A 111,808-nucleotide genomic window follows, 5' to 3' on the forward strand; every position below is an offset into this window, starting at 1 on the left:
GGGTGGGGTGGGGTGGGTGGGGTGGTCAGAGGGTGCAGTTGATGAGGACGGGTTCGGGGTGCAGGGTCACGCCGAAGCGGGCGTGCACCTGGTCGCGGATGGTGGCCGCGAGGGCGAGCAGGTCGCTGGTGTGGGCGGTGCCGCTGCGATTGGTCAGCGCCAGGGTGTGCTTGCTGGAGATGGCCACTCCACCCTCGCCCGGGTGGCCCTTGGCGAAGCCGGCCTTGTCGATCAGCCAGGCGGCGCTCACCTTCACCAGGCCGTCCGCGCCGGGCCAGGCGGGCGGGTCGCCCAGCTCGGTGGCGCGTTCCACCAGTTGGTCGTACGTCGCCCGGTCGAGCACCGGGTTGGTGAAGAAGGAGCCGACCGAGCGGGTGTCCGGGTCGTTGGCGTCGAGCACCATCCCCTTGCCCGCGCGCAGCCGCAGCACCGTCGCTCGGGCGTCCGCCAGCGGCACCTGGTCGCCCACCTCGACGCCGAGCGCTCTGGCCAGTTCCGCGTAGCGCACCGGCCCGGACAGTGGGGACCTGGTGAGCCGGAAGTCGACCGAGAGCACCACCCAGCGGTCCACGTACTTGAAGATGCTGCCCCGGTAGGCGAAGCCGCAGTCGGCGGCGGGGATGACCTGGCGGGTGCCCTGGATCCGGTCGTACACCTCGACGCCGGTGATCGTCTCGGCGACCTCCTGGCCGTACGCGCCGACGTTCTGGATCGGGGTGGCGCCGGTCGATCCGGGGATGCCGGAGAGGCACTCCAGACCGGACCAGCCGTTGGCGACAGTGGTGGCCACCAGGTCGTCCCACGGCTCGCCGGCGTCGACCCGTACGGTGACCGAGGTGGCGTCCTCCGCGATGACCCGCACGCCACGGGAGCGCACCAGGACGACGGTGCCGGGGAAGCCGGCGTCGCCGATCACCACGTTGCTGCCGCCGGCGAGGATCAGGACCGGCTCTGCCGCGGTCCGCACCGCGCGGACGATCTCGTCGGCGCTGCCGGCGGCCACGATCCGCGCGGCCGGTCCACCCGTTCGCAGGGTGGTGTAGCCGGCGAGTGGACCGGGGATGGCACGATCGGCGTCGGTTGTCGGCTGGGCGGAGGCGTCTGGCACGCCCTTCACCTTAGGCTGACAATTAGCCGTGGCACCCACTGGTCGCCCGGCACCCCCGGGAGGATGGCGATGAGCAGACTGCAGGGCAGCAAGGATTTCTGGATCGGAGCGCTCCGGACGGAGGGTCCGGCTTTCGCCGCAGCGGTGGCCGAGGCGCCGCCGGAGACACCGGTGCTGTCCTGTCCGGGCTGGACGGTGAACGACCTGACCCTGCACATGGCCGGCATCTACCAGTGGGTTTCGTCGTTCGCCGGCACCGGCCAGACCAGCCAGCCGCCTCGGCGGGAGAAGCTCGAGGCCGACCCGGGCGTGGACGCGCTCCAGTTGTGGCAGCAGGGTTACGACCGGGTGATGACCCTCTTCGACGGGCTCGACCCGGAGGCATCGGCGTGGAACTGGGCGCCCCAGCCGAAGAAGGCCGGTTTCTGGCCGCGTCGGATGGCGCACGAGACGGCTGTGCACCGCTGGGACGCGCAGCTCGCCATCGCGGCCGGTGACCCGGTGGAGGCGAAGCTCGCCGCCGACGGGGTGAGCGAGGTGCTGGACACCTGGCTCCCGGCGGGCCGGCGGCAGGTGCCGGGTGACTGGCACGGGGTGGTGCAGCTCTGCGCGACGGACGCGGCCCAGGAGTGGTATCTGCGGCTGCGCGGCGAGGGGGTGGCGCTGCTCGACACCGCGACCATCTTCGACCACGACGATCACCACGCTCGTGCCCAGGTCAGCGGCACCGCGAGCGATCTGCTGCTGGCGTTGTGGGGGCGGGTGAGTTTCGAGACGCTTGATGTCGTCGGCGACCGCACCCTGTTGGACGGTCTGCGCACCGGCTGACCGACCGGTCACGAACGAGGGCGTCACCCCATCCGGGGTGGCGCCCTCGTCGGCGTGTGGGGCCGACCTCGCGACCTCGTGAGAGCGCTCTCTTGACACCGGGTCAGCGACCTACCACAGTGTCGTGAGAGCGCTCTCTGAATTATCTGCCACCACTCGCCCGCCCTGAGAGAGGTCGAAACCCATGGCTGTCTTCCCGCGCCGCCGCCTCGCCGCGGTGGCCCTCGCCGCCACCACCGCCCTGCTCGTCACCGCTGGCTGCGGCGGCGGCGACGAGCAGGGCGACGGGCCGATCACCTTGACCGTCGACGTCTTCGGCCAGTTCGGCTACGAGCAGCTCTACCAGGAGTACATGGCCGCGAACCCCAACGTGAAGATCGTCGAGCGGGGCACCGGCACCAACCTCGACGAGTACTCGCCGAAGCTGACCCAGTGGCTCGCCGCCGGCCGGGGCGCCGGCGACGTGGTGGCCATCGAGGAGGGTCTGCTGGTCGAGTACAAGGCCAACCCCGGCAACTTCGTCAACCTGCTGGACCACGGCGCCGCCGACCTCAAGGGCAACTTCCTCGAGTGGAAGTGGAACGCCGGCCTGACCGCCGACGGCAAGCAGCTCATCGGCCTCGGCACCGACGTCGGCGGCATCGCCATGTGCTACCGCAAGGACCTCTTCGAGAAGGCCGGCCTGCCCACCGAGCGGGACGCGGTCTCCAAGCTCTGGCCCACCTGGCCGGACTACATCGCCACCGGCGAGAAGTTCGTCGCGGCCAAGACCGGGGCGTCCTTCCTCGACGCGGCCACCAACACCTTCAACACCATCCTGTTGCAGACCGCTGGAAACACGACCGGTTACAGCTACTACGACACCAGCGACAAGCTGGTCGTCGACAGCAACCCGTCGGTACGGCAGGCCTGGGACACCACGATGGACATCATCGACTCGGGCCTCTCCGGAAAGTACGGATCGTGGTCCGAGGAGTGGGTCTCCGCGTTCAAGCAGTCGAAGTTCGCCACGATCGCCTGCCCCGCCTGGATGACCGGCGTCATCGAGGCCAACGCCGGCACCGGCGCCCAGGGCAAGTGGGACATCGCCCAGGTGCCCGGCAACGGTGGCAACTGGGGTGGGTCGCACCTCGCCGTGCCGAAGCAGAGCAAGCACCAGGCCGAGGCGATCGAGCTGGCCAAGTTCCTCACCAGCGCCAAGGGTCAGATCGGCGCGTTCAAGGCGAAGGGTCCGCTGCCGTCCTCGCCGCAGGCGCTCGACGACCCGGCGATCACCGGCGCGAAGAACGCGTACTTCTCCGACGCGCCCGTCGGCACCATCTTCGGCAGCGGCGCGAAGAGCCTGAAGCCGGTCTACATGGGCCCGAAGAACCAGGCCGTCCGGACCGAGGTGGAGAACGCCGTACGGACCGTGGAGCTGGGCCAGCGCAGCCCGGCGCAGGGCTGGACCGACGCGGTGACCAACGCGAAGAAGGCCGCCGCCAAGTAGCCCAACCAGCGTGCGGGCGGGCTTCGGCGACCGGAGTCCCGCCCGCACGGCGGAAAGGAGTTTCCGGGCATGACAGTCCAGCTCGACGCCCGCCCACCGGTCGCACCGGCGGCCGGCACCCCCCGCCGCTCCTCGGGTCGGCTCAGCCGACTCGACACCCGGTTCTCGCCGTACCTCTACATCGCCCCGTTCTTCCTGATCTTCGCGATCTTCGGGGCCTACCCGCTGGCGTACACCTTCTGGGTCTCGCTGCACGACTGGGACCTGCTCGGTGCCGACCACCCCTTCATCGGGGCGGAGAACTACACCCGGCTGCTGGCCGACCCGGACTTCTGGCACGCGCTGGTCAACACGCTCGGAATCTTCGTCATCTCGACCGTCCCGCAGTTGCTCGCCGCGCTCTGGCTGGCCAACCTGCTCAACCGCGGCCTGCGGGCCCGCACCGGCTGGCGGATGGCGGTGCTCGTCCCCAACGTCACCTCCACGGCCGCGGTGGCGATCGTGTTCGGGGTCCTCTTCGGCCGCGAGTTCGGGATGGTCAACTGGCTGCTCGACCTGGTGGGGCTGGACGCGATCGAGTGGAAGTCCAACCGGTTCGCCTCCTGGGTGGCCATCTCCGCCATGGTCGACTGGCGGTGGACCGGCTACAACGCGCTGATCCTGCTGGCCGCGATGCAGGCCATCCCCCGCGACCTGTACGAGGCCGCGGCGATCGACGGCGCCAGCCGGGTCCGACAGTTCTGGTCGGTCACCGTGCCACTGCTCAAGCCCACGATCATCTTCTGCACCATCATCGCCACCATCGGCGGCCTGCAGCTCTTCACCGAGCCCCGGATGTTCCACTCCGGCACCAACCCGATCCGCGGCGGACCGCTGCGGGAGTCGCAGACCCTGACCATGTACATGTTCGAGAACGCCTTCGCCCCGCACTACAACTTCGGGTACGGCTCGGCAGTGGCCTGGTTGCTCTTCGCGCTCATCGCGATCGTGGCTCTGGTCAACGTGCTGATCCTGCGCCGGATCGGCGGCCGGTCGGGGCCCGACGGACGAAAGGGAGCGGCCCGATGAGCCGGCTCTGGCGGGCCAGCCCGCTCACCTACCTGGCCCTGGTCGTCGCGGCCGGCCTGTCGATCTTTCCGATCTGGTGGATGCTCGTCGTCGCCAGCCGTTCCAACGACGCGATGGGCCAGCTGCCGCCCCCGATCACCCCCGGCGGCAACCTGGGCGCGAACATCGCCCGACTGTTCGACAACACCGACGCGTACTTCGCGACCGGCCTGATCAACTCGGTGATCGTCGCCAGCACGGTGACCGTCTCCGTGGTGTTCTTCTCCAGCCTGGCCGGGTTCGCCTTCGCCAAGCTGCGGTTCCGGGGCCGCAACGCCCTGCTGCTGGTGATCATCGCGACCATGATGGTGCCGACCCAGCTCGGCCTGATCCCGCTCTACCTGCTGATGAGCAAGCTGCAGTGGAACGACCGGCTGCCGGCGGTCATCGTGCCGGTGCTGGTCACCGGGTTCGGGGTGTTCATGATGCGGCAGTACGCCGGCCAGGCCATCAGCGACGAACTGATCGAGGCCGCCCGAATGGACGGCTGCGGCACCGCCCGGATCTGGTGGCACGTGGTGGTTCCCGCGTTGCGTCCGGCCGCCGCCGTGCTCGGCCTGCTCACGTTCATGACCACCTGGAACGACTTCCTGTGGCCGTACGCTGTGCTGAACGATCCGGCGAATCCGACAGTGCAACTGTCCCTACGAGCCCTGTCGGACGGGTACTACCAGGACATGTCGCAGGTGTTCACCGGAACTGCCATCGCGACGCTGCCCCTGCTGCTGGTCTTCGTGTTGTTCGGCCGGCAGATCATCGGCGGGATCATGGAAGGTGCGGTCAAGGCGTGAGCGAGCACAGCGAGCAACCCAACAGGCGCGGCAACGAGATCCGGTTCCCGGAGAACTTCCTCTGGGGGACGGCCACCGCCGCGTACCAGATCGAGGGCGCCGCCCGCGACGACGGCCGCGGTCCGTCCATCTGGGACACCTTCAGCCGTACGCCGGGCAAGGTGTACCAGGGCCACACCGGCGACGTCGCCTGCGACCACTACCACCGGTACGCCGACGATGTGGCGCTGATGGCCGAGCTGGGCCTGCGGGCGTACCGGTTCTCGGTCGCCTGGCCCCGGATCCAGCCCGACGGCACCGGCCCCGCCAACCCCCGTGGGCTGGACTTCTACGACCGGCTCACCGACACGCTGCTCGATCGGGGAATCGACCCGATCGTCACCCTCTACCACTGGGACCTGCCGCAGGCCCTCGAGGACCGGGGTGGCTGGACCAACCGGGACACCGCCGAGCACTTCGCCACCTACGCCACGGCGGTGTACGCCCGCCTCGGTGACCGGATCGACGTGTGGACCACGCTCAACGAGCCGTGGTGCTCGGCCTACCTCGGTTACGGCAACGGCGTGCACGCTCCGGGTGAGCGGAACGCGGCGGCGGCCTTCACCGCCGTACACCATCTGCTGCTCGGGCACGGCCTGGCGGCGCGGGCGTTGCGGGCAGCCGGCGCGCGCAGCGTGGGCATCACCGTCAACCCGGCCGACGTGCGCCCGGCGGACCCGCAGAGCGCTGCCGACGCCGCGGCGGTCCGCCTGGTGGACGGCCTGCACAACCGGATCTTCCTGGACCCGCTGCTGGCCGGCGGTTACCCGGACGACGTCCGCGAGCACGTGGCCCGGATCGTCGAGCCGACGTTCATCCGCGACGGTGACGAGAAGCTGATCGCCGCCCCGATCGACCTGCTCGGCATCAACTACTACGCCCCGGGTTACGTGGCCGGGCGGCCCGACGGGGCCGGCAACGACGCGTACCCGGGCACCGAGGGCGCTGTGCACTTCCTGCCACCGGCCGGCCCGCTCACCGACATGGGTTGGATGATCGAGCCGGCGGGTCTCACCCGGCTGCTGGAGCGGCTCGCCGCCGACTACCCCGGGGTGCCGCTGCTGATCACCGAGAACGGTGCGGCGTTCCCCGACAAACCCGGCACCGACTCGCCCGACGGCCCGGCGCAGGTGATCGACGCCGATCGCATCGCCTACCTCGACGGGCACCTGCGCGCGGCGCACGAGGCGATCTCCCGGGGCGTGGACCTGCGCGGTTATCTCGTATGGTCATTCCTGGACAACTTCGAGTGGGCGGAGGGTTACCGCAAGCGGTTCGGGATCGTGCACGTCGACTACCTGACCCAGCGGCGCACACCGAAGGCCAGCGCCCGGTGGTACCAGGAGGTGATCTCCCGGAACGGGCTGTGACGAGCGGGGGGAAGGCGCGATGACGACGGCGCAGCGGCCGACGCTCGAGGCGGTGGCGGCGCGGGCCGGGGTGTCCCGCGCCACCGTCTCGCGGGTGGTCAACGGCTCCACCACCGTCGCCGAGCCGATCCGCGAGGCGGTCACCCGGGCGGTCGCCGAGTTGGGGTACGTCCCCAACCTGGCCGCCCGCAGCCTGGTCACCCAACGCACCGACTCGGTCGCCCTGGTCATGCCGGAGGCCGCCACCCGGGTCTTCTCCGACGACCAGGTCTTCCCCGGCATCATCAGGGGCGTCAGTCAGGAGCTGGAGGCGGCCGACAAGCAACTGGTGCTGATGCTCGCCGGCTCGCCGGCGGGGCACCAACGGGTCGAGCGGTACACCACCGGCCGGCACGTCGACGGTGTGCTCTTCGCGTCGCTGCACGGTGCCGACCCGTTGCCCGGCACACTGGCCCGGCTCGGCATCCCGGTGGTGGTCAGCGGCCGGCCCCTCGGCGACGTGCCCGTCCCGTACGTCGACGTCGACCACGTGGCCGGGGTGACAGCAGCCGTCCGATACATGATCGACAGCGGTCGCCGACGGATCGCGACCATCGCCGGCCCACAGGACATGGTCGCCGGGATCGAACGGCTCAGTGGCTACCGCAGCACTGTCGCCGACGCGGGGCTGCCCGAGTTGGTCGCCATCGGTGACTTCACCCGGGAGTCCGGTTCGGCGGCGATGCGGCACCTGCTCACCGAGCATCCCGACCTGGACGGCGTCTTCGCCGCCTCCGACCTGATGGCGCACGCCGCCCTGCGGACGCTGCGCGAGGCCGGTCGGCGGGTGCCCGAGGACGTGGCGGTGGTCGGCTTCGACGACATCGAGACCGCCGCGTACACCGAGCCGCCGCTGACCACCGTCCGGCAGCCGATCGTGGAACTCGGCCGCCGGATGACCCGCCAACTGCTCCGGCTCGCCGCCGGGGAGACCATCGAGCCGGCGGTCATGCTCCCCACCGAGCTGATCCGCCGCGCCTCCGCCTGACCCCGCCCCCCGCGCGGCCGCCCCCGGGCCGGCGGACGCGCGGCAAGATCCGCGCAACTTCAGGGAAACAGTCCCCTCAGGACGCGCAGAGGCCACTGTTTCCGTGACGTTGTCGCCTCCGGCGGAGGTGGGTCGCGTCGTTATTGCGTCGCCCGGGTCGGCGATCGTGGTTAGCCTCGCGGCATGCCGCAACCTCTCGCGCTGTTGCACGTCCCCGCTCTCTCCGACGTCGCCGAGTACGCCTACGCGGCCACCGTCGACGCACCCGCCCGACTGGTGTTCACCGCCGGGGCGTGCCCGCTGGACGCCGAGGGGCGCACTGTCGCGCCGGGCGATCACGCGGCGCAGGCCCGGCAGGTGATGACGAACCTGACGACCGCTCTCGACGCGGCCGGCGCGCGGCTGACCGACGTCGTGAAGACCACCGTCTACGTGGCGTCGTCGCAGCAGAAGGACCTGGTCACCGTCTGGGAGGTGGTGCGGGACTTCTTCGGCGACCACGATCCGCCCAGCACCCTGCTCGGGGTGGCGGTGCTCGGCTACACCGACCAGCTCGTCGAGGTCGAGGCCGTCGCCGCCGTCCGGACGGGGGCCTGACATGCGGATCCGGGTGGCGCGGCCCGACGACGCGCCGGGCGTGGTGGCGCTACGGGCGACGGTCTACCCGTACCTGGTGCGCGGGGTCGAGTCGACCCGCAAGATGATCGCCGAACCGCCGCCCGAGGAGGCGTGGACCGCCTTCGTGGCCGAGGTCGACAACCAGGTGGTCGGCTGGGTGTCCGCCGAACGCATCGGTACGACGTCAATGGCGAACGTCGGCGGCATCAACCTGCTGCACGTACACCCGGAACATCGGCGACGCGGCATCGGCGGCGGGCTGCTGACAGCCGCGACCGACTACCTCCGCCCGCTGGGAATCCGCCGGGTGCGTGCCACCGCACAACCGGAGGCGCTGCCGTTCGCCCGTCGGCACGGCTACGAGCCCAGCCGCGAGGTGCGCTACTCGGCGCTCGATCTGGACCAGGTGCCCGCGCTGCCCGAGCCACCGTCGGGCGTACGGCTGCACCCGATCGCCGAGGTGGACCCGCACCTGCTGTACGCGGCGGACGTGGCCTCGGCCGTCGACGAGCCGGGCGACCTGCCGGTCGACAGCAAGAGCTACCAGAGCTGGCAGTACGACGTCTGGGACAACCTCGGCCTGGACAAGACGGCCAGCGTCGCCGCCGAGGTCGACGGTGGGATCGTCGCGTTCAGTCTGGTGAAGCGGGACGGGGACCGGATGTGGTCGGACTACACCGGCAGCATCCCGGCGTACCGGGGGCGCGGGCTGGCCCGACTGGCCAAGACGGCGGCGCTGCACCGGGCCGCCGCCAACGGCGTACGTGCCGCGTACACCTCGAACGACGAGGCGAACGCACCGATGCTGGCGATCAACGCCCGGCTCGGCTACCGCCCGGTGGCGTCCCAGTGGACCTGCCTCGCGGAGCTGACCTGACCGGCGGGCCGGAGCCTCAGGGGCGGTCGCGGTCGAGGTACGGGCTGAGGAGTTCGCGGGCGAGGCTGGTCGCCGTGTCCAGCGCGAGCCCTCCCTCGATCATCCGGCTCAGCGCGTAGACGATCGACTGCACCAGTTCGGCCACCCGGACCGGGTCCGAGGAGCCGTGGTCGGTGAGCGCGGCGCGCAGCGGGGCTTCCAGGCGGTCGTGCATGAGTCGGCTGGAGCTGGCGAGTGCCTCGCTGCTGCCGGCTGACGCGAGCGCGCGGGCCAGCGCGTGGTCGCCTCGGGCAACCAGTTGCAGGTTGGAATCCACGTACGCCTGGATCTTCTGCCCGGGCGTGCCGGCCGCCTCCATGCGCTTCTCGACATAGGCCGACCAGCGGGGGAACGTGTCGGTGACGAGGGCGTCGAACATGTCGGCGCGGGACTTGAAGTACGAATAGACGCTGGAGCGGGCCAGGCCGGCGTGCTGGGCGACCTCGGCCAGGCCGGGGATCTGCTCGGGGTGTTCCGACAGCAGGGTGCGGGCCGCGTCGAGCAGCGCCGCGCGTTGGGATGCCCGGTGCTCGGCGACGGTCGCGGCCTGGATCTTCGGCACGCCACCCCCTTGTTCCGGACGAGCGTGACCTACCTGGTCCTGCGCCCGCACCCTGCCGTCGTGGTCAGCTGCTGGTCGCGAGCTTGCCGTCGACCATCTCGTAAACGGTGTCACAGTACTGCAGCACATCGTGGTCGTGAGTGACCATGACCACCGCGACCGACCGCTGCCGGGCCTCGTGGGCCAGCAGTCGCACGATCTCGTGGCTACGTGCCCGGTCCAACGCCGCCGTCGGTTCGTCGACCAACAGCACGCTGGGCTCGGTGACCAGTGCCCGGGCGATCCCGACGCGCTGGCGCTCACCGCCCGACAGCTGGTGGGGGCGCCGGTCGGACTTGTCCGCCATGCCGACGTCCGCGAGCAGTTCCAGCGGGTCACGGCCGGACCGCTGCGACCTCGACCCCAGCCGCAGGGGCAGCCGCACCTGATCGGCGGCGGTCAACGCCGGCAGCAGGTTACCGGACTGGAACACGAACCCCACGTGCTGGCGGCGCAGCTCCGTACGGGTCCGGCGACTCGGCACTGTCATGTCCTGACCGGCCACGGTGACGGTGCCCTGGTCGGGTCGGGCCAGGCCGCCGGCGACGGCGAGCAGGCTGGACTTGCCCGCACCGGACGGACCCACGACCGCGGCGAGTTCGCCGGGTCGCACCGTCAGGTCGACGTTGTCGAGCGCCTGCACGGTCTCGGCGGCGTTGCCGTGCCGCAGGGACACCCCACGCATCACCAGCCCGAGCCGGTCGGACGCGTCGTCGGCGGTTGTGGTCGAAGCGGTCGGAGCGGGACGGCTGCTCATCGGTTTCCTCCCAGAGCGGTGGCCGGGTCGACAGAGGTGATGCGGATGACCGCCGCGCCGGCTCCCACCAGGCCGAGGACGACGAGGCCGACCCCGGCGGCGGAGATGCTCGGCATGCTCAACGCGAACGGGATGCCGCTGCCGGTGATCAGGGCGCCGAGCGCGAGGCCGACCCCCACGCCGATGGCCACAGCCGCCGCCAACAGGACGAACGCCTGCGTCAGCGCGTCGCGCAACACCCAGCCGGTCGAGGCGCCCAGGGCCCGCAGGACGGCCACCTCGGGCTTGCGCTGGATCGCCCACACCGCGAAGAAGGCGCCGGCGACCAGCGCGGAGATCGCGTACAGGAACCCCTGGATCAGTTGCAGGGTCGTCGTCTCGGCGGTGTATCCCGGCGAAGCGCCGTAGGACTCCTTCAGGGTCAGGCTCTCGGTGCCGGCCGCGGTGTCCCCCGCCGCCAGGTCGACGGACTTCCCGTCGGCCGCGCGCACCGCCACCGCCGTGATCTCCGTTGCGGCGCGCTGCGGCAGCGCCGTGCCGGGGGCGGTGCCGGACTTGATGGCCTGCCACGCCGCCAGCGGCACGTACGCCACGTCCACGTGCCCGAAGGTGTCCTGCTGCTCGGTGACGCCGACGACCCGCAGCCGGGTGCCCAGCCGGTCGATGGTGACGACGTCGCCCATCTGCAGGCCCGCGTCCAGCGCCGTGGGGCTCACCACGATGCCGTCCTCGGTGCCCAGCCGGTCACCCTGGCTGACCGGGGGCGACAGGAACGAGTCGGGCTGGACGCCGAACAGCGCCAGGTCGACCTCGGTTCCCCGATCGGTGCGCGTGTTCACGAGCGTGTTGCCGAACGGCGTCGCGTCGGCGACGCCCGGCTGGTCGGCCCACTCGTCCACCGCCGTCATGTCCACCACGCTGCGGGAGAACGCGGAGTCGCGCTGCACGTCCTGCGCGAAGGCGAAGGACGTGACCGGCAGGTTCTGCAGCCCGGACACACCGTCGCGGACCAGCCCGACCGACAGCCCGGACAGCATCACCATCAGCACGGCGATCAGCGCGATCACCGCGCCCATCAGAGCGAACCGCAACCGGGCGAAGTTGAGTTCACGAATCGCGAGGAACATCAGCGCGCGCCCTCGTAAATTGTCGACATCATGTCGGCATGTTATCAACAGCGTGTCGGCAAATATCACACCGCAGCTGTCGACCCCACCACACCGCAGCCTGCGGAAGTGGCCCCACCACGGACGCCATCCAGGCCCGCATCGATCAGGCGGGAACCGCCGCCCGACGTGGGTGATCAGGCGACGGCCGCCCGACGTGGTGCTCAGGCGGCGTCGAGGACGCGGCGGGCCACGGCGTGGGTGTCCGCCCCGAACAGCACCAGGCGGGCCTCGGCGACGGTGGCGGGGGTGGCCGTGCGCAGCACCGACAGGGCCTGACGGACCGCGTCGTCGACCGGCCAGCCGTAGATGCCAGCGGAGATCAACGGGAAGGCGAGCGTCACCGCGCCCAGCTCGTCGGCCACCCGCAGGCTGTTGGCGTAGCAGTCCCGCAGCAGCGCCGAGCGGTCCTCGTCGGCCGACCAGACCGGCCCGACGGTGTGGATGACCCAGCGGGCCGGCAGCTCACCGGCCGTCGTCGCCACGGCCTGTCCCGTGGGCAGACCCCGGCCGTAGCGGGACGCCCGCAGGGCCCGGCACTCGGCCAGGATCGCCGGGCCGCCACGGCGGTGGATGGCACCGTCGACCCCGCCGCCGCCGAGCAGGGACGAGTTCGCGGCGTTCACGACGGCGTCCACCCGCTGTGCGGTGATGTCCCCCTCGACCAGGACGATCTCCACGTCAGCGCTCCCCGACCGGCCGACCGGTGGCCGATGCGGCCAGCGGGCCGTCGATCGGTTGGCCGAGCGAACGGCGGGCCAGCAACGCCGCGCCGGCCACTGCCGCCGGCATGACCAGCACGGCACCGAGCGGGATCAAGAAGCAGAGGAACACCGCCACCCCGAACCCGAGGGCGGTGGGACGGTCGGCCTTCAGGATCGCCCGACGCTGCGGCAGCCGCATTCCCCGGCGGTAGAACGGCGCCCCGACAAGCTCCACGGCGAGGAACCAGCCGCCCACCGCCGCCCCGATCACCGGGACGACCGTCTGGCCGACCACCGGGATGAAACCGGCGAGGAAGAGGGGGATGCCGACCAGCGCGGTGAGCGCCACCAGGCGTACCGAGTCGGCGACGCTGCGGCGCAGCGACGACCAGAACGGCACGTCCACCGCACCCGGTGTGCCGCCGTAGCGCTGCTCGACATGCTCGGAGATTTTCTCGTAGAACGGGTCTCCGATGACCAGGGTGACAGCGGTGAAGGTGAGCACTGCCAGCAGACCACCGACCCCGAGGAAGGCCAGTCCGGCGATCACCCGGACCAGGCTGCGGGCGGTGCTCGACCAGTCGTCGGCGAACGGTGTGACGAGCGCGGCGAGGTCGTCCACGAAGTACACGAGGGTGGCGAACGCCGCCACGAAGAGCGCGCCGGAGATCAGGGCCGGCACGACGCCGAGCAGCATCAGACCGGGGCTACGAACGTAGAGGCCCAGGCCACGCAGGAGCAGGCCGGCCCCGGCGAGGAAACGTCCGGCGGCCCCGGTAACCGGGCTGGCGACTCTGCTGACATCCACGATCGAGCAGCCTAACGAGCGGCCGTCGAATCCGCCGGGTGCAGCACTAGCAACGACGCCCGCGTCGCACATCAACCGGTTGACGGATGGATGTGGTCAACCGGGGTCGCCGGTGATCATCGCCGACCGGTCGATTCGCCGCCGGGCCACCCCGACAACCCTTGAGGGGTACGGGAAAAGCGGCGAAAGGGCGGCGAGATGCCGGTCATCGAGGTGACCAGACTGCACAAGCGATACGGCGATCTGGTGGCGGTGGACGAGGTGTCGTTCGCTGTGGAGGCGGGTGAGATCTTCGGTGTCCTCGGCCCGAACGGCGCGGGCAAGACCACCACCGTGGAGTGTGTCGCCGGGCTGCGCGTTCCCGACGGGGGCGGGGTGTCGGTCCTCGGGCTCGACCCCCGCCGGGACGCGGCCCAGCTACGCCAGCGGGTCGGTGTGCAACTTCAGGAGAGCCAACTGCCGGACCAGCTCCGGGTGGCCGAGGCCCTGGAGATGTACGCGTCGTTCTATCGCGATCCGGCCGACCCGGCCGAGCTGATCGAGAGGCTGGGTCTCGGCGCGAAGCGGAACACCGCGTACAAGAAGCTCTCCGGTGGTCAGAAGCAGCGACTCTCCATCGCGCTGGCGCTGGTCGGCAACCCGGAGATCGCGATCCTCGACGAGCTGACCACCGGGCTGGACCCTCAGGCTCGGCGGGACACCTGGAGCCTCATCGAGCAGGTGCGTAGCAGCGGAGTGACGATCGTGCTGGTCACGCACTTCATGGAGGAGGCCGAACGGCTCTGTGACCGGATCGCGGTGATCGACAAGGGCCGGGTGGTAGCGCTGGACACCCCGGCGGGCCTGGTGTCGTCGGTGGCTCCCGAGCAGCGGATCCGGTTCCGGCCCTCCGCTCCGATCGACGACCGGCTCCTCACCGACCTGCCCGAGGTCTCCGCGGTGCAGCGCACCGGCAGCCAGGTGGTGGTGACCGGCACCGGTGACCTGCTGCACGCGGTCACCTCGGTGCTCGCCCGCAACCAGATCGTCGCCGCCGACCTGCGGCTGGAACAGTCCACCCTCGACGACGCGTTCGTCGAGCTGACCGGGCACCGGCCCGTCGCCTGAGGGAGAACCGACATGCACGCCTTCGGGCAGATCCTGAAGATCGAGACACGACTCTTCCTGCGGGACTTCGGCTCGCCGCTGACCACCGTCGTCCTACCGGTCGCGCTGCTGGTGGTGTTCGGGCTGGTCCCGGCGGCACGGCAGCCGGAGGTCCAGTTCGGTGACCTGTCCTTCATCCAGTACTTCGCACCCTCACTGCTGGTGATCACGCTCGCCATGTCGGCTGTCAACATCCTGCCCACGGTGCTGGCCACCTACCGGGAACGTGGGGTGCTGCGCCGGCTGGCCACCACCCCGGCCAGCCCTGCCGCGCTGTTGGCCGCCCAACTGCTCATCTCCCTCGCCACCATCCTGGTCAGCGCCGTGCTGCTCATCGCGGTGGGCCGGTTGGCGTTCGACGTGCCGTTGCCCCGGCATCCGTTGGGCTTCACACTGGCCCTCCTCCTCGGCACGGCGGCCCTGCTGGCACTCGGCCTGCTCGTGGCGGCGGTGGCGCGGACGGCGAAGTCGGCGCAGGCGATGGCCGTGCCACTGTTCATGGCCGTCATGTTCTTCGGTGGCGTCTACGTGCCCCGGTTCATCCTGCCGGACTTCCTGGTCCGGATCGGCGACTACACGCCACCCGGGGTCCAGGCGCTGCTCGACTCGTGGACCGGGGCATCGCCACACCTGTCGCACCTCGGGATAATGGCGGTGGTCGCCATGGCGGCCGGCGCCGGCGCGGCAAAACTGTTCCGCTGGGAGTGATCGGGGATTCGATGGCCAGCAGCGGCGAGCACGACCGTCTGACCAGGTGGCGCAAGAACGAGGCGACCCTCTATCGCGTGGTTCCCTACGGCGGGCTGGCCTTGGGCACCCTGCTGGCCATCGTCGCACCGGCACCCCATCATCTCGGCGCGCTGCCCACCCTCGCCATCGCCGTGGCAGCCGGATGCTGGGTCGCCTGGTTCGTCACAGTGCACCCCGGCTGGCAGAGCCGGCGCGGGCTGATGGCGGTCTACTACGCCGGGTTGCTCACCTTCGGCGCCGCACTGGTAGCCGCCAGTCCGTGGTACGGCTTCTTCGCCTGGATCGGTTACATCCACGCCTTTCCGGTCCTGCCCAGGCGCTGGCGGATCGCCGGGGTGACAGCCACCGCCGCCATCATCGCCACCTCTCAGGGCGGTGGCCTGGTGATAGCGATGTCGCACTGGCCGCTCTGGCTGCTGCTGGTGCTCTTCAACCTGATCGTGGCCGGCTCGGTGAGCTGGTTCGCCATCATCGCCGAACAGGAGGACGCCAAACGCCGACGACTGATGGCGGAACTCGGCGAAGCCAACCGGCAACTCACCGAGACGGTCCGGGAGAACGCCGGGCTGCACGCCCAACTGCTCATCCAGGCACGGGAGGCCGGCGTGCTGGACGAGCGCCAACGGATGGCGCGGGAGATCCACGACACCCTCGCCCAGGGGTTGGCCGGCATCATCACCCAACTGGAGGCGGCCGAGCAGACCCGCGACCGGTCCGCCGACTGGCGCCGGCACGTCGACAACGGGCTCGCGCTGGCCCGGGAGAGCCTCACCGAGGCCCGCCGCTCGGTGCGGGCGGTCCGCCCGGAATCGCTGGAGACGGCCCGGCTGCCGGACGCCCTGGTCGAGCTGGGCGGGCGCTGGTCGGACCTGCACGGGATACGGGCCGAGGTCGCCACCACCGGTACGCCCCGTCCACTGCACCCGGAGATCGAGGTGACCCTGCTGCGGGCCGCCCAGGAGGCGCTGGCCAACGTGGCCCGGCACGCCGCCGCCTCACGGGTCGGGCTGACCCTGTCGTACATGGCCGACGTGGTGACCCTGGACGTGCGCGACGACGGGGCCGGCTTCGAGGTCACCGACCAACCGACGTCCCGGGAGCCGACTGGCGGGTACGGGCTGACCGTCATGCGGCAACGGGTCACCCGGGTCGGCGGCGAGTTGGCGGTCGAGTCCGAACCGGGCGGCGGCACCGCCATCTCGGCGTCCGTTCCCGCGCTACCCGGAGGTGCCGGGTGACCACCTCGATCCGGCTGCTGATCGTCGACGACCATCCGGTGGTACGGGACGGCCTGCGGGGAATGTTCACCGGCGACCCCGATTTCGAGGTGGTCGGCGAGGCCGCGGACGGCTCGGAGGCGTTGGCACTGGTCGCGACGCTGCTACCGGACGTGGTGCTGATGGACCTGCGGATGCCCGGGATGGACGGGGTGACCGCCATCGGTCGCCTGACCCGCGCCGGCAGCACCGCCCGGGTGCTGGTGCTCACCACCTACGACACGGACGCGGACGTGCTGCCGGCGATCGAGGCCGGTGCCACCGGCTACCTGCTCAAGGACACGCCTCGCGAGGAACTGGTTCGCGCGGTACGGGCCGCCGCCCGGGGTGATTCGGTGCTCGCGCCGAGCGTCGCCGGCCGGCTGATGGGCCGGCTGCGCGCGCCGGTGGAGGAGCCGCTGAGCCAGCGTGAGCTGGAGGTGCTCACGATGGTGGCGCGCGGTGCCTCCAACCGGGAGGCTGCGGCACGGCTGTTCATCAGCGAGGCCACCGTCAAGACCCACCTGCTGCACGTGTACGCCAAGCTCGGGGTCAACGACCGGGCCGCCGCGGTGGCCACCGCGTACGACAGGGGGTTGCTGACCCCCGGCGGGCGGTGAGCGGGGCCGGGCAGGATGGGCGGGTGCGCGCGTCCCGACTGATCTCGTTGTTGTTGCTGCTGCAGGCGCGCGGGTCGATGACCGCGAGCGAGCTGGCCCGGGAGTTGGAGGTCTCCGAGCGGACCGTCTACCGGGACGTGCTGGCGCTCTCCGCCGCCGGCGTGCCGGTCTACGCCGACCGGGGGCGGGCCGGCGGTTACCGTCTGCTCGGTGGGTACCGCACCCGGTTGACCGGGCTGACCAGGGACGAGGCGGAGGCGCTGTTCCTCGCCGGGCTGCCCGGGCCGGCGGGCGAGATGGGACTCGCCGACGCGGTGGCGTCCGCCGAGCTGAAGGTGCTCGCCGCGCTGCCACCCGCGCTGCGCGACGCGCCGGCCCGCGCCGGGCAGCGGTTCCACCTGGACGTGCCGGGCTGGTTCCGGGAGACTGCGGCACCGCAGTGGTTGCCCGAGCTGGCCCGGGCGGTCTGGGCGGACCGGGTGGTGGAGCTGCGCTACCGACGCGGCGACCGGGAGGTGACCCGCCGCGTGGAGCCGTACGGCCTGGTGCTCAAGAGCGGGGTCTGGTATCTCGTCGGCCGGGTCGGTGAGAACGTGCGCACCTACCGGGTGGACCGGGTCACCGGGGTCGAGGTGGGCGACGAGCACTTCGACCGTGACGAGGGCTTCGACCTGGCCGGGCACTGGCGCGAGCAGGCCGGGTCGTTCCTGCGGACCATGCTGCGGGCCGAGGTCGCCGTCCGGCTGAGCCCCGCCGGCCTGCGCCAGCTCCGGCACCTGGTCGATGCCCCCTTCGTGTACGACGAACTGGTCGCCACCGCCAACGAACCCGACGGGCAGGGGTGGGTGGTGGCCCGGTTGCCCGTCGAGTCGGTCCCGGTGGCGTACCACCAACTGCTGGGGCTCGGCCCCGAGGTGGAGGTCCTCGACCCACCCGAGCTGCGGCAGTTGTTCGCGCAGAGCGCCGACCGGCTCGCCGCGCTCTACCGGTAGCCGGTCACGTCCGCCGGTTTACCCGCGTCGACCACCTCGGTGATGTAGCGGAAACCCTCGGGTTGGCTGCCGTCGAGGTCGGTGAACCCGTACACCTTGGACAGGCTGCCGGCGTCGACGGACCTGCCGCTCCAGCGGGCCTTGTCGTCGTCGGCGGCGAGCGCGGCCACCGCCCGGCCGACGAAGGCAGGGGTCTCCGAGATGAGGAAGTTCGGGTCGGTGGCGGCGCCGTCACGCCAGTTCTCCTCGGTCACGCCGAAGTGCTCCAGCATCGCCTCGGAGCGGATCCAGCCGGGGGTGAGCGCGACGGCGGTGCAGCCGTACGGTTTCAGCTCATGCGCCTGGCTGAAGGCGAGCCGGTTGACCGAGACCTTGGCCAGGTCGTAGAAGACCGACAGCCGGTAGTTCTCGTCGTTGTACGCCTTGGTCCCGTCGCCCATCTCCACCACCAGCCCGCCGGGCTTGCGGATCAACAGCGGGAGGGCGAAGTGGCTGGTGATGATGTGCGTGTCGACGGCCAGTCGCAGGGTGCGGAAGCCGGCGTCGAGCGGCTGCTCCCAGACCGGCTTGTCCCAGGTGACCAGGGGGTCACCGCCCCAGATGTCGTTCACCAGCACGTCGAGTTGGCCGTGCTCGGCGTCGATCCGGGCGACCAGGTCGCGGACCTGCTCGGGCACCAGGTGATCGACCTGAACGGCGATGCCGGTGCCGCCGGCCGCGCTGACCAGCTCGGCTGTCTCCTCGATGGTCTCCGGTCGGTCCATCTCGGAGCGGCCGGCCCGGGTGCTGCGACCGGTGGCGTAGACAGTGGCACCGGCCGCGCCGAGCTGAACGGCGATCTGCCGCCCGGCACCCCGGGTGGCACCGGCGACGAGCGCGATCTTTCCGGTTAGCGGTTGCGTCATGTCTGCGACGGTGTCAGGAATACCTGACAGCCGACGTCCGAATTCGGTTACCCGATCTAATCAACGAGCCGGACGCGGACCCGACGGTTGGCGCGGCCCTTGCTCTCCACCTTGACCACCTGCACCTTGCCGATCTGGGCGGTGGAGGCGACATGGGTGCCGCCGTCGGCCTGCACGTCCAGCCCGACGATGTCGACGATGCGGACCTCCTGCTCGTCCGGCGGGATGAGGTTGGACTGGGTGCGGATGATGTCCGGCAGGGCCAGCGCCTCGGTGCGCGGCAGCACCCGCGTGGCGACCGAGCGGTCGGCGGCCACCTCGGCGTTGACCAGCTCCTCGATGCGGGCCTTGAAGTCCGGGGGCACCTCGGGCAGGTTGAAGTCCATCCGGGCCTCGCCCGGCTCCATGTTCCCGCCGGTGACCAGCGCGCCGAAGTCGCGGAACACCACACCGCAGAGCACGTGCAGCCCGGAGTGGGTGCGCATCAGCCGGGTGCGGCGCTCGTCCTCCACCGCGCCCACGACAGCGGTGCCGACCGGCGGCAACGGGTCACCCTCGGCGGGGATCAGGTACGGGTCGTCGCCCTTGCGGGTGCCGACGATCCGGGTCTGCACGCCCTGCCAGAGCAGCACGCCGTGGTCGGGTGGTTGACCCCCGCCGCCCGGGTAGAACGCGGAACGGTCCAGCACGATGCCCTGCTCCGCATCGGCGTGCAGCACCGTGCAGGTCCATTCGCGCAGTGTCGGGTCGGCAAGATCCAGCCGGTGCGTACGGCCATGCTGTGTGACGCCCATGACAGGGCAGGTTACTCGTTCAGGAAGCCGGAGATGCGCTCGCGCAGGTCGGCGCGCTCCGACCAGAGCACCCCGGGCCGGTCGTACACGTGCAGGGTGGCCTGGGGCAGCGCGGCGGCGAGCCGCTCGGCGACCTCGACCGGGTGCAGGTCGTCGCCCGCACAACCGATCACCAGCGCCGGCGCGGTGACCGCCGCCAGGTCACTGATCCGGCGCAGCGGCGTCTGGTCGGTGAGCGTGGCCAGAGCGTCGGCCAGACCGTCACGGAGCAGTTGGTCGAGCCGTTGCCGCAGGTACGCCCAGCCGGCCGGGGTGTTGCGCACCGCCGGGGGCAACTCCAGCGTGACGATGTCGGCGACCGCCGAGGCGTCCCCGCTCTCCACCGCCTCCAGCAGGTCGGTGATGCGTTCCCGGGCGGCCGGCCCGCGTGGCTCGTCGAGGACCGCCGGCAGGAAGAAGACCAGCCTGTCGAAACGCTCCGGGCTCTCCGCGAGGAGCCGGCAGAGGGCACCCGCACCGAGGCTCGCGCCGAACGCTCGGCTGGCCCGCCCGAGGTCGGCGATCGCCCGCAGATCCCGGGCCAGGTCCAGGTAGTCCCACGGACCGTCCGGGGAATCGGAACGGCCGTGACCGCGGAACTGGAAGAACACCTTGCGGCCGTTCACCCCGCTGCCGAACGGGCGGGTGGTGGCGATGCCGTTGCCCAGACCGTGCGCGAACACGGTGACCGGGTCACCGGTGCCGGTGACCAGCCGCTCCAGCCGTACGCCGTGCGGGGTGGTGACCAGCTCGGTCTCCGGCTCCGGCAGCGCCGGCCGGCCGGTACGCGGCCCACCCGGCCCCGGCCCCCAGGTGCGGGGACCGCTGTCGGGTGGGGGCGGCCAGCGAAAACCTCTCACCAGAACCCTTTGCCGTCGCTCAGGTCGCGCAGACCGACCCGGACGTCGAGCAGGTAGATGAGCGCGGCGGCGATGCCGATCAGTCCGAAGAGGCTGATCGGACCGAAGCCGAGCAGGGTGAGCACGAGGCAGACCGCCAGGATGGCGATCCAGCCGCCCTTGGGCAGCGTGCCGATAGCGGGGAACGCGTCGGAGCGCTGCGTGACGGCGTGCACCAGCGCGACACCCTGGATGATCAGCGCGAAGACGAGCAGAATCAGCTCGATCACGTAGCGGACTTCGAACGCGAAGATCGGCGCGGCGTTGGCCATGTCGGCAAGTTTATGTCCACGACCCCGGCTACGTCCGACAAGGACGCCGCCGGGGTCGTCGACCCGATGAGCTACTCGGCCGCCGGGCGGGTCCGCTTGGTGGCCCGGGGCAGCTTCGCCGACGGGGTCTCGGCCTGCTTGACGGCCTTCGGGGCGCGGGCGACCTTCTTGACCGCGGCCGGCTTGGCCTCGGCGATCTCGGCCACGTCGGCCGGGGTCGGCGTGTCGACGGGGGCCGGGGCCGGGGCGGTGGTGGTGGCGGCGGTGGCGGTCGCGGCGGTGGCGGTCGGCGTCACGGCCTCGGTGGCCTCGATGTCGGCGTTGACAGTCTCGGCTGCCTCCAGCACGCCGGCGCCGACGACCCGCTCGCCCCGGGCGACCAGCGCGCCGTACGCGGCGAACGCCCGCTCTTGGGCGACCTGGGCGCTCGCGACCACCAGGGCGGCGTTGCGGGTCGCGGCGGCGCGCAGCTTGTCGATGTCGGCCACCTCGCGCAGCTTGGCCAGGTCGGCGCTCTCGTTGGCGGTACGCAGCGTCTCGGTGGCCTTCTGCTTCAGCTCGAACCCGGTCAGCACAGCCCGACCACCCAGGTCGGCGACGACCCGGGTGCTGAGCACGCCGACCACGGCCGGCAGCTTGCGCAGCTGCTCGATGGCCAGCTCGCCGGCACCGGCTGCGGCGTAGATCGGGGCGGGGATGCGGTTGGTCTTCGGCTCGCTCATGACGTCTCCTCTTCGGCCGCCTCGGCGGCCTTCTTCTTCTGGGGGATGCTGGTGCTGCCCGGGGCGGGGGCGGTGCCCGCCTCGGTGACGGCGACCGACTCGAGCACGGCCTCGGTCGGGGTGCCGCCCACGGTGGTGGGGCCGGTGGCGGCCACATTGGCCAGATCGGCGGCCTGACTGGCGGGCTGGTCGGCGGCCTGGTCGGCCTGGGCCGCCCCGGCTCCGGCCTGGACCGCGTCGGCTTCGGCCTGGGCCTCGGCCAGCCGGGTGTTCTCCCGGCGGAACGTCTCGTAGATCTGACTGAGCGACTGCTTCTGCGCCATCGTCAGGTCTGCGTCCACGGCGATGGCGGCGAGCACCCCGTGGCCCTCCTTGTCGTCCAGCAGACCGGCGCGCAGGTACATCGCCGGCGTGGAGACCCGCAGCGCGCTCGCCAGTTGCTGGAGCACCTCGGCGCTGGGCTTGCGCAGGCCGCGCTCGATCTGGCTGAGGTACGGGTTGCTGACCCCGGCCTGCTCGGCGAGCTGCCGTAGCGAGATCTTGGCGTTGCGCCGCAGATCGCGGATGAACCCGCCGACGTCGGGAAGGTCCTTGGGTGTGGCCATGACCGCGACGCTAATCGCTGGCGCTAGCTCCTGCAAGCAAAATGCTAACCATAGTTAGCAAGGTCTCAACATCCCGTTTGCGCGCCGCTCCGTCGATCCGTACGGTCCGACCGTGCACAAGATCACAGTCAATGGAGCAAGCATCGCGTACGACGAGGCCGGCACCGGTTCACCCGTCGTCCTGCTGCACGCCGGCATCGCCGACCGGCGGATGTGGCGGGGGCAGGTGTCCGCGCTCGCCACCCGACACCGGGTGATCGTCCCTGACCTGCGCGGCTACGGCGACTCGGAGCTCCCCCCGGCCCCGTTCACGCACCACGACGACGTGGCCGGGCTGCTGGACGCGCTCGACCTGCCCCGGGCGGCCCTGGTCGGCTGCTCGTTCGGCGGAGCGGTCGCCATCGACACCGCGCTGGCCCACCCCGATCGGGTGAGCGCGCTCGCGCTGTTCGACACGGCGGTCTCCGGCAACGAGTGGTCCGACGAGGCGAACGACCTGTGGGACAACCTGGTCGGCGAGGTCGACCCCGACGACTTCGTCGCGGGCGCGGCCGGTGAGGTGCGCTTCTGGGTGGTCGGCCCGGGACGGCAGCCGGAGGACGTCGACAGCGAGCTGGTCGCGTTCGCGCAGGAGATGGACCAGCGGGCCCTCGCCGCCGAGCTGGCGCTCGGCGCGGTCGAGGTGGGCGAGCTGACCCCGCCGGCGATCGGCCGTCTCGGCGAGCTGGCGATCCCCGTCCTGGTCACCGCCGGCGCCGCGGACGTACCGGACATCAGCCGACTCGCCGACCGGATCGCCGCCGAGGTCCCCGGCGCGGTGCGCCTACCCGACGTGCCGAACGCCGCGCACCTGCTGCCGCTGGAGCGTCCGGAGCCGGTCAACGCCGCACTGCTCGACTTCCTGAGCTGATCAACCCCGCACGCAGGCCGGGCCGCACGCACACCGGGCCGTTCGGAGCCCGACCCGCGAATGAGCGTGATGCCACAGCGGCATCGTGATGCCGCTGTGGCATCACGATGTTCGGGCCACCGCCAGCCGGCACGGTCACCGACGGTGAGCCACGCCGGCCGTCCCCACCGATGCCGGAGTGCCGCTCACCAGAGCGGGCGGACCGCTCCGACCGGCACCCCGCCGCCGAAGAGCGGCACCTCTTCGTACTCGGCCAGCACCGGGGCGTCCACGCCGAGTCGGCGCAGCGCGGAGACCAGCACCGGCATCCGCGCCCGGTCGGCGCCGTCGTCGATCTTCAACGCGACGGCGCCGACGCCCGGCACCGCCACGGCGATCACACCCTCCGCGCCGACCTTGGCCAGCAGTCCCGGAACACCACGCATCAGCCGGGTGTCGTCGGCCTGGGTGCCACCCACGATCTCCGGGTACGCCCGCATCGCGTCGGCCACGGCGCGCGGCACCGAGCCCGGCTCGGCGTCGACCAGCCGCAGGTACGCCCCGGCCAGGCCGGTCAGCGACACGGCGAGCACCGGGGCGCCGCAGCCGTCGACCCCCACCGCCGCCGCCTGCTCGCCGGTGAACTCCTCGATGGCGGCCCGCAACCGCTGCTGCAGCGGGTGCTCCGGCCGCCAGTAGCCGTCCCGCGGCCAACCGGCCGCCTCACAGGTCAGCAGCATCCCGCTGTGCTTGCCGGAGCAGTTCATCTGCACCCGACTCGGGCCGCCACCGGCGCGCAGCACCGCCTCCCGGGCTGCGGCGCCCACCGGCAGGTCGGGCGGGCAGTGCAGCGCCGACTCGTCCAGCCCCGCGCGCTCCAGCAGCGCACCGACCCGGGCCAGGTGGAATTCCTCGCCCGCGTGACTCGCCGAGACCAGCGCCATGTCGGCCGGGTCGCTCAACGCCAGGCCGGCCCGGAGCATCCCGATCGCCTGCATCGGCTTGCTGGCCGAACGGGGAAAGATCGGCGAGACCACGTCCCCGGCGGACGCCACCGCGACACCGGCGGCGTCCAGCACCACCACCGAGCCGCGGTGCGCACCCTCCACGAACCCGGACCGGACCACCTCGGCGAGCGGCGCGCCGCCCTCGTACGTCTTCGTCACGCGGTGGACGGTACCGACGGTCCGGGGGTGCCCGGCACCGGGGTGACCAGGACATCCACCGCCCGGGTGACAGGGGCGCGGGACAGACCCGGCCTTACAGCCCGAGCAGCTCGCGGGCCTCGGTGGTGGTCAGCGGCGGACGCTGGGCGAGCTGGGCGAAACCCACCGCGCGGGCGACCAGCTGCATGTTGGACTCCACCGGGCGACCCTTCGCGTACGTCACCGTGTCCTCCATGCCGACGCGCAGATGCCCACCCGTCGACAGCGAGGCCAGCAGGACCGGAATCGTGCTGCGGCCGATGCCGGTGGCCGAGAACGTGGTGCCCTCGGGCAGGTCCCGCAGCATCCGGTGGGCCGCGACCAGGGTTTCCGTGGTGCCCGGCATGCCACCCGGCACACCCATCACGAAGTCGACGTGCACGTGCCCGCCGGCCGGCAGCCCGTACTTGCCGAGCAACCGCTGCAACGCCGACAGGTGGCCGAGGTCGAAGATCTCGTACTCCGGCACGATCCCGCGTTCCTGCATCCGGGTGTGCAGGTCGACGATGAACTCCCAGCGGTTGAGGAAGACGTCGTCGCCGAAGTTGACAGTGCCCATGGTGCAGGAGGCCATGTCCGGACGGGCGTCGAGGACGGCGAGCCGGGCGGCCTCCGGGTCCATCACCGCACCGCCGGTGGAGAGCTGCACGATCAGGTCGGTGCCCTCCCGCAGCGCCGCCACCGTGTCGGCCAGCCGCACCGGGTCCAGCGTCGGCCGGGCCTCGTCGTCGCGGATGTGGACGTGGATCACGGCGGCGCCGAGCGCCTCGCACTCCTTGGCGGTGAGCAGCAACTCGTCGAGGGTCACCGGCAGCGCCGGCACCTCCGCCTTGGCCGACTCAGCGCCGGTCGGGGCCACCGTGATCAACGTCCCTGTTGTCATGCCGGCGATCCTAGACGGCCCGGTCAGGACGGGTCGATCGCCGCCGCCGTCTCGCCGATCAGCAACGCGGCGTCGTCCGGCACGTTGCGCTTCAGCACCGCGAGGGCGACCTGGCCCAGCTCGTGGTGCAGCACGGCGGTGCCGACGAAGCCGACGGCCCGGCCGTCGAGGGTCACCGGCGTACCGGCCACCGGCGGCTGATCGGTGGTCACCCCGTCCAGATGCAGCAGTACGAGGCGACGCGGCGGCCGACCCAGGTTGTGCACCCGCGCCACCGTCTCCTGCCCCCGGTAACAACCCTTGTCCAGGTGCACCGCCGGGGCGATCAGGTCGACCTCGGCCGGGATGGTCCGATGGTCGGTGTCCACCCCGACCCGCGGCTGCCGGGCGGCCACCCGGATCGCCTCGTACGCCCAGAGCCCCGCGACCGGCACGCCGGCGCCGCGCAACTCCGCCACCACCTGGTCCATCGCCGACCGGGGCACCAGCAGGTCCACCCCGAGCGGGCCACGTCGGGCCCAGCCGCCGATCGGCAGCGGTTTCACGTCGTACCGAGCGCCGGCCCGCTGTGGCACGGCACCGTGCGGAAATTTCGGACCCGGCACCGCGACCACGTCCGGCGCGGCCAGCCCGGTCACGCCCAACGTGCCGAGCGCCTCCATGGCCGCCGGCCCGACCAGCGACAACAGCGCCCGCTCGGCCGTCGCGTCGCGTGGTTCGACCTTGCTGAAGAACCGCATCTTCTCCAGGTAGGTCAGCAGGCCCTCGGTGGCGCCGGGCTCGGTGTCCAGCCAGGTGGTCTCGCCGTCCTCGGCGACCATGGCGTGCTGCTCGACGTGGCCGTGCGGCGACAGCACCAGCAACTCGGTGCCGTCACCGGCGGAGAGGGCGCTCAGGTGCTGCGAGGTGATCGTGTGCAGCCAGCCGGCCCGGTCCTCCCCGGGCACCGCGATGACCCCTCGATGCGACCGGTCGACCAGACCGACAGCGGTGTCGAGGGTGCGCTGCTCACGCAGCGGGTCACCGTAGTGCGCGGCCACTCCCCGCACGCCGGCCGCGACGTGCGCCGGATCCGGCTGGTCGCGGCTGGCCTCGTCGATGCTCTCGACGGCCACCGCGCCCGCGATGTCGATCATTTGTCGTCCCCGTTCTCGCAGCGTACGCAGACGCCGAAGAGTGACACGTGCCCGATGTCCACCCGGAACCCCCGTTGCGCGGCCAACTGGTCGGCGAGGGGGCGCAGCAGCTCCGGATCGATCTCGTCGATCGCGCCACACTCCCGGCAGACCAGATGGACGTGTTGGTGCTCACCGGCCGCGTGATAGGTCGGCGAGCCGTGCGACAGGTGCGTGTGGGTGACCAGGCCGAGCCGTTCCAGCAGCTCAAGCGTGCGGTAGATGGTGGTGATGTTGACGCCGGCGGCGACCTCCCGCACCGCGGTGTGCACCTGCTCCGGGGTGGCGTGGCCCAGATCGAGCACCGCCTGGAGGACGAGCTGCCGCTGGGCCGTCAGCCGCAGTCCACGGGACCGCAGCATTTCCGCGAGGGAGGATTCGGACACCGTCCGATCATAGTTCGGCAATCGCGGCCGCTCCTGCCTGCGACGGCCCGCCGCTACGCTCGACGGTCATGGTGACGCCACCCGTCGGCACGGCCCCGACCGCAGCGAGTGCCCGGATCGCTGTTCTCGGTCGGGGTCTCGTCCCGGCCGACGAACCCGTCCTGCGCGCCGACGACCTGGGTGTCCTGCACGGCGACGGCCTCTTCGAGTCAATGCACCTGCGCCAGGGCCGGCCGTGGCTGCGCGACGAGCACCTGGCCCGGCTGGCCACGGCGGCAGCCGCCGTCGACCTTGAGCTGCCCCCCGTCGACGCGCTCATCGACCTGCTCGACACCGTGCGCGCGGGCTGGCCGGCGACGGTGGAGGGCGCGCTACGGCTGGTCTGCACCCGAGGCTCGGAGGCCGGCGGCCCACCGACCGTCTACGCCACAGTGAACCCGGTGCCGGCGTCCTCCCAGGCGGCTCGACGCAACGGGATCACCGTGGCGATCCTGCCGCTGGGGGTGCCCGCCGACGCGCGCACCGGGCTCGACTGGCTACCGGCCGGGATCAAATCCACCTCGTACGCGGTCAACAGCGCCGCCCGCCGCTGGGCCCGCCGGGCTGGCGTGGACGACGTGCTCTGGGTCTCGTCCGATGGGTACGCGCTGGAGGGACCCATCGCCAACGTGGTGTGGCTCACCGGCGACACGCTCTGCACCGTGCCCGCCGCCACCACCGGCATCCTGCCCGGCACCACCGCCGCCTGGCTGCTCGCCCACGCCGACGAGCTGGGCCTGGACGGTTCCGAACGGATGGTCACGCCGGCCGAGCTGCACGCCGCCGACGGGGTCTGGTTCAGCTCATCGGTGCGCGGGCTCGCCGAGGTGCGGATGCTGGACGGGGTGCGCCGGGAGCACTGCCCGCGCACCCCCGCCCTGCACGCCCTGCTCGGTTTCCCCGTCGACTGAGCGTCAGCCGCCGACCCGGACCAGCCGGGCGGAGAGGTGCGGGCTGAGCCCGTGGCCCATGGCGGCCATCTCCTGGGCGTAGAGCAACGCACCCTCGACGATGCCGAAGAGCCGGTGGCCGCCGGTGACCTCCTTGGCGGTCGGAGTCCGGATTACCGCGTCGGTGGCGAACTCGACCTGCGTGCCGGTGCGCTTTCCCAGGTGCAGCTCCATCACCCCGGTCGGGGTGGTCAGCAGCGCCTCCAGCTCGTCGGTCGCCCGCCCGTCCACCAGCACCGGACGCCACCAGCCGACCTCGCGACCGGCCGGACGGACCGGCCTGCTCTGCTCGTCGAGGATCCAGGCACGGGACTCGTAGTGCAGGAACGGCCGGCCGTCGTGGCTGATCCGGATCTCCTGCGCGTAGTCGAAATCCTCGATGGTGGGGAAGCCGCCCTTGCCCCGGCCGCGCCACAGCCCGATGTACGGCAGCAGGGCGTCGAGCGCGGGGTGCAGCTTCGGCCCGACCCGCAGGTCGTGGCTCTCCTCGAACGGGTACTCCTCGACCGGCGGCGCGTTCAGCCACGGCGGCTGCAGCGGATTCTCGTCGCTCACCAGCGTCCTCTCGAAATGCGTACGGCAAGGTAGACCAGGCCACCGGCGAGCCCGCCCAGGCCAGCGACCAGCAGGCTGACAAACCCGATCTCGGTAACCATCCCGGCCATCCTATGCTGGGCCACATGGCCCGCACTCTCGTCGTCAAGGCCACCGCGGGGGCTGACGCCCCGGAGCGGTGCGCACAGGCATTCACCGTCGCCGCGACGGCGGTCGCGGCCGGGGTGGATGTCTCACTCTGGTTGACCGGTGAGTCGACCTGGTTCGCAGTGCCCGGTCGCGCCCAGCAGTTCGACCTGCCGCACTCCGCACCGCTGGCCGAGTTGTTGCACGTCATCCTGACCAGCGGCCGGGTGACCGCCTGCACGCAGTGCGCGGCGCGACGGGAGATCGGCCCGGACGACGTACTCCCCGGGGTCCGGATCGCCGGTGCCGCGGTCTTCGTCGAGGAAGCGCTGGCCGAGGGCGCGCAGGCGCTCGTCTACTGACCGCACGGCGGCGGTGGGTCGATCCGAGCGGAGTGCCGATACCGACCCGACATCTCGGACAGCTGCCTACGATTCGGATGTGACCGAGGCGGCGGAGAGGTTCTTCGAAGCGCTGCCGTCGCGTGCCCCGGAGATCCTGGGCGGCCTGGCCGACGGCACCCTCCAGATCGACCTCGGCGACAACCACCGCACCGAACACTGGCTGGTCCGGATGCGGCCCGGGTCCGTGCGGGTCAGCCGCGAGCGTGGCCCGGCCGACGCGATCTGGTACAGCAGCGCCGCCCTCTTCGACCGGCTGATCTCCGGGGAGGCCCAGGGGATCGCGGCGGTGCTGCGCAACGAGAGCACCTTCAGCGGAAACGTGGTGCTCTTCCTCGCCTTCCGGCGGTTCTTTCCGGACCCGCCCGGCACCCGCGACCCCCGCGAAACGGCCCGCCGAGCAGCCGGGCGACAACGGTGAGAGACCTCGTCAGCATCCTGGACGGCAACACCTTCCTGGTCAGCGACCGACGTGGCGACATCGAGCCGTCCTACGACTTTCCCACCGGGCTGTTCTCCTTCGACACCCGCTTCCTGTCCACCTGGGTGCTCACCCTGGACGGCGAACGGCTGCACGCCCTCTCCGTCGACGACTCCGAGTCGTACCGCACCACGTTCTTCCTCGCCCCCGGCGAACCCACCCACTACCTGGACGCGAAGGCGTCGGTGATCCGCAGCCGGGCGATAGTGGGCAGCTTCGAGGAGGAGCTGACCGTGCTGAACCACCTCGGCGCGGAGGTCGAGTGCACCCTCCGCATCGAGGTCGGGGCCGACTTCGCCGACCTGTTCGAGATCAAGAACGCTCGGCAGAAGCGGGGTCGGACCACCATCACTGTCGGCGAGAACGAGCTGCGGCTGGCCTACCGACGGGAGGAGTTCCACCGGGAGATGGTGCTCCGGACCACCGCGCCGGCCCGGATCGACGAGACCGGGATGACCTTCCGGATCCGGATCGCCCGCAACGGCAGGTGGAGCACCCGGCTGCACGTGTCCAGCGTCGTCTTCGGGGCCCGCAGCCAGGACATCAGAGCCACCCTCCCGTACGGCGGCAGCCGCAGCGCGGACGCCATCCGGGCCGAACAGCAGGAGCTGATCGACCGGGCGCCGAAGCTCGGCTGCGACTGCGAGCCGCTGGCCGGGGCGTACCGGCGCAGCCTCAACGACCTGGCCGCGCTGCGCTACGAGTCGATCGCCCTGGGCGTGCGGCTGATCGCCGCCGGGCTGCCGTGGTTCATGACCCTGTTCGGCCGGGACAGCATCATCACCTCGTTGCAGGTGTTGCCGTTCCTGCCGGAGCTGGTCCCGCCGACCATCCTGATGCTGGCCGGGCTCCAGGGTCACCGGGTGGACGACTTCCGGGACGAGGAACCCGGCAAGATCCTGCACGAGCTGCGGTACGGCGAGACCGCCGGCTTCGAGGAGCAGCCCCACTCGCCGTACTACGGGTCGGCCGACTCGACACCGCTGTTCATCATCCTGCTCGACGAGTACGAGCTGTGGACCGGTGACTCCGCCCTCGTTCGCAAGCTGGAGTCGCAGGTCCGCGCGGCGTTGAAGTGGATCGACACCTACGGTGACCTGCTCGGCACGGGCTACCTCTGGTACCAGACCCGCAACCCGGAGACCGGCCTGCAGAACCAGTGCTGGAAGGACTCCTGGGACGCCATCTCGTACGCCGACGGCCAACTGCCCGGCTTCCCCCGGGCCACCTGTGAGCTGCAGGGCTACGCGTACGACGCGAAGATCCGGGCCGCCCGGCTGGCCCGGAAGTTCTGGAACGACCCGGAGTTCGCCGACACGTTGGAGCGGGAGGCCGCCGACCTGAAACAGCGGTTCGACCGCGACTTCTGGATCCCCGAGCGGGAGCACTACGCGCTCGCGCTGGACGCCGACGGCCGCCAGGTGGACGCGCTGACCTCGAACATCGGGCACCTGCTGTGGAGCGGCATCGTGGACGAGTCACGTGCCGGCAAGGTGGTCGAGCACCTGCTCGGGCCGCGCCTGTTCTCCGGCTGGGGGGTGCGGACGCTCGCCGCCGACGAGGGGCGGTACAACCCGATCGGCTACCACGTGGGCACGGTCTGGCCGTTCGACAACTCGATCATCGCCTGGGGGTTGTGGCGGTACGGCTTCCGGGACGAGGCCGGGCTGATCTGCGAGACGATGCTGGCCGCGTCCCGGTACTTCGGGGGGCGGCTGCCGGAGGCGTTCGCCGGCTACGCCCGCGACCTCACCAACTATCCGGTGGAGTACCCGACCGCGTGCAGCCCGCAGGCCTGGTCCACGGGCACCCCGCTGCTGCTGCTGCGGGTGATGCTGGGGTTGGAGCCGCAGGGCGAACACCTGATCATCGACCCGGCCGTGCCATCGGGGATGGGCCGCGTCGAGCTGTTGGACATTCCCGGGCGGTGGGGCACTGTCGACGCGTTGGGCCGCAGCCGCGACCCGGAGGAACGGCCGGGCGGGGGCTGACCCGGCCCGGCTGCCGGCTCAGCCCGGGCAGCCGACGGTGGCGGCCAGCCGGGTGGCGTCCGGGCCGATCTCGGCGAGCACCGTGACGGCACCGGTGCGGTACGCGTACACCGGGGGTTGGTCCACCAGTGGGGCGTTGCCGGCCAGCGGGGCGAGTGCGGCCGTCGAGGCCGCCGGACCGGGACCGTTGGCGGACCGCGCGGTACGGGCGAACCCGCCACCCGGGCAGGGCGCGGTGACCAGCTCCGGCGCGGTGTCGCCCGGCCGGTCGAGTGCCAGCAGCGCGGCGCTCAGCGCGGCGGTCTCCGGGCCGGCGGCGGTGGCCGGGGCCGGAGAGTAGCCGGTGCCGACCGGCCGGCAACCGGTGTCGACGACCAGTCGCACCCGGCCGTCACCTGTCGGCCGCCCCTCGACGGCCACGAACTCTCCGGCGTCGGCGCGCAGCTCGGGGCCGTCCACTCCGGTCCAGACCCCGGCCCGCCAGCTGGCCGGCAGCCGTTCGGCGATGCCGGACAGCACGGCCCGCTCGTCGCCGGTGGCCGCGAGCACACCGACCTCACGTCGCAGCCTCGCCCCGTCGGCGAACGGGGTGACCCGGCAGCCGGACGCGATCCGCGCCGGACCCAGCTCCAGCAGACCCGCGGCACCGGCCGCGAGGGCCAGCTCGCCGACCGCCCGGTCGACCACCGGGCCGGCCTGGTCGAGGGACCGCTGTTCGCGCACCGTTGGCGGGTCGTCCCGCACCGACACCCAGGTGAGCCCGGCCAGCAACACCGCCCAGGCCACGGTCACGACCAGCAGCCACCGCCGCCGCGACCCGGCTGGTGCCGGCGCGGCGGGGCCGGCCGAGGAGGCCCAACCCGTCTGGACAGCACCGCTCACCCGGTCATGGTGTCACGGGCCCGCCGCCGGGCCGGCGGCGGAGCCGGTCGGCACTGCCGGGCGACGGCGGGTCAGTGGTCGTTGCGCCGCGGCGGCCGGTCGAGCCGGTAGCCGACCCCTCGTACGGTGTGCACCTGCGGTCCACCCGGCAGGCCCCGCAACCGGCGACGAAGCCGTTTGATCGTGGACCGCAGCGCGGTGGTGTCAGCGCCACCCAGCGCGGCGGCACAGAGCTGTTCGTAGCTCCACACCACCAGCGGCGGGCCGATGAGCAGGGCGAGCAGCTCGCGTTCGGCCGGGGTCAGCGGGACCGGGTCGCCGCGCCAGGTGACCCGGTGTCCGGCCCGGTCGACGACGAGCCCACCCCATTCGACCAGGCCGCGCGCCTTGGCGCGCGGATCGACCGGCACCAGGCCCGCCGACGACGACAGCAGCTCACGCAGCTCGGCCAGGTCGGCGCAGCTGCGCACCGGGGCGAGCCCGTCGAGTTGGCTCAGCACCCGCTGCCGCATCGACCTGTCGGTGCCCACGAAGAGGACGATGGGGACCCCTTCGTCGGACACGCCACTTTCATCCCTGAATTCCACCAGAAGATAGTGACGCATGCCGATGGATTTCGGCACCCGCCCCGGCGCGTCGACGGGACACGACCGGGGCCGGCCACCCCCGGGAGGGTGACCGGCCCCGATCGATCAGAGCAGTGGGTCAGGCGACGGTGACGGCAACCTCGTTGACACCCCGGCCGGCGGTGACCGCGGTGTCGCCGTTGCCGTGCCGGGACAACGCCCGCAGCGTCCACGAGCCCGGCGCGGCGAAGAACCGGAACTGCCCAGCGGCCGAGGTGACCACCTCGGCGGTGAACTCACCGGTCGAGTCGAGCAGCCGGACGTACGCCCCCGGCACCGGCTCGGCCTCGGCGGAACGGACGACACCGGTGATGACGGTTTCCTTCTCCAGGTCCAGGCTGGCCGGCAGCGGCGCGGCCTGGTCCGGTGCGGCGCAGCCCGCAGCGGTGGGAAGAGTCATGATCAGGCCTCCCCGGGTTCGTCGCCGAGCGCCACCGGCACACCGACCAGCGAGCCGTACTCGGTCCAGGAGCCGTCGTAGTTCTTGACGTTGCGGTGACCCAGCAGCTCCTGGAGCACGAACCAGGTGTGCGACGAGCGCTCACCGATCCGGCAGTACGCGATGGTCTCCTTGCCGTCGTCGAGCCCCGCGTCGCCGTAGATCTTGCGCAGCTCGTCGTCGGACCGGAAGGTGCCGTCCTCGTTGGCCGCCTTGGACCACGGCACGCTGATCGCGGTGGGGATGTGGCCGGCCCGCTGCGCCTGCTCCTGCGGCAGGTGGGCGGGGGCGAGCAGGCGACCGGCGAACTCGTCGGGGCTGCGCACGTCGACCAGGTTCTTGGTGCCGATCGCGGCGACGACCTCGTCCCGGAAGGCCCGGATGGAGGTGTCCGGCTCCTGCGCGACGTACTGCGTCGCCGGGCGGGACACCTGGTCGGTCACGAGCGGGCGGGCGTCCAGCTCCCACTTCTTGCGACCGCCGTCGAGCAGCTTCACGTCGCGGTGGCCGTAGAGCTTGAAGTACCAGTACGCGTACGCGGCGAACCAGTTGTTGTTGCCGCCGTAGAGGACCACGACGTCGTCGTTGCTGATGCCCCGCTCGGAGAGCAGCGCCTCGAACTGCGTCTTGTTGACGAAGTCCCGGCGGACCTGGTCCTGAAGGTCGGTCTTCCAGTCAATCTTGATGGCGCCGGCGATGTGGCCGGTGTCGTAGGCCGAGGTGTCCTCGTCGACCTCGACGAAGACGACGCCCGGGGCGTCGAGGTTCTTCTCGGCCCACTCGGCCGAAACGAGTGCGGTGTCGCGACTCATCGAATCACTCCCTGGTGAGGATGGATGGTGAGCCAACGCGCGCGAATCGGTTGACGTATCTGTCGCACCACGCGCGGGACCCAGCTGAAGGACGGGATCACGGGTTCGTGCGACGGCGCCGCTGCCGGGCGTTCGGTGGGATAACCGGAGGGTGCGAGAACCCTGTGCCGGTGGCCGCCGTCAGGCGGCCGGAGACAGCCCCGCCGTCAGATGACGGGGCGACACAGGCAGGTGGCCACGCGGCACAGGTCGACCGCGCGCCGTTTGGTGAGGTGGGTCCCCATGGCCAGGGAGCCTACCAGCCAGTGACCGAGCTGCCACTCAGCCGACCACCATCCGGGAATCGACGGGCCTGCCAAGGATTTCGGCGTCCCACCGCGCCTCCGGCGTCAGCCGACCGAGTTGATCGGCACGTTCTTCGCGTCGGCGGTGACCGCCAGCCCTTCCGGCAGTGGACGGACCTCCCGGACGGCGAGTTGGAACGGCAGTTCCGGAAGCGGCACGTCGATGGAGATGCTCTTGGCGTAGTTGCTCAGGAACGCACGGGCCAGCGGCAGGTTCGGCAGACCCGCGGCGTCCAGGTCGTTGAAGCGCAGCGCGACCGCGCCGTTGTCGGCGACGGTGACGTCGGCGGTGCCGCTGATGGTGAGCCGCTGACCGAGGATGTCGGCCGGGGCCGTGACGGCGAGCTTGCCGTTCTGCTCGCCGAGGGTGAGCCCTGGGCGGTTCAGCAACGCGGCCAGACTCTCGTAGCTGATCGTGCCAGCGCCGTTGACGGTGTCCGCCACGATGTCGCCCTGGCCGGTGCGCAGGGTGTCCAGCGAGGCCCGCACGTCACGGGCGGTCACGTCCAGCACCGGCAGCCGGACGGCGTCGCCCTCGACCGAGGCCTGCACGTCCCGCAGGTTGATGGTGATCCGCTGGTAACGGCCATCGAGCACCTGGGTGAGGAACGGGACTCCGCCCACCTCCACCTCAGGGGCGGCGGACTGGGCGCCCTGCTTGGCGATCTCCTGCCGCACCCGGTCGGCGATGGTCCGCTCGGCAACCCCGACCGCCACCCGGTCGGCGACCACCAGCAACCCCGCCAGCAGCAGGAGCAGAACGAACAGCCCGATGAGCAGCTTGCGGCCACGCCGTCGGGGTCGCGCCTCGTCCACCGGATAGTCCCGCGCCACGCCGCCTCCTGTCTCCGCCCGTCGCGCCGCGACGGGGCGTTCGTACCGACGCCGCAGGGCGGCGCACCCGTAGGTACCCGACCGGCTCCGCGCTCAACCGTGACTCAGAGGAAGAGCATGCACATGGCGTACGCGGCGGGCGCCGCCAGAGCGAAGCCACCGAGTGGACCCTGCATGTGCCGGGCCACCCACATCGTGGGCGGTTCACCGGCCATCAACCGGCCCGCCTCCGCGTACCCCACGGCGAGGTCGGAGAGGACGGCGGTGACCGCCGCGACCAGGCCGATCACGGCGGCCCGGGTTGGCGTGAAGGGGGTTACCAGGTAGCTGCCGAGCAGGGCGCTGGTCAGCGTGCCGACCATCGCGCCGGCCACCACGCCGGCGGCACCCCGGGGCACCTGCGGGGCCAGCCGCGGCCACGGCAGGACGGCGTCGGTGAGCCGGGCGACGGTGAGCGCGACACCGCTCGCGGTCAGGCAGACGGTGATCGCCTGGGTGCCGGCCGGGATGCGGCTGAGCACGATCAGGGTGCCGAGGGCCACCACCCCGACCACGATGAGCAGGGTGGCACCGAGTGAGTCGGTGACCCGGACCCGGTCGACCCGGCGGACCAGCTGGCCGAGCACCGCGGCGAGGAACCCGCCGACGGCCAGGTATCCCAGCGGTGCCAGGCCGGCGACGTCGGTCCGCACCGCGGCGGTGTCGGCCAGCGCCGCGACCACGGCGCTGATCCCGGCGACCACCAGCAACGCCGGCGGGCGCATGGCCATCGTCCAGGCGAGCACGAACAGCAGTTGGACGCCGAAGACGATGGCGGCGAACGGCAGTCGATGGCCGGGGCCCGACGTCTGCGCGCCGAGCACCAGGCCGACGCCGAGCAGCGCGGCGAAGCCGGCGATGGTCAGCGCCAGTTGGCGGTGCACCTCGACCGGGGGGATGACCTCCTCTTCCGGCTCGTCGACCTCGTCTTCGGATCGGCGGGCCGGCTCACCGGAGCGACGGGCCCGGCGGGGCCCACCCCGTTCGCGGCGATCGCCGTCGGTGGTGGCCGGACCGGTACGCGGCGCGGGCGGTTGGCCGCGCGTCGGTGCGGCGGCCGGGCCCGGTTGGGACCCAGCGGGCCACGATTCACGGCCGGCCTCGGGCGAGGTGGAGGGAAACACGACCCGATCGTGCCAGACCGACCGCCCGCCGCGGTGGTCACGGGTTTCAGCGACGTTAAAAACCAGGCCACGATCAGGGGCAAGATAGACAAACAGGATTTGGCCTGACGGTGCGGCCGAGGCGATCAGTTACGCTCAACGCGTTACCCGCCCGTCAGCGACGCCGGGACCACGCAATTTCTCAGCGCACTCCCCGACGAGTGCGACTGGTCGCGTGCGGCCTCGCGCCGCCGGGACGGAGGTGATCGTGGAGATCCTGCTGCTGGTGACCGCACGTGCAGGGGAACCGTCGGCTGTGCTGCCGGCACTCGACCTGCTGCCGCACTCGGTCCGCACCGCGCCGCGCGACGTTCGCACCCTGGTCGCGGGCCCGAGCCCGGACGCGGTGATGGTGGACGCCCGATCGGAGTTGAGCGAGGCCCGGGCGACCTGCCGGATGCTGCACGCCACCGGGCTCGGCGTGCCGCTGGTCGCGGTGGTGACCGAGGCCGGTCTGATCGCGCTCAACGCCGACTGGGGCGTCGACGACGTCATCCTCGCCTCGGCCGGCCCCGCCGAGGTCGAGGCGCGGCTGCGGCTGGCGGTGGGCCGGCTCAGCAACGCGACCGCCGGCGCGGGCGGCTCGATCCGGGCCGGCGAGTTGACCATCGATCCGGACACCTACGCGGCGAAGCTCAAGGGTCGCCCGCTCGACCTCACCTACAAGGAGTTCGAGCTGCTGAAGTTCCTGGCCCAGCACCCGGGTCGGGTGTTCACCCGCGACCAGCTCCTGCGCGAGGTCTGGGGCTACGACTACTTCGGCGGCACCCGCACGGTGGACGTGCACGTCCGGCGACTGCGCGCCAAGCTCGGCTCGGAGTACGAGTCGATGATCGGCACCGTCCGCCAGGTCGGCTACAAGTTCGTCGTTCCGCCGTCGCGGTCGCTTCCCGAGGCGGAGCACGCCCCAGTGCCGGTCTGATTCCCGGACCACCCCGGGCGATTTCCCATATGCCCCTTTTGCGCAGCTTGGCGGCTCTATTCTGACTGCCGGGTTTGTCGGAGAAAGGGGCGATGGTGCGCGCACTGAACACGGGGGCGACGGGCCGGCGTGACCGGCGGGCCGGGCGGAAGTCGTGACGGGGGGCAACTCCACCGCGCGGGCCGCGGGGATAGTGACGCTGGTGGTGGCGGGCCTGCTCGGCTCCGCGTACGTGCTCGGCCGCAGCCTCGTCCCCGACCAGACGCCGCCGCACACCGCCGGCGTCACCACCAACGCCGACGGGCCGCACTACGCCGACCAACCCAGCGTCGGTGAGCCGGGCGCGACACCGGGCGCCAGCAGCAGCGCCGGCCCGGTCGAGACCGGCCAGGACGGGTCCGGGCGAGACGCCGGAGGCGACAAACTGTTCGGCGCGCACTCCACCACCGGCACGCCGCGGCTCGCGCTGACCTTCGACGACGGGCCGGACCCGCGCTACACCCCGCAGGTCCTCGCCCTGCTGCGCGAGTACGACGTGCGCGCCACGTTCTGCGTGGTCGGCGAGAACGCGCAGAACCACCCCGACCTGGTCCAGTCGATAGTGGACGACGGGCACACGCTGTGCAACCACTCCTGGCACCACGACGTCGGCCTGGGCGCCCGGTCGGCCGACGCGATCCGCTCCGACCTGCTACGCACCAACGCCGCGATCCGGGCGGCGGTGCCGAACGCCCCGATCGTCTGGTACCGCCAGCCGGGCGGGGCCTGGACGTACCCGGTGGTGTCGACGGCCCGGCAGCTCGGCATGACCCCGCTGCACTGGTCGGTGGACCCGTCGGACTGGGACCTGCCCGGCGCCAACAAGATCACCGCGACGGTGCTGAGCCAGGCCGAACCGGGCTCGGTGGTGCTGCTGCACGACGCCGGTGGGGACCGGCAGGGCACGGTGGACGCGCTGCGCCAGATCCTGCCCGACCTGACCGCCCGCTTCGAGCTGGAGGCCCTCCCCACCGACCCGACCTGAGCCGCGGCTTTGCGGCGACGGTCCGGGCGTCACGACACGCAGCGGATACGGTGGCGGAATGAGCAGCGCGGAGCCGACCAGCGACCAGGTGACCCGGACCGACCGACTGGCGGCGGCGGAGATCGCCGACGTACTGGCCCTCGCCAGTTCAGCGGGTGACACCGACGGGGCGGACCCGCTCGACGAACACGTCCTGCTCCGGCTGCGCGACCCCGACGCCGCCGCCGTGCACCTGATCGCCCGCGCCGACGACGGCACCCTCACCGGGTACGCGCACCTGGACACCACCGACCCGGTCGACGGGATCGGGGTCGAGCTGGTGGTGCACCCCGCGTACCGGCGACGGGGCACCGGCCGGGCGCTGGCCCGGGGCGTACTCGCCTCGGCCACCGGGCCGCTGCGGGCGTGGGCGCACGGCGACCACCCGTCGGCCGCCGCGCTCGCCGTCGACCTCGGCTTCACCCGGGCCCGGGTGCTCTGGCAGTTGCGCCGACCGTTGGCCGCCCCGCTGGGTGAGCCACGCCTGCCCGACGGGGTGACGCTGCGCGCGTTCCGACCCGGGGCGGACGACGCGGCCTGGCTGGCCCTCAACGCGCGGGCCTTCGCCGAGCACCCCGAGCAGGGCCGGTGGACGTCGGACGACCTGCGGGTCCGCCTCGCCGAGCCGTGGTTCGACCCGGCGGGCTTCTTGCTCGCCGAGGAGACAGCTACCGGCCGGCTGCTCGGTTTCCACTGGACCAAGGTGCACGAGCGGCCGGGGTCGGCCCGGATCGGCGAGGTGTACGTGCTGGGGGTGGAGCCGACCGCGCACGGCGGCGGGCTCGGCCGGGCCCTGACCACCGCCGGGCTGGCGCACCTGCGGGACAAGCGCGGCCTGGACCGGGTGATGCTCTACGTGGACGACTCGAACACCGGGGCCGTCGCGCTCTACGAGCGGCTGGGCTTCGCCCGCTGGTCCGCGCACATCAACTACCACCTGGGCTGACCGTCCGCCGTCGCGCCGAGCGGGTCACCGGCGGGTAACGGCCGGGCGTCGGCGACATAACAGCGAACCGGAAATATACCCATACTTCTGACAGGTGCATCCCGGTTCACTTAACGGACAACTCACCCTCAGCGAGCGGTCACCTCAACGGCCGTACGTGTTCACCTCGCGTTCACTTGCGACCGGCGAACCGGCTACCTGGCACTTCTAACTTTCGTGTCAGCCGGTCAGTGCCGGTCCTCGGGCCCCGGATCGGGGCGCCAAGTCAGACGCGAAGGGAAACCCCTCAGGTGAAGCTCCAGCGGTACGGCGCGATTGCCGGCCTCGCCCTTGCTGCGACGCTCGGTCTCAGCGCATGCGGCTCGGACAACAACGAGCCCGCCTCCGGCGCCAGCGCTTCGGGCTCGGCCGCCGCGGTCGACTGCGCTACCGGCACGCTGAACGCCCAGGGCTCGTCGGCGCAGAAGAACGCCATGGCCGAGTGGATCAAGGCGTACCAGCAGAAGTGCCAGGGTGTAACGATCAACTACGAGCCCAGCGGCTCGGGCGCCGGTATTCAGGCGTTCATCGCCGGGACCGCCGACTTCGCCGGCTCCGACTCCGCGCTCAAGCCGGAGGAGCAGCCGCAGGCCGACGCCAAGTGCGTCGGCGGCAAGGCCATCCACCTGCCGATGGTGATCGGCCCGGTGGCCGTCGCCTACAACGTCAGCGGCGTGGACAACCTCCAGCTCAAGCCGGCCACCCTGGCGAAGATCTTCGCCGGCACGGTCACCAAGTGGGACGACGCCGCGATCAAGGCCGACAACCCGGGTGCCACGCTCCCGGCGACCACCATCCAGACCGTCCACCGCTCGGACGAGTCGGGCACCACCGACAACTTCACCAACTTCCTCTCCAAGACCGCCGAGGCGGACTGGACCTTCGGCAAGGCCAAGGCGTGGAAGGCCCCGGGCGGCACCGGCGCCAAGGGTTCGGACGGCGTGGCCAGCCGGGTCAAGGGTGCCGACGGCTCCATCGGCTACATGGAGTGGTCGTTCGCCGAGAACGCCGGCCTGAAGATGTCCAAGATCGGTAACGGTGCGGGCGAGTTCGCCGCGCTGACCGCCGAGGCGGCCGGCAAGACCATCGCCGGCGCCAAGGTCGAGGGCCAGGGCGACGACCTCAAGCTGTCGATCGACTACAACACCAAGGAGGCCGGGGCCTACCCGATCGTCCTGGCGACGTACGAGATCGTCTGCAGCAAGGGCCTCGCCGCCGACAAGCTGCCGCTGGTCAAGGGTCTGCTGGGCTACGCCGCCAGCACCGAGGGCCAGGCTGCCATGACCGAGCTGGGCTACGCCCCGCTGCCGGAGAGCGTCCGCACCAAGGTCGAGGCCGCAGTCAAGAACATCTCCTGACCGACACCACTCCGCAATCGAATCGAGCGAGCAGATGGGTGAAACCCCCCACCGCTCGGCCGACGCCGGCACCGGCGGGACGCGCGTGACCCAGAGTCACGAGTGGCCCGCCGGTGCCTCGGCGCGTGTGGCCGAGGCACCAGTCAGCACCCGTACCCCGGGCGGCACCGGGCTGGGCGGCGGCGGCGCGCTGCCGCGCAGCCGTAGGTTCGGCGCCGAGCGGGCCTTCCGCGGTCTCACACTGGCCGCCGGCACCGCCGTTCTGGTCATCATCGCCGCCATCGCGATCTTCCTGGTCGTCAAGGCGGTGCCGGCCCTACGCGCCAACACCGAGAACTTCTGGTCCTACGAGGGCTGGTCTCCGAACGAGACACAGCCGAAGTTCGGCATCGGCGCGCTCGCCTTCGGCACCGTGCTCAGCTCGGCGCTGGCACTGCTCATGGCGGTGCCGGTGGCGTTGGGCATCGCCCTCTACCTCTCGCACTACGCACCCCGCCGGCTGGGCACCACGCTCGGCTTCCTGGTCGACCTGCTCGCCGCCGTGCCGAGCGTGGTCTTCGGCCTCTGGGGACGGGACGTCTTCAGCAGCCCGGTCCGGGACTTCTCCGTCTGGCTGAACCAGCACTTCGGCTGGATCCCGCTCTTCGGCGGCGACGGCCCCTTCGGGGCGTCCGTCATGCTGGGCGCCCTGGTGCTCGCCATCATGGTGCTGCCGATCATCACCTCGCTCTCCCGCGAGGTGTTCCTCCAGACGCCCACCGCGAACGAGGAGGCCGCCCTCGCCCTGGGGGCCACCCGCTGGGAGATGCTCCGCACCGCGGTGCTCCCCTACGGCCGCCCCGGCATCATCGCCGCGATGATGCTCGGCCTCGGCCGGGCGCTCGGCGAGACCATCGCCCTGGCACTGACCCTCGGCATCACCTTCGGCATCTCGTTCAACCTGATCCAGAACGGCGGCAACACCATCGCCGCCAACATCGCCAACGCGTTCGGCGAGGCGAACGCGACCGGCCGTGGCGCTCTGATCGCCTCCGGCCTGGTGCTGTTCGCCATCACGCTGATCGTCAACATCACCGCGCGGGCGATCATCTACCGCCGCCGGGAGTTCACGGAGTCGGCCGCATGACCACAACCGCCACCTCCCACCGCACCCGGCCGCCGGCCCAGCCCGACTCGCTGCGGGCCAAGCGGCTGCCCTGGTACGCCGCCCCGGCCATCGCCGTGGTGGCCCTGGCGCTCTCCGCCGTGATCGTCTACGGCGCCGGCGTCGGCGGCCCGGTCCTCGTGGTCGTCCTCGGTGCGATCCTCTACCTGGTCGGGCTCTTCACCGCCGCCAACGCGGTCGAGGGGCGCCGCTCGGCCCGCAACCGCACCTGGAGCGCCCTGATCCACTCCGCCTTCGTGTTGGCGGTGCTGCCGCTCGTGTCGGTGGTCTGGACGCTGGTCAGCAAGGGCGCCAGCCGGTTGGACGCCAACTTCTTCCAGACCTCGATGAACAACATCGGGGCCCGGGACGCCAACGGCGGCGCGTACCACGCGATCGTCGGCACCCTGGAGCAGGTTGGTATCGCCACCCTGATCACCGTCCCGCTCGGCGTGCTCTGCGCGATCTACATCGTCGAGTACGGGCGGGGCAAGTTCGCCTTCGCGATCCGGTTCTTCGTGGACGTGATGACCGGCATCCCGTCGATCGTCTCCGGCCTCTTCGTGCTGGCGTTCTGGGTGCTGATCGTGTCGCCGTGGTTCAACGACGGTCGGCCCAGCTTCTCCGGCTTCGCCGCCGCGCTCGCGCTGAGCGTGCTCATGCTGCCCACCATCGTCCGGTCCACCGAGGAGATGCTCCGCCTCGTACCGGCGCCACTGCGCGAGGGCGCGTACGCGCTCGGCGTACCCAAGTGGAAGACCATCCTGCGGGTGGTGCTGCCGACGGCGCTGCCCGGCATCGTCACCGGCGTCATGCTCGCCATCGCCCGCGCGGCCGGTGAGACCGCGCCGGTGCTGCTGGTCGCCGGCGGTGGCGCGGCGATCAACACCAACCCCTTCGAGAACAACCAGTCGTCGCTGTCCCTCTTCGTCTACCAGCAGGCCGGCGACGCGTCGAAGTACGCCCCGGCACGGGCGTGGACCGCGGCACTCACCCTGGTCGCCCTCGTGCTCATCCTGACGATCGCGGCGAAGCTGCTGGCCCGTCGCAACAGGCTCAGCCGATGAACCCCGGAGGTACCACCATGGCCAAGCGCGTCTCCGCCACGAACGTCACCGCGTACTACGGGGGCTTCAAGGCGATCGAGAACATCAACCTGACGGTCGAGCCGAAGACGGTCACCGCCCTCATCGGGCCGTCCGGCTGCGGCAAGTCGACGTTCCTGCGGTCGATCAACCGGATGCACGAGGTGCTGCCGGGGGCCCGGGTCGAGGGCAGCCTGACCATCGACGACCAGGACATCTACGACCGGGACGTGGACGTCACGGCGGTCCGGCGCACGATCGGCATGGTCTTCCAGCGGCCGAACCCGTTCCCCACCATGAGCATCTTCGAGAACGTGGTGGCCGGGCTGAAGCTCAACGGGGTCCGCAAGAAGTCGATCCTGGAGGACGCGGCCGAGAAGGCCCTGCGCGCCGCGAACCTGTGGGGCGAGGTCAAGGACCGGCTGGGCAAGCCCGGCGCGGGCCTCTCCGGCGGTCAGCAGCAGCGGCTCTGCATCGCCCGGACCATCGCTGTCGAGCCGCAGGTCGTGCTGATGGACGAGCCGTGCTCCGCCCTGGACCCGATCTCCACGCTGGCGATCGAGGACCTGATGTTCCAGCTCAAGGACAAGTTCACGATCATCATCGTGACGCACAACATGCAGCAGGCCGCGCGGGTGTCGGACCGGACCGCCTTCTTCTCGATCGAGAAGACCGGCGACCCGGGCCGGCTGATCGAGTACGACAACACCCAGAAGATCTTCAGCAACCCGAGCGTGAAGAAGACCGAGGACTACATCACCGGCCGCTTCGGCTGAGCCGCCGGTTCCCGCTCCACGAGGAACCTGCCAAGATCGCGCTCGATCCTGGTTGTAGTGGTCTCGGCACGCCGTGAGGCCACTACTTCCCTGTTCGAGCGCGATCTTGGCTGAGGCGCGGGACGCGAGCGGTGCGGGTCGCGATCATGGCTGAGGGGCGGCACGCGAGCGGTGCGGGTCAGGCGAGGACGAAGCGGGGTTCGCCGTTCGGGGGGAGGTCCAGGCGAGGGGTGATCGGGGTGGCGGCGTCCCGGTCGGCCGCCGCCCGCGCCACACCGGCCAGGTCGCCGGCCGCCGCCACCTGGGCCAGCGTGACCATTGTCGGTGGCAGCATGGTCAGCTCCCCGGCCCGCGCGCGGGCCAGCGCGTCCGCCGGCCGGATCCACAGGGTGTGGTCGGCCTCGCCGGAGACGTCGCGGGTCCGCTGCCCCGCCGGCAGCAGGGCCACGAAGAAGTACGTGTCGAAGCGCCGCGGCTCGAACTCCGGAGTGATCCACCGGCTCCACGGCAGCAGCAGGTCCGACCGGAGGGTGAGCTGCCGGTCGGCGAGCAGCGCGGCGAAGCCCAGCCGGCGACCCTCCAGGTCCTGCCGGGCCGCCTCCCAGTCGTCGCCGCTGACGTCGCCCACCACGGTCTCCCGGTTCGGGCCGGCGAGCAGCACACCCGCCTCCTCGAAGACCTCCCGCGCGGCGGCACAGACCACCGCCTGCGCGGCGTCCGAAGCCACGCCGAGCCGGCCCGCCCACTCGCCCGGTGTCGGCCCCGCCCAGTCCAGGTGCGCCTCCGAGTCGGAGCGGTCCACCCCGCCGCCGGGGAAGGCGTACATCCCGCCGAACGTCATCGCGGCGACCCGGCGGATGACGTACACCTCGAAGTCGGCATCGGTCGGGCGCAGCAGCAGGACGGTGGCCGCGACCCGCGGCGTGGCCGGGGTGCCACCCTCGGCCTGGAACCGGCGGGCGTGCTCGACCAGGGCTGCCGGGGCGGCGAAGCCGGCACTGTCGATCGTCATGCCGCGAGCCTAGTTCCCGACAGCGGAACGCCGGCCGCGCGCTGGGGCGATGAGCGGTGGCTCGGTCGACGATTTGAGCGTGATGACTCTGAGGCATCAAAATGCCTCAGAGGCATCACGCTCGTCAGGCCGTCAGGCCCGAGGCGTCGGGTCGGGGTGTGGCAGCAGGCCGCAGACCGGGCAGCGGGCCGGGCAGCGGGCGGTTCAGCTGGCTCGGTTAGCGTTTCGGCATGACTCGTTGGGGCATCCTGGCCACCGGCCACATCGCCAGCCGTTTCGCCGAAGACCTCCGGCTGGTGCCGGACGCCGAGTTGGTGGCGGTCGGTTCCCGCGCCGCGCAGAGCGCACAGCGCTTCGCTGACACGTACGGCGCGAAGCGCGCCTACGGCTCCTGGGTGGAGTTGGCCGCCGACCCGGAGCTGGACGCGATCTACGTGGCGACCCCGCATTCCGCGCACTACGAGGCGGCGATGACCTGCCTGACCGCCGGGCGGGCCGTGCTGCTGGAGAAGCCGTTCACCCTCGACCTGGCCACCAGCACCGAGCTGGTGGACACCGCCCGCGCCGCCGGGGTCTTCCTGATGGAGGCCATGTGGATGCGGCTGAACCCGATGATCCTGCGGATGGTCGAGCTGATCGCGGACGGGGCGATCGGCACGGTGAGCGGCGTCCGGGCCGACTTCGGGGTGGCCGGGCCGTTCCCGCCGGAGCACCGGATGCGCAACCCGGCGCTGGGCGGAGGCGCCCTGTTGGACCTGGGGATCTACCCGATCAGCCTGGCCCACCTGCTGCTCGGCGTGCCGCAGCACATCCGGTCCTGGGCGCAGCTCGGCCCGGAGGGGACGGACGAGAACACCGGCATGCTGTTCGGCTACGACACCGGAGCGCTGGCGACGTTGAGCTGCGGCATGGTCGGGTTGAGCGGGCAGACCGCCTCGATCACGGGCACCCTGGGGCGGATCGACGTGCCGGAGCCGTTCTTCCGACCGGGTTCGTTCACACTGCACCGGGCCGGCGCCGAGCCGGAGACGTTCACGGCGGACGAGGCCGGCAACGGCTACCAGTACGAGGCGATCGAGGTGCAGCGCTGCCTGGCCGCCGGCCTGACCGAGAGCCCGGTGGTGCCGCATGCCACCACCCTTGAGGTGATGGCCCTGCTGGACACGGTCCGCGAGCAGATCGGCGTCCGGTACGTCTGAACAGGCAAAGGGCCCCCGGCCACGGCGAGACCGTGACCGGGGGCCCTTTCGTGCGCTCAGCCGAACAGCGGCCGGACCAGCAGGTAGGTCAGGCACGCGATCAGTGCGGCGGCCGGGAACGTGATGATCCAGGCCAGCACGATGTTGCCGGCCACGTTCCAGCGAACCGCGGAGAGTCGCTTGGTCGCGCCGACACCCATGATCGCCGAGGTGATGGTGTGGGTGGTGGAGATCGGCGCCTTCAGCACCAGGGCGTTGAAGTAGAGCACCGCGCTGGCGACGGTCTCGGCGGCGAAGCCCTCCGGCGGCCCCAAGTCGATGATCTTGCGGCCGAGGGTGCGGATGATCCGCCAACCACCGGCGTACGTGCCGAGGGCCAGCATCGTCGCCGAGGTCCAGAACACCCAGCCCGGGATGTGCGTCTTGCTCTCCTGGAAACCACCGGTGTAGAGCGCCAGCACCACGATGCCCATGGTCTTGGCGGCGTCCTGCATGCCGTGACCGACCGACATGGCGGCGGCCGAGGCGGTCTGCGCCCACCGGAAGCCCCGGTTGAGCTTGCCCGGCTGCCCCTTCCGGAACATCCAGAGGATGGCCAGCATCAGCAGGTAACCGAGGGTCAGACCGACGATCGGCGAGAGCACCATCGGCAGGATGACCTTCTCGCCGATGTTGACCCACTGCACGATGCCGCCGCTGGACAGCAGGGTCGCCCCGACCAGACCACCGAAGAGCGCGTGCGAGGAGGACGACGGCAGACCGAAGTACCAGGTGATCAGGTTCCAGGCGATGGCGCCGAGCACCCCGGCGAAGACCACCCCCAGGCTGCTGATGCCGGTGGGCAGGGTGACCAGGCCGTCGCCGACGGTCTTGGCCACTCCGGCGCCGAAGTGCGCGCCGACGAAGTTGCCGACCGCGGCGAGCCCCAGCGCGATCCGGGGGGTCAACGCGCGGGTCGAGACGCTTGTCGCGATCGCGTTGGCAGCGTCGTGGAAGCCGTTGGTGTAGTCGAACGCCAGGGCTACCGCGATCACCGCCAGGACGGCGATGAGTTCGGGAGACACCGGCTCAGGACTCCTTGACGGCGATGGTCTCGACGGTGTTCGCCACGTGCTCGAAGGCGTCGCAGGCTGCCTCCAGCTCGTCGGCGACCTCCTTCATCTTCAGCACGGTGAGCGCGTCGTACTCGCCGGAGAAGAGGCGGACGAGCAGCTGCCGGTTGATCCGGTCGCCCTCGTTCTCCAGCCGGTTGCACTCGATCCAGTAGTCCTCAAGATCCTTCATCGACTTCAGCCGGGGCATCGCGTCGGCGGTCAGCTTGGCCTGCTGGTCGAGCACGTTGACCATCTCGTGCAGCTCGCGCGGCAGCGCCGGAAGCTCGGTCAGCCCGTACAGGTAGAGCAGGTCGCCGACCGCTTCCAGGTGGTCCATCACGTCGTCCAGCAGCGAGCCGAGCCGGTAGATGTCCTCCCGGTCGAACGGCGTGATGAAGGTTGAGTTGATCTTCTTGTACAGCTCGTGGGTGATCTGGTCGCTGTCGTGCTCGACCTCGGTGAGCCGCTCGCTGACGGACTGCACGTCCACGCCGGGCAGGGCCAGCTCGTTGAGCAGCGCCGTGCCCCGGACCAGGTTCTGCGCGGCCCTGGTGAAGAGCTCGTAGAAGGCGCCCTCGGTGGGGCGGAAGGAAAACTTCACAGCACAGACCTCGTCGCGTCGGTGGAAGGGTGGCGGCACCCGAGAGCGCCCGCTCGGTGAATGCTAGGAAACGGCAGAACCGGGAATTCGCCGGCCCACCCCTGGCCAGGCACCATTCACCGCTCGTTCACCTGCCGTTCACCTCGACCGTCCCACCGGCACCCGCTCCCCCAGCCAACAGGCGCCTCCGCTCCCGGGCCACGTCGAAATCGGCAGCCGGATACCCCAGATCGAGCGTGTCGAACGTCTCACGCAGCAGGTGGGCCACCGCCCAGTCCCGGTACCACTTGCGGTCCGCCGGCACCACGAACCAGGGCGCGGCGTCCGTGCCGCACCGGCTCAGCGCCTCGGCGTACGCGGCCTGGTAGTCGTCCCAGTGCCCCCGCGAGTCGATGTCGGAGGGGTTGTACTTCCAGTGCTTGCGCGGGTCGGTGAGCCGGTCCAGCAGGCGCTTGCCCTGCTCGGCGTACGAGATGTGCAGCATCACCTTGATCAGCGTCACGCCGTCCTCGGTCAGTTCCCGCTCGAACGCGTTGATCTCGTCATAGCGGGCCCGCCAGGTCGCCTCCGGCACCAGCGAGCCGACCCGGGCGATCAACACGTCCTCGTAGTGCGACCTGTTGAACATCCCCACGTACCCCGGCGGCGGCAGCTCCCGGCGGATCCGCCAGAGGAAGTCGTGCCGCAGCTCCTGACGCGTCGGCGGCCCGAACGAGCGGATGTGCAGGCCCAGCGGGTTCATCGCGCCCGCCACCCGCTTGATCGTGCCGTCCTTGCCGCCGCAGTCCATGGCCTGCAACACCAGCAGCACCCGGCGGGCCGGCCGCTCCGATCCGGTCTTGGCCATCGCGAAGAGCATCTCCTGCTGCCGGCCCAGCTCCTCACCGACCAGCTCCACCTGCTCCCGCGCCCAGGTCTTACGGTGCTCGGCGCGGTCCGCCGGCACCGGTAGGCCGGGCATGGACCGCGGGTCGATCGCGCCGAGATCCACCGGCGCGGTGACCCGCAGCAGTTCCCGCATCGAGCCGCCGTCCGGCCCCACGATCTGCCCTTGCTGGGGTGCGCTCATGCACGGATCATCACCCAACCGCCGCCGATCCGCCCGCCGAGAGCCGTCGACGGACCCCGGCCCGGTGACCGACACCCTCGACCTGCGCCCACCGCAGGCACCGACCCACCGGGGCGTTCCGGGGCTGCCGGCACCTCCGCCAGGCGGGAGGATGGAGGCCGGGACACCGACCGGAAGGGGTGGTGGGTCGTGCGGGAACTGGCGACGGAGTTCGAGGCCGAGCGGGGCCGGCTCCTCGCGGTGGGCCACCGGATGCTGGGCAGCCGCAGCGAGGCGGAGGACGCGGTCCAGGAGACCTGGCTGCGCTACGCCGGGGCGCTGGCCGACCCGGCGGCCCGCGCCGAGATCCGTGACCTGTCCGCGTGGCTGACCACCACCTGCGCCCGGATCTGCCTGGACGTGCTCCGCTCGGCCCGGGTCCGCCGGGAGGCGTACCCCGGACAGTGGCTGCCGGAGCCGGTGGTGAGCCCGGTGGACGGTCGGTCGCCGGCCGACGGTTACGCGCCCGACCCGGCGGAGCGGGCGGTCCGCACCGACCAGGTCGGCACGGCGCTGCTGGTGGTGCTGGAGCGGCTCGCACCGGAGCAACGGGTCGCGCTGGTGCTGCACGACGTGTTCGCGTTGCCGTTCGCCCGGGTCGCGGGGGTGCTCGGCACCACCGAGGCGGCTGCCCGGCAGCTCGCCTCCCGGGCCCGTCGGGCGGTCAGCGCGCCGGACGTACCCCGGCACACCGCGGACCCGGCCGAGCAGCGCCGGGTGCTCAAGGCGTTCGTCGCCGCGACCGAGTCCGGCGAGCTGGACCAACTCCTCCAGGTGCTCGCACCGGACGTGGTCTTCGTCGGCGACTCGGGCGGGCACTTCCCGGCGGCCCGTCGGCCGGTGCTCGGCGCCGACGCCGTGGCTCGCCTCACCCTCGGGCTGTTCGGCCGGACCGGCCGGTACGCCGACCGGGTGCTGGCTCGGCCGGTGCTCGTCGACGGCGCGCTCGGCCTGCAGATGGAGACGGCACACAGCGACGGGCGACCGATCCGCCTGGTCACCGCATTCGCTGTGGACCGGGGCCGGATCACCGCCATCTACAACCAGCTCAACCCGGAGAAGCTGACCGACCTGCCGCCGCTGGACGCCGACGACGGCTGGCCACCACGCTGGTGAGCCGGCCCGGTCAGACCACCAGGGCCAACCACTTGCGGTACGCGGTGGCGAACGGCTCGGTGCCGTCGCCCAAGGCCCCGAACAGCCGCTGTGCCGCCGCCTCCGCCTCGACCACCACGTCGTCCGGGTAGCCGAACCGGGCCCGGTGCTCGGCGAACTCGTCCTCGTCGAGCAGCTCCACCAGGCCGGTGGCCCGACGCCGGACGACGTCCAGGTCAAGGTCGATCAGGTGGACGGTGTCGTCGGACTCCCAGCGGGCCGGGGTCGTGATGTCGCAGTAGACCTCGCTGGTGCGCGGCGGCGGGTTGAAGATGGCCGTCCACCAGGCGCGGTGCGGCACCAGCAGCACGAACGGGATCTTCTCCACCGAGGGGCGGCCGTGGTAGACCGACTGGGTGCCCTCGGGCACTCCGAGCCAGATGCCGAGATCGTCCTCCGTGAGCCGGCGGGCCGGGTAGTCGCGGTGGGCGCTGCCGTCGTACTTGCGGTAGATCACTCGGACCATGTCGCTCGGCATGATTCGCACCCTAACCGATACTGCCCACGCGTCGTAGCGCGGCCGTAACCGGACGGCGTCGCCCGCACCGCCCGGCCCGGTCGGCGGCACGCCACGCGGCGGATGGGCGCTACCGGTGTCGGCGGCGCCGGGTACCGTCGCACGGTGACTCCGCCCCGCACCGCCACCGGTTCCGCCACCCCGTCGGCCCGTGCGAAGGGCCGGCGGCGGGGTGCCCGGCCCAGTGGCACCGAGCTGCTGGCGGCGGCGGTCGGCGCGGTGCCCGGTGGCGCGGAACGCCCCGGCCAGCTGCAGATGACCACGGCGATCGAGGCGTGCGTGGCCGACGGTGAGCATCTGCTCGTCCAGGCCGGCACCGGCACCGGCAAGTCGCTGGCGTACCTCGCGCCGGCGCTCACTGTGGACGGCCCGGTGGTGGTCTCCACCGCCACCCTGGCGTTGCAGTCCCAGCTGGTCGACCACGACCTGCCCCGGCTCGCCGACGCGGTCGAGCCGGTGCTCGGCCGGCGGCCCACCTTCGCCGTGCTCAAGGGCCGCCACCACTACCTCTGCCTGGCCCGACTGGACAACTCCACCGAGGAGGAGCCGGAGGACACCCTCTTCGACGCTCCCGCGGCACGTCCCGGCGGCGGCACGAAGTGGCTCGGTGAGGCGGGCCGGTTGGGCAAGCAGATCGAGCGGCTGCGGGACTGGGCCGAGAAGACCGCCACCGGCGACCGGGACGAGTTGGACCCGGGCGTCGACGACCAGGCCTGGCGGCTGGTGTCGATGCCGGCCCGCGAGTGCGTCGGCGCTACCCGCTGCCCGTTCGGGCAGGAGTGCTTCGCCGAGGCGTCGCGGGCCCGTGCCCGCGAGGCGGACATCGTGGTGACCAACCACAGCCTGCTCGCTGTCGACATGCTCGCCGACCGGCACATCGTGCCACCGCACAAGTTGCTCATCGTCGACGAGGCGCACGAGCTGGCCGACCGGGTCTCCTCCGCGGCCCAGGCGGAACTGGTGCCGGAGCTGATCGACCGGACCACCCGGCGGGCCCGGACGCTGCTGCGGCCGGAGACGGCCGAGGCGCTCACCGCCGCCGGCGACGCCCTCGCCGTCGGCCTGGCCGAGGCGCCGGCCGGGCGGATAACCGCGGGGTTGCCGACGCCGCTGCGGGAGGCGTGCACGCTGCTCGACGCGGCGACCCGCACCGCCCTGGACGCGATCGGCGACATCAAGGCCGACGACCCCGACCCGGTGCGCAAGCAGCAGGCCAAGGCCGCCCTGGACGAGCTCTCCACTACCGCGCAGCGGCTGCTGGAGGAGGCCGACCACGACGTGGCCTGGGTGGAGAAGAACGACAGCGGCAGCCGCCGCGCACTGGTGGTCGCGCCGCTGTCGGTGGCCGGCACCCTCGCCACCCACCTGTACGACGAACGCACCGTCGTCGCCACCTCGGCGACCCTGGCGCTGGGCGGTCGGTTCGACACCGTCGCCCGCGCCCTCGGGCTGGACGCGCCACCGCCCGCCCCGCCGACCCCCGCCGCTGCCGCGCTGGCCGCCCGCAGCGGCCCGGGTCGTCCGGCCGCCGAGACGCCGGGCCGCCGCCTCGCCGGCGACGCCGCCCCGAACGCCGTCGTACCGGCCACCGAGGGCCCCGGGTGGCGGTCGCTCGACGTCGGTTCGCCGTTCGACTACGCCCGGCAGGGCATCCTGTACGTCGCCGCGCACCTTCCCCGCCCCAGCGTCTCCGGGCTGCCCGACGCTGCCGGGGAGGAGCTGCTCGGGCTGGTCGAGGCGCTCGGTGGTCGTACTCTCGGGCTCTTCTCCTCACGGCGGGCCGCGCAGCAGGCGGCGGAGCTGTTGCGCGCGCGGACCGACCTGCCGGTGCTGCTCCAGGGCGAGGAGGCGTTGCCGCTGCTGGTGCGTCGCTTCCGGGAGGAGCGCGCCAGCTGCCTGTTCGGGGTGATGTCGCTCTGGCAGGGGGTGGACGTGCCGGGTGACGCCTGTCAGCTCGTGGTCATCGACCGGCTGCCCTTCCCCCGCCCGGACGAACCACTGGCGGCGGCCCGCGCGGCGGCGGTGGACGCGGGCGGCGGTTCGGGCTTCGCGGCGGTCAGCGTGCCGATCGCGGCGGTCCGGCTGGCGCAGGGCGTCGGCCGGCTGATCCGGGCGACCGGCGACAAGGGTGTGGTCGCGGTGCTCGACTCCCGGCTGGAGACGGCCCGGGGCTACGGGCCGTTCCTGCGGCGCTCGCTGCCACCGTTCTGGTACACGACCCGCCCCGAGGTGGCCCGCGGCGCCCTGGAGCGCCTGGCCAAGTCCTGACCCGCTGCGTCCACCCTCGCCCCTCGCGCCACGTCCCGCCGCCAGGCCCCGCCCTCCGCCGGGCCGCACGCCGCACGGCGCACGGCGCACGGCGCACGGCCAAGATCGCGCTACAACAGGGAAAGAGTGGCCTCCCGCACAGGGGAGGCCACTCTTTTCCATGTTCGTGCGTGATCAGGCGGTCGACGGCGTGACCCAGCGGGTCCGGGCGCACAAGGCGCGGGCGCGCCCGGAGCTAGGGGGCCTGGGCGGCGACCACCACGGCGTCGGGCGGGGTGTCCGGGACCCTCCGGGCGGCGAGCCTGCGGACGGCGGTGTTCAGCACCGCGATGAGCGGCACGGAGACCAGCGCGCCGGTGATGCCGGCGAGCACCACACCGGCGGCGATGCCGATGATCACCGCGAGCGGGTGGAGGGCAACCGCCCGGCCCATGATCAACGGCTGGAGCACGTGGCCCTCGATCTGCTGCACGCCGATCACCGCGCCAAGGATGATCAACGCGGTGACCGGGCCGCTGTCGACGAGGGCCACCAGCACCGCCACGCCGCCGGAGAGCGCCGCACCGACGATCGGGATGAACGCGCCGAGGAAGACCAGCGCGGCCAGCGGGAAGGCGAACGGAATGTCGAAGACGACCAGGAAGATGCCGATGCCGACCGCGTCGATGAAGGCGACCAGCACGGTCGCGCGGACGTAGGCGCCGAGCGTGTGCCAGGAGGCGCGACCCGCGTCGTCGACCTTCCACCGGGCGGCCACCGGCAGCAGCCGGACCAGGAAGCGCCAGATCCGGTTGCCGTCGCGCAGGAAGAAGAACGTCGCGAAGAGCACCAGCAGCGTGCCGGTCAGCACCTCGGCCAGCGTCGCGGCGGTGCTCAGGGCGCCACTTGTCAGATTGGAGGTGTTGGAGTTGATCCAGGCCTGCGCCTCGTCGATGTAGCGGTCGAGCTGAGTGTCCGAGAGGTGCAGCGGCCCCGTCTTCAGCCAGTTCTGGATCTGCCGGACACCCTCCGACGACTTCTCGCTCAGCTCCGGTACGCCACGAATGAACTCGTTGACCACCAGCGTCAGCGTGCCGATCACCGCGGCCAGGCCGCCGACCAGCACCACAGCGGTCGCCAGCGACCGGGGGAACCGGATCCGCAGCAGCCAGCCCACCGCCGGCGCGAGCAGCGCCGAGAGCAGCAGCGCGATGGCCAGCGGAATGATCACGATCTTGATCGTGCCGACGATCCGCAGCAGGGCCCAGGCCACCACGCCGATCACGATCAGTCGCCAACACCACGCGGCGGCGATCCGCAGCCCGTGCGGAACGTCGGCGTCGTCCCGGCTGGACGTGGAGCTGTGCAGGTCCACCGGTGGTTCCGCGCCGTAGACAGTGGCGCTCGTCGGCGCGGTCGGCCCCGGCACGGCCGGCGACGCCACCCGGGCGGCCGGCGACGCGTCGTTCAGCGCGTCATCCGCCGCGCCCTCGTCGGCGCGCGCCGACGCCTGTCGTGACTGGTAGGCGCGGCGAAGCCGCCCGCGTACCCGCTCGAAGCGGCTCAAGCGCACCTCCTGGCAGAGAACCCGGCCCGCCCACGGTGACAGGTCGGACAGCATACGTCCGTTCCCGACACCGTAGGGGGTTCCGCCACACAATGCCCCGACCACCTCCGGCGTAACCACCGGCCGGTAGCCGTCGGCCCACACGGTAGCGTCTGCGGCGTGACCGCCGACAACGATCTGGACGCCGGCCTGCCGATCCGCCTGCTGCACGACCGCGTGCTGGTACGCATGGAGGGCAGCGAGGGCGAACGCCGCTCCACCGCCGGCATCGTCATTCCGGCGACCGCGGCGGTCGGCAAACGCCTCGCCTGGGCCACCGCCGTCGGGGTGGGGCCGAACGTACGCGCCATCGTCTCCGGCGACCGGGTGCTCTTCGACCCGGACGACCGCTCCGAGGTCGAGCTGCACGGCCGCGGTTACGTGCTGCTGCGGGAGCGGGACGTGCACGCCGTCGCCGCCGAGCGGATCGAGAACGACTCGACCGGCCTCTACCTCTGACGCACCTCCCCCGGCCACCAGGCCCCGTCGCGCACCGTTTGCCCGGGCGCACGACGGGAAGCCATCCGGCGACCGTGGCCCTGGGGAGGGACGATGCCGGTATTCGTGAAGAAGCTGTTGACCTGGGGCAGTGTCGCGTTCCTGATCTACTTCATGGCCTTCCGGCCGGACGGTGCCGCGCAGATGTTCCGGGCGATCGGGGCCGCGCTGATCGCGATGTTCCAGGGCCTCGGTGACTTCCTCACCTCGCTGATGACCTGAGCCGCCCGCCGCCCGTCGGCAGCGCTCAGGGGTGCGTCGGCGGCCAGGGCGGCGCCGACCGCCCCGGCCAGCCGGGTGCCGCGTACCCCACCGGAGCCGGGGCGGGGGCCAGCACCACCGGGATCGGCACCACCGGCTCGTGCGGCGCGTCCACCGGGCGCTGGGTGCCGTCCGGGAAGCGCAGGTGGTAGCGGCTGCCGTCCCAGACCCCCGCCGGGGCCTGCGGGTCCCGACCGACGAAGAACGTCCGGTACGCGCTGATCGCGTCCAGCAACTCCCGCTCCTCACGTGCGGTCCGCTCCTGGTCGGCGGGCTTGCGGTCCAGACCGCGCAGCGTCCCGTCGCGCAGCAGGGCCAACCGGGTCGCGGCGGACTGGTAACCCCGCATCGCCCGCACCCCGGCGTCGCCGGCCACCCGCCGCGCCCAACTGCGGGCGGCGTGTCGCCTGCCGAGGCTGCTCAGGGCGGCCACCTCGGGCGGGCTGAGCCAGCCAGCGCGTACGTAGTCGGGCAGGACCCGCTCGGTGAGCCGCCCCTCCCAGGCGCGCAGCCACAGCGCCAGCCCCACGGTGCCGAAGAAGACCGGCACCATCAGGCCCAGGAAGCCGTACAGCATGATCACCGCCTCGCCGGTGGCCTGGGTGAGCGTGGGCAGCAGGTTCCACGTGCCGTGCAGCATCATCGCGAGCAGCAGGCCGGCGATCGGGGCGAGCACCCGGATGCGCCGGTCGGCCGTCCGGGAGGCGATCCCCAGCCCCACACCGGTCATCGAGGTGAAAAGGGGATGGGCGAACCCGAACAGCAGGATCCGTAGGATGAAGATCGCGATGACCTGCTGGATGCCGGTCGCCGGGCCATAGCGGTCGGCACCGGAGGCGTAGCCCAACCCGCCCAGGTAGAGGATGTTCTCCACCATCGCGAAGCCGACCGCGGAGAGCCCGCAGTAGACCAGGCCGTCGGTGATCCCGGACCATTCGCGGCGGCGGAACACCAGCAGCAGGATCGGGCCCAGCGCCTTGGTCAACTCCTCGATGAACGGCGCCACCAGCACCCCGGTGAGCGCGGACGGCAGGCCCCAGTCGGCGAACCGGTTGGCCGCGAAGTCGTTCACAGTGAGCGAGGCGGCGGTGGAGACGAACGCACCCCAGGCGAAGCAGAAGATCAGATACTTCAGCGGCTCGGGTTCGTACCGGTCCAACCAGAGGAAGCAGCCGACCAGCACCGGCACCGGCAGGATGGCGGCCACCACCCCGATCAGCAGGGCCTGCGCACCGAGCGACTGGCCGAGCGTGAAGACCATGAACACCGCGCACGCCGCGATGAACAGCACCACCCCGGCCAGCACCAGGAACCGCCGCCAGCCCAGTCGGCGCAGCGGCATCCGGGGCGTCTCGGCCACCGGCGGGGCGGCGGGCGCGGGCGGGCCGGCGGGCGACGGCGGCAGCGGTGAACCGGGCGGGGTGTCGGCCATGCGGTCAGCGTAGCCATCCACCGCCGGCTGGTTCGGCCGCATCGGTAGCCGCTATGCTGCCGGCAGGTCACGAGCGCCAGCGTCAAACCCCGGTTTGCTGGCCGGCAACCCTCGTCGAGTTCGCGGTGGGGTGCCCCGGGTGATGACCGGGCCCAGCCCGATCGGTGTGCTGGGCAAGCGCGGACCCCGTCCCGATGTCGCACCCGGGGTCCCTGACCCCGGAGGTTCCGGCGTGTCCGTCACCCTCGTTCCCTCGCTGCCCACAGTGCCCGCCAGGCCGTCCGCGCCGCTCGACGTCCTCGGTGTGCCCGGCGAGATCAACCTGGACTACGCGGCCAGCGCACCGTGCGCGCGGGCCGCCGCCGACGCGGTGGCCGAGCTGCTGCCCTGGTACGCCAGCGTGCACCGCGGCGCGGGAGCGCTGTCGCGACGCTGCACCCTCGCCTACGAGCAGGCCCGGCAGACGATCGGGGACCACTTCGGCGCTCGCGCCGACGATCACGTGATCTTCACCCGCAACACCACGGACGCGCTCAACCTGCTGGCGCGGGCCGTGCCGGCCGGCACGACGGTCGTCACGTTCGCCGGCGAGCACCACGCCAACCTGCTGCCCTGGCCGCGCGGATCGGTGCGGCTGCCGGTGCCCACCGACCCCGACGGGGCGGTACGCGATCTCGCCGCCGCCCTGACCGAGCTGCGTCGGGGCAGCAACCCGGCGCTGCCGGTGCTGGTCGCGGTGACCGGTGCGAGCAACGTGACCGGTGAGCGGTGGCCGGTCGCCGAGCTGGCGCGGGTGGCCCACCGGCACGGTGCCCGGATCGTGCTCGACGCCGCGCAACTCGCCCCGCACGCCCCGGTCGACCTGCTCACGCTGGACGTCGACTATCTGGCCGTGTCCGGCCACAAGCTGTACGCGCCGTTCGGCGCGGGCGTGCTGATCGGCCGGGCGGACTGGTTGGACGCCGCGCCGCCGTACCTGGCCGGCGGCGGGGCCACCAGTCACGTCGGTCCGGCCACCCACGACGTGACCTGGGCGACCGGTCCGGCCCGCCACGAGGGCGGCACCCCGAACCTGCTCGGCGCGGTTGCGCTGGCGGCGGTGTGCGCGGCGCTCGACGACGCGGACCGGGCCGCGCTGGCCGCCCACGAGCAGGCAGTGCTGGCCCGGCTGCGGACCGGCCTCGCCGCCCTGCCGCACGTCGTGGAGCTGCGCACCTTCGGCCCGGACGCGCCCCGGGTCGGCATCGTCTCGTTCGTGGTCGCCGGTCGGGACTCCACCGAGGTGGCCACCCGGCTGGCCGCCGAGCACCACATCGGCGTACGGGACGGGTTGTTCTGTGCCCACCCGCTGGCCCGGCGGCTGCTCAGTGAGGCGGCGGGACGTACCGGCCGGCGGGACCTACCGCCCACCGCGCTGCGCGCCAGCATCGGGCTGGGCAGCACGGCCGCCCAGGTGGACCGGCTGCTCGCGGCGCTGGCCGAGCTGGGCTGAGGCCCGGCCGGCGGCGGCCCGCGCTCAGCCGATCGGCGGGGCGGTGGGTGGCTTCGGCGCCTCGCCGGGCTCGGCGGGCTCACCGACCGGGCGTTCCTGCTCCCCGAAGGCGGTGCGGATCCACCGGTTCGCCTCCTCCTGCTCGATTCCGGAGGCGACCAGCAGGTCGCTCGCTGTGGTGCGGACCTGGGCGACCACCACACTGCCGGAGAAGCCGACCCCCTCGCCGTACGCCCGGCCGGCCTCGCTGACCGCCCGCAGTGACCGTTCCCGGGCCTTCTCCGGCTCCTCACCGGCGGCGAACTCGTGCTTGAGCAGCCGGACCGACTCGGCGAGGTGGCCGATCGCGTCCGGCATCGGATCGGGCACCGGTTCCTCGTCCTCGACCAGCGTGACAGACCGGCGGATCAACGTGCCGCTGTTGCGCATCGCCCGGTCGATCGGGTCGGCCGCCTCCGCGTAGTGGGTCAGTTCGTCGCGGCGGTGCCAACGGGCCGGGGAGAGGGTGGCGGTCTCCTTCGCCCCCTCGATCGCCTCGCCCAGCGTGGCCAACTCCTCCTTGTTGTTGCGCAACCTCTCCAGCGCGCCCTGGATGGTGGCGCGGTCCCGGTTGCGCAGCCCGTCGGCGGTGGCGTCGAGCTGGGAGGCGAGCAGGTCCAGGGCGGGTCGGGCGGCCCGGTTGATCACCCGGAGCGGGTTCAGCGGCAGCAGCACCGCCGTGACCAGCAGCGCGATCCCACCGCCGAGGAACGCGTCGACGAAGCGGGGGATCTCCAGGTTCTGGGTCGACGGGCTCAGCGTCACGATCAGCACCGCGGTGGCCGCCGCCTGGATGACGATCGCCACGCTCGCCCCGGCGAAGATGGTGAGCAGAATCGCCACGGTGACCACCAGGCCGAGCTGCCACGCGCCAGTGCCGAGGAAGTAGATCAGCAGGTCACCGACTGCCACCCCGACGCCCACCCCGACGATCAGCTCCACCGTCCGGCGGAACCGCTGACCGACCGAGGCGGCCAGGGTGCCGACCGCGGAGATCGGCGCGAAGACCGGTTGCGGGTTGCCGAGCAGCCGGTGCGAGACGAAGTACGCGAGCCCGGCCGCCAGCCCGGCCTGCACGGCGAGCCCACCGGCCATCCGTACCCGGTGCAGCCGGTCGTGCAGGGTGGCTCGGCCGCGGTGACGCAGCTCTTGGGTGGCTTCGGCGATCCGCGCGCCGTCGATGTCCACCAGCCCTTCACGCAGCGCGGTACGTCGTACCACCGGAGGTCGCTTGTCGCGGGCCACGGCCATGGGCGCGACTACCCGTGGTGGGCTCGCTGAATCCTCCCGTCCGGCGCGTCGCGGGCGGATGCGGCAGACTCGGGCGGTGGCTGATCTGCTGGACCGGTGGCGGGCGGCGGCCCGGGATGCCGGCGCGAGGCCCGACCCGGACACGACCCGGGCCGGGGAGATGGTGATCGCCCGGTGGCGGGAGCCGCACCGGCACTATCACACGCTGGCCCATCTGACGGCGGTGCTCGATGTGGTGGACCAGCACGCCGACCTGGCCGATCGGGTCGACGTGGTCCGGTTGGCGGCCTGGTTCCACGACGTGGTCTACGACCCCCGGGCCGCTGGCGACGCCAACGAACGCGACAGCGCGGCACTGGCCGGGAGCGTGCTCACCGGGCTCGGGGTGCCGACGTCCACGGTGGCCGAGGTGCACCGGCTGGTGGTGCTCACCGCCGGGCACTCGGTGACCCCGGACGACCGGGACGGCGCGCTGCTCTGCGATGCGGACCTGGCCGTGCTGGCCGCGCCGCCGGCCCGCTACGAGCGGTACGCGGCGGCGATCCGCCGGGAGTACGCCCACGTGCCGGAGCCGGCCTTCCGGGCTGGACGGGCCGCGGTGTTGACCGGCCTGCTGGCGCTGCCCGCGCTGTTCCGGCTGCCGCCGCTGGCGACCCGGTGGGAAGAGCCTGCCCGGGCCAACGTGCGCCGGGAACTCGCCGCGCTCAGCGGGGAGCCGCAGAACGCGGGCTGACCAGGTGCTTCGGGCGACGCAGGCCGGTGCTGCGGAGCAACTGGACCAGTTCCCGGCTCGGCACGACCTGCGCACCGAGCCACACCGCCGCCGCGAACCGGTCGGCCGGGATGTCGTAGTGGTCCCGGTCGAAGCCGCGCCTCGGCGCGCCGAGCGTCTCGGCGAAGGCGTGCAGCTCGGCGTACGAGACGTCACTGATCAGGTGCGACCAGAGCCGGCCGCGCCACGGCCAGGCCGGCCGGTCCAGGTAGAGCATGATGTCCAAGCTATCCCGTCGAGTCGATCATGTTGTTGATCGCCGGTCGGCGGCTTAGCCTCGGCTGCATGGCTGCCACCGCGCTCCTCGACGACCTGCGCGCTGCGCTCGGTGACGACGCCGTGCTCACCGACCCGGACCTGCTGCTGATGCACCAGCGCGACGAGGCCGACCTGTGCGCCGCCGGCCTGCCGTTGGTGGTGACCCGCCCGCGCGACACCGGGCAGGTGGTCGCCGTGGTCCAGGCCGCGGCGCGACACGGCGTACCGGTGGTGCCGCAGGGTGCGCGGACCGGGCTGGCCGGCGCGGCGAACGCGGTGGACGGCGCGGTGGTGCTCAGCACCGTCGCGATGAACGAGATCCGGGAGATCGATCCGGTGAGCCGGATCGCTGTGGTCCAACCGGGGGTGGTCAACGCGGCGCTGGCCGGTGCGGTGGCCAAGCAGGGCCTCTGGTACCCGCCCGACCCCGGTTCCTGGGAGTCGTCCACGATCGGCGGCAACGTGGCCACCAACGCCGGCGGCATGTGCTGCGTCAAGTACGGCGTGACCACCGAGTACGTGCTCGGCCTGGAGGTGGTGCTCGCCTCCGGCGAGGTGCTGCGCACCGGGCGGCGGACGGCCAAGGGAGTGGCCGGCTACGACCTGACCCGGCTGTTCGTCGGTTCGGAGGGCACCCTCGGCGTGATCACCGAGGTGACCGTGGCGCTGCGGCCCGCCCCGGCCGACTCGCTGACCCTGGTGGCGGTCTTTCCGTCCGTCGCCACCGCCGGCGCGGCGGTGGCCGAGATCGCGGCTCGCGGGCTCACCCCCAGCCTGCTGGAGTTGCTGGACCAGACCCACCTGCGGGCGATCGAGGCGTACCAGCCGATGGGGTTGCGGACCGACGCGCAGGCCCTGCTGCTGGCCGCCGCGGACACCGGCACCCGGGCGGCGGACGACCTGGCGGTGCTGGCCGAGGTGTGCGAGGCCGTCGGTGCCGACGAGGTCTACGCGGCCACCGACGCGGTGGAGGCGGCGGCACTGCTACAGGCCCGGCGGTTGGCCCACCCGGCCATGGAGAAGTTCGCGGCGGACACCTACCCGGGCGGCAACGGCGGCCTGGTGATCGACGATGTGGCGGTGCCGCGGGGCGCACTCGCCGCGCTCCTGGACGGGGTCGCCCGGATCGCCGCCGAGTGCGAGGTGCCGATCGGCGTGGTGGGGCACGCCGGGGACGGCAACATGCACCCGAACATCGTGGTCGACCGGGCCGACCCGGCGAGCGTGGCGCGGGGCCGGCGAGCCTTTGACGAGATCATGCGGCTCGGCCTGGACCTGGGCGGCACCTGCACCGGCGAGCACGGGGTGGGGCTGCTCAAACGGGACTGGCTGGCCCAGGAGGTCGGGCCGGTCGGCGTCCGGGTACATCAGGCGATCAAGTCGGCGCTCGACCCGGCCGGCCTGCTCAACCCGGGCAAGGTGCTCTGACCGGCTGCGGTCAGCCCTTGACCTCGGCCGGGGTGGCCTGGGTCAGCAGCAGCAGGATCTCCCCGGCGACCGGCGTGAGCTCCTCACCGGGGCAGTCCTGTGAGGTGATCAGCCCGGTCGAGGTGATGAGGCTGGACGTCAGCGCGTCGATGCAGGTGGTCCGGTACCGCCGGGCCTGATCGGTCTCGTCGGCCAGCGCCGGGTTGGCCAGCAGCACCTGGAGCCGCTCGGTCAACTCCGGTGCGAGGGTGCCCCGGGAGGTCACCCCGTCGCCGGCGCAGTCGACGCACTGCCACGCGCCGTTGCGCTCGACGCTCAGGGTGCGCATCGGCCCGTCCTCACCGAGGCGTTGAAGCAGGCTGACCTGGCCGGCGGCGACAGTGGTGGGGATCTCCAGCTGCGATCCGCCACCCGCCGTGCCCGTCGTCTGCTCCACCGAGCTGTTCGGCTTGTCCCGGTCGAAGAGCGAGCACCCGGTCAGGGCGCTGGCGAGTGCGACGGCGAGCAGGGGTCCGAGCAGACGAGGGCGGGCGCGGTGTTGCACGCGCGGAAACCTACCCCACCGTAGGTAGCGTTCGAAACCACCATCCGGGTCGGTATCGATAGTTACCCATTGGTAACGTCGCAATTCGTCATCGAGCGGACTGTCGCAGCTCCGCCTGACCGTCACCACCCCGGTCGGCCGCGTAACCCCGGACGTCCGGAGCGCCCAACCGGGCGGCGTCCGCCGCCGCGTCGTCCGGCATCAACTGGGACTGCCGCTCCGCCTCCACCCGGGCGCGGTAGTGCTCGACCTCGCGGGCCCGGGTGGCCGCATCCCAACCGAGCACCGCCCCCATCAACTCGGCGGCGTGCTCCGCCGACTCCAACCCCCGGTGGCTGGTCTCGAACGAGATCCGGGTCCGTCGGGTCAGCACGTCCTCCAGGTGCAGCGCACCCTCGGCCCGCGCCGCGTAGGCGACCTCGGCCGCCAGATACTCCGGAGCACCGGCCAGCGGGGACGCCAGCAGTGGATCGGCGTCCACCAGCGCCAGCAGGTCCAGGGTGAGGGTGCCGTACCGCTCCAGCAGGTGCTCCACCACGCCCACCGGCACGCCGTGCCGGCGGGCCAGGTCGGCCCGGTCCCGCCACATCGCCGGGTAGCCGTCGGCGCCGAGCAGCGGCAGGTCGGCGGTGCGCGACGCGCGGGCCCCACCGAGGCGGCGAGCGGCCCGGTCGACCACGTCCGACGCCATCACCCGGTACGTCGTGTACTTGCCGCCCGCGACCAGCAACAGCCCGAGCATCGGCTCGAAGACCGCGTGCTCACGGGAGAGCTTCGAGGTCGAGTCGGCCTCGCCGGCCAGCAGCGGCCGCAGCCCGGCGTACACCCCCTCGATGTCGGCGGTGGTCAGCGGCCGGTCCAGCACCGTGTTGACCTGCTGGAGGAGGTAGTCGATGTCCCGGGCCGAGGCGGCCGGGTGGGAGCGGTCCAGCCGCCAGTCGGTGTCCGTGGTGCCGATGATCCAGTGCCCGCCCCACGGGATGACGAAGAGCACCGAACTCGCCGTCCGCAGAATGAGCCCCGTCTCGCCGGTGATCGCCGAGCGGGGCACCACCAGGTGCACCCCCTTGGAGGCGCGCACCCGGACCCCGGGCCGCAGGCCCACGTCGTTGAGCATCCGGGACATGTCGTCGCTCCACACACCGGTGGCGGCGATGACGGTGCGAGCCTGCACCTCGAACTCCGCGTCCGGTGAACCGGGCGGGGCCTCCAGGTCCCGGACCCGGACGCCGGTCACCTCGCGCGCCTGCCGGATCAGCCCGACGGCGCGGGCACTGCTCACCACGGTGGCGCCCAGGCTGGCCGCGGTGCGGGCCAGGGTGACCACCAGCCGGGCGTCGTCGACCTGCCCGTCGTAGTAGCGGATGGCCCCGGCCAGCGCGTCGGCCCGCAGACTCGGGAAGATCCGCCGGGCACCCTCCCGGGTCAGGTGACGGTGCAGCGGCATACCCCGGCCACCGCCGAAGACCCCCGCGAAGGCGTCGTACGCGGCCACGCCCGCGCCGTAGTACGAACGGCGGAAGACCCGGGCCGGCAGGTCCCGCAGGCCCCGCCCCGCCGGCAGCGGCACCATGATCGGCACCGGGCGGACCAGGTGCGGCGCGAGCCGGGTGGCCAGCAGGCCGCGCTCGGTGAGCGCCTCGTGGACCAGGTGGAACTCCAACTGCTCCAGGTAACGCAGGCCACCGTGGATGAGTTTGCTGGACCGGCTGGAGGTGCCCGCCGCAAGGTCACGCGCCTCGACCAGCGCCACCTTCAGGCCCCGGGACGCCGCGTCCAGCGCGGCACCGGCACCGGTCACCCCACCGCCGATGACCAGCACATCGAAGCGCTCGGCACGTAGTCGACGCAGGTCGGACGCACGGCGGACCGGTGAGAGCTGACCGGCGACGGATCGGGAGATATTGGGGTCGCGCACCCGTCCACCGTAACCGCCGGGCCGACGTGTCGACATTTCGCCGCCCGCGCCGCACGGCCCCAAATGCCCATTTCGCGACCCTCGCCCGTCGGAGATCTTGGACAGTTTCCGTTAGCCGCTAACGGAAACCGTCCAAGATCTCGACGATTCTTCGAGGCGGCACTCGGTCCGGAACCGTTCACCGTGGTCGTAAGGTTCTCGGATGCACGGTCAACCCGGGTACCCCGCAGTCAGCTCTCGAACGTCCCCATGGCCGGTGGTCGCGGCAGTGCTGGTCGGCTGCTGGACGGTAGCGGTCACCGTGGGCACCCAGACCGGTGGCTGGCTCACCGACCAGGTGCTGCTGGGCTTCGGACGGGACCGGTTCGGCTGGCTCTGGCCGGTGCTCGGCCTGGCCACAGTGGCGCTGCTCGGCACGCCCGCCCTGCTGCTTGCCGTTGCACCCCGGTCGGCGGCGGTCCGGGCCACCGGGCGGGTCTGGCTGCTCGGCGCACTCGCTCTCGGCGTACTCACGCTGCTGCGGGTCGTGCCACCGGTGCACCACGAGGCGTACCTCGCCGCGCTGACCGGCGTCGCGTTGCTCGGTGCACTCGCCGTCCGCTGGGCGGCGCGCCGGTGGGCGTACCCCGGGCTGGTTGGCCCGGTCGGCGGCCCGGCACCCACCGGGAACGGCGACGCTACCCGGCCCGAGACGGCCGGGAACGCGGAGCCGGTCGCACCCCAGCGACGCCCGCGCCGGCCCGGCCCGGTGCCGCTGCTCGCGGTCGCCGCCGGGTTGGCGCTGCTGCTGCCGTGGGCGTGGTTGGGTGCGCTCGGTGGCCTCCTGGAGACCGCGCTCGCGCTGCTGGCGGCCGCCGCGCTGGGAGTGCTCGCCGCGACCCTGCTGGATGCCCCCTTCTGGTCCGTGTTCGCGGTTGGTCGACCGCCCCGGCCGGCTCGACTGGTGCTGGTCGGCGGCCTGGTCGCCGGGGTGGCGTTGCTGCTGCTCGCGGCCGGGGCCGGCCAGTCCGGCGGACAGCTCCCCGGGCTGCTGACAGTGCCGCCGGTGGGGTTCGCGCTGGCCGCGCTCTGGGCGGCGACCTGGCGGTCCGGCGCCAATCCGGCCGAGGCCAGGCGGGCGGGTCGGGCGGCGACCGGCTGGCTCGTGGGCCTGGCCGCGCTCGGCCCGCTGGCCTTCACCGACCCGGAAGAGATCACCCTTTTGCTGGTCGGCACCCGGGACATCCCGTTCTGGGTGGCGGCCGCGGCCGGCGTCGGGCTCGCCGTCGCGGTGGTGGTCGCCATCGGGTACGCGGTGCTGCTCGCCCGGCCGACGGCACGCACCCCGAACCGGCGGGTCGCCGCGGTGGCGGCGGTGGTGCTGCTGGTGGCGTTCGGGGTGGTCGACCTCGGCCCCGGCCAGCCGGGCCTGTACGGCGAGCGGCTGTTCGTGGTGCTGCGCGCCCAGGCCGACCTGAGCGATCTTCCGGCCGGCGCGCCGGGTCAGGCCGGGCGGGACGCCCGCGCGGCGGAGGTCTACCGGCGGCTCGTGACGACCGCCGAACGCAGCCAGGGCGACCTGCTGCGGGAGGTGAACCGGCTGCGCCTCGACCCGGTGTCGTACTACCTGGTCAACGCGGTGGAGGTGGACGGCGGCCCGGCGGTGCGGGCCTGGCTGGCCGGCCGGCCGGAGGTCGCGCGGGTGCTGGTCAGCCAGCGTCTACGCCCGCTGCCGGCCCCGGCCGGGCAGAGCCGGGGCGACGTGCCCAGACCCACCGCCCCGGAGTGGAACATCCGCCAGATCGGTGCCGACCGGGTCTGGTCCCAGCTCGGGGTCACCGGCACGGGCATCGTGGTGGGCAGCTCCGACTCGGGGGTGGACGGCAGCCATCCCGCGCTGAGCGCCGGGTTCCGTGGTGGAGACGACTCCTGGTACGACCCGTGGGACGACACCCGGAGCCCGACCGACCAGGGCGGGCACGGCACCCACACGGTGGGCAGCGCGGTCGGGCGGGACGGCATCGGCGTGGCACCGGACGCGAAATGGGTGGGCTGCGTCAACCTGGACCGCAACCTCGGCAACCCCGCGCACTACCTGGACTGCCTCCAGTTCATGTTGGCGCCGTTCCCGGCAGGTGGCGACCCGTTCACCGACGGCCGTCCGGAGCGCGCCCCGCAGGTGCTGACCAACTCGTGGGGCTGCCCGCCTATTGAGGGCTGCGACCAGCGGGTCCTGCGGCCGGCCACCGCCGCCCTGGACGCAGCCGGGATCTTCGTGGTCGCCGCGGCCGGCAACACCGGCCCCTGGTGCGCCTCGATCGACGACCCGCCCGCCCCGTACCCGGACGTGCTGACCGTCGGCGCGGTGGACGCCCAGCGGCGGGTGGCGGAGTTCTCTTCGCGCGGGCCGGTGCCGGGCGGCTCGGGCAAGCCGGACGTGCTGGCACCGGGGGTGGGCGTGGTGTCGGCCATGCCGGGCGGCACATACGCCGCACTGGACGGCACGTCGATGGCCACCCCGCAGGTGGCCGGGGTGGTGGCGTTGATGTGGTCGGCGAACCCGGCGCTGGTCGGCGACGTGGACCGGACCCGGCAGATCCTCCGGGACACCGCCACGGCGGCGACGCCCACCTACCGCTCCGACAGCCCCTCCGACGCCTGCGGTGGGCCGTCGAACGTGACCGGCGCCGGCCAGGTCGACGCGTACGCCGCCGTGCGCGCCGCCCGGCGGTAGTAGGGGGTGCGACCCGACAGCCGGTGATCTAGGGTCGGCGACCATGGACGCCGAGATCACCGTCACCGAGCTGACCGCCGACCTGGCCCCCACCGTGGTACGGCTCTGCCAGCAGGCGCTCGACCTGCCCGAGGACGCCGCCGAGGCGGCTTCCATCGTGGACGTGCTCTGGCCGCGGGCCTCCGCCGACCGGCCGGTGGTCGGGCTCGGCGCGTACCGGGGCGCGGACCTGGTGGGGGTGCTGATCTGCTCGGTGTCGTCGGCCGAGCCGGGGATCGGGCACGTGGACCTGGTCGCGGTTCACAGTGATCAGCGGCGTCGGGGTGTCGGCCGGGCCCTGCTCCAGCGGGCCGAGCGGGTGCTCGCCGAGCGGGGGGTGACCGAGGTGCTGCTGGCCGGGAATCCGCCGTACTACGCGTGGCCGGGCATCGACGTCCGCTACACGCCGGCGGTCTGCGCCGCCCTCGCGCTCGGCTACCAGCAGGACCGGACCGCCTGGAACATGACAGCGGACCTGTCGTACGACGGGTCGCCGGCACTGCGGTCCACCGAGGCTGCCCAGCGGCGGCTGGCCGACCAGGGCGTCACCGTACGGCGGGCGGAGCCGGCGGACCTGCCGGCGTTGACGGCGTTCGCCAGATCCACCTTCGGCGGTACCTGGGACGGTGAGTTGGCCGGGTCGGTGGGGCGCGCGGACGCCGGTTGCCACCTGGCGGAGCGGGACGGCGAGCTGCTCGGCTTCGCGGCGTACGGGTCGTCGCGGCCGAGTTGGTTCGGGCCGATGGGCACCGCGCCGGCCGCCGAGGGGTCGGGCATCGGTGGGGTGCTGTTGCGGCGTTGCCTGCGCGACCTGCGGGCGGCGGGGCTGGACCGGGCACAGATTGGCTGGGTGGGGCCCGTGCCGTTCTATTCGGGCAGCGCGGGCGCACGGATCGAGCGGGTCTTCTTCCTGTACCGGCGAGCCCTACCAACCACCTAACCGGGGCAAACAGGACGTAGATCCTTTCGCCCGCGTCGGCCATCGACGCCCCCTACCGTTTCGGTAGAGGAGGCAGCCATGACCACGGATGACAACCAGACCGAGGACGGCCCGCCGATCACCTGGAAGCCGGTGGGTGAACTCCCCGGTCAACTGCCGTTCGACCGGCTCGACTACGGCGACGCCGAGCAACTGGCCGAGATGACCACCGACGGTGAGCCGTCGATGGCCGAGGAACCTCAGGAGATGGTGGACGCGCCGATCCAACTGCTTCCGCCGTACAGCAGGGCACAGAAACGGCGCAACCAGCGCCCCCTACCGACCTGACGACGAACGGGGCGGACCGCGTCAGCGGCCCGCCCCGTTCGGTGTGTCGGAACTGGACTCAGAAGTCCATTTCCCCGCCACCCGGGCCAGCCGGGGCAGCCGGGGTCTTCTCCGGCTTGTCCGCGACAACAGCCTCGGTGGTGAGGAAGAGCGCCGCGATGGAAGCGGCGTTCTGCAGCGCCGAGCGCGTCACCTTGGCCGGGTCGATGATGCCCGCGGCCAGCAGGTCGACGTACTCGCCGTTGGCGGCGTTGAGGCCGTGACCCGCTTCGAGGTTACGGACCTTCTCCACCACGACGCCGCCCTCAAGGCCGGCGTTGACGGCGATCTGCCGCAGCGGGGCGTCCAGCGCGACCTTGACGATGTTCGCACCGGTCGCCTCGTCGCCGACCAGGTCGAGCTTGTCGAAGGCGGTCTTGCCGGCCTGCACCAGCGCGACGCCACCACCCGGGACGATGCCCTCCTCGACGGCGGCCTTCGCGTTGCGAACGGCGTCCTCGATGCGGTGCTTGCGCTCCTTGAGCTCGACCTCGGTGGCCGCGCCGACCTTGATGACCGCAACGCCGCCGGCCAGCTTGGCCAGCCGCTCCTGCAGCTTCTCCCGGTCGTAGTCGGAGTCGCTCTTGTCGATCTCGGCCCGGATCTGGTTGACCCGGCCCTGGATCTGCTCGGCGTCACCGGCACCGTCGACGATGGTGGTCTCGTCCTTGGTCACCACGACCTTGCGGGCGCGGCCCAGCATGTCGAGGCTGGCGGCGTCGAGCTTGAGGCCGACCTCCTCGCTGATGACCTGGCCACCGGCGAGGATGGCGATGTCGGTCAGCATGGCCTTGCGGCGGTCACCGAAGCCCGGCGCCTTGACGGCGACCGACTTGAAGGTGCCACGGACCTTGTTGACCACCAGGGTGGCGAGGGCCTCGCCCTCCAGGTCCTCGGCGATGATCAGCAGCGGCTTGCCCGACTGCATGACCTTCTCCAGGATCGGGAGCAGGTCCTTCACCGACGAGATCTTGCTGTTGGCGATCAGGATGTACGGGTCGTCGAAGACGGCCTCCATACGCTCCGGGTCGGTCATGAAGTAGGCCGAGATGTAGCCCTTGTCGAAGCGCATACCCTCGGTGAGCTCCAGCTCCAGCCCGAAGGTGTTGCTCTCCTCGACGGTGATGACGCCTTCCTTGCCGACCTTGTCCATCGCCTCGGCGATGATCTCGCCGACGGTGCTGTCGCCAGCGGAGATGGAGGCGGTGGAGGCGATCTGCTCCTTGGTCTCGACGTCCTTGGCGAGCTTGGACAGCTCCTCCGAGACGCTCGCGACAGCAGCCTCGATGCCCCGCTTCAGGGCCATCGGGTTGGCGCCGGCGGCCACGTTGCGCAGGCCCTCGCGAACCAGGGCCTGGGCCAGGACGGTCGCCGTCGTCGTGCCGTCACCGGCAACGTCGTCGGTCTTCTTGGCGACCTCCTTGACCAGCTCAGCGCCGATCTTCTCGTACGGGTCCTCGAGCTCGATCTCCTTGGCGATGCTCACACCATCGTTGGTGATGGTGGGGGCACCCCACTTCTTCTCGAGCACGACGTTGCGGCCCTTGGGGCCGAGGGTCACCTTTACGGCGTCGGCGAGCTGGTTCATGCCCCGCTCGAGGCCGCGGCGCGCCTCTTCGTCGAACGCGATCATCTTGGCCATACGGCGTTGTCCTCCTGGACACTCACGGGCCACCCGAGATGTGTGCCCCGGATGGGCCGCCTGGTGTACGCACCTTGGGACGTCGCCACCTGGCGACGACGACGTCCTTCGGCCGGGCCGGATAGCCCGCGACGACCGGCCATGTGTCACCCCGGCGTCTCCACGCCGGTGCAACCTGGCCCCACCGTCCCGACCATTGGCACTCACGGTATGCGAGTGCCAATGACTTGTTTAGCACTCTCCCATGCCGAGTGCAAGCACGATGCCGCCGCTCAGCCGAGTTCCGCAGCCAGTACGGCGGTGTTCACCGGCGCCTCATGGGCCCGCTGCTCGGCGTACGTCACCAGCAGACCGATGAGTTGGGCCAGGTGAGCGGGCAGGGCCAGCACGGCGGTGATCCCGATCACGACCACCGCGCCGACCGCGGTGCCCGCCGAGGCGAACGGATCCGTGCCGAGCGGGGAGGTGCCCACCCCTTCCAGCACACCGGGGATCACCGTGCCGACGATCACCGCCGCGGCCACCAGGGCGACCCGACCGAGCAGCAGGCCCAGCCGATCATGGAACATCCGGAACGATCGACCGATCGGGTTGTGCCGCTCGAAGAGATAGACCGGGCCGGCCATGCTCAGCGCGAGGGCCAGGTAGATGCCCGGCAGCAGACAGAAGCAGAGGCCCACGCCGATCAGCAGCCCGATCAGCAGGGTCCAACCCCACAGCCCGAGGGCCCGGCGCAGGCCGTAGCGCAGTGCCGACTCCAGGCTGACCGGCTGACCGGCCGCCTGCTTGGTGATCACCCAGGTGCCGGCGGCCCATCCGACGGCCTGCACCAACCCGACCAGCAGGCTGCCGCCGACCAGCAGGACCAGAAGGTTCAGCAGCTCGGCGGCGAAGTTGTCAGGAAGCGCCGGGTTCGGACTCGACTCGGCCTGGGCGGCCCACTGCGCCGACGGGTCCAGCCCGAGCGAGATCACCGAGAGCACCGCCGCCGGCAGCACCTGGGTGAGCAGCACGATCGGCACCAACTGCCGCCAGCCCCGGCGCAACGCTGCGCCACATCTGTCGAACCAACCGCCGAGGCCGGCGCCGGGCGGCGTGACCAGTGCGTCGTTCGGGTCGAACCCGTAACCCGGCGGGTACCAGCCGGCCGGCGGCCCCGGATACCACGGCTGCCCGCCGTAGGGGCCCGACCCGGGCGGGTAGCCCCCGGTGGGCGGGAACGTCCAACCCTGCTGAGGCGCACCGGCGCCCCAGGACCCGGTTACGGGATCCCAGCCGGGCGGCGGGCCGGCCGGGGGCAGGCCCGGGCCCCAGCCGGGCGGCGGACCGGAGTGGCCGGGGCTGCCGGCGGGCGAGGACGGGTCCGGCTCCCCGGACCCGGCGGACGACGTGGGCGGGGGCGGCTGGTCGGTCATGAACGCTCCTCGGCATCGGCTGGAACGGTCACGATCTTCCCGGCTGGGTGCCCCTGCCGCAGCCCCGACTCACCGGGGCCGATCAGTCCGAAAGCTCAGCCGGTGACGCGTACGTGCTCGGCCTGCGGACCCTTCTGGCCCTGGGCGATCTCGAACTCGACCCGCTGACCGTCGTCCAGCGCCTTGTAACCGTCCATCTCGATAGCGGAGAAGTGGACGAACACGTCCTGACCGCCGTCGACGGCAATGAAGCCGTAGCCCTTTTCGGCGTTGAACCACTTCACGGTGCCCTGTGCCACGGTGCACTTCCCTTACTCGCGCGGCCTTGCCTGACCCGGCGCACGGCGCAGCCGGGCGCCCCGACCACCGACTCAGCGATCGATGACCGCCATTGAGTGAGGTGACCGAAATCGCACGCTACACGAGGAGTGACGGCCGCGCACGGCCACAAATCGGACACACTCCGGGGCCGCGCCGAGGTGACGGCGAGCGGGCACAGCTCACGAGAAGGCGGCCATCCCCTGTGGTAGGCATGCGGACATGACCACCGACATGGGCTCGCCGGCGGTGCGGCTCGCGGAGATCCGCCGGGTCCGGCCGGAGGACGCCGCCCGGATGCGGGCGCTGCGCCTGGAGATGCTGGCCGACGCGCCGTTGGCCTTCCTGGAGACCCTGGCGGACGCGGCGGCCCGGCCACACAACGAGTACGCCGCCCGGGTCGCGTACACCTCAGCCGGTTCCAGCAACGCGCAGTTCATCGCCGACCCCGGTGGCCGGCTGGTCGGGCACGCCGGCGGCACCACCGCCCCGAACGAACCCGGCGTAACCGTGATCTACGCCGTCTACGTCACGCCGACCTGGCGCGGCAGCGGGCTGCTCGGCGAGCTGATCGACGGGGTGGCCGCCTGGTCGCGTGCCTGTGGCCGACCGGAGCTGCTGCTGGAGGTGGTGGTCGGCAACGACCGCGCCTACCGGGCCTACCAGCGCCTGGGCTTCCAGGACACCGGGGTACGCGTCCCGCACCCCACCATCCCAGCCCTCACCGAACTGCACATGCGCCGCCCCGCCTAGACCCGCACAGCCACCACACCCCGCTCCCCCGCCGCCCCGGTCGCGCAGCATGCCGGAGCACCATGATCGTGCTCGATCTGCGATGTAGTGGTAACCATTCGCCGGAAGGCCACCAGATCCTGGATCGAGCACGATCATGGATAGAAAGAGGCCCCGGCCGGACACGTCAGCGACAACCGTGCCCACGTCAGGGTTTCCGGGGCAGCCCGACCCGCGCAGGGATCAAGCCTGACCGCCCGGAGCGGGGCGGGCTGCCCCGGAAACCCTCAACCGCAAGGAAACGCGAGGCTGCCCCGGAAACCCTCAACCGCGACCGAGGCTCAGACGTGCCGCCGGGACTGCACGATCCGGAACCGGTTCGCCACGTACGCCCCGTCCGTCAGCGCCGAGTTGGCCGCCGCGTTGGCCCCACTGCCGTGGAAGTCGGAGAACGCCGCCGACTGGTTGACGAAGACACCTCCGGTGAGGTTGCAGGACAGGTGCACCCCGACCTCGACCGCCACCGCCTCGGCCGCGTCCAGCACCGCCTCGTCGGTGGAGTAGACACCGGCGGTGAGCGCGCCCTTCTCGCCGACCGTCCGGCGCAGCAGTTCCAGGCTGTGTGCTGTGGAGTCGGTGGCGATGGCGAACGAGATCGGCCCGAACCACTCCCGGCCGTACGTCTCCGCGTCGTCAGCGGTCAGCTTCACGATCGTCGGGGTACGCACCACCGCGTCGGCGTACGACGGATGGTCCACGGCGCGCGACTGAAGCACCGGCTCGCCGACCTTGGTCACCTCGGCCAGCCGCTCCAGCACCCCGTCGTTGACGATGGCGCCGGTGAGTTCGACACCCCGGGCCGGGTCCGCGGTGAGCTTGCCGACGGCGGCGGCGATCCCGCCGGCCACCTCGTCGAAGCTCTTGTGCCCCTGGTCGGTCTCGATGCCGCCGGCCGGGATGAGGATGTTCTGCGAGGTGGTGCACATCTGACCGCTGTAGAGGGTCAGCGTGAAACCGAGGTTGCGGCACATGCCGGCGAAGTCGTCGGTGGAGTCGATGACGACGGTGTTCAGCCCGGCCTTCTCGGTGTAGACCGAGGCCTGCCGCGCGTGCGTCTCCAGCCAGTCGCCGTACTCGGTGGAGCCGGTGAAGTCGACGATCTTCACGGCCCGGTGCAGGGCCAGGTCGCTGGCGAGCTTCTCGCCGGGCGCCTCCGCCGCCAACATGATCAGGTTTGGGTCGAAGCCGGCCTCGGCGAGCACCTCCCGGGCGTACTTCACGGTGATGGCCAGCGGCAGCACGGCGCGCGGGTGCGGCTTGACGATCACCGGGTTGCCGGTGGCCAGCGAGGCGAACAGCCCGGGGTACGAGTTCCAGGTCGGGAAGGTGTTGCAGCCGATCACCAGCGCCACCCCACGCGGCACCACGTGGAACGTCTTGGTCATCCGCAGCGGGTCGCCCTTGCCGGCGGCCTTCTCCCAGCCCGCCGTGCCCGGGTGCCGGGTCATCTCGGCGTACGCGTACGCCAGGGCTTCCAGCGCCCGGTCCAGCGCGTGCGCGCCACCGGCCTGGAAGGCCATCACGAACGCCTGCCCGCTGGTGAACTGCACCGCGTTGGCCAGCTCGAAGATGTTCTTGTGCAGCCGGTCGAGGATCTCCAGGCAGACGCCCACCCGGGCCTGCGGGCCGGCGTCACGCCACGCCGGCAGCGCGGCGGAGGCGGCGCTGACCAGCTCGCCGGGGCCGGCGTGCGGGTACCGCACCGCCAACTCCACACCGAACGGGCTCGTCTCGGTGGCGACCCGAGCGCCGCTGCCGGGCTGGTCGAGCGGAAAATCACCACCGAGGTACGCCTCGAAGGCGGCCTTACCGTCGGCGGCGGCGGTCTCGCCGTACACCCGGGGGCTGGGGGATTCAGGATAGGCGGACCAGTAGCCCCGCTCCGTGATCGCGGTCAGCGCACGGTTGAGGGTGTCGGCGTGCCTGTCGTACAGGGGATGCGGGGTCTCCGTCATGCCCGCCATCATGCCTGAGTCAGGTCCGCGAGCAGTAGCGCGAATGCCCGGCAGCGGCGCATGCCTGAGTCAGGTCCGCGAGCAGTAGCGCCGATACCTGTCAGAGAGTGAGCTGCCAGTCGGTCCAGGAGTCCACCGGGCGGAAGCCGAGCTGCTCGTTGATCGCCACCATGTAGCTGTTGCTTGTCGCGTTCCAGGTGTCGATCACCTGTATCGCCGGCTGGTGGGTGAGCAGGTGGTGCAGGTTCTCCGCCTTGGCGATGAGGCCGAGCCGGTGCCCACGGTGGGCCGGGTCGACGATGGTGATCTGCTGGAACGCGTGCCAGTCGGCGGAGGCACCCACGTCCAGCAGCGTCCAGGCGACAAGTCGACCGGACGCCTCGTGGCGCATCCCGAGGTGGTAGCGCCGCCGGCCCCGGGCGTCCAGCGCCCGCTCGTTGCCGCGGATGCGCTCGGCGTCCACCCGCTCCGGCTCCCACTGCACGTCGCCCATGGGCGCGTCCATCAGCAGCCGGCCGTCGAGGTAGGCGATGTCGGCGACGTACTCCGGCGGGGTAGCCCCCTGCCAGCAGACCGACTGGTAGCCCTCGGCCCGCGGGCGGGCCTCGGCGAGCGAAGCCCGCAGCGCGACCCGGTCGAGCTTGCTGACGTCGAGCCGTCGGCGCACCTCGGCGAGGGCGGGCTGCGCTCCGGTAGCGGCGGCGAACGCGTCACCGGCCACGCTTCGGGCCGGCCCGCCGGGCAGCGCGGAGACCGCCATCCCCACCACCCGCTTGCGGCCGTGTTCGCGGAGCAGACGCACGCCGTACTCGTGCAGGGCCCGGCCGACTCCACGACGCCGCAGCTGGGGATGCACCAGCAGGTCGGCGGTGGCGTTGTCGGTGTTGTCGAGCTGCGGCAGGTCCAGTTGGAGGTAGCCGGCCGGCACGCCGTCCAGTCGGGCCAGCGCCCAGAGTGACCGGGTGCCGGGCATCGGCGTGTGGAACAGCGCGTCGAAGCGGCGCCGGCAGGAGGGCGGGAAGTCCGGCAGGTCGGCGTGGTTGACCGCTGACCCGATCCGGTACGCCTCGTCGACCGCGGTCCGGTCGGCGCCGTCGAACGACGCGATAGTGATGCTCATTGCGCTGAGGGTGCACCAGGCAAAAGCGATCGGGCCAGCGAATTAATCGCTGGCCCGATCGAACGTGGTCGGGAGGGACACTCGCACAACGCCTCCGGCGTTGGGTCGCAAGAACTTCAAAAGTCTTCGGCGAAATGCCCTCCCGCACGGAGCATCTTGCGCCGTCCGGTTCCTGCCGTCAAGTCCGTAGCGGCGGGTTTTCCACACTCACAGCGAAAACCCAGTTACTGGCTGATCGACCTGGCCCGTGGGTCAGCCGAGGAGGCCGGCGTCGCGGGCGGCACGCAGCGAGGGCTTGATGTGGTGGGTCGGGCCAACCTGGCCGGCCACCGCGTCGATGGTCTTCAGACCCTCGCCGGTGTTGAACACGACGGTCTCCGCCGACGGGTCGAGCCGACCGGACTCGACCAGCTTGCGCAGCACGGCCACTGTCACCCCACCCGCGGTCTCGGCGAAGACCCCGGTCGTGCGGGCCAGGTCGCGGATGCCCGCCCGGATCTCGTCGTCGTCGACGTACTCCATCCAGCCGCCGGTGCGGCGGACCGCTTCCAGGGCGTAGAGGCCGGCTGCCGGGTCGCCGATGTTGAGCGACTTGGCGATGCCGGTCGGCTTGACCGGGATGATCGTGTCGGTCCCGCCGTGCAGGGCGGTGGCGATCGGGTTGCAGCCTGCGGACTGCGCACCGAAGACCTTCCAGCCGCCGGCCGGCGCCTCGACCAGGCCGATCTCGACCAGCTCGGAGAACGCCTTGTCAATCTTGGTGAGCAGCTCGCCGCTGGCCATCGGAATGACCACCTGCGCCGGGATCCGCCAGCCCAGCTGCTCGGCCACCTCGTAGCCGAGGGTCTTGGAACCCTCTGCGTAGTACGGCCGGACGTTCACGTTGACGAACGCCGTGTCCTCGAATTCGTCGGTCTCCACCAGCTCGCCGCAGAGCCGGTTGACATCGTCGTACGAACCGTCGATGGCGACCAGTTCGCCACCGTAGACGGCGGTGGTGATGACCTTGCCCTGCTCCAGGTCGCTGGGGATGAAGACCACCGAGGGCACGCCGGCGCGGGCGGCGTGGGCGGCCACCGAGTTGGCCAGGTTGCCGGTCGACGCGCAGGCGAACCGGGTGAAGCCGAGCGCCTTGGCGGCGGTGAGCGCCACCGAGACGACCCGGTCCTTGAACGAGTGGGTGGGGTTGGCGCTGTCGTCCTTGACCCACAGCGGCGCGGTGATGCCCAACTCGGCGGCGAGGTGCGGGGCCGCCACCAACGGGGTCAGCCCCGGGTCGAGGGTGACCCGGCTGGCCGGGTCCTGACCGGCGGGCAGCAGTGCGGCGTACCGCCAGATGTTGTCCGGGCCGGCTTCGATCTGTTCGCGGGTGACGGTGGCCAGCGCGGAGGTGTCGTAGTCGACCTCCAGCGGGCCGAAACACTCGTAACAGGCGTGCTGGGCGGCGAGCGGGTAGCGGGCCGAACAGGCGCGGCAGACCAGGGCGCGGGCCGGGCTGGCAGAGGTGTCGATGCCGGAGCTGACGAGCGTCGACGTCATGTCGAGAGTCCTCTCATCTTTCCCCGCATCGCACCGTGCGGCGGGGACGGAATTGGCACCTGCCCCGCGGGTCGCTCAGCGGTGAGCGCGCGGGGTGGTTGCCGGGGCGTCGTCGGGCCGTATCCCTCAGCCCCTCTGGATGAGGTATTCAGTTGTGCCGCCGAGTCTAGGCAAAGCTGGCCGCGGCCTCCAGGGCGAATCCCAGGGAGTGGGTCAGCGGGCGTTCACGGCCACCGGGTCGGTCACCGCGATCGGGTCCGTCACCGCACCCGACTGGGGCAGCGGCGTGGTCCGGGGGCGGGCGGCGAGATTCGCGGCGATCAGGGCGGCGATCGTGATGGCGGCCCCGACCAGTTCGACGGGTTCCGGGCGGTAGCCACGGGCGATCTGCACCGCGAAGGTGGTCACCGGAACCAGGTTCATGAACAGCGCGGCGTTGGCGGCACCGAGTCGCTGCACGCCGGTGTTCCAGGCCAGGACCGCGATGACGGCACCCACCACGACGGCGTACGCCAGCTGCGGGGTGACCGCCACGAGGTCGGCGGCGCCTGGCGCGTGCTGCCAGCCGACGGCGTCGGCGCCGATGCTCAGGACGAGCATGGCGGCCGTGCCGGCGAGCGCGGTCAGTGTGGTGAAGCGCAGCGGCGTCCACTCGCCGAACCGGCTGGCGCCGTGGGTGTAGATGGCCCAGCCCAGCACCGCGCCGATCATCATCAGCCCGCCGAGGCCGAACTGGCCGAGCCCGGCCAGGCTGCCGCGCGTGATCACCAGGCCGACTCCGATGAGCGCCACCAGGGAGAGGGCCAGCAGGAGCGGCTTCGGGCGTACGCCGTCGCGAGCCCAGCGGACGAGCTGGGTGATCACCGGGGTGGTGGCCACGAAGAGGGAGACCTGCTGCGGGGCGGCGTGTTCGAGCGCCAGGTTCGTGAGCAGGTTGAACCCCGCGAAGCCGACCACGCCGAGCACCACCACCTCCAGCGCCCTTCCACCGTGCCGCAGCGCGCCGGCCCCCTCGCGGAGCAGCAGGATGGCGACCAGGACGACGGCGGCCAGCAGGTAGCGCGCGGTGGTCAAATTGAGCGGGTCGACCCGGTCGAGCGCGCTGGCCAGGATCGGGAACATCACGCCCCAGCCGAGCACGGCGACCAGTGGGTAAGCGGTGGCGCGGGATCGCATCGGCAACTCCAATGTTCGAGTATCGTCGAACCAACGACACCGACAGTAGGAGCTTGTTCGACTCTTGTCGAACAACGGTTACACTGGTCACATGGAGCCGCACGAACCCGACCTGACCGCCGTACCGGTCACCAGCGTGCTGGCCGCACTCGCCGACGACGTGCGGCTACAGATTGTCCGGGCGCTCTCCGAGGGCGGCGAGTCCCCCTGCGGCAGCTTCGACTTCGGCGTCTCCAAGGCGACCCGCAGCCACCACCTCAAGGTGCTGCGCGAGGCGGGCCTGACCCGAACCCGCGCCGCCGGCACGAGCCGGCTGGTCCGGCTGCGCCGCGACGAGCTGGACAAGCTCTACCCCGGCCTGCTGGACGCGGTCCTCGCCCACCACCGACCGGCCTGACGCTCCCGCCTCGGCCCCTCCCGCACGTGTCGCTGACGGTCACGGCTGCGGAGCGGGTGACACCTACCATTCGCGCACGCTTTGGAGCTGAATCGTTTACGACATCAGCGCCCAGCTGGGAGCCGGCGCACGGGACGCAGAGCCGGGCCGGCGCGCGGGGCACAGAGCCGAGCCGGCGCGCGGGGCGCAGAGCCGGGCCGGCGCGCCGGGCACAGAGCCGGGGCTGCGGACGACGGCCCTTGACCGGCGCGTCGCCGGGGCCGCCTCGTCGAGGCCCCGGCGACGCGGAACGGGTGCGGTCAGACGACGATCGAGCTGCTCTCAGCCATCAGCGTCGCCGGCGCGGACTCAACCTCGCGGCGACGCGCGAGCAGCGTGTCGAGCGCCCAGGAACCCGGACCGAGGGCCGCGATCAGCAGGAACGACCAGCAGAAGAGTGCCGACAGCTCACCACCGTTGTGCAGCGGCAGCAGATGATCCGGCTGGTGCACGACGAAGTAGGCGTACGCCATCGAGCCGGATGCGAGCAGAGCGGCGGGTCGGGTGAAGAGGCCGGTCAGCACCAGCGCGCCGCAGACCAGCTGGATCAACGCGGCCCACCAGCCCGGCCAGGTGCCGGGGGCTATCGCCGCACCGGTCACCGGGTTGCCGCCGAACAACCCGAACACCGAGGTCACACCATGCAACGCGAACAGCAGGCCGATCACGATGCGGAACAGGGACAGGGTCGGCCCGCCGAGCCGAGAAACGTTCATCGGTACCTCCATCGAAGGGATTGGATTCCCTCAATGTGAGGCATGAAAGTATCGAAGGTTATAGATTCCTTGTTAGTGGGAAAGTCCCCGGTTGGAATGTACCGGCGTGCAGGGCCCTCGTCGAGCGCTCGCCGCCTCACGGAGCCGGCCACCCGATCCCCTGAGCTGCGAAAACAATCGATGTCGCGTCGCTCCGACCGCCGTGGGCACGCTCCCACAGTGTGGGTACGGCCGGTTACCCCACCTCCGCCACCGGCGGACCGGCTGCTCGCGGCGCTGGCCGAGCTGGGCGGACGCCCGAGCGATGCCCTGAATGATTCAGCTCGAAAGGCATACCGGGACGGCACGCCAGCCGGACAGGGGCAGTGTCACCGCCCCGGATCCGGGGCAGCTCCAGAGGCCCGGACCAGCAGACGGCAGGTGCACACCAGCGGTGCTGCGGGGCCAGGCAGCGGTGAGGCACCTCGATGGGTGAGGATCGACACATGATCTTCAGCTGCACGGCAGCACGGCGATGGTTCAGCGCAGTGGTCGCGGTGCCTCTCGCACTCGCCGCCTGCACCCCCGGTGACCATCGCGGCCAGGGTGGGGACCCGACGGGCCCGCCACCGACCCCGTCGAGCCCCACCCAGTCGCCCAGCGTCGCTCCGGTGGCCGAGTGTCCGGCCTCCGGCGTCCGGATCCGGGCGACCGGCGGGGACGCCGCCTCGGGCCTGCGCGCCCTCGGCATTGAGCTGGTCAACTGCGGCGAGCATCCCTACCAGCTCAACGGCTACCCGGTGCTGCACGTGTTCGACGAGGAACGCGAGCCGATCATGCTTCGGGTGGTCAACGGCGCCAAGGAGATCACCATGGGCTTCGACCAACCGCCCCGGAAGATCACCCTCGCTGCCGGTGAGCGGGCCACCGCCGTGGTGCTCTGGCGCAACCTGGTCACCGACTCGACAGTGGTGGCCACCAACGGCGCGTTTCTGACAGTGGCGCCTGCCGCCGGGCAGCCGGCCGAGGAGGTCGACCCGGACGGGCCGATCGACCTCGGCAACACCGGCCGGATCGGCGTCAGCGCCTGGAAGAAGGCCGACCCGTCCGCGCCGGTACCGACCCGGCCGGCCCCACCGCCGGCGCCGAGCGTGGTGCCGTCGTCGGTGAGCCCACCCGACAGCCGGTTGTGAGCCGCCCCGCTACGACGTGATGTCCTTTCGGGTGAACCGCCAGAACGCCAATCCCCAGAACAACGTCGCGTAGCTGATCGCCGAGATGCAGCCGCGCACCACGTCGTCGGTCTGCACCGGAGTCGACAGCAGCCCCAGCCAGGCGGTGCTGAAGTGGGTGGGCAGGAAGTCACGCAACGCGCCCAGGGCGGTGATCTGGTCCAGGATGCTCGACAGGATCCAGAGCAGCACCGCACCACCCACCGCGCCCAGCGCGGCGTCCGTGGTCACCGACAGCAGGAACGCCAGGCCGGCCACCACCAGCAGGACGATCGCCAGGTAACCCAGCACGGCCAGCAACCGGAGCAACCCCTCGGTGGGTTCCAGCTCGGCGGCGACGGTGCTGCGCAGCGGCGACCACCCGTAGCGCAGGGTGCCGGCCAGCAACGCGGTGCCGGCCAACAGCAGCAGGGCAAGTCCCGAGTACGCGAGCGCGACCACCAGCTTCACCGTCAGCAACCGCGCCCGGGGCACCGGGATCGCCAACAGATACCGCAGGCTGCCCCAGCTCGCCTCGCTGGCCACCGTGTCGCCGCAGAACAGCGCGACGACCACCACCAGCAGGAACGACGCCGACACAAAGATCGAGAACAGGGTGAAGTTGAGCCCACCCGTGGTGGCCAGGTCGACCAGGCTGGAGAACTCGTTGCGCCCGTTGTCGTCGTCGCCACCCGAGTTGAACTGGAACGCGATCAGGATGATCAGCGGCAGCAGCACCATGAACCCGAGCGCCAGCTGGGTCCGCCGTCGGGACGCCTGCCGGCGGAACTCCGCCTTGAACGGCATCGTGGCCGACGGCCGGTAGCCGCGTGCCTCACCTGCGTCGACAACTGCCATCACCGGTCACCGCTTCCCCGAGAGTTGTCGCCCACCAGGGCGAGGAACGCGTCCTCCAGGCGCCGCCGGGGCACCACCCGGTCCACCCCGATGCCGGCGCGTACCAGCTCGGCCACCACCTCGCTGCGGGCCGTGCCGTTGGTGTCGACCACCAACTGGCCGTCGCTCTCCGGCAACACCCGCACGCCGTGCAGCCGGTCCAGCACCGCCCGCGCCGCCACCGGGTCGGTGACGTCGAAGAGCACGCTCGGCGACTCGCCCACGATCTCCTCCACCGGTCCGGACGCCACGATCCGGCCCTTGTTCACCACCACCGCGTGGGTGCACGTCTGCTCCACCTCGGCCAGCAGATGGCTGGAGACCAGCACCGCCCGGCCGTCCGTGGCGTACCGCTGCAGCACCCGGCGCATCTCGGCGATCTGCGGCGGGTCGAGCCCGTCGGTCGGCTCGTCCAGCACCAGCAACTCGGGGAGGCCGAGCATGGCCTGGGCGATGGCCAGACGCTGACGCATCCCGTGGCTGTAGTTCTTGATCTTCCGGTGCACGGAGTCACCCAGCCCGGCGATCTCCAGCGCCGCGTCGAACTGGGCGTCCTCCCACGGCCGCCCGGTGGCCCGCCAGTACGCCTTCAGGTTGTCCAGGCCGGACAGGTGCGGCAGGAAGCCCGGCCCCTCCACCAGCGCCCCGATCCGGGACAGCACCGGCGAGCCGGGCACCAACCGCCGACCGAAGACGTAGATCTCCCCGGCGGTCGGCTGGGTCAGCCCCATCAGCACCCGCAGGGTGGTGGTCTTGCCGGCACCGTTCGGCCCGAGCAGACCCACCACCTGACCCGGGTGCACCTCGAAGTCCACGTTCGACACCGCGACGAAGCCGTCCGCGTACTCCTTGCGCAGTGCGCGCACGGCCAGCGGGGTGTCCGCGTACTCCGGATGCACGGAGCGGTCCTGGCGGCGGTGCCGGCGGCGGACCACCGCGACGACCACGACGAGCCCGATCACGATGGCGGCGAGCAGGCCGGCGAGCACCCAACGCCAGACCGTGGCCGCGGTGGGGATCGGCTCGCCGGCGACAGTGGGCAGGCTGACGGGGCCGTCCGCGGCCACCGTGTAGACGGTGGGTTCGGCGGGGGTGGTGTACGCCTGGTCGGAGCTGGCCACCACCAGCCGCAGCCGATGCCCGGCCTCCACCCGGCGGACGATCGCGGGCAGCGTGACGGTGACCGGGCGGGCGTCCTGCGCCCGCTGCGGCAGGCCGGTCAGCCGGATCGGGGCGACCAGGCCGTTCGGCAGGGTGGCCGCGCCGTCCTTGTCCACGTCGTAGAGCTTCACGAAGAGCACCGCCTCGCCGGTGGGCGACGCCGCCCGCACCGTGACGGTGGGCGCACCGGCCACGTCGACCGCCTCGGTCAGCGGGGCCGACTCGAACCGGGCGTGCTGGCCGGGCACGTCGCTGGCCACCCCGTCCAGCAGCGAGGTGAGCCCGCCCGCGAACGGGATCGAGGAGATGGCGGCCGGGTTGCCGTTCGGCGGGTTCGCGATCGGCTGCGCCGGGCCGGTGACAGTCACCTCCCGGCGGTCGGTGCCGGCCAGGCCCGGGTAGTCGGCGCGGCGGAAACCGGTGGCGACGAGGCCCCGGTCGAGCGCGTCGAAGCCGGCGATCCGCGACCAGGTGAAGTCGTCGCCGGGCGCGTCGCCCTCGCCCTTGACGTAGTGGTCGAGCCACTGGACGGTCAGGAACTTCACCCGGTCCGAGTCCGAGCGGGGGCCGGCTCCGCCATCGTGGCCGCCGGTGAACCAGGCGACCCGGACCGGGGTGCCGGCGGCGGCGATGCCCTTCGCGTTCGCGTCGGCCTCGCCGAGCGGGAAGAGCGTGTCCGACTCGCCCTGCACCAGCAGGGTGGGGGCCTTGATCCGGTCCAGCACGCCGGCCGGGCTGGAGCGGCGCAGCAGCTCCACGGCGGCCTGGTCGGCCTGACCGGTGGTGGCGATCCGCAGGTACGCGGCGCACACGTCGGCGGCGAACCGACCGCAGGACGGGTCGGCGGCACCGGTTGGGGCACCACCGGGGGCGGTACCCGGGCCGGCACCCGGCCCGGGGCTGGGCGGGCCGGCCGACTCCGGTGCGCCCTGCGGCGCGGCGGCGGTCCCGCCGGAGAGCCCCGCCGGGCCGGAGCCCACGTTGCCGCCCCCGCCGAAGAAGAGACCGGCCCAACCCTTCTTGAACACGCCCTCGGTCGGCGCCCCGCCGGTGCTCTCCGGCAGGAACGCCCGGGACAGGTCGTTCCAGGTGATCATGGGGACGATCGCGTCGACCCGCCGGTCCTGGGCGGCCAGCAGCAACGCCAAACCGCCGCCGTACGAGCCGCCGACCACACCGACCTTCGGGTCGCCGGCGGCGTCGGTGCGCACCTCCGGCCGAGCGGCCAGCCAGTCCAGCAGTCGCTCGGCGTCGCGGACCTCGTAGTCGGGGCTGTCCAGGTGGATCTCGCCGCCGCTCCTACCGAACCCGCGCGCGGTCCAGGTGAGCACCGCGTAGCCGCGGCCGGCGAACTCCTCCGCGTCGGAGCGCACCGACTCCTTGGTGCCGCCGAACCCGTGCGCCAACAGCACCGCCGGCACCTTCCGGGCGGATGAGGCGTCGGCGGGCAGGTAGAGAGTGGTGTCCAGGTCCACCGGCTCGCCGCCGGACGGTCCGGAGCGGACGGTGAGCATCGCGCTCTCGGCGCGTACGCCCGACCCTTGTGGCCACACCGCCCAGGTCACGGCGGCGGCCAACAGTACGACGACCACCGCGGCGGCGGTCGCGCGGCGACGGGTGGGCAGGGCACGCCGGAACCACGCGGCCGGCGACGGCGATGTCATGCGGCACACGGTACGGCGCGGAGGCTGAGCGTTGGCTGAGATCCGCCGTACGTCTGTCCGGTTGCCCCGATCGGTGCCGGGTGGGGGTGCGAGCGCGCAACGTCCGACGCGGCACAGCGAGTTGAGTTCGGATTTCGTGAATTCCGATCTTCCGCGGATATCCACCTCGATCCCTCCATGTCACACACACAGCTGACACAGAGCGTGCTGGCAACGCGGACAAATGGTGACATGACTCGAACTGACGCGAACCTGACTCGTTCAGTCGGGTCTGACCAGTCGGGGGTTCGATTAGTTTTCCGGTCCGGTGGACGGGACTTGTCGGGCTAGCCCGACGCCGCCCCGATTCGCGCCCACGCCGGAGGAGACACACATGACAGTCCCCGCGCCGCGGGCCCGTCGACGGCCGTCCATGCTGGGCCGACTGTTGCCCCTGCTGCTCATCGGAGCACTGTTGGCACCGTTGGGCCTGCTCGCCACCTCGAACTGGGGGCGGATCACCGACGATCGGGACTTCGCCGCCCGGGAACGGCTCGGCGTGCAGTACCTCACCGCGCTGGCGGCGGTCACCGACGCCCTCGTGGAGGCCCAGTCCAACGCGGTCAACGGCCGCCCCGCGGCACGCGAGGCGTTGGACAACGCGGTCGAGGAGGCGGCCGCGGTGGACGCCCGGATCGGCGGGGAACTGCTCAGCCAGGAACGCTGGGCCGGCGTACGGGCCAAGCTGGAGGCGTTGCGCGGCCGCAGCGCCACCGACCCGGAGGCCGCCTACACCGCCTACGGCGAGGTCGCCGACCTGCTGCTGGCCCTGCACCGGAAGGTCCGGGACAGCTCCGGGCTGGTCCGCGACCCCGAGGCGGACTCGTTCTTCCTCCAGGACAGCGCCGGCGAGGAGCTGCCCGAGGCGGTGGTCGCCGCCGGTCGGCTCGCCGACCTCGGCGTGCTGGTCTCCCGCCGGCCGGCCGCCCAGCAGCCGCGCGGCCTGATGGAGCTCAGCGGCGTCCGGGTGTCCGCCCTGACACCCGCCACCGACGTCGTCGACAACCTGCGCTCGGCCGTGGACGGCTCGGAGAGCACCGACCTCGGCGCCAACGTGCTCACCCCGTTGGACACCTACCAGCGGTCGGTGGAGGCGCTTGCCGGGTACTCCCTGCCGGACAAGGACAGCGGCGTGGTCAGCCCGGGTCAGTTGAGTGCCGCCGCGCTCAACTCGCACCGCTCGGCCCGCCAACTTCAGCCGGTCATCCTCACCGAGCTGGACGCCCTGCTGGTCGAGCGCATCGACCGGCTCAACCGGGACCGCTGGCTGACCGCCGCTGCGGCGGTCGTCGCCGCGCTGTTGCTGGGCTGGCTCGCCGCGTTGCAGGTCGCCGCCGGCCGCCGGGCCCGGCGTCGGGCCGCCCTGGCCGCGACCCACGCCGAAGGCGCCGACACCCCGCCGCACCGCGACCCCTGGCAACCGCTTGCCGACGAGTCGCGGGCGCTGCAACCGGTCGGCGCGGCCCGTGATCCGGAGAGCACACAGTGGGGGGCGTTCGATGCTCAGTAGGCTCCGGATCCGCGGCAAGCTCGCACTGCTCGTGGTGATTCCGCTGCTCAGCATGGTCGGCCTGGCCGTGCCGGTGATGCTCGACCGGGTCGCCGCGGCACAGCGGGCCGGCGACACCGCCGAACGGGTCCGGCTCGCCAGCCGGGTCGGCAGCCTGGTCCAGGATCTCCAGCAGGAACGCATCCTCTCCGTCGGCCTCCTGCTCGGCCGGGTCGAACGCAGCGAGCTGATCCGTAAGTCCGCCGACGTGGACGACCGGGTGGCCGACCTCCGGGCGGCGCGGAGCGACGCGCTGACCGACGAGGTCGACAGCGCCCTCGACCGGGTGTCCAGCCTCATCGACCTGCGGACCGCCGTCCTGGCCGGGGCCGCCAACCCCGGTCAGGTGATGGACACGTTCGGCCCGGTCAACAAGGGCATCATCGAGTCACTGCGGCTGGTGTTCGGGGTGGACACCGACACGTTGCCGGGCCGGCAGGTGCTCGCCCTCGACGGGCTGCTGCGCGCCGACGAGGGGCTGGGTGCCTGCGCCACCCTGAGCCTGCTGGTCAAGGCGATCGGCACCCCGGACACCACCGCCGGGTACGTGGCGTGCATCGCCGCGCTCCAGGTCGACAACTCGCGTTTCCGCAGCCTGATCACGCCCGAGCAGCTCACGGTGTCCCAGCTCAACGACGCCGCAGTGGCCGCGCGTACCAGCCCCGACTTCCTGGTCAGAAGTGCCCGGGATCCGGCCGCCGCGGTTCGCGACGTGCCGATGGAGGCGCTCTTCCCGGCCGTCCGCACGATGATCCGGCTCGGTCAGTTCGTCGAGAAGAAGCTGGTCGCTGACGTGCTCGCCGAGGTGACCGCCGAGCAGCGGCGGGCGCTGACCGCCGCCTACCTGGTCGGTGCCCTGGCGGCGTTGATCCTCACGCTGGTGGTGCTGCTCAGCGTGGCGGTGGCGCGGACGGTGGCCCGACCGCTGACCCGACTCACCCGCTCGGCCGACCGGGTCGCCCGGGTCGCCGAGGAGGAGCTGGTCCGGGTCACCGACGACGAGACGGAGAAACATCAGTCGGTCCGGCTGGAGCCGGTGGACATCCGCGCCAACGACGAGATCGGCGACCTGGCGCGGGCCTTCGACCGGGTGCAGAACACCGCGGCGCAGCTGGTCGAGCGGCAGGTCGCCGGCCGACGCAACGTGGCGCAGATGTTCGGCCACGTGGGGAGGCGTACCCAGAACCTGGTGGGTCGGCAGATCGCGCTGATCGACCGGCTGGAGCAGCAGGAGGCCGACCCCGGCCGCCTGGAGCACCTGTACCGACTCGACCACATCTCCAGCCGGTTGCGGCGCAACGCCGGCAGCCTCGTGGTGCTCTCCGGCTCGGCCGGGGCCGACGCGCACACCGCGCCGGTGCCGCTGGCCGACGTGGTCCGGTTGGCGCTCGGCGAGATCGAGGACTACACCCGGGTGGATGTGCAGGTGCCGGCGGGCGTCTCGGCCGCGCCGGCAGTGGTCGGTGACCTCGTCCTGGCGCTGGCCGAGCTGATGGAGAACGCCACCGTCTTCTCCCCGCCGCACACCCGGGTGCTGGTCAGCGCCGAGACGTCCGGCCTCGGTGCGCGGCTCACAGTGGTGGACCACGGCATCGGCATGAGCGAGCAACGGCTGGCTGAGGAGAACGCCCGGTTCACCCGCCGGGAGCGGCTCGACCTGGCCCCGACCGAGGTGCTCGGCCTCTTCGTGGTGGGCCGGTTGGCCCGTCGGCACGGCTGGCAGGTCGCCCTGGCCGCCACGGGCGGCGGTGGGGTGACAGCACAGCTGGAGATCCCGTCGGCGTCGCTGGTGCTGCGCCGCGCCGACCGTGCCGGGGCCGCCGTGGCCCGCGCCGCGGTGCCGAATCGGGATCGGCGTACCACTGCGACCCGCGATCCCGAGAAGCCCCGCACGGCGGCCGTCGCCGTACCGGCCCGTTTCGACTCGGACCTGCTCAGTCGTGCCACCCGCAGCCTGGACGCCGGCCCGTCCTGGAACGCGTTCGGTCGGGGCCAGCCGGAGGAGACCGTTGCCGAACCCCAGAGCCCGGAGCAGGCGGACAAGCCGGCCACGCCACGGGTACGGCAGCGGGTGCCGGGGGCCACTCTGCACACCACCGCCGGGACGACCCGGCCGGTGGACGCCACCGGGGCGGACCCGGCCGCCGCCCGCGCGCTGGTCGAGGCCTTCCAAGCCGGTGTACGCCGTGCCGAACTGCACGGGGCACCTGCCCCCGACGGTGCGTCGGCGCGGACGACCAGCGACCCGTCGGCCCGGGCCGGGGCGGCCGTGGTGGACCCGGACACGACAGCGGACCTGCCCAGCACACCGGGAGGCGCCGGCCCCACGGTGCCCGGCGGTGACGGTTCGACAGATGCCGCCGCGGGGCGGCCCCGGTTGAGCCGACGGGTGCCGGGGGCGAACCTCACGGCCGTCCCGGCCTGCCAACCGCCCAGTACCCACCTCGGCGACCCGGCCGAGGTCCGCGACCTCATCAGCGAGTTCGAGGCGGGCGTCGCCCGCGCTCTCCGCGAAGTCAGCCCCGACCACCGGAACGAAGAAGGATCATCACGGTGACCAGCCCCTTCCTGCACGAAAACGTCGACCAGACCCAACCCAGCGCCAGTGGGGACCTCAGCCCGGAGGCCCGGACGTTCAACTGGCTGCTGGACTCCTTCACCTCCAGCACCGCCGGGGTCCTGGAGGCGATCGCGGTCTCCTCGGACGGTCTGCTGATGGCCATGTCGGCGATCAAGGACCGGTCCAACGCGGAACGGCTGGCCGCCGTCGTGTCCGGGATGACCAGCCTCGCCGGTGGGGCCGCCAGTTGGTACGCGCTCGGCGGCTTGAACCGGGTGATCGTCGACATGGCCGACGGCTATCTGTTGATCAGCGCGATCAGCAGCGGTTCCGTGCTCGGGGTGGTCGCCGACCGGTCGGCGAACCTGGGCACCGTCGCGTACGAGATGACGCTCTTCGCCGGGCGGGCCGGTGGCGCCCTGACCCCGCGACTGATCGTCGAGTTGAAGAACGCCGTTCAGCAGTGACCCCCGACGTCGCCGGCGAGGATCCGGATCCGGAACCCAGGGTTCGGATCCGCCCGTACCTGCGCACGCCACCATCGCTCGGCGACGGCGCGGCGGCGACACCGGGGCGGCCGGAGCCGGCCGGGGACCAGCCGGCCGGTCCCCGGCCGTTCGTGCTCACCGCCGGGCGGGTGGCGGGTGCCGACCCGGCGATCGGGCTGGAGACCCAGGTGACCATTCGCATGGACAGCCCCGGGTGGGGCGGCCCGACCGGGGCCCTGCTGGCACCGGAACTTCAGACGATCATCGCGTTGTGCGTCGAGCCGATCTCGGTGGCCGAGATCTCGGCCCGCGCCCGACTGCACTTCGGCGTGGTCCGGGTCCTGGTCGGCGACCTGCGCGCCGCCGGGCACCTGGACGTGCACGTCACCGACACCGACGACGCTGTCGACCCCGATCTCATCCTGCGAGTGATTGATGGACTCCGTGCGATCTCCTGAATGGCCGGCCGCCCCGCTCGGCGGGGTCGCCGCGAACAGCGCCACCGCGCGTTACGGCATGTCTTCGGGCACCGGGCCGATAGTCGGTCGGGCCGGGCCACCGCCGACCGCACCGCCGCCGTACCGGCCCTCCTCGGAGCAGGGGTCGGTGCCGCCTCCGGTCGGTAGGCCGGCCGCACCGCCGATCCCGGTCAAGATCCTGATCGCCGGCGGGTTCGGGGTGGGTAAGACCACCACCGTGGGGGCCATCTCGGAGATCGCGCCGCTGACCACCGAGGCCGAGATGACGAGCGCCGGGATCGGCGTGGACGACCCGGGTGTCCGGTCCACCAAGACCACCACCACGGTGGCGATGGACTTCGGCTGCGTGACGATCGACCGCAGCCTGAAGCTCTACCTGTTCGGCACGCCGGGGCAGACCCGGTTCGGTTTCATGTGGGACGACCTGGCGCGGGGAGCACTCGGCGCGCTGGTGGTGGTGGACAGCGCACGGCTGGACGACTGTTACCCCGCCATCGACTTCTTCGAGCGGGCCGGGCTGCCGTTCGTCGTCGGGGTCAACGCCTTCGACGGGCGGCTGGCCCTGGAGCTGGGTGAGATCCGTTGGGCGTTGGCCATCGGCGATCATGTACCTCTGGTGCAGTTCGATGCCCGCGACCGACTCTCGGTGCGGGACGCCCTCCTGGTCGTCCTGGACCGCGCGCTGGACCGTGCTACCCGGGAGAGGAAGGCCTGAGCTGGTCAGCTCCGGCCGTGGCGGGAAGAGGTGATCTGGTGAGGGGCGACCTGGACGAGACGCTGGCCCGGCTGGCCCGACGTGAGGAGGCGTCGCGCCGTCGGGCCGCCGACCGTGACGACACCACCGCACCGTCGAGCCCGCCCGGCAGCGGCACCCGCAACACCTCGGGCCGGCACGACCCGCGGCACGCGGGGGTGGAGGCCCCGAGCGACGTGGCCGGATGGGGACCGGTCGAGGAGGTGGCCGAGGCGGTCCGTCAGGTCGTCGGGGCCCACCCCGGGCTGGCGGTCACAGTGCAGGTGGAGCACGGCGGGCGGGCGTACCCGATGCGGGTCTCCTGGAACGGGCCCGCGGTCACGGTCGGACCGGTCCCCGCACCGACCCCGGTGGAACCCCCGCCGGCCTGGCCGCTCTCCGGGCGGACGGTGCCCGCCTGGGCGCCCGGCCCGGACGGGTTGAGCCCGGACCCTGCGGCCCGGTTGGCCGAGCTGATCCGGCGCGATCCGACGCTGCTGGACGAGCTGGATCCGCGGCGCTGACCGACGGGGTTGGCCGCGGGCGGCTACGGTCGGGCGGTGGCGCAACCCGACCTGACCCTGACGGCGAGCCTGCGACCGGCGGCGCTGGACGCCCGACGGGGCATCGTGCGGCTGCACCCGGAGGCGCTGACCGCGCTGGGGCTGCGCCCCGGCGACCCGGTCCGCCTCGCCGGCCGCCGGGAGACGGCCGGCATCGCGGCGGCTGCCGGGCCGGGCGCGAGCAGCGCTCTGCTGTACGCCGACGACCTGACGTTGGGCAACCTGGGTCTGCGCGACGGCGGTCAGGTGCGGGTGAGCCCGGTGCCGTTGGTCCCGGCGAGCCGGGTCGTCCTGGCCGGGCCGGCGGGGGTGGTCGCGGCGGTCAGCCCGGAGATGCTCCGGCTCGCGCTGCTGGGCAAGGTGCTCACCGTCGGGGACGACGTGTCGCTGCTGCCGCAGGACGTGCTGCCGGACGCCTCGGTCCGCAGCCTGGTCGAGGCGGCGCGGCACAGCCTCGCCAACACCGTGGGCTTCGCCTGGACCAGCACCCTGCTCACCGTGGTCGCTGTCGAGCCGGCGGCCGGCGCGCTGGTCACCATGGGCACGTCCGTCGGTTGGCAGCACGGCGCGAGCACCCACGGCGGGCCTGCTCCGGGCGGCGCGGCGCCGGCCCGGCCGGGTGCGAGCGCCGACGCCGTTGCGCCGGACGACGCACCGGACGTGGACGAGTTGCCCGGGCTGCGGGCCCAGGCCGAGGAGCTGACCGAGCTGCTGGACCTCGGCTTCCACCACCGGGAGGTGTTGGGCCGCCTCGGCACCACCGTCTCGCTGGGGGTGCTGCTGGTCGGTCCGGCGGGTTCCGGGAAGGCGGCGCTGGTCCGCGCCGTGGCCGCCCGGGTCGGTGCCCGCGTGCACCCGCTCTGGGCCCCGGAGGTGGCGGCGCTGGCCAGTCAGGCCGCCGCCGAGCGGTTGCGGGACGCGGCGACGGCGGCCCGAGCCGGCGGCCCGGCGGTGCTGCTGGTCACCGACGTCGAGGCGCTCGCACCCGCTGACGATCCCGGCCCGGTGGCGACGGTGTTCCGTCAGGTGCTCGCCGAGAGTGTCCGCGCGGGCGTCGCAGTGGTCTGCACCAGCAGCCGACCGGAGGCGGTCGACCCGGTACTGCGCGCGCCCGACCTGCTGTCGCTGCGGATCAGCGTCCCGCTTCCGGATCAGGCGCTGCGCCGCGAACAGCTCACCGTGCTGACCCGGCAGGTGCCGTTGGCCGACGACGTCCGGCTGGACGACGTGGCCGCGCGTACCCCCGGGTTCGTCGCGGCGGACCTGGCCGCACTGGTCCGGGAGGCCGGGGTACGCGCGGCGCTGCGGCAGAAGTCCGCCGAGACGCCGACGGTGTCGATGGCGGACTTCACCGCCGCCCGGGAGGTGGTGCGGCCGACCACGATGGCGTCCTCCACCCTGGATCTGGCGTCGGTGACCCTGGACGACGTGGGTGGGCTGGAGGAGGTCAAGCAGACCCTGACCGAATCGGTGCTCTGGCCGCTCACCTACCCGGACACCTTCGCCCGGCTCGGCGTGCAGCCGCCGCGCGGTGTGCTGCTCTACGGGCCGCCGGGCTGCGGCAAGACCTACCTGGTCACCGCGCTGGCCGGGTCGGGGCGGGCCAACGTGCTGTCGGTCAAGGGCGCCGAACTGCTCTCCAAGTGGGTCGGCGAGAGCGAACGCGCGGTCCGGGAGCTGTTCCGTCGAGCCCGGGAGGCAGCTCCCACCCTGATCTTCCTGGACGAGGTGGACGCGCTGGCCCCGGTACGCGGTCAGGCCACCGACGGCGGCACCACCGACCGGGTGGTCGCCGCCCTGCTCACCGAGTTGGACGGGATCGAGACGCTGCGCAACGTGGTGGTGGTCGGCGCGACGAACCGGCCGGACCTGGTCGACCCGGCGCTGCTGCGGCCGGGCCGGTTGGAACGGTTGGTCTACGTGCCACCGCCCGACGGGCCGGCCCGGGCGGAGATCCTGCGGGCCGCGTCCCGGCAGGTGCCGCTGGCACCGGACGTCGACCTGGCCGCCCTGGGCGACGAGCTGACCGGTTTCTCGGCAGCGGACTGCGCGGCGCTGGTCCGCGAGGCGGCGTTGGCCGCGATGCGCGAGTCGCTCGCCGCTGCCACCGTCACGGCCGAGCACGTGTCGGCGGCCCGGTCCCGGGTACGCCCGTCGCTGGACCCGGCCCAGGTGGCCTGGCTGGCCGCGTACGCCGCCAACCGGGAGTGATCAGACCAGCACAACCTTTTGTCGCGCCCCGAACGTTCCTAGTACGTCACATTCCTCAGTGGAGTCATCCACTGCGACGTCAGGTGGTGTTCGGTGCGCAAGCGGCTCTCTCTTCTCCTCGTCCCCCTCGTGGCGGCGGCGACGCTGGTCTCGGTCGGCGCACCGGCGACGGCTCATCCGGCGAAGCCGTTCCCGGCCCGGATCGCGCTGCCGGACGGGTTCACCCCGGAAGGGTTGACGATCGGCCGGGGCACCACCGTCTACGTGGGTTCCGTCCTGGATGGTGCCGTCTGGCGGGGTGACTTACGCACCGGACGCGGCTCGGTGCTGATCCCCGGCACCCCGGGCACCGCCAAGGCGGGCATCAAGCTCGACGCGAAGGGGCGGCTCTGGAGCGCCGACTTCTTCGGCGGTGGGGCCAGCGTGTACGACCCGGGCAGCGGCGCCCGGCTGGCCCACTACCAGTTCACCACCGACGCCAACACCCTGGTCAACGACATGGTGATCACCGAGCGGGCGATCTACTTCACCGACTCCGTCCGCCCGGTGCTGTACGTGGTGCCGCTGGGCCCCGGTGGTCGACTGCCGGCCCCGGACGCGTTCCGGGTGCTGCCACTCACCGGTCCGGGCGCGACGCCGGACGCGTTCAACAACGGGATCGTGGCACTGCCGAACGGGGACCTGCTGGTCGCGCAGATGCTGACCGGGCAGCTGGTCCGCGTCGACCCGCGTACCGGCGGCAGCGCCCTGTTCGACCTGGGCGGCTACTCGGTGGACCGGGCCGACGGGCTGGTGCTGCGCGGACGCACCCTGCACGTGATCCGCAACCTGTCCAACGTCGTCGCGGTGGTCCGGCTGAACGCCGGGTACACCTCCGGGGTGGTGCAGCGGGAGATTACCGGCCCGCAGCTGCGGTCCCCGGCCACCGGCGACCTGCTCGGCTCGGCGTTGTACGTGGTGAACGGCCGCTTCGACGTGGAGTCGACGCCGAGCACCGACTACGACATCGTCCGGCTGCCGGCCTGAGCCGGGGCGGCCGGCGGCGGCCCTGCGGTCACCGCCGGCCCATCGGCTGCTCAGAAGGTGGGCGGCGTCGAGTCGAGGCAGATCTGGGCGCGGATCTTGCCGTCGTCCTCGTGCAGTTTCGCGCCGCACTTCTCCAGGACGGCGACCGCACCGATGTTGTCCGGGGTGGTCTCAGCGACCACCACCCGCATGCCGGCCCGAGCGGCGGCGTTCAGCAACTCCCGCAGGGCTGCCGCACCGATCCCCTGCCCTCGTGCCGAGCGGCCGAGCCACATCCCGGTCTCCACAGTGCCGGGCTCGTCACAGCGCGTCATCCGCACCATGCCCATCACCTCGCCGCCGACGAGGATGGCGTACATCTGCGAACGGGTCGGGCCGTCCAGTCCGCCGAAGCTGGCTCGGTGGAACTCGCGGAACGCCTCGCGACGGGCGAGTGACCAGCCTGCCGGTGCCTCAACAGGGGGCATGACGTCGCCGGGCTCCGCCTCGGCCGCCGCTACGGAGAGCAACGGCTCCAGGTTTCGCTCGTCCACCGGCTCCAGCCGGACCGCACCCGCCACGTGCCGCAGTCTGCCGCCCTCATCGGCCGAAGTCCACCCCATTGGCCATCCACTGGCGGTCCGGACAGCGGTACCGGCCGGTCGGGCGGTATGGGTGTTCCGCATCACGCTCTGTTGTCACCCGACCGGGTGTCTAACGCGCGAACCGCCTACCCGAACTCGCAGAACACCACCGACGCGTCGTCGGTGGACTTGTGCCGGCGCAGTCGGTCGGGGTGGTCGCGCTCGGCGTCCCGCACCCTGTCGATCAACGCGCCCGGACCGTCGACGCTCAGCAGGTCCAGCAGACCGGCCCAGTCGGTCAGACCGAACTGCTCCACCGCGCTGGACGCGCCGTCGCTGAGCAACGCCGCCCGCCGCAGCGCCCCCGGACCGTACCGGGGTGCGGTCCCGGTCACCGCATGGAAGGCCGCGTCCGGGTCGGCGGCGGCCACCCAGTAGCCGTGAGTGCGGTTCATCCGCTCCCGCTGGACGCTCACCGCGTGCCGGAACCGGGTGACCGGGTCCGCCGCGCCGCCCGGCACGATCGCCACGGTCTCCCGCAGCTCCGTCATCGCCGCGTCCAGCCGGTTGTCGGTGACCACGCTGACCCGCCCGCCCGCGTCGAGGACCAGCGGGCTGTCGCAGAGCACCAGATAGTCGACCTGGTCGCCGCAGTCCCGCAGGAGGCACACCGTGCTGGACGGGGTGCCCGGATGGTCGAGGTCGCACTGACCGCCGTGGTCGGCGCGCACCGCGAGGATGGCAGCGGCCAGGTTGCTGGTCAGCCGGGCCGCCGGGCGTACCGCCTCGGCGACGCCGATCCGGGCGGCCAGGTGCCGGACGTACCACTCGGGCCCGTGCACGCAGCCGGTGTCGAAGCCGTCCGGCACCGTCGCGCCGTCCAGGACACCGACCAGCGGGCCGAACCGGAAGACCAGATCCTCGTTGACCGGCCGGCCCGGGGCCGGCGCGGACGCGGAGCGTACCCGCATCATCGACGCCGGCCCCGGCACGCCGACCGGGTCAGCGCTGTCGAAGGTCGTCGACGGCCGCATGCGTCTCTCCCTGCACCCGACCGGCGGCCGAGCGGCCCTGGTCGCGGACCGCGGACACGCCCTGCTGGGCGCTGGACCGCACCGACTGCGCCGCCTGCTGCGCAGGCTCCCGGAGGTTGTCCTGCATCTGGTGGCCGACCTGGCTCGCCTGCTCACGCAGCTGATCGGAATGTTCACTCACCATGGTCCGCGCTCGTCCGGCGAGTTGCCGCTCACGCCCGCTCGGCGGGATCAACGAGGCGGCCAGCAGACCGACTCCGAAGGCGACCAGGCCGGCTGCCATCGGGTTGCCCTGAGCCTGCTCGCGGGAGTGCTGCCCGAGTGAACGGGTTTCGTCGCGTACCGAGCCGGCCGCGTGCGACATCCGCTGGCTGGCCTCCTGCCCGAAGTGGTTCGAGCTGCCCATCATCTTCTCCTTCGCTCGGGTGAACGCCCCGCGGGCCTGCCCGACGCGGTCACCGGCGATCCGACGCGGGTTGACCTTGTCGGTCAGCGCGTCGACGTCACTGCTCAACTCGTTGCGGGTGGTCTCGATCTCCCGCCGGATCCGATCCGGATCAGTGGACATGATCTGTTCCTCCCGACTCGTTCACCGGCCCCGCAGGGCGTCCGGCAACTCCCGGGCAGTCTGCTTCGTTCGGGGCAGAACCGCACGTGCCCGCTTCAGCTGGGTCCGGGCGTTGATGAAGAGGCCACCGGCAACGGCGGCCCAGAGCACCGCGACGATCAGCGCCGCCCACCCCTGGTCCATCGTGTTGGACAGCCCCCACCAGAGGGCGTACGACACGAAGAGCACCGCCAGGAACCCGGCCAGTCCGGCGCCGCCGAACATCCCGCCGGCCTTGCCTGCCTGGGCGGCCTCCTCGCGCAGCTCGGCCTTGGCCAGCTCGATCTCCTTGCGCACCAGGGTGGACATGTCCCGGGTCACGTCGCCGATCAGCTCGCCGACCGACGCCTGGGTTCGTTCCTTCTCCGGGGCGCTCACAGTGCCACCCCGCCGGGCAGGTCCCGTGCCGGTTGACCGGCCGGCGAGACGTTCTGCGCCCGGGCCGTCCCCACGTACGGCTGCTGACCGGCGTCCATCGGTGCGCCCTGCGCTGGTGACGGAGCACCGGACGCGCCGCCGCCCTGACCGTTGGCCGAGGTCGGCGCGGTCAGGCCACGGGTGAGCCGCCCGACGAGCAGCCCGGCCACCGCCGCGCCCGCGAGGAACGTCGCCGGATGGCGCCGCGCGTACGTGCGGACCTCGTCGAGCACCTCGCCGGGCTGGCGCTCGTCGAGCCAGCCGGCGGCCTGCTGGGCGGCGTCGGCGGCCCTGCGCACCACCTGACCGGCCAGCCCGGAATCGCCGTCCCGTTCGGCCATCGAACTGAGGTTCTGGCCCAGGTCGCGCAGTCCCGCAGCGGCCCGCCGCTGCTGTGTCTGCGCCTGATCCCGAAGCTGCCCAGTGGCCTCCCCGGTCAACTGCTGGGCCTGTCGCCGCGCCTCTGCGGCCACCTGCCCGCCCTGCGCAGCGGCGGTGTGGGCGACCTGACCCCCGGCCTGCGCGGCCTGCTGGCCGACCCGCGAGGCCTCCTGTCGCGCCTGCTGTCCGGTACCGCTCTGGTTCGTTGCCGTCATACCCCGCTCCCTTCCTGGGCCCGAGGTCGCGTGCGACCCCCGGAACGCCTCCCGCCTACCCGCCAGGTCAGGCGGCATGCGGCTGGGCCGACCGCCGGACGGCGGGCCGCCAACGGCAGGGCCCACGGCCGCCGCCGGCGATCTTGCACTTTGAGTCGCGACAAAGGCGTGCAGAAGGCGCGAAACGGCCGCAGAAAGTGCAAGATCGCGGGGCGTTCGGTCAGCGGCGACGGTTGCGGGCGCGCGACGAGCGCAGCCGGCGGAGTCGGCTGATCAGCACGGGGTCGGCGGCGAGGGCGGCGGGATTGTCCAGCAGACCGTTGAGCAGTTGGTAGTAGCGGGTCGACGAGAGCCCGAAGGTGTCCCGGACGGCCTGCTCCTTGGCGCCGGCGTGCCGCCACCACTGCTGCTCGAAGGCGAGGATGGCCCGCTCCCGCCCGGTCAACGCCGCCGCCGGGTCGACGGGCTGGACGTCCACCGGTTCGGCCGGCAACGCCGGATCGTCAGCGGTCTCGACCGGCTCGACCGGCAGCGCCGGTTCGTCGGCGGTCTCGATCGCAGGAGCGGGCCGGGGAGTCGGAACGGTCTGGCCGACGCCACCCGGACGAGCGTCGGTGGACGGCTCCGGGGTGGTGGCGTCGGCGGACATTCGCTCAGCCTAGCCAGCCTGGGCCCGGGTCGCAGCAGCCGGCGCGGCGGTGCCGCACGCCCGACGGCCCCCGGCGCGCGCCGGGGGCCGTCGGGGGCCGAACGTCAGGAGATGTCGCGGCGGCGCATCGCCCAGAGCGCCGCCCCGAGGATCACCACCACTCCGACCGAGAGCAGCACGGAGGACTGCTGCCAGGTGATGTCCATCGTGGCCGGCTTGCACTCCCCGTAGTAGGTCGCGTTGCAGGCGTTCCAGTCCTCCAACGTGATCTTCTTGGTCATCCAGGCCAGCGCGTAGGTGGGCAGCAGCCAGGCCTCGGCGAAGCGCACTCCCGCCATGTCCAGCAGGATGCCCAGGCCGAACTGGCCGACCACCATCACCGCCACCACGCCACCGAGGGCCATCGCGGTGTGCCGACCCAGCGAGGCGAGGGCGAACCCGATGGTGGTGAACACCACCACCAGCGCGACGCCGCGTACGCCGGTCAGCACGAACGACTGCCAGACCCCCGAGGTCATCTTCTCGGTGCTGCCCCGGAACGTGGCGACCGCCCAGAACCCGGCGAACCACAGCACCGCGGCCGGAAGCGTCACCGCCAGGATGCCGGTGAGCAGCGCGGCCAGCTTGGTGAGCAGTACGGTGAGCCGCTTCGGCCGCCAGAGCAGCAGGTTCATCATGCCGCCGGTGCTCCACTCGGCGCCGACGAAGGACGCGCCGATGACGAACCCGACCAGGGCGAGGATCGCCGCGAACGGGATCAGCGTCTCGTCGAACGTCTCCTTGAAGTTGAACGTCGAGGGCAGGAACCACTTCGCCTCGATCTGGTCCCGAGGCGGCGGCGCGATCATCGAGCAGTCGTCCGGGTAGCGGCCGTCGCTCGCAGTGCCGGCCGCCTTGGCCTGCTCGCAGGCCGCGCGCTCCTGCTCGCTCCAGCGCACCTGCTCCTGGTACTGCTGGTCGGCCTGACGCTCGGCCCGGGCGAGCTGACCGGCGTCGATCTTCTGGTTGGTGAGGAACACCCCGACCACCACCGCGGCCAGCACCACCAGGCCGAGCAGCGTCATGTAACGGGTGAAGCGCCGCTTGCTGAGCCGGCGCAGTTCGGTACGAAAGAGGCTCACGCGCCCCACCCTCCCCCGGCGGGACCGGGCTGAGCCGTCCCGCCGACCTTCATGGACTCGTCGACCTGCCGGTGCTGGCCGGGGACCGGCGCGGTGGCGGTCAGTTCGAGGAAGACGCTCTCCAGGTCGACGGCGATCGGCGCCAACTCGCTGACGTAGAGGTTCTTCTCGGCGAGCAGCCGGGTCACCGACGCCGGCTTGTCGACGCCGGCCAGCATGAGGTGGTCGGGGTGACCGGTGACCCGGATCCCCGCCTGGGTGAGCACGTCGGTGGCGACCGGCAGGTCGCTGACCGCTTCCAGCCGGATCCGCACCGCACCGGACGAGTGCTGCGCGAGCACCTCGTCGACAGGGCCGAACGCGACCCGCCGGCCCAGCGAGATGATGGTGACCGAGTCACAGATCAGCTGGATCTCACCGAGGATGTGGCTGGACAGCACCACTGTCATTCCGGACTCGGCGAGGTTACGCATCAGCGTGCGCATCTCCCGGATGCCGCCCGGGTCGAGGCCGTTGGCGGGCTCGTCGAGGATGAGCAGCTTCGGGTTCTTCAGTAGGGCCGAGGCCACCGCGAGCCGCTGCTTCATGCCCAGCGAGTACGTCTTGACCCGCTCGCCGGACCGGTCGCGCAGCCCGACGAGTTCCAGCACCTCGTCGACCCGGGTGGCCGGCACCTCGCCCGCCCCGGCGAGCAGGGAGAGCGTGTCGCGTGCGGTGAAGTGCGGGAAGAACTGCGGGCTCTCCACGATCGCGCCGACCTGGCCGGCGACGGCGGGCAGCGCGTCGGGGACCTCGTGCCCGAGCAGCACCATCCGGCCGCCGTCGGGTCGGATCAGGCCGAGCAGGGTACGCAGCGTGGTGGTCTTGCCGGACCCGTTGGGACCCAGGAAGCCGTGCACCTGCCCCGCGTCGACCCGCATGTCGAAGCCGTCGAGCGCGTTGCGGGTGCCGCGTCGACGACTCTTGTACGTCTTACGTAGACCTTCGATCTCCAGGACAGCTGGCAAGCTGCACCTCCCCCGATGGGTGGGCGTGACAGCCGACACCATACGCGGTATGCAGGGCCACGCAATACGCGGTATGCATTGACGCGCCGATCAGGTCATTTCATTGACGGAGCGTGACCGGTCAGGCGCAGATGACCTGCACTCCGGCGGCGCGGAACGCGTCCACGATCTCCGGCGCGGCACCGGAGTCGGTCACCAGCGTCTCCACCCGCTCGACCGGGCAGATCCGGGCGAAGGCGTGACCCCCCAGCTTGGACGAGTCCGCGATGATCACCACGCGCTTGGCGCGGGCCACCATCAGGTTGTTCATCGCCGCCTCCCCCTCGTGGTGGGCGGCGGCGCCGAGCTGCGGGTCGATCGCGTCCACACCGAGCAGGGCGACGTCCAGGGTGACCTCGCGCAGCAACGCCCCACCCAGTGGGCCGACGAGCTCGAACGACTTCGGACGCACCACGCCGCCGGCCACCACCACCTTCATCCGGGATCGGACCAGCAGCTCGTTGGCGATGTTCAGCGCGTTGGTCACCACGGTGAGCTGGGCGCCCTCGGCGCTGGTGTTGAGATCCGGGCGCACGGCGAGCGCCCGCGCCACCTCGGTGCTGGTGGTGCCACCGTTCAGGCCGACCACGGTGCCCGGCGTGACGAGCGCCGCGGCGGCCGCCCCGATCCGCTGCTTCTCGGCCGAGTGCTTGGCCGTCTTGTACCGCAGCGGCAGGTCGTACGACACGCCGTTGGCGACCGCGCCGCCCCGGGTCCGCGTGATCATCTGCTGTTGCGCGAGCTGGTCGAAGTCACGCCGGATGGTGGCCTGGGAGACGTCAAGCCGCTCGGCCGCCGCCTCGACGCTGACCCGGCCGTTGTCGGTCAGCATTTCGAGCAGGGCGTTCCATCTGGCGTACCGGTCCACCGCGGGGGCCCTCCCAGCAACTGCACGGACGGTGATTGATTGCGTGCACACTAGTGCGCGAAACTAGGCTGGCGCAAAAGACTGACCTGCGCGATCGACTGGTCGGTTGCCATGGTCACCTGCGTTCGCGCAGAATAACGCGCGAAATGCGGGTGTAACGAGCCGTATTGCGCACCGATCGGCCCTGCGAGGAGTTTCCCATGGCGTACGTGGACGCGGAGATCGCGAGCCAACCCGACTGCTGGCGGGAGGCGGCCAGGCTGGCCGAGGTCGTACGCGGTGACCTGCCGCGCCCCGGTGAGCGGGTCGCCGTCGTCGGTTGCGGCACGTCGTGGTTCATGGCGATGGCGTACGCGGCCCGCCGCGAGCAGGCCGGCCAGGGTGAGACCGACGCGTTCCAGGCGTCCGAGTTCCCCGCCGGCCGCCGCTACGACCGGTTGATCGCGATCACCCGTTCCGGCACCACCACCGAGGTGCTGGACCTGCTCGCCGCGCTGCGCGGGCACACACCCACCACCGTCATCGTCGGTGACCCGGCCTCCCCGGCGGTCGACCTGGCCACCGCCACCGTGACCATGCCCTTCGCCGACGAGCGGTCGGTGGTGCAGACCCGCTTCGCCACCACCGCGTTGGCCCTGCTGCGGGCCCAGCTCGGCGACCCGGTGACCGCGCTCGCCGCCGACGCCGAGGTGGCGGTGCGATCCCCGTTGCCGATCGACCCGGCCACCATCGAGCAGGCCACCTTCCTCGGTCGGGGTTGGACGATCGGGCTGGCGCAGGAGGCGGCGCTGAAGTGCCGCGAGGCGGCCACCTTCTGGGCCGAGGCGTACCCGGCGATGGACTACCGGCACGGGCCCATCTCGGTCGCCGCGCCGGGCCGGCTGGTGTGGGCGTTCGGTGAGCTACCCGACGGGCTGCCCGAGGATGTGGCCGCCACCGGCGCGGCCTTCGTGCACAGCCGCACACACGGGTGGCGCACGGTGCTGGGCAGCTGGTCCGCCGGCCGTACCCCGGTCGACCCGATGGCCGACCTGATCCTGGCCCAACGCTTCGCGGTCGCGCTGGCGACCAGCCGGGGCCTCGACCCGGACGCGCCCCGTCACCTGACCCGGTCAGTGGTTCTCGCGCCATGACCGATGACCGCGTGGTCGTTGCGCTGGACGTCGGCGGCACCGGCATGAAGTGCGCAGTGGTCCGACCGGACGGCGTCGTGGTACGCGCCGAGCGGCATCCCACCGACGCCGCGCGCGGCCCGGCCGCCGTGGTCGGCACCATCCTCGACGTGGCCGAAGGGCTGGCCGACAAGGCCCGCGCCGATGGGCTCACCCCGATCGCCGTGGGCATCGCCGTGCCCGGGGTGGTGGACGAGGCGCGCGGCGTCGCGGTCTGGTCGGCGAACGTGGGCTTCCGGGACGTACCGGTGCGGGACCTGGCGGTGGCGCGGCTCGGCCTGCCGACGGCGCTCGGCCACGACGTGCGGGTCGGTGGTCTCGCCGAGGCCCGGCTCGGTGCCGGGCGCGGCAGCGGGCACGTGTTGTTCGTGGCGATCGGCACCGGCATCGCCTCCGCGCACGTCGTCGACGGCACGGCCGCCGTCGGTGCCCACGGCGCCGCCGGGGAGATCGGACACATCCTGGTCCGGCCCGACGGTCCGCGCTGCGGCTGCGGTCGTCGGGGCTGCCTGGAGGCGATCGCGTCGGCCGCCGCGATCGGCCGCCGCTACGCCGAACTCGCCGGGCCGAGCGCCGACGCCGCGGTGACGGCGGCGGAGGTGGCCGAACGGGCCGCAACCGGCGAACCGCTCGCCGGCCAGGTCTGGCAGGAGGCGATCGACGCGCTCGCCGACGGTCTCGCCAGCGGGCAGGCGCTGTTCGACGTGGCGACGATCGTGCTGGGCGGCGGCCTGGCCCAGGCCGGGGACGGGCTGCTGACCCCGCTGCGGGCGGCCATGCGAGAACGAATGACCTTCCACCGGGAGCCGCACCTGGTCGCGGCAGCCCTCGGCGACGAGGCTGGTTGCCTCGGTGCCGCCCTGCTCGCCCTGGACGCCGTGGGTGTCCGTGACCATCAGGAGAAGCGATGACCGTTAGGGTGAACGGCCGAGTGGTGACCCCGACCGGAGTCGTCCGACAGGGCTGCGTCGAGTGGGACGGGGATCGGATCACGGCGGTGGCCGAGTATCCATCGGTGCGCGACGGGCACTGGATCCTGCCCGGTTTCGTCGACATGCACACGCACGGCGGGGGCGGCCACACCTTCACCACCGGGGACGCCGACGAGGCCCGCGCGGCGGCCGGCTTCCACCTGAGCCACGGCACCACCACCCTGCTGGCCAGCCTGGTCAGCGCGCCCTTCGCGTTGATGCAGTCGGCCACCGAGGCGTTCGCCCCGTTGGTCGAGGAGGGCGTGTTGGCGGGCGTCCACTTCGAGGGGCCGTACCTGTCGGCCGCCCGCTGCGGCGCGCAGAACCCCGAGTACCTGCGCGACCCGTCGACCGACGAGCTGTCCGAGCTGATCGAGCTGGGCCGGGGCGCGGTCCGGATGGTCACCCTCGCCCCGGAGCGCGACGGCGCGCTGGAGGCGATCAAGCTGCTCACCGCGCAGCGGGTGGTGGCCGCCGTGGGCCACACCGACGCCACGTACGAGCAGACTCGCGCCGCGGTCGCCGCCGGCGCCAGTGTCGGCACCCACCTGTTCAACGGGATGCGGCCGGTGCATCACCGCGAGCCGGGACCGGTGGTGGCGTTGCTCGACGCGCCCACGGTGATCTGCGAGCTGGTCGCCGACGGGGTGCACCTGCACGACGGCATGCTGACCTTCGTCACCGCGACCGCCGGGCCGGATCGCGCCGCGCTGATCACCGACGCGATGGCCGCCGCCGGAATGTCCGACGGTGAGTACGAGTTGGGCGGCCAGGCTGTCACCGTCGCCGACGGGGTGGCCCGACTCGCCCGCGACGGCGCGATCGCCGGCAGCACGCTGACCATGGACGCCGCGCTGCGGCACGCGGTGAACGCCGGAATCCCGATCGCCGACGCCGCCCGGATGGTGGCCACCACCCCGGCGCGGGCCATCGGCCTGGGCGACCGGGTGGGCGCCCTTCAGGTGGGCCTGCGCGCCGACCTGGTGGTGCTGGACGACGACCTCAACGTGGTGCGGGTGCTGCGCGGCGGCTCCTGGGTGGAGTGACGCGCCCGGTGTCGGCCCATGGCCGCAGGCTGCCCGCCCGCGGCTAGCCCCACAGTGCACCTGGAGGGCCTTTGGAGCTGAATCGTTTGCGGCATCAGCTCCAAAGGCAGCCGCTTGGATAAGTCCGGCCGCCGAGCCGACCAGCAACCCGTATGAACGAGCCGGCCCCGCAGGCCAGGGACAACCGGGCCAGGAACAACCGGGCCGGGCCTCAGCTCAGGCTGGCGACTTCCACGCCGAGGACGGCCTGCTCGTCGGGGCGGTGCACCAGCACGTCGGACAGGTACGACTGGACCGCGTGGCGCATCCCGACGTCCCGGCCGGCCTGCTCGGAGAGCAGCCACTTGTGCTCGATGATCTGGGCGAACAGCTCCTGCGGCTCCAGCTTGCGGCGCAGGTGCGTGGGGACGGCCCGAACCACCGGCTCGAAGACCTCGGTGAGCCAGCGGTGCGCGGCCTGCTGCTCGTCGATCAGGTCGCTCTCCGCCCGGTAGGCGTCCAGGTCGTTGAGCAGCTTGCGGGCCTGGTTCTCCTCGGCGTCGAGCCCGGTCAGCCGCAGCAGCCGCCGGGTGTGGTAGCCGGCGTCGACGACCTTCGGCCGGACCAGGAAACGCCCACCGTCGATGGACGACATGGCCACCTCGGCGACGTCGAAGCCCAGCTCGTTGAGGCGGCGGATCCGACCCTCGATGTCGTGCCGGGCCTCCCGCTCGATCGCCTGCTCGTAGGTGATCTCGTGCCAGAGCCGCTCGTAACGCTGCACGACCTCCTCGCAGACCACCTCCGGGTCGATGGACTCGTGCAGCAGGCCGGCGGCCTGCAGGTCCAGCGCCTCACCGAAGATGTTCACCCGGGCGATCTCCAGGTCCTCACCGCGCTGCCCGTTGGAGAGCGAGTTGTGCAGGGCACCCGTCTCCGCGTCCACCAGGTAGGCGGCGAACGCGCCAGCGTCCCGCCGGAATAGCGTGTTCGACAGCGAGCAGTCGCCCCAGAAGAAGCCGGTGAGGTGCATCCGCACGATCAGGGCGGCGAGCGCGTCGAGCAGCCGGCTCATCGTCTCCGGCCGCAGGGTGTGCGAGAACAACGCCCGGTACGGCAGGGAGAACTGCAGGTGCCGGGTGATCAGCACCGATTCGAGAGGTTCCCCGTCCTCGGTCTGCCGGTCGGCGACGACCGCCACCGCCTCGACCGAGGGAAAGTCGATCCGCTCCAGGGCCCGCAGCAGGTCGTACTCCCGCTCGGCGATCCGCTCGCGGGTCTCCTTGAACGCGTACACGTAATCGCCCAACCGGACGAACCGGACGATGTGCCGGGAGATGCCCTGCGGCAGCGCGACCAGGTGTTGGGCAGGCCACTCCTCCAGCGGCGTCGACCAGGGCAGGTCGAGCAGCGCCGGGTCCACGAGGGCAGACGTGATCCGCACGGGCACAAGCATGACGCCTCGCCCCCGGTATCCGCTCCTGATCGTGGTTGGGCCCACAGCGCCGCACATCCCGGCCTCGCACCGGGCCGGTAGCGTGGTCGCGTGTTCAAACCCACGGCGGTACGACGTGACCTGCGGCTACGGCCCGTCCGCCCGGCCGGCTGGTGGTTCGACGCCCTCCTGCTCGTCGGTCTGGCCGGGTTGACAGTCGCCCTCGCCACCGGCCAGCTCTTCGGGTTGGACCGGGCGGTCGCCGACTGGGCCGACGGGCATCGACCGACCGCCGCGTACTGGGTCGCCCGGGTGCTGAACTTCCTCGGCCAGGGCACCCCGCTGACCCTGATCGGCGCCGGGCTGGGCGTGCTGCTGGCCGTTCGGCTGCGGTCGGTGCGGCCCATCCTGCTGCCGGTGGTCGGATTCGTGGTCACCACCTTCACGATCGGTCCGCTCAAGGTCTGGACCGCGCGGACGGCACCGAGCGCCAGCATCAAGGAGCCGTTCCTGCCACCCGAGCAGACCCTGCCGCTGTTCCACGACGACCTGCCGGTCCGATTCGCCCAGTCCTACCCGTCGGGGCACGTCGCCAACGCCATCGTCTGGTACGGGGTCATCGCGCTGCTGCTCGCCCCGCTGGCCCGCAGCTTCGGCCGGCACCTACCGGCCCGACTCGTCACCGTGATCCGCATCGTGCCGCCGCTGGTCGTTCTCACCACCACCACCTACCTGGGCTGGCACTGGCTGACCGATTCGGTGGCCGGGCTGCTGCTGGGGCTGTTCCTGGACCGGCTGCTGCACCGGGTGCCCTGGGACGGCATCCCGCTTCCCGGCCGGCTACGCGAATGGGACCGGCCGTTCACCTCGTACCCCTAGGTTTGCCCTGTGGATCAACTGGCGCGGCGACTGGGCGTACCCGATGCGGTTGTCATCGGGTTGGGCTCGATGCTCGGCGCGGGCGTCTTCGTGGTCTTCGGCCCGGCCGCGGCGGCGGCCGGCGGCGCCGGCCTGCTGCCGGCGCTGGTGCTGGCCGGCTTCGTCGCCTTCTGCAACGCGACGAGTTCGGCGCGGCTGGCCGCCCGGTACCCCGAGTCCGGCGGCACCTACGTCTACGGGCGGGAACGCCTCGGGCCGTTCGCCGGGTTCTTGGCCGGCTGGGGCTTCGTGGTCGGTAAGACGGCCAGCTGCGCGGCGATGGCGTTGACCATCGGGGCGTACCTGTGGCCGGGCCAGGCCCGGCTGGTGGCCGCCGCCGCGGTGCTCGCGGTGACCGCGGTGAACCTACGCGGCATCGGCAAGACCGCCGCCGTGACCCGGGCGTTGGTCGCGCTGGTGCTCGCGGTGCTGGCCCTCGTCACCGTCGTCGGCCTGCTGGGCGGGCCGGTGCACCTGGACCGGCTCGGTGAGAGCGGCGGTTCGGCGCGGGGTGTGCTCACCGCCGCCGGGTTGCTGTTCTTCGCCTTCGCCGGGTACGCCCGGATCGCCACGCTCGGCGAGGAGGTCCGCGACCCGCAGCGGACCATCCCGCGTGCGGTGCCGCTGGCGCTCGGGGTGGTGCTCGCGATCTACCTGGTGCTGGCCGTGGTCGCGCTGGGTGTGCTCGGCGCCGACCGGTTGGCCGCTTCCGCCGCGCCCCTGGTCGACGTGGTGACCGCCGCCGGGCTGCCCGGCCTGGCGTGGGTGGTCCGCGCCGGTGCGACCATCGCCGTCATCGGGGTGCTGCTGTCCCTGGTCGCCGGGGTCGGCCGGACCACCCTCGCGATGGCCCGCCGGCACGACCTGCCCGGTGCGCTGGCCGCCGTGCACCAGGTGCACCAGGTGCCGCGCCGGGCCGAACTGGCGGTCGCCGCCGTGGTGATCGTGGTGGTGCTGCTCGGCGACGTACGCGGCGCGATCGGCTTCTCCAGCTGCACGGTGCTGGTCTACTACGCGATCACCAACGCGGCGGCGCTCACCCTCGGCCGGGACCCGGACCGGCGGCTGCCGGTCCAGGTCCTCGCCGCTCTGGGTCTGGTGGGCTGCCTGCTGCTCGCTGTCAACCTGCCGCTCAGCAGCGTCCTCGCCGGATTCGGCGTGCTCGCCGTCGGCGCGGCCGTCTACGCGCTGCGGGCCCGCCGCTGACCCCCGTCACGTCCTCGATCAGCGACTCAACCGCCGGTAGCGGCGCACCGCCAGCGGGGCGAAGATCGCGATCAGCAGCACCGGCCACAGCACCGCCAGCAGCATGGCGTGCTCCGCCGGCCAGGAGTCGCCGCCCAGGCCCGGGTTGCCGAACAGTTCGCGGATCGCCGCGACGGTGGCCGACAGCGGGTTCCACTCCGAGATCGCACCGATGACCGACGGCATCAGCTCGGGCGACACGAAGACGTTCGATATCGCGGTGAGTGGAAACGCGGCCGGGAAGACGATCACGCCGACCGTGTCCGGGTTGCGGACCAGCAACGCCAGGTAGATCCCGACCCAGGTGATCGCGACCCGGAGCAGCAGGAGCAGCCCGACGGCGAGCAACGCCTTGCCCACCCCGAGTCGCCACTGCCATCCGACGAGCAGGCCACAGACCAGCAGGGTGGACATCTCCAACAGCGCGCGCAGCAGGTCAGCCGCGCTGCGACCGGTCATCAGGGCGGACCGGGCCATCGGCATCGACCGGAACCGGTCCACGACGCCCCGGCTGAGGTCCAGCGCCACGCCCGTCGCGGTGGCGCCGAGTCCGTACAGCATCGTCATCACGAAGACGCCGGGCAGCAGGAACTCGCGGTAGTTGCCACCGCCGGCCACCTGCATGCCGCTGCCGAACACGTACCCGAAGACCAGCACGAACATGATCGGCAGGGAGAAGTAGAGGATCAGTTCCTCCGGCGCGCGGACCACGTGGAGCATGTTCCGCCGGGTCATCGTCCAACCGTCGGTGATCGCCGTGGTCATGCCACTCCCGCCTTTCGTCCGGCGCCGACGGGCTCGCCGGTCTCGTCGGGCCGGTGCCCGGTCAGGTACAGGAACGCCTCGTCCAGCGTGGCGCGCCGCAGACCGATGTCCTCGACAGCGATCCCGGCGTCGTCCAACGCCCGCACCACGTCGACCAGCCCGGCGACCCGGTCGGCCACCGGGACGCTGAGCCGCCGGATCTCCGGATCGACAGCGGGCTCGACACCGCAGATCGGCGCGACGACACCGGCGGCCCGGGTCAGGGCGGCGGGGTCGCGGACCACCACCTCGATCCGGTCGCCGCCGGTCATCGACTTCAGCTCGTCCGGCGTCCCCTCGGCGACCACTCGCCCGGCGTCGATGACCGAGATCCGGTTGGCGAGCTGGTCGGCCTCCTCCAGGTACTGCGTGGTGAGCAGCACCGTGGTCCCGTCCGTGACCAGGCCCCGGACCAGGTCCCACACCTGGTTGCGGCTGCGCGGGTCCAGGCCGGTCGTCGGCTCGTCGAGGAAGAGCACGCGAGGGGTACGGATCAGGCTGGCGGCGAGGTCCAGCCGGCGGCGCATCCCGCCCGAGTACTCGCCCGCGGACCGGTTCGCCGCCTCGCTCAGCCCGAACCGTTCCAGCAGTTCGTCGGCGCGTCGGCGGGCAGCCCCTCGGCCGAGCCGGAACAGCCGGCCGAACAGTTCCAGGTTCTGCCGACCACTGAGGGTCTCGTCCACCGCGGCGTACTGCCCGGTCAGCCCGATCCGGGCGCGCACCTCGTCGGGCTGGCGCAGCACGTCGTACCCGGCCACGCTGGCGGTGCCGCTGTCGAAGCGCAGCAGCGTGGTGAGGATCCGTACCGCCGTCGTCTTGCCCGCGCCGTTGGGGCCGAGCAGCCCGTACACGGTGCCGGCCGGCACGGCCAGGTGGAAGGTGTCCAGCGCGCGGGTGGGGCCGTAGCGCTTACCCAGCCCTTCGGCCACCACGTCGAATGTCGTCATGCCCCCACCGTGCGGTGGCTCGCTGACGGGTCACGCACGCTCCGCTGACGGCGGCGCACCAGGGCCGGCCTTCTCCGCCTCGGTGATCTGTTCGAGAACGAACATGATCTCCGTACGGGTGGCGTCGCCGACGTACCAGCCGGTGAGTCCGCCGGTCAGCGCCGCTTCGCAGAACCGCCTCGCCTCGGCCAGGTCACCGCGCAGCCGGGCAACCTGGGCGAGGCCGAGCCGGGCGCCGGAGACGAACTCCGGTGCGCCGCTGCGCTGCGCGAGGAGCAGGGCGGCGGCGAAGTCGTCGCCCGCGGCGCCGAGGTCACCGGCGCGCAGCCTGATCTCGCCCCGGGTACGCAGCATGTCGGCCCGGTCGACAGTCGATTCGAGTTCCTCGGCCAATCTCATGGCCTGGTCCATGTGTGCACCCGCCGCTTCCGGATCGTCACGCCAGGCGGCGAGTTCGCCGAGCACGCCCAGCGTGATCATGGACCCCCAGCGGTCCCCGGCCTGCCGGAAGCCGTCGAGTGCGGTCTCCAGTGTCGTCGCGGCCTGGTCCCACCGGCCACTCCACATCTGCGCCGAGCCACTGCCCATCGCGCCCAGCGCGTTGATCCACACGTCGGAGCCGACCAGCCGCCGCAGCTCCCGCATCAGCTCGTTGACGTGCTCGGACCCGCCGGACGGCGGTCCGGCCGAGATCCCGGACAGATACAGCAGGAAGGGTTGCCGGGGCGGACGGTCGAGACTGCGGATGACGGAACGCTGCGTCGTCAGCGAGTCCAGCGGCCCCGATCCACCGAGCGAGGCGTTGTAGACGCAGAGCGTGTACTCCTCGCGCAGCCCCGCAGGCGCTTCGGGGCCGAGCACACCGAGGACGTCGGCCGCCAGCCGGGCCCCTTCCCCGCGCATGCCGCGCAGCCACCAGTAGAACGACAGGGCGGCGACCATCCCGGCCGCGTCGGACGCGTCACCGGCGGCCGTGGCCCGGCGCAACGCCGCGTGCAGGTTGTCCCGCTCGGCGTCGAGCAGTCGCAACCAGTGCAGCTGTTCGGCGCGCCGGAGGTGGTCGCTGGCGGTCCAGGCGAACTCCAGGAAGTACGCGGTGTGCGCCCGACGCAGGTCGTCGGCCTCGCCCGCGTCGGCGAGACGCTCGGCGCAGAAGGCCCGCACCGTCTCCAGCATCCGGTACCGGCCGCCGGACATCTCCACGAAGGACTTGTCGACCAGGCCGGTGAGCGCGTCCACGAACTCCCCGCCGGGCAGGCCGCAGACCCGTTCGGCCGCTTCCAGCGTCGCGCCGCCGGCGAAGACGGTCAGCCGGCGGGCCAGTCGGCGTTCGGCGTCGCCGAGCAGGTCCCAGCTCCACTCGACCACGGCCCGCAGTGTGCGGTGCCGGGGCGACGCCGCCCGGCTGCCCATCGACAGCAGCCGGAACCGGTCGTCGAGGCGGGCGGCCACCTCGGCGACGGGCAACGCGCGCAGCCGGGCGGCGGCCAGCTCGATCGCCAACGGCAGGCCGTCGAGGGTGCGGCAGATCCGCAGCACCGTGTCGACGTTGGCAGCCGTGACGGTGAAGTCGGGTGCGACGTCGGTGGCCCGCTCGGCGAAGAGGCGGACGGCGGCGTACTCGTCGGCGTCCAGCGCGGACGCGCCCGGCGGTGGCACCGTGAGCCCGGAGAGCGGGCACAACGCCTCACCGGCCAGCCCGAGCGGTTCGCGACTGGTGGCCAGCACCCGCAGCGTCGGGCACGCGCCCAGCAACCGGGCGGCCAGCCGGGCGGCGTCGGCGATGACGTGCTCGCAGTTGTCGAGCACCAGCAGCAGTCGCCGCTCGGCGAGCGCCTCGACCAGCCGGTCGGTGGGGTGCCGGCCCGGCTCGGCGGAGGCGCGCAGACCCGCGTCGCGCAGGCCGAGCGCGCTCAGCACCGCCTGCGGTACGTCCGCACCGTCGGCCAGCCCGGCCAGCTCGACGAAACGGACCTCCCCGTCGACGTGTCCGGCAGCCTCGATCGCCAGGCGCGTCTTGCCCGCGCCACCGGGGCCGGTGAGGGTGACGAGCCGGCGCTCACCGAGCAGTTCGCCAACGCGCTTGAGCTCCTCCTCCCGCCCGACGAAGGTGGTGAGTTGACCGGGTAGCACCGGTTGGGCGGACCCGCGTTCCGCACCGCGCAGCACCGCCAGGTGGATCGCGGCCAGCCCCGCCGACGGGTCGACGCCGAGCTGCTCGGCCAGGATCTGCCGGGCGTCCTCGAACTCGGCCAGCGCCTCCGCAGGCCGACCCATTGCGACCAGGGCCCGCATGAGCTGACCACGCGCCCGCTCCCGCAACGGATGCGCGACCACGAACTCCCGTAG

General features: G+C 72.2%; 110 protein-coding genes, 2 pseudogenes and 2 riboswitches (1 of these 114 cut by a window edge). Of the genes and pseudogenes, 53 read left to right on the forward strand and 59 right to left on the reverse strand.

Features of this window, described 5'->3' with window-relative positions; genetic code table 11:
- Positions 1–25: 25 nt before the first annotated feature.
- A complete protein-coding gene (locus tag IF22_RS0101645; protein ID WP_245233501.1) occupies positions 26–1,063 on the reverse strand; it encodes a UDP-N-acetylmuramate dehydrogenase in 1,038 nt (345 codons plus the stop codon).
- A 114-nt stretch (positions 1,064–1,177) separates the two neighbouring features.
- Here IF22_RS0101645 and IF22_RS0101650 point away from each other — a divergent pair, with 114 nt between their 5' ends.
- The 8 genes from IF22_RS0101650 to IF22_RS0101685 all read left to right on the forward strand — a co-directional run bounded on the left by IF22_RS0101650 (position 1,178) and on the right by IF22_RS0101685 (position 9,254).
- Entirely contained in the window at positions 1,178–1,936 is a 759-nt protein-coding gene (locus tag IF22_RS0101650; RefSeq protein ID WP_030327733.1) for a maleylpyruvate isomerase family mycothiol-dependent enzyme, read from the forward strand.
- 184 nt (positions 1,937–2,120) lie between these two features.
- Entirely contained in the window at positions 2,121–3,425 is a 1,305-nt protein-coding gene (locus IF22_RS0101655; protein ID WP_030327734.1) for an ABC transporter substrate-binding protein, read from the forward strand.
- Positions 3,426–3,494: 69 nt separating this feature from the next.
- Complete coding sequence (locus IF22_RS0101660; protein WP_030327735.1) at positions 3,495–4,493, forward strand: carbohydrate ABC transporter permease; 999 nt, start codon at positions 3,495–3,497, stop codon at positions 4,491–4,493.
- Complete coding sequence (locus IF22_RS0101665) at positions 4,490–5,323, forward strand: carbohydrate ABC transporter permease (protein ID WP_030327736.1); 834 nt, start codon at positions 4,490–4,492, stop codon at positions 5,321–5,323. The genes IF22_RS0101660 and IF22_RS0101665 overlap by 4 nt, the downstream gene beginning before the upstream one ends.
- Positions 5,320–6,732, forward strand: coding sequence for a GH1 family beta-glucosidase (locus IF22_RS0101670; RefSeq protein WP_051708106.1), 1,413 nt, complete (start codon positions 5,320–5,322; stop codon positions 6,730–6,732). The genes IF22_RS0101665 and IF22_RS0101670 overlap by 4 nt, the downstream gene beginning before the upstream one ends.
- Before the next feature lie 19 nt (positions 6,733–6,751).
- On the forward strand, positions 6,752–7,759 hold the full coding sequence (locus IF22_RS0101675; RefSeq protein WP_030327738.1) for a LacI family DNA-binding transcriptional regulator: 1,008 nt from the start codon (positions 6,752–6,754) through the stop codon (positions 7,757–7,759).
- Between the two features lie 183 nt (positions 7,760–7,942).
- Positions 7,943–8,356 (forward strand): RidA family protein, encoded by a 414-nt coding sequence (locus IF22_RS0101680; protein ID WP_030327739.1) that lies wholly within the window; start codon positions 7,943–7,945, stop codon positions 8,354–8,356.
- Position 8,357: 1 nt separating this feature from the next.
- A complete protein-coding gene (locus IF22_RS0101685) occupies positions 8,358–9,254 on the forward strand; it encodes a GNAT family N-acetyltransferase (RefSeq protein WP_030327740.1) in 897 nt (298 codons plus the stop codon).
- Positions 9,255–9,270: 16 nt separating this feature from the next.
- Here IF22_RS0101685 and IF22_RS0101690 read toward each other — a convergent pair whose 3' ends face one another.
- The 5 genes from IF22_RS0101690 to IF22_RS0101710 form a co-directional block, all read right to left on the reverse strand.
- Positions 9,271–9,855: a TetR/AcrR family transcriptional regulator gene (locus IF22_RS0101690; protein ID WP_030327741.1), complete on the reverse strand. Its 585-nt coding sequence runs from the start codon at positions 9,853–9,855 to the stop codon at positions 9,271–9,273.
- A gap of 64 nt (positions 9,856–9,919) precedes the next feature.
- Positions 9,920–10,651 (reverse strand): ABC transporter ATP-binding protein, encoded by a 732-nt coding sequence (locus IF22_RS0101695; protein ID WP_030327742.1) that lies wholly within the window; start codon positions 10,649–10,651, stop codon positions 9,920–9,922.
- Complete coding sequence (locus IF22_RS0101700; protein ID WP_030327743.1) at positions 10,648–11,778, reverse strand: ABC transporter permease; 1,131 nt, start codon at positions 11,776–11,778, stop codon at positions 10,648–10,650. Before IF22_RS0101700 ends, IF22_RS0101695 begins: the two co-directional genes overlap by 4 nt.
- 203 nt (positions 11,779–11,981) lie before the next feature.
- A complete protein-coding gene (locus IF22_RS0101705; RefSeq protein ID WP_030327744.1) occupies positions 11,982–12,497 on the reverse strand; it encodes an O-acetyl-ADP-ribose deacetylase in 516 nt (171 codons plus the stop codon).
- Position 12,498: 1 nt separating this feature from the next.
- Entirely contained in the window at positions 12,499–13,329 is an 831-nt protein-coding gene (locus IF22_RS0101710; RefSeq protein ID WP_051708107.1) for an EI24 domain-containing protein, read from the reverse strand.
- Between the two features lie 198 nt (positions 13,330–13,527).
- On the opposite strand from IF22_RS0101710, the gene IF22_RS0101715 reads away from it, so the two are divergent.
- Genes IF22_RS0101715 through IF22_RS0101735 form a run of 5 tightly spaced genes read left to right on the forward strand, consistent with a single transcriptional unit; the run spans position 13,528 to position 18,093 of the window.
- A complete protein-coding gene (locus tag IF22_RS0101715; protein ID WP_030327746.1) occupies positions 13,528–14,436 on the forward strand; it encodes an ABC transporter ATP-binding protein in 909 nt (302 codons plus the stop codon).
- A 12-nt stretch (positions 14,437–14,448) separates the two neighbouring features.
- Positions 14,449–15,183, forward strand: coding sequence for an ABC transporter permease (locus tag IF22_RS0101720; protein ID WP_030327747.1), 735 nt, complete (start codon positions 14,449–14,451; stop codon positions 15,181–15,183).
- Between the two features lie 11 nt (positions 15,184–15,194).
- Positions 15,195–16,463 (forward strand): sensor histidine kinase, encoded by a 1,269-nt coding sequence (locus IF22_RS0101725; RefSeq protein WP_030327748.1) that lies wholly within the window; start codon positions 15,195–15,197, stop codon positions 16,461–16,463.
- Positions 16,460–17,101 carry a response regulator gene (locus tag IF22_RS0101730; protein WP_030327749.1) on the forward strand — a complete coding sequence of 214 codons (642 nt, stop codon included), beginning with the start codon at positions 16,460–16,462 and terminating at the stop codon, positions 17,099–17,101. The genes IF22_RS0101725 and IF22_RS0101730 overlap by 4 nt, the downstream gene beginning before the upstream one ends.
- Positions 17,102–17,124: 23 nt before the next feature.
- The gene (locus IF22_RS0101735; protein ID WP_030327750.1) at positions 17,125–18,093 is read left to right on the forward strand and encodes a helix-turn-helix transcriptional regulator; all 969 of its coding nucleotides are present in this window, start codon (positions 17,125–17,127) and stop codon (positions 18,091–18,093) included.
- Here IF22_RS0101735 and IF22_RS0101740 read toward each other — a convergent pair.
- The 6 genes from IF22_RS0101740 to IF22_RS0101765 all read right to left on the reverse strand — a co-directional run bounded on the left by IF22_RS0101740 (position 18,084) and on the right by IF22_RS0101765 (position 22,329).
- On the reverse strand, positions 18,084–18,998 hold the full coding sequence (locus IF22_RS0101740; protein WP_030327751.1) for an SDR family oxidoreductase: 915 nt from the start codon (positions 18,996–18,998) through the stop codon (positions 18,084–18,086). The genes IF22_RS0101735 and IF22_RS0101740 overlap by 10 nt on opposite strands.
- Before the next feature lie 56 nt (positions 18,999–19,054).
- A complete protein-coding gene (locus IF22_RS0101745) occupies positions 19,055–19,792 on the reverse strand; it encodes an alanyl-tRNA editing protein (RefSeq protein WP_030327752.1) in 738 nt (245 codons plus the stop codon).
- A gap of 11 nt (positions 19,793–19,803) precedes the next feature.
- Positions 19,804–20,691 carry an alpha/beta fold hydrolase gene (locus IF22_RS0101750; protein WP_030327753.1) on the reverse strand — a complete coding sequence of 296 codons (888 nt, stop codon included), beginning with the start codon at positions 20,689–20,691 and terminating at the stop codon, positions 19,804–19,806.
- Positions 20,688–21,002 (reverse strand): DUF2516 family protein, encoded by a 315-nt coding sequence (locus IF22_RS0101755; RefSeq protein ID WP_030327754.1) that lies wholly within the window; start codon positions 21,000–21,002, stop codon positions 20,688–20,690. The genes IF22_RS0101750 and IF22_RS0101755 overlap by 4 nt, the downstream gene beginning before the upstream one ends.
- A gap of 71 nt (positions 21,003–21,073) precedes the next feature.
- Positions 21,074–21,724: a hypothetical protein gene (locus IF22_RS0101760; RefSeq protein WP_030327755.1), complete on the reverse strand. Its 651-nt coding sequence runs from the start codon at positions 21,722–21,724 to the stop codon at positions 21,074–21,076.
- Positions 21,721–22,329, reverse strand: coding sequence for a helix-turn-helix domain-containing protein (locus IF22_RS0101765; protein WP_030327756.1), 609 nt, complete (start codon positions 22,327–22,329; stop codon positions 21,721–21,723). Before IF22_RS0101765 ends, IF22_RS0101760 begins: the two co-directional genes overlap by 4 nt.
- A gap of 112 nt (positions 22,330–22,441) precedes the next feature.
- Between IF22_RS0101765 and IF22_RS0101770 the strand changes: the two genes are divergently transcribed.
- Positions 22,442–23,239 carry an alpha/beta fold hydrolase gene (locus IF22_RS0101770; RefSeq protein WP_030327757.1) on the forward strand — a complete coding sequence of 266 codons (798 nt, stop codon included), beginning with the start codon at positions 22,442–22,444 and terminating at the stop codon, positions 23,237–23,239.
- 185 nt (positions 23,240–23,424) lie between these two features.
- Here IF22_RS0101770 and IF22_RS0101775 read toward each other — a convergent pair whose 3' ends face one another.
- The 4 genes from IF22_RS0101775 to IF22_RS0101790 form a co-directional block, all read right to left on the reverse strand.
- Positions 23,425–24,384: an asparaginase gene (locus IF22_RS0101775; protein WP_030327758.1), complete on the reverse strand. Its 960-nt coding sequence runs from the start codon at positions 24,382–24,384 to the stop codon at positions 23,425–23,427.
- Positions 24,385–24,478: 94 nt separating this feature from the next.
- Positions 24,479–25,306 (reverse strand): beta-keto acid cleavage family enzyme, encoded by an 828-nt coding sequence (locus IF22_RS0101780; protein ID WP_030327759.1) that lies wholly within the window; start codon positions 25,304–25,306, stop codon positions 24,479–24,481.
- Positions 25,307–25,329: 23 nt separating this feature from the next.
- Positions 25,330–26,442, reverse strand: coding sequence for a CAF17-like 4Fe-4S cluster assembly/insertion protein YgfZ (gene ygfZ, locus IF22_RS0101785; RefSeq protein WP_030327760.1), 1,113 nt, complete (start codon positions 26,440–26,442; stop codon positions 25,330–25,332).
- The gene (locus tag IF22_RS0101790) at positions 26,439–26,867 is read right to left on the reverse strand and encodes a Fur family transcriptional regulator (RefSeq protein ID WP_030327761.1); all 429 of its coding nucleotides are present in this window, start codon (positions 26,865–26,867) and stop codon (positions 26,439–26,441) included. The genes ygfZ and IF22_RS0101790 overlap by 4 nt, the downstream gene beginning before the upstream one ends.
- 68 nt (positions 26,868–26,935) lie before the next feature.
- Here IF22_RS0101790 and IF22_RS0101795 point away from each other — a divergent pair, with 68 nt between their 5' ends.
- Positions 26,936–27,817: an aminotransferase class IV gene (locus IF22_RS0101795; protein WP_051708108.1), complete on the forward strand. Its 882-nt coding sequence runs from the start codon at positions 26,936–26,938 to the stop codon at positions 27,815–27,817.
- A 3-nt stretch (positions 27,818–27,820) separates the two neighbouring features.
- On the opposite strand, the gene IF22_RS0101800 is transcribed toward IF22_RS0101795, so the two are convergent.
- Together IF22_RS0101800 and mtfM are read right to left on the reverse strand one after the other, a co-directional pair.
- On the reverse strand, positions 27,821–28,411 hold the full coding sequence (locus IF22_RS0101800; protein ID WP_030327763.1) for a heme-binding beta-barrel domain-containing protein: 591 nt from the start codon (positions 28,409–28,411) through the stop codon (positions 27,821–27,823).
- Positions 28,408–28,512 (reverse strand): small membrane protein MtfM, encoded by a 105-nt coding sequence (gene mtfM, locus IF22_RS36115; RefSeq protein ID WP_030327764.1) that lies wholly within the window; start codon positions 28,510–28,512, stop codon positions 28,408–28,410. The genes IF22_RS0101800 and mtfM overlap by 4 nt, the downstream gene beginning before the upstream one ends.
- A 12-nt stretch (positions 28,513–28,524) precedes the next feature.
- Here mtfM and IF22_RS0101810 point away from each other — a divergent pair, with 12 nt between their 5' ends.
- From IF22_RS0101810 to IF22_RS0101820, 3 genes are all read left to right on the forward strand, one after another.
- The gene (locus tag IF22_RS0101810; protein WP_030327765.1) at positions 28,525–28,899 is read left to right on the forward strand and encodes a DsrE family protein; all 375 of its coding nucleotides are present in this window, start codon (positions 28,525–28,527) and stop codon (positions 28,897–28,899) included.
- A 79-nt stretch (positions 28,900–28,978) separates the two neighbouring features.
- On the forward strand, positions 28,979–29,359 hold the full coding sequence (locus tag IF22_RS0101815; RefSeq protein ID WP_030327766.1) for an SCP2 sterol-binding domain-containing protein: 381 nt from the start codon (positions 28,979–28,981) through the stop codon (positions 29,357–29,359).
- A complete protein-coding gene (locus tag IF22_RS0101820; protein WP_030327767.1) occupies positions 29,356–31,410 on the forward strand; it encodes an amylo-alpha-1,6-glucosidase in 2,055 nt (684 codons plus the stop codon). Before IF22_RS0101815 ends, IF22_RS0101820 begins: the two co-directional genes overlap by 4 nt.
- 18 nt (positions 31,411–31,428) lie before the next feature.
- On the opposite strand, the gene IF22_RS0101825 is transcribed toward IF22_RS0101820, so the two are convergent.
- From IF22_RS0101825 to IF22_RS0101850, 7 genes are all read right to left on the reverse strand, one after another.
- Positions 31,429–32,292 (reverse strand): hypothetical protein, encoded by an 864-nt coding sequence (locus IF22_RS0101825; protein WP_030327768.1) that lies wholly within the window; start codon positions 32,290–32,292, stop codon positions 31,429–31,431.
- A 71-nt stretch (positions 32,293–32,363) separates the two neighbouring features.
- Entirely contained in the window at positions 32,364–32,804 is a 441-nt protein-coding gene (locus IF22_RS0101830; RefSeq protein ID WP_425339836.1) for a winged helix-turn-helix domain-containing protein, read from the reverse strand.
- 193 nt (positions 32,805–32,997) lie between these two features.
- Complete coding sequence (locus IF22_RS0101835) at positions 32,998–33,318, reverse strand: DUF1416 domain-containing protein (protein WP_030327770.1); 321 nt, start codon at positions 33,316–33,318, stop codon at positions 32,998–33,000.
- Positions 33,319–33,320: 2 nt separating this feature from the next.
- Positions 33,321–34,169, reverse strand: coding sequence for a sulfurtransferase (locus IF22_RS0101840; RefSeq protein WP_030327771.1), 849 nt, complete (start codon positions 34,167–34,169; stop codon positions 33,321–33,323).
- 206 nt (positions 34,170–34,375) lie between these two features.
- On the reverse strand, positions 34,376–34,453 hold the full coding sequence (locus tag IF22_RS36270) for an Ms5788A family Cys-rich leader peptide (protein ID WP_310503780.1): 78 nt from the start codon (positions 34,451–34,453) through the stop codon (positions 34,376–34,378).
- Positions 34,454–34,558: 105 nt separating this feature from the next.
- A complete protein-coding gene (locus IF22_RS0101845; protein WP_030327772.1) occupies positions 34,559–35,347 on the reverse strand; it encodes an LmeA family phospholipid-binding protein in 789 nt (262 codons plus the stop codon).
- 104 nt (positions 35,348–35,451) lie between these two features.
- Complete coding sequence (locus IF22_RS0101850; protein WP_030327773.1) at positions 35,452–36,510, reverse strand: hypothetical protein; 1,059 nt, start codon at positions 36,508–36,510, stop codon at positions 35,452–35,454.
- Between the two features lie 241 nt (positions 36,511–36,751).
- Here IF22_RS0101850 and IF22_RS0101855 point away from each other — a divergent pair, with 241 nt between their 5' ends.
- From IF22_RS0101855 to pstB, 7 genes are all read left to right on the forward strand, one after another.
- Positions 36,752–37,471, forward strand: coding sequence for a winged helix-turn-helix transcriptional regulator (locus tag IF22_RS0101855; RefSeq protein ID WP_209444464.1), 720 nt, complete (start codon positions 36,752–36,754; stop codon positions 37,469–37,471).
- Positions 37,472–37,625: 154 nt separating this feature from the next.
- A complete protein-coding gene (locus IF22_RS0101860) occupies positions 37,626–38,495 on the forward strand; it encodes a polysaccharide deacetylase family protein (protein ID WP_036410602.1) in 870 nt (289 codons plus the stop codon).
- 58 nt (positions 38,496–38,553) lie between these two features.
- Positions 38,554–39,480: a mycothiol synthase gene (gene mshD, locus IF22_RS0101865; protein ID WP_030327776.1), complete on the forward strand. Its 927-nt coding sequence runs from the start codon at positions 38,554–38,556 to the stop codon at positions 39,478–39,480.
- Positions 39,481–39,770: 290 nt separating this feature from the next.
- Entirely contained in the window at positions 39,771–40,877 is a 1,107-nt protein-coding gene (gene pstS / locus IF22_RS0101870; RefSeq protein WP_030327777.1) for a phosphate ABC transporter substrate-binding protein PstS, read from the forward strand.
- A gap of 34 nt (positions 40,878–40,911) precedes the next feature.
- Positions 40,912–42,003: a phosphate ABC transporter permease subunit PstC gene (gene pstC / locus IF22_RS0101875; protein ID WP_030327778.1), complete on the forward strand. Its 1,092-nt coding sequence runs from the start codon at positions 40,912–40,914 to the stop codon at positions 42,001–42,003.
- The gene (gene pstA, locus IF22_RS0101880) at positions 42,000–43,088 is read left to right on the forward strand and encodes a phosphate ABC transporter permease PstA (protein WP_030327779.1); all 1,089 of its coding nucleotides are present in this window, start codon (positions 42,000–42,002) and stop codon (positions 43,086–43,088) included. Before pstC ends, pstA begins: the two co-directional genes overlap by 4 nt.
- Positions 43,089–43,105: 17 nt before the next feature.
- Positions 43,106–43,882: a phosphate ABC transporter ATP-binding protein PstB gene (pstB, locus tag IF22_RS0101885; RefSeq protein ID WP_030327780.1), complete on the forward strand. Its 777-nt coding sequence runs from the start codon at positions 43,106–43,108 to the stop codon at positions 43,880–43,882.
- Positions 43,883–44,060: 178 nt separating this feature from the next.
- Here pstB and IF22_RS0101890 read toward each other — a convergent pair whose 3' ends face one another.
- On the reverse strand, positions 44,061–44,894 hold the full coding sequence (locus IF22_RS0101890; RefSeq protein ID WP_030327781.1) for an NUDIX hydrolase: 834 nt from the start codon (positions 44,892–44,894) through the stop codon (positions 44,061–44,063).
- A 230-nt stretch (positions 44,895–45,124) separates the two neighbouring features.
- Between IF22_RS0101890 and IF22_RS0101895 the strand changes: the two genes are divergently transcribed.
- Entirely contained in the window at positions 45,125–46,093 is a 969-nt protein-coding gene (locus IF22_RS0101895; protein ID WP_030327782.1) for a Gfo/Idh/MocA family protein, read from the forward strand.
- A 56-nt stretch (positions 46,094–46,149) separates the two neighbouring features.
- Here the strand turns inward: IF22_RS0101895 and IF22_RS0101900 are convergent, their stop codons facing one another.
- The 3 genes from IF22_RS0101900 to IF22_RS0101910 all read right to left on the reverse strand — a co-directional run bounded on the left by IF22_RS0101900 (position 46,150) and on the right by IF22_RS0101910 (position 48,857).
- Positions 46,150–47,157, reverse strand: coding sequence for an inorganic phosphate transporter (locus IF22_RS0101900; protein WP_030327783.1), 1,008 nt, complete (start codon positions 47,155–47,157; stop codon positions 46,150–46,152).
- 4 nt (positions 47,158–47,161) lie between these two features.
- The gene (locus tag IF22_RS0101905) at positions 47,162–47,788 is read right to left on the reverse strand and encodes a DUF47 domain-containing protein (protein ID WP_030327784.1); all 627 of its coding nucleotides are present in this window, start codon (positions 47,786–47,788) and stop codon (positions 47,162–47,164) included.
- A 127-nt stretch (positions 47,789–47,915) separates the two neighbouring features.
- Entirely contained in the window at positions 47,916–48,857 is a 942-nt protein-coding gene (locus IF22_RS0101910; RefSeq protein WP_030327785.1) for a PPK2 family polyphosphate kinase, read from the reverse strand.
- 189 nt (positions 48,858–49,046) lie between these two features.
- Here IF22_RS0101910 and sigJ point away from each other — a divergent pair, with 189 nt between their 5' ends.
- The gene (sigJ, locus tag IF22_RS0101915; RefSeq protein WP_030327786.1) at positions 49,047–50,012 is read left to right on the forward strand and encodes an RNA polymerase sigma factor SigJ; all 966 of its coding nucleotides are present in this window, start codon (positions 49,047–49,049) and stop codon (positions 50,010–50,012) included.
- A 10-nt stretch (positions 50,013–50,022) separates the two neighbouring features.
- Here sigJ and IF22_RS0101920 read toward each other — a convergent pair whose 3' ends face one another.
- Entirely contained in the window at positions 50,023–50,529 is a 507-nt protein-coding gene (locus tag IF22_RS0101920; protein ID WP_030327787.1) for a DUF402 domain-containing protein, read from the reverse strand.
- A gap of 102 nt (positions 50,530–50,631) precedes the next feature.
- Between IF22_RS0101920 and IF22_RS36345 the strand changes: the two are divergent.
- Positions 50,632–52,029 (forward strand): annotated as a pseudogene (locus IF22_RS36345) (ATP-dependent DNA helicase); the annotation flags it as partial.
- Between the two features lie 111 nt (positions 52,030–52,140).
- Positions 52,141–52,836, forward strand: a pseudogene (locus IF22_RS36350) (ATP-dependent DNA helicase); the annotation flags it as partial.
- Between the two features lie 235 nt (positions 52,837–53,071).
- Here IF22_RS36350 and IF22_RS0101930 read toward each other — a convergent pair.
- Positions 53,072–54,382: an AI-2E family transporter gene (locus tag IF22_RS0101930; protein WP_030327789.1), complete on the reverse strand. Its 1,311-nt coding sequence runs from the start codon at positions 54,380–54,382 to the stop codon at positions 53,072–53,074.
- 159 nt (positions 54,383–54,541) lie between these two features.
- Here IF22_RS0101930 and IF22_RS0101935 point away from each other — a divergent pair, with 159 nt between their 5' ends.
- The gene (locus tag IF22_RS0101935; protein ID WP_030327790.1) at positions 54,542–54,880 is read left to right on the forward strand and encodes a GroES family chaperonin; all 339 of its coding nucleotides are present in this window, start codon (positions 54,542–54,544) and stop codon (positions 54,878–54,880) included.
- A 93-nt stretch (positions 54,881–54,973) separates the two neighbouring features.
- The gene (locus IF22_RS35285) at positions 54,974–55,141 is read left to right on the forward strand and encodes a hypothetical protein (RefSeq protein ID WP_167337262.1); all 168 of its coding nucleotides are present in this window, start codon (positions 54,974–54,976) and stop codon (positions 55,139–55,141) included.
- A gap of 25 nt (positions 55,142–55,166) precedes the next feature.
- On the opposite strand, the gene IF22_RS0101945 is transcribed toward IF22_RS35285, so the two are convergent.
- The gene (locus IF22_RS0101945; RefSeq protein ID WP_030327791.1) at positions 55,167–56,654 is read right to left on the reverse strand and encodes a PrsW family intramembrane metalloprotease; all 1,488 of its coding nucleotides are present in this window, start codon (positions 56,652–56,654) and stop codon (positions 55,167–55,169) included.
- Between the two features lie 23 nt (positions 56,655–56,677).
- A riboswitch (SAM riboswitch) is annotated at positions 56,678–56,798 on the forward strand.
- A gap of 46 nt (positions 56,799–56,844) precedes the next feature.
- On the opposite strand from IF22_RS0101945, the gene IF22_RS0101950 reads away from it, so the two are divergent.
- Positions 56,845–58,104, forward strand: a complete 1,260-nt coding sequence (locus IF22_RS0101950) for an aminotransferase class V-fold PLP-dependent enzyme (protein ID WP_030327792.1) — start codon at positions 56,845–56,847, stop codon at positions 58,102–58,104.
- Between the two features lie 24 nt (positions 58,105–58,128).
- On the opposite strand, the gene IF22_RS0101955 is transcribed toward IF22_RS0101950, so the two are convergent.
- Entirely contained in the window at positions 58,129–59,388 is a 1,260-nt protein-coding gene (locus tag IF22_RS0101955; RefSeq protein WP_051708135.1) for an FUSC family protein, read from the reverse strand.
- 82 nt (positions 59,389–59,470) lie between these two features.
- On the opposite strand from IF22_RS0101955, the gene IF22_RS0101960 reads away from it, so the two are divergent.
- Complete coding sequence (locus IF22_RS0101960; RefSeq protein ID WP_245233485.1) at positions 59,471–60,127, forward strand: HD domain-containing protein; 657 nt, start codon at positions 59,471–59,473, stop codon at positions 60,125–60,127.
- On the opposite strand, the gene IF22_RS0101965 is transcribed toward IF22_RS0101960, so the two are convergent.
- Positions 60,099–60,383, reverse strand: a complete 285-nt coding sequence (locus IF22_RS0101965; protein ID WP_030327795.1) for a DUF4031 domain-containing protein — start codon at positions 60,381–60,383, stop codon at positions 60,099–60,101. The two genes, IF22_RS0101960 and IF22_RS0101965, sit on opposite strands and share 29 nt — an antisense overlap.
- Before the next feature lie 68 nt (positions 60,384–60,451).
- On the opposite strand from IF22_RS0101965, the gene IF22_RS0101970 reads away from it, so the two are divergent.
- Positions 60,452–61,852 carry an FAD-binding oxidoreductase gene (locus IF22_RS0101970; protein ID WP_030327796.1) on the forward strand — a complete coding sequence of 467 codons (1,401 nt, stop codon included), beginning with the start codon at positions 60,452–60,454 and terminating at the stop codon, positions 61,850–61,852.
- A gap of 10 nt (positions 61,853–61,862) precedes the next feature.
- On the opposite strand, the gene IF22_RS0101975 is transcribed toward IF22_RS0101970, so the two are convergent.
- Together IF22_RS0101975 and IF22_RS0101980 are read right to left on the reverse strand one after the other, a co-directional pair.
- Positions 61,863–62,396: a hypothetical protein gene (locus IF22_RS0101975; RefSeq protein WP_030327797.1), complete on the reverse strand. Its 534-nt coding sequence runs from the start codon at positions 62,394–62,396 to the stop codon at positions 61,863–61,865.
- 88 nt (positions 62,397–62,484) lie between these two features.
- On the reverse strand, positions 62,485–64,299 hold the full coding sequence (locus tag IF22_RS0101980) for a glycerol-3-phosphate dehydrogenase/oxidase (protein WP_030327798.1): 1,815 nt from the start codon (positions 64,297–64,299) through the stop codon (positions 62,485–62,487).
- Positions 64,300–64,516: 217 nt separating this feature from the next.
- Between IF22_RS0101980 and IF22_RS0101985 the strand changes: the two genes are divergently transcribed.
- From IF22_RS0101985 to IF22_RS0101995, 3 genes are all read left to right on the forward strand, one after another.
- Positions 64,517–67,027: a S8 family serine peptidase gene (locus IF22_RS0101985; RefSeq protein WP_030327799.1), complete on the forward strand. Its 2,511-nt coding sequence runs from the start codon at positions 64,517–64,519 to the stop codon at positions 67,025–67,027.
- 43 nt (positions 67,028–67,070) lie between these two features.
- A complete protein-coding gene (locus tag IF22_RS0101990) occupies positions 67,071–68,006 on the forward strand; it encodes a GNAT family N-acetyltransferase (protein WP_030327800.1) in 936 nt (311 codons plus the stop codon).
- Between the two features lie 78 nt (positions 68,007–68,084).
- Positions 68,085–68,333, forward strand: coding sequence for a hypothetical protein (locus tag IF22_RS0101995; protein ID WP_030327801.1), 249 nt, complete (start codon positions 68,085–68,087; stop codon positions 68,331–68,333).
- 58 nt (positions 68,334–68,391) lie between these two features.
- On the opposite strand, the gene groL is transcribed toward IF22_RS0101995, so the two are convergent.
- The 3 genes from groL to IF22_RS0102010 form a co-directional block, all read right to left on the reverse strand.
- Positions 68,392–70,014 (reverse strand): chaperonin GroEL, encoded by a 1,623-nt coding sequence (gene groL / locus IF22_RS0102000; RefSeq protein WP_030327802.1) that lies wholly within the window; start codon positions 70,012–70,014, stop codon positions 68,392–68,394.
- A gap of 272 nt (positions 70,015–70,286) precedes the next feature.
- The gene (locus tag IF22_RS0102005; protein ID WP_030327803.1) at positions 70,287–71,429 is read right to left on the reverse strand and encodes a hypothetical protein; all 1,143 of its coding nucleotides are present in this window, start codon (positions 71,427–71,429) and stop codon (positions 70,287–70,289) included.
- Between the two features lie 95 nt (positions 71,430–71,524).
- Positions 71,525–71,728 carry a cold-shock protein gene (locus IF22_RS0102010; RefSeq protein WP_030327804.1) on the reverse strand — a complete coding sequence of 68 codons (204 nt, stop codon included), beginning with the start codon at positions 71,726–71,728 and terminating at the stop codon, positions 71,525–71,527.
- 241 nt (positions 71,729–71,969) lie between these two features.
- On the opposite strand from IF22_RS0102010, the gene IF22_RS0102015 reads away from it, so the two are divergent.
- Entirely contained in the window at positions 71,970–72,500 is a 531-nt protein-coding gene (locus IF22_RS0102015; protein WP_030327805.1) for a GNAT family N-acetyltransferase, read from the forward strand.
- 320 nt (positions 72,501–72,820) lie between these two features.
- Here the strand turns inward: IF22_RS0102015 and paaN are convergent, their stop codons facing one another.
- From paaN to IF22_RS0102035, 4 genes are all read right to left on the reverse strand, one after another.
- Entirely contained in the window at positions 72,821–74,494 is a 1,674-nt protein-coding gene (gene paaN / locus IF22_RS0102020) for a phenylacetic acid degradation protein PaaN (RefSeq protein ID WP_030327806.1), read from the reverse strand.
- Between the two features lie 100 nt (positions 74,495–74,594).
- Positions 74,595–75,614 (reverse strand): GNAT family N-acetyltransferase, encoded by a 1,020-nt coding sequence (locus tag IF22_RS0102025; protein WP_030327807.1) that lies wholly within the window; start codon positions 75,612–75,614, stop codon positions 74,595–74,597.
- 252 nt (positions 75,615–75,866) lie between these two features.
- A complete protein-coding gene (thrC, locus tag IF22_RS0102030) occupies positions 75,867–77,153 on the reverse strand; it encodes a threonine synthase (protein WP_030327808.1) in 1,287 nt (428 codons plus the stop codon).
- Positions 77,154–77,163: 10 nt separating this feature from the next.
- Positions 77,164–77,299: riboswitch (SAM riboswitch) on the reverse strand.
- 67 nt (positions 77,300–77,366) lie between these two features.
- Entirely contained in the window at positions 77,367–78,329 is a 963-nt protein-coding gene (locus tag IF22_RS0102035) for a DMT family transporter (protein WP_051708109.1), read from the reverse strand.
- A 91-nt stretch (positions 78,330–78,420) separates the two neighbouring features.
- Between IF22_RS0102035 and IF22_RS0102040 the strand changes: the two genes are divergently transcribed.
- Positions 78,421–78,726 (forward strand): ArsR/SmtB family transcription factor, encoded by a 306-nt coding sequence (locus IF22_RS0102040; protein ID WP_030327810.1) that lies wholly within the window; start codon positions 78,421–78,423, stop codon positions 78,724–78,726.
- Between the two features lie 299 nt (positions 78,727–79,025).
- On the opposite strand, the gene IF22_RS0102045 is transcribed toward IF22_RS0102040, so the two are convergent.
- Complete coding sequence (locus tag IF22_RS0102045; protein ID WP_030327811.1) at positions 79,026–79,481, reverse strand: DoxX family protein; 456 nt, start codon at positions 79,479–79,481, stop codon at positions 79,026–79,028.
- Positions 79,482–79,966: 485 nt separating this feature from the next.
- Between IF22_RS0102045 and IF22_RS0102050 the strand changes: the two genes are divergently transcribed.
- The gene (locus IF22_RS0102050) at positions 79,967–80,653 is read left to right on the forward strand and encodes a DUF4232 domain-containing protein (RefSeq protein ID WP_245233486.1); all 687 of its coding nucleotides are present in this window, start codon (positions 79,967–79,969) and stop codon (positions 80,651–80,653) included.
- A gap of 9 nt (positions 80,654–80,662) precedes the next feature.
- Here the strand turns inward: IF22_RS0102050 and IF22_RS0102055 are convergent, their stop codons facing one another.
- The gene (locus tag IF22_RS0102055) at positions 80,663–81,529 is read right to left on the reverse strand and encodes an ABC transporter permease (RefSeq protein WP_051708110.1); all 867 of its coding nucleotides are present in this window, start codon (positions 81,527–81,529) and stop codon (positions 80,663–80,665) included.
- A complete protein-coding gene (locus IF22_RS0102060; RefSeq protein WP_030327814.1) occupies positions 81,529–84,393 on the reverse strand; it encodes an alpha/beta fold hydrolase in 2,865 nt (954 codons plus the stop codon). The genes IF22_RS0102055 and IF22_RS0102060 overlap by 1 nt, the downstream gene beginning before the upstream one ends.
- Before the next feature lie 373 nt (positions 84,394–84,766).
- Here IF22_RS0102060 and IF22_RS0102065 point away from each other — a divergent pair, with 373 nt between their 5' ends.
- From IF22_RS0102065 to IF22_RS0102100, 8 genes are all read left to right on the forward strand, one after another.
- The gene (locus tag IF22_RS0102065; protein WP_030327815.1) at positions 84,767–85,942 is read left to right on the forward strand and encodes a hypothetical protein; all 1,176 of its coding nucleotides are present in this window, start codon (positions 84,767–84,769) and stop codon (positions 85,940–85,942) included.
- Positions 85,932–88,538 carry a sensor histidine kinase gene (locus IF22_RS0102070; RefSeq protein WP_030327816.1) on the forward strand — a complete coding sequence of 869 codons (2,607 nt, stop codon included), beginning with the start codon at positions 85,932–85,934 and terminating at the stop codon, positions 88,536–88,538. Before IF22_RS0102065 ends, IF22_RS0102070 begins: the two co-directional genes overlap by 11 nt.
- Positions 88,535–89,008: a roadblock/LC7 domain-containing protein gene (locus IF22_RS0102075; RefSeq protein ID WP_030327817.1), complete on the forward strand. Its 474-nt coding sequence runs from the start codon at positions 88,535–88,537 to the stop codon at positions 89,006–89,008. The genes IF22_RS0102070 and IF22_RS0102075 overlap by 4 nt, the downstream gene beginning before the upstream one ends.
- Positions 89,005–89,487, forward strand: coding sequence for a DUF742 domain-containing protein (locus IF22_RS0102080; RefSeq protein ID WP_030327818.1), 483 nt, complete (start codon positions 89,005–89,007; stop codon positions 89,485–89,487). The genes IF22_RS0102075 and IF22_RS0102080 overlap by 4 nt, the downstream gene beginning before the upstream one ends.
- Positions 89,465–90,223 (forward strand): GTP-binding protein, encoded by a 759-nt coding sequence (locus IF22_RS0102085; protein ID WP_209444459.1) that lies wholly within the window; start codon positions 89,465–89,467, stop codon positions 90,221–90,223. Before IF22_RS0102080 ends, IF22_RS0102085 begins: the two co-directional genes overlap by 23 nt.
- A gap of 38 nt (positions 90,224–90,261) precedes the next feature.
- Positions 90,262–90,765, forward strand: coding sequence for a hypothetical protein (locus IF22_RS0102090; RefSeq protein ID WP_030327820.1), 504 nt, complete (start codon positions 90,262–90,264; stop codon positions 90,763–90,765).
- A gap of 36 nt (positions 90,766–90,801) precedes the next feature.
- On the forward strand, positions 90,802–93,015 hold the full coding sequence (locus IF22_RS0102095) for an AAA family ATPase (RefSeq protein ID WP_030327821.1): 2,214 nt from the start codon (positions 90,802–90,804) through the stop codon (positions 93,013–93,015).
- Between the two features lie 93 nt (positions 93,016–93,108).
- Complete coding sequence (locus IF22_RS0102100; protein ID WP_156057235.1) at positions 93,109–94,041, forward strand: NHL repeat-containing protein; 933 nt, start codon at positions 93,109–93,111, stop codon at positions 94,039–94,041.
- A gap of 50 nt (positions 94,042–94,091) precedes the next feature.
- On the opposite strand, the gene IF22_RS0102105 is transcribed toward IF22_RS0102100, so the two are convergent.
- The 9 genes from IF22_RS0102105 to IF22_RS0102145 all read right to left on the reverse strand — a co-directional run bounded on the left by IF22_RS0102105 (position 94,092) and on the right by IF22_RS0102145 (position 100,942).
- Positions 94,092–94,601, reverse strand: a complete 510-nt coding sequence (locus IF22_RS0102105; protein WP_030327823.1) for a GNAT family N-acetyltransferase — start codon at positions 94,599–94,601, stop codon at positions 94,092–94,094.
- Positions 94,602–94,750: 149 nt separating this feature from the next.
- Positions 94,751–95,638, reverse strand: coding sequence for a hypothetical protein (locus IF22_RS0102110; protein ID WP_051708111.1), 888 nt, complete (start codon positions 95,636–95,638; stop codon positions 94,751–94,753).
- Positions 95,607–96,206, reverse strand: coding sequence for a DUF3618 domain-containing protein (locus tag IF22_RS0102115; RefSeq protein ID WP_030327825.1), 600 nt, complete (start codon positions 96,204–96,206; stop codon positions 95,607–95,609). Before IF22_RS0102115 ends, IF22_RS0102110 begins: the two co-directional genes overlap by 32 nt.
- A 21-nt stretch (positions 96,207–96,227) precedes the next feature.
- Entirely contained in the window at positions 96,228–96,623 is a 396-nt protein-coding gene (locus IF22_RS0102120; protein ID WP_030327826.1) for a phage holin family protein, read from the reverse strand.
- Positions 96,620–97,258 carry a hypothetical protein gene (locus tag IF22_RS0102125; RefSeq protein WP_051708112.1) on the reverse strand — a complete coding sequence of 213 codons (639 nt, stop codon included), beginning with the start codon at positions 97,256–97,258 and terminating at the stop codon, positions 96,620–96,622. Before IF22_RS0102125 ends, IF22_RS0102120 begins: the two co-directional genes overlap by 4 nt.
- Positions 97,259–97,478: 220 nt before the next feature.
- Entirely contained in the window at positions 97,479–97,907 is a 429-nt protein-coding gene (locus tag IF22_RS0102130; protein ID WP_030327828.1) for a DUF3263 domain-containing protein, read from the reverse strand.
- A gap of 104 nt (positions 97,908–98,011) precedes the next feature.
- Entirely contained in the window at positions 98,012–99,028 is a 1,017-nt protein-coding gene (locus IF22_RS0102135; RefSeq protein ID WP_030327829.1) for an ABC transporter permease subunit, read from the reverse strand.
- Positions 99,025–100,035: an ABC transporter ATP-binding protein gene (locus tag IF22_RS0102140; RefSeq protein ID WP_036410615.1), complete on the reverse strand. Its 1,011-nt coding sequence runs from the start codon at positions 100,033–100,035 to the stop codon at positions 99,025–99,027. Before IF22_RS0102140 ends, IF22_RS0102135 begins: the two co-directional genes overlap by 4 nt.
- A gap of 121 nt (positions 100,036–100,156) precedes the next feature.
- Positions 100,157–100,942, reverse strand: a complete 786-nt coding sequence (locus IF22_RS0102145) for a DeoR/GlpR family DNA-binding transcription regulator (RefSeq protein ID WP_030327831.1) — start codon at positions 100,940–100,942, stop codon at positions 100,157–100,159.
- Between the two features lie 200 nt (positions 100,943–101,142).
- On the opposite strand from IF22_RS0102145, the gene IF22_RS0102150 reads away from it, so the two are divergent.
- The 3 genes from IF22_RS0102150 to nagA are packed head-to-tail and all read left to right on the forward strand — an operon-like array spanning position 101,143 to position 104,131.
- Positions 101,143–102,075 (forward strand): SIS domain-containing protein, encoded by a 933-nt coding sequence (locus IF22_RS0102150; protein WP_030327832.1) that lies wholly within the window; start codon positions 101,143–101,145, stop codon positions 102,073–102,075.
- A complete protein-coding gene (locus IF22_RS0102155; RefSeq protein WP_030327833.1) occupies positions 102,072–103,025 on the forward strand; it encodes an ROK family protein in 954 nt (317 codons plus the stop codon). Before IF22_RS0102150 ends, IF22_RS0102155 begins: the two co-directional genes overlap by 4 nt.
- Positions 103,022–104,131, forward strand: coding sequence for an N-acetylglucosamine-6-phosphate deacetylase (gene nagA, locus IF22_RS0102160; protein ID WP_030327834.1), 1,110 nt, complete (start codon positions 103,022–103,024; stop codon positions 104,129–104,131). Before IF22_RS0102155 ends, nagA begins: the two co-directional genes overlap by 4 nt.
- 211 nt (positions 104,132–104,342) lie before the next feature.
- On the opposite strand, the gene IF22_RS0102165 is transcribed toward nagA, so the two are convergent.
- Positions 104,343–105,566 (reverse strand): DUF4032 domain-containing protein, encoded by a 1,224-nt coding sequence (locus IF22_RS0102165; protein WP_051708113.1) that lies wholly within the window; start codon positions 105,564–105,566, stop codon positions 104,343–104,345.
- A gap of 120 nt (positions 105,567–105,686) precedes the next feature.
- On the opposite strand from IF22_RS0102165, the gene IF22_RS0102170 reads away from it, so the two are divergent.
- Both IF22_RS0102170 and IF22_RS0102175 read left to right on the forward strand, forming a co-directional pair.
- A complete protein-coding gene (locus IF22_RS0102170) occupies positions 105,687–106,424 on the forward strand; it encodes a phosphatase PAP2 family protein (RefSeq protein WP_030327836.1) in 738 nt (245 codons plus the stop codon).
- A gap of 9 nt (positions 106,425–106,433) precedes the next feature.
- Positions 106,434–107,669 carry an APC family permease gene (locus tag IF22_RS0102175; RefSeq protein WP_030327837.1) on the forward strand — a complete coding sequence of 412 codons (1,236 nt, stop codon included), beginning with the start codon at positions 106,434–106,436 and terminating at the stop codon, positions 107,667–107,669.
- A gap of 18 nt (positions 107,670–107,687) precedes the next feature.
- On the opposite strand, the gene IF22_RS0102180 is transcribed toward IF22_RS0102175, so the two are convergent.
- The 3 genes in view from IF22_RS0102180 to IF22_RS0102190 are tightly spaced (at most 30 nt apart) and all read right to left on the reverse strand, a layout consistent with a single transcriptional unit that may run on beyond the window.
- Complete coding sequence (locus tag IF22_RS0102180; RefSeq protein WP_030327838.1) at positions 107,688–108,473, reverse strand: ABC transporter permease; 786 nt, start codon at positions 108,471–108,473, stop codon at positions 107,688–107,690.
- A complete protein-coding gene (locus IF22_RS0102185) occupies positions 108,470–109,459 on the reverse strand; it encodes a daunorubicin resistance protein DrrA family ABC transporter ATP-binding protein (protein ID WP_030327839.1) in 990 nt (329 codons plus the stop codon). Before IF22_RS0102185 ends, IF22_RS0102180 begins: the two co-directional genes overlap by 4 nt.
- A gap of 30 nt (positions 109,460–109,489) precedes the next feature.
- On the reverse strand, positions 109,490–111,808 hold the 3' portion of the coding sequence (locus IF22_RS0102190) for an AfsR/SARP family transcriptional regulator (protein ID WP_051708114.1). Its footprint extends 531 nt past the window's final position; 2,319 of the gene's 2,850 nt are visible here — the last part of the coding sequence; its start codon lies off the right edge, out of view — the gene reads right to left on this strand; the stop codon is at positions 109,490–109,492.

Source organism: Micromonospora parva, from assembly GCF_000718515.1.
GTDB classification, from domain to species: Bacteria; Actinomycetota; Actinomycetes; order Mycobacteriales; family Micromonosporaceae; genus Micromonospora; species Micromonospora parva.

What these genes read in the sequence shown, in the direction of transcription:
- IF22_RS0101650 (WP_030327733.1), top strand. Translation starts at nt 1,178, where the DNA reads ATGAGCAGACTGCAGGGCAGCAAGGATTTCTGGATCGGAGCGCTCCGG.
- IF22_RS0101655 (WP_030327734.1), top strand. Translation starts at nt 2,121, where the DNA reads ATGGCTGTCTTCCCGCGCCGCCGCCTCGCCGCGGTGGCCCTCGCCGCC.
- IF22_RS0101660 (WP_030327735.1), top strand. Translation starts at nt 3,495, where the DNA reads ATGACAGTCCAGCTCGACGCCCGCCCACCGGTCGCACCGGCGGCCGGC.
- IF22_RS0101665 (WP_030327736.1), top strand. Translation starts at nt 4,490, where the DNA reads ATGAGCCGGCTCTGGCGGGCCAGCCCGCTCACCTACCTGGCCCTGGTC.
- IF22_RS0101675 (WP_030327738.1), top strand. Translation starts at nt 6,752, where the DNA reads ATGACGACGGCGCAGCGGCCGACGCTCGAGGCGGTGGCGGCGCGGGCC.
- IF22_RS0101680 (WP_030327739.1), top strand. Translation starts at nt 7,943, where the DNA reads ATGCCGCAACCTCTCGCGCTGTTGCACGTCCCCGCTCTCTCCGACGTC.
- IF22_RS0101685 (WP_030327740.1), top strand. Translation starts at nt 8,358, where the DNA reads ATGCGGATCCGGGTGGCGCGGCCCGACGACGCGCCGGGCGTGGTGGCG.
- IF22_RS0101695 (WP_030327742.1), bottom strand. Translation starts at nt 10,651, where the DNA reads ATGAGCAGCCGTCCCGCTCCGACCGCTTCGACCACAACCGCCGACGAC.
- IF22_RS0101700 (WP_030327743.1), bottom strand. Translation starts at nt 11,778, where the DNA reads ATGTTCCTCGCGATTCGTGAACTCAACTTCGCCCGGTTGCGGTTCGCT.
- IF22_RS0101715 (WP_030327746.1), top strand. Translation starts at nt 13,528, where the DNA reads ATGCCGGTCATCGAGGTGACCAGACTGCACAAGCGATACGGCGATCTG.
- IF22_RS0101720 (WP_030327747.1), top strand. Translation starts at nt 14,449, where the DNA reads ATGCACGCCTTCGGGCAGATCCTGAAGATCGAGACACGACTCTTCCTG.
- IF22_RS0101725 (WP_030327748.1), top strand. Translation starts at nt 15,195, where the DNA reads ATGGCCAGCAGCGGCGAGCACGACCGTCTGACCAGGTGGCGCAAGAAC.
- IF22_RS0101740 (WP_030327751.1), bottom strand. Translation starts at nt 18,998, where the DNA reads ATGACGCAACCGCTAACCGGAAAGATCGCGCTCGTCGCCGGTGCCACC.
- IF22_RS0101745 (WP_030327752.1), bottom strand. Translation starts at nt 19,792, where the DNA reads ATGGGCGTCACACAGCATGGCCGTACGCACCGGCTGGATCTTGCCGAC.
- IF22_RS0101755 (WP_030327754.1), bottom strand. Translation starts at nt 21,002, where the DNA reads ATGGCCAACGCCGCGCCGATCTTCGCGTTCGAAGTCCGCTACGTGATC.
- IF22_RS0101760 (WP_030327755.1), bottom strand. Translation starts at nt 21,724, where the DNA reads ATGAGCGAGCCGAAGACCAACCGCATCCCCGCCCCGATCTACGCCGCA.
- IF22_RS0101765 (WP_030327756.1), bottom strand. Translation starts at nt 22,329, where the DNA reads ATGGCCACACCCAAGGACCTTCCCGACGTCGGCGGGTTCATCCGCGAT.
- IF22_RS0101780 (WP_030327759.1), bottom strand. Translation starts at nt 25,306, where the DNA reads ATGACAACAGGGACGTTGATCACGGTGGCCCCGACCGGCGCTGAGTCG.
- ygfZ (WP_030327760.1), bottom strand. Translation starts at nt 26,442, where the DNA reads ATGATCGACATCGCGGGCGCGGTGGCCGTCGAGAGCATCGACGAGGCC.
- IF22_RS0101795 (WP_051708108.1), top strand. Translation starts at nt 26,936, where the DNA reads ATGGTGACGCCACCCGTCGGCACGGCCCCGACCGCAGCGAGTGCCCGG.
- mtfM (WP_030327764.1), bottom strand. Translation starts at nt 28,512, where the DNA reads ATGGTTACCGAGATCGGGTTTGTCAGCCTGCTGGTCGCTGGCCTGGGC.
- IF22_RS0101810 (WP_030327765.1), top strand. Translation starts at nt 28,525, where the DNA reads ATGCTGGGCCACATGGCCCGCACTCTCGTCGTCAAGGCCACCGCGGGG.
- IF22_RS0101830 (WP_425339836.1), bottom strand. Translation starts at nt 32,804, where the DNA reads ATGCGGCAGCGGGTGCTGAGCCAACTCGACGGGCTCGCCCCGGTGCGC.
- IF22_RS0101835 (WP_030327770.1), bottom strand. Translation starts at nt 33,318, where the DNA reads ATGACTCTTCCCACCGCTGCGGGCTGCGCCGCACCGGACCAGGCCGCG.
- IF22_RS0101840 (WP_030327771.1), bottom strand. Translation starts at nt 34,169, where the DNA reads ATGAGTCGCGACACCGCACTCGTTTCGGCCGAGTGGGCCGAGAAGAAC.
- IF22_RS36270 (WP_310503780.1), bottom strand. Translation starts at nt 34,453, where the DNA reads ATGGGGACCCACCTCACCAAACGGCGCGCGGTCGACCTGTGCCGCGTG.
- mshD (WP_030327776.1), top strand. Translation starts at nt 38,554, where the DNA reads ATGAGCAGCGCGGAGCCGACCAGCGACCAGGTGACCCGGACCGACCGA.
- pstC (WP_030327778.1), top strand. Translation starts at nt 40,912, where the DNA reads ATGGGTGAAACCCCCCACCGCTCGGCCGACGCCGGCACCGGCGGGACG.
- pstA (WP_030327779.1), top strand. Translation starts at nt 42,000, where the DNA reads ATGACCACAACCGCCACCTCCCACCGCACCCGGCCGCCGGCCCAGCCC.
- pstB (WP_030327780.1), top strand. Translation starts at nt 43,106, where the DNA reads ATGGCCAAGCGCGTCTCCGCCACGAACGTCACCGCGTACTACGGGGGC.
- IF22_RS0101890 (WP_030327781.1), bottom strand. Translation starts at nt 44,894, where the DNA reads ATGACGATCGACAGTGCCGGCTTCGCCGCCCCGGCAGCCCTGGTCGAG.
- IF22_RS0101895 (WP_030327782.1), top strand. Translation starts at nt 45,125, where the DNA reads ATGACTCGTTGGGGCATCCTGGCCACCGGCCACATCGCCAGCCGTTTC.
- IF22_RS0101910 (WP_030327785.1), bottom strand. Translation starts at nt 48,857, where the DNA reads ATGAGCGCACCCCAGCAAGGGCAGATCGTGGGGCCGGACGGCGGCTCG.
- IF22_RS0101920 (WP_030327787.1), bottom strand. Translation starts at nt 50,529, where the DNA reads ATGCCGAGCGACATGGTCCGAGTGATCTACCGCAAGTACGACGGCAGC.
- IF22_RS35285 (WP_167337262.1), top strand. Translation starts at nt 54,974, where the DNA reads ATGCCGGTATTCGTGAAGAAGCTGTTGACCTGGGGCAGTGTCGCGTTC.
- IF22_RS0101945 (WP_030327791.1), bottom strand. Translation starts at nt 56,654, where the DNA reads ATGCGGCCGAACCAGCCGGCGGTGGATGGCTACGCTGACCGCATGGCC.
- IF22_RS0101965 (WP_030327795.1), bottom strand. Translation starts at nt 60,383, where the DNA reads ATGCTCTACCTGGACCGGCCGGCCTGGCCGTGGCGCGGCCGGCTCTGG.
- IF22_RS0101970 (WP_030327796.1), top strand. Translation starts at nt 60,452, where the DNA reads ATGGCTGCCACCGCGCTCCTCGACGACCTGCGCGCTGCGCTCGGTGAC.
- IF22_RS0101985 (WP_030327799.1), top strand. Translation starts at nt 64,517, where the DNA reads ATGCACGGTCAACCCGGGTACCCCGCAGTCAGCTCTCGAACGTCCCCA.
- IF22_RS0101990 (WP_030327800.1), top strand. Translation starts at nt 67,071, where the DNA reads ATGGACGCCGAGATCACCGTCACCGAGCTGACCGCCGACCTGGCCCCC.
- IF22_RS0101995 (WP_030327801.1), top strand. Translation starts at nt 68,085, where the DNA reads ATGACCACGGATGACAACCAGACCGAGGACGGCCCGCCGATCACCTGG.
- groL (WP_030327802.1), bottom strand. Translation starts at nt 70,014, where the DNA reads ATGGCCAAGATGATCGCGTTCGACGAAGAGGCGCGCCGCGGCCTCGAG.
- IF22_RS0102005 (WP_030327803.1), bottom strand. Translation starts at nt 71,429, where the DNA reads ATGACCGACCAGCCGCCCCCGCCCACGTCGTCCGCCGGGTCCGGGGAG.
- IF22_RS0102015 (WP_030327805.1), top strand. Translation starts at nt 71,970, where the DNA reads ATGACCACCGACATGGGCTCGCCGGCGGTGCGGCTCGCGGAGATCCGC.
- paaN (WP_030327806.1), bottom strand. Translation starts at nt 74,494, where the DNA reads ATGACGGAGACCCCGCATCCCCTGTACGACAGGCACGCCGACACCCTC.
- IF22_RS0102025 (WP_030327807.1), bottom strand. Translation starts at nt 75,614, where the DNA reads ATGAGCATCACTATCGCGTCGTTCGACGGCGCCGACCGGACCGCGGTC.
- thrC (WP_030327808.1), bottom strand. Translation starts at nt 77,153, where the DNA reads ATGACGTCGACGCTCGTCAGCTCCGGCATCGACACCTCTGCCAGCCCG.
- IF22_RS0102035 (WP_051708109.1), bottom strand. Translation starts at nt 78,329, where the DNA reads ATGCGATCCCGCGCCACCGCTTACCCACTGGTCGCCGTGCTCGGCTGG.
- IF22_RS0102040 (WP_030327810.1), top strand. Translation starts at nt 78,421, where the DNA reads ATGGAGCCGCACGAACCCGACCTGACCGCCGTACCGGTCACCAGCGTG.
- IF22_RS0102045 (WP_030327811.1), bottom strand. Translation starts at nt 79,481, where the DNA reads ATGAACGTTTCTCGGCTCGGCGGGCCGACCCTGTCCCTGTTCCGCATC.
- IF22_RS0102050 (WP_245233486.1), top strand. Translation starts at nt 79,967, where the DNA reads ATGATCTTCAGCTGCACGGCAGCACGGCGATGGTTCAGCGCAGTGGTC.
- IF22_RS0102055 (WP_051708110.1), bottom strand. Translation starts at nt 81,529, where the DNA reads ATGGCAGTTGTCGACGCAGGTGAGGCACGCGGCTACCGGCCGTCGGCC.
- IF22_RS0102060 (WP_030327814.1), bottom strand. Translation starts at nt 84,393, where the DNA reads ATGACATCGCCGTCGCCGGCCGCGTGGTTCCGGCGTGCCCTGCCCACC.
- IF22_RS0102065 (WP_030327815.1), top strand. Translation starts at nt 84,767, where the DNA reads ATGACAGTCCCCGCGCCGCGGGCCCGTCGACGGCCGTCCATGCTGGGC.
- IF22_RS0102070 (WP_030327816.1), top strand. Translation starts at nt 85,932, where the DNA reads ATGCTCAGTAGGCTCCGGATCCGCGGCAAGCTCGCACTGCTCGTGGTG.
- IF22_RS0102085 (WP_209444459.1), top strand. Translation starts at nt 89,465, where the DNA reads ATGGACTCCGTGCGATCTCCTGAATGGCCGGCCGCCCCGCTCGGCGGG.
- IF22_RS0102110 (WP_051708111.1), bottom strand. Translation starts at nt 95,638, where the DNA reads ATGCGGCCGTCGACGACCTTCGACAGCGCTGACCCGGTCGGCGTGCCG.
- IF22_RS0102115 (WP_030327825.1), bottom strand. Translation starts at nt 96,206, where the DNA reads ATGTCCACTGATCCGGATCGGATCCGGCGGGAGATCGAGACCACCCGC.
- IF22_RS0102125 (WP_051708112.1), bottom strand. Translation starts at nt 97,258, where the DNA reads ATGACGGCAACGAACCAGAGCGGTACCGGACAGCAGGCGCGACAGGAG.
- IF22_RS0102130 (WP_030327828.1), bottom strand. Translation starts at nt 97,907, where the DNA reads ATGTCCGCCGACGCCACCACCCCGGAGCCGTCCACCGACGCTCGTCCG.
- IF22_RS0102150 (WP_030327832.1), top strand. Translation starts at nt 101,143, where the DNA reads ATGGCGTACGTGGACGCGGAGATCGCGAGCCAACCCGACTGCTGGCGG.
- IF22_RS0102155 (WP_030327833.1), top strand. Translation starts at nt 102,072, where the DNA reads ATGACCGATGACCGCGTGGTCGTTGCGCTGGACGTCGGCGGCACCGGC.
- nagA (WP_030327834.1), top strand. Translation starts at nt 103,022, where the DNA reads ATGACCGTTAGGGTGAACGGCCGAGTGGTGACCCCGACCGGAGTCGTC.
- IF22_RS0102165 (WP_051708113.1), bottom strand. Translation starts at nt 105,566, where the DNA reads ATGCTTGTGCCCGTGCGGATCACGTCTGCCCTCGTGGACCCGGCGCTG.
- IF22_RS0102180 (WP_030327838.1), bottom strand. Translation starts at nt 108,473, where the DNA reads ATGACCACGGCGATCACCGACGGTTGGACGATGACCCGGCGGAACATG.
- IF22_RS0102185 (WP_030327839.1), bottom strand. Translation starts at nt 109,459, where the DNA reads ATGACGACATTCGACGTGGTGGCCGAAGGGCTGGGTAAGCGCTACGGC.